The 109,409-nt window shown below is 63.5% G+C and carries 108 protein-coding genes and 1 tRNA gene (1 of these 109 cut by a window edge); 54 read left to right on the top strand and 55 right to left on the bottom strand.

What is annotated here, in order from left to right:
* The 9 genes from soxB to ACTJK4_RS21850 form a co-directional block, all read left to right on the top strand.
* A protein-coding gene (soxB, locus tag ACTJK4_RS21890; protein WP_440818926.1) for a thiosulfohydrolase SoxB crosses the window boundary here: on the top strand, positions 1-1,271 show its 3' portion. The gene continues 451 nt to the left of window position 1, outside the view; only the last 1,271 of its 1,722 coding nucleotides appear in the window; the start codon falls outside the window, past its left edge; its stop codon occupies positions 1,269-1,271.
* Positions 1,272-1,319: 48 nt separating this feature from the next.
* Positions 1,320-1,395 (top strand) — tRNA-Ala (locus tag ACTJK4_RS21885).
* Between the two features lie 174 nt (positions 1,396-1,569).
* Positions 1,570-2,784, top strand: coding sequence for a tyrosine-type recombinase/integrase (locus ACTJK4_RS21880; RefSeq protein ID WP_440818925.1), 1,215 nt, complete (start codon positions 1,570-1,572; stop codon positions 2,782-2,784).
* A 176-nt stretch (positions 2,785-2,960) separates the two neighbouring features.
* A complete protein-coding gene (locus tag ACTJK4_RS21875; protein WP_440818924.1) occupies positions 2,961-3,698 on the top strand; it encodes a hypothetical protein in 738 nt (245 codons plus the stop codon).
* 201 nt (positions 3,699-3,899) lie between these two features.
* Positions 3,900-4,103, top strand: coding sequence for a helix-turn-helix transcriptional regulator (locus ACTJK4_RS21870; protein ID WP_440818923.1), 204 nt, complete (start codon positions 3,900-3,902; stop codon positions 4,101-4,103).
* A gap of 10 nt (positions 4,104-4,113) precedes the next feature.
* Positions 4,114-6,570, top strand: coding sequence for a DUF3631 domain-containing protein (locus ACTJK4_RS21865; RefSeq protein WP_440818922.1), 2,457 nt, complete (start codon positions 4,114-4,116; stop codon positions 6,568-6,570).
* Positions 6,567-7,037: a hypothetical protein gene (locus ACTJK4_RS21860; RefSeq protein WP_440818921.1), complete on the top strand. Its 471-nt coding sequence runs from the start codon at positions 6,567-6,569 to the stop codon at positions 7,035-7,037. Before ACTJK4_RS21865 ends, ACTJK4_RS21860 begins: the two co-directional genes overlap by 4 nt.
* Positions 7,038-7,417: 380 nt before the next feature.
* A complete protein-coding gene (locus ACTJK4_RS21855; protein WP_440818920.1) occupies positions 7,418-7,588 on the top strand; it encodes a hypothetical protein in 171 nt (56 codons plus the stop codon).
* A 53-nt stretch (positions 7,589-7,641) separates the two neighbouring features.
* The gene (locus tag ACTJK4_RS21850; RefSeq protein WP_440818919.1) at positions 7,642-8,523 is read left to right on the top strand and encodes a hypothetical protein; all 882 of its coding nucleotides are present in this window, start codon (positions 7,642-7,644) and stop codon (positions 8,521-8,523) included.
* Between the two features lie 23 nt (positions 8,524-8,546).
* Here ACTJK4_RS21850 and ACTJK4_RS21845 read toward each other — a convergent pair whose 3' ends face one another.
* Positions 8,547-9,440, bottom strand: a complete 894-nt coding sequence (locus tag ACTJK4_RS21845) for a nucleotidyltransferase domain-containing protein (RefSeq protein WP_440818918.1) — start codon at positions 9,438-9,440, stop codon at positions 8,547-8,549.
* A 12-nt stretch (positions 9,441-9,452) separates the two neighbouring features.
* Positions 9,453-10,400, bottom strand: coding sequence for a patatin-like phospholipase family protein (locus tag ACTJK4_RS21840; protein WP_440818917.1), 948 nt, complete (start codon positions 10,398-10,400; stop codon positions 9,453-9,455).
* Positions 10,401-10,737: 337 nt separating this feature from the next.
* Here ACTJK4_RS21840 and ACTJK4_RS21835 point away from each other — a divergent pair, with 337 nt between their 5' ends.
* Positions 10,738-11,184 (top strand): hypothetical protein, encoded by a 447-nt coding sequence (locus ACTJK4_RS21835; RefSeq protein ID WP_440818916.1) that lies wholly within the window; start codon positions 10,738-10,740, stop codon positions 11,182-11,184.
* A 233-nt stretch (positions 11,185-11,417) separates the two neighbouring features.
* On the opposite strand, the gene ACTJK4_RS21830 is transcribed toward ACTJK4_RS21835, so the two are convergent.
* Positions 11,418-11,891, bottom strand: a complete 474-nt coding sequence (locus ACTJK4_RS21830) for a hypothetical protein (protein ID WP_252692353.1) — start codon at positions 11,889-11,891, stop codon at positions 11,418-11,420.
* Between the two features lie 704 nt (positions 11,892-12,595).
* Here ACTJK4_RS21830 and ACTJK4_RS21825 point away from each other — a divergent pair.
* A complete protein-coding gene (locus ACTJK4_RS21825; RefSeq protein ID WP_440818915.1) occupies positions 12,596-12,961 on the top strand; it encodes a hypothetical protein in 366 nt (121 codons plus the stop codon).
* Positions 12,962-13,098: 137 nt separating this feature from the next.
* Here the strand turns inward: ACTJK4_RS21825 and cynR are convergent, their stop codons facing one another.
* A complete protein-coding gene (gene cynR, locus ACTJK4_RS21820; protein ID WP_252692355.1) occupies positions 13,099-13,989 on the bottom strand; it encodes a transcriptional regulator CynR in 891 nt (296 codons plus the stop codon).
* A gap of 147 nt (positions 13,990-14,136) precedes the next feature.
* Between cynR and ACTJK4_RS21815 the strand changes: the two genes are divergently transcribed.
* From ACTJK4_RS21815 to ACTJK4_RS21785, 7 genes are all read left to right on the top strand, one after another.
* On the top strand, positions 14,137-14,796 hold the full coding sequence (locus ACTJK4_RS21815) for a carbonic anhydrase (RefSeq protein ID WP_232041330.1): 660 nt from the start codon (positions 14,137-14,139) through the stop codon (positions 14,794-14,796).
* 61 nt (positions 14,797-14,857) lie between these two features.
* A complete protein-coding gene (cynS, locus tag ACTJK4_RS21810; RefSeq protein WP_440818914.1) occupies positions 14,858-15,328 on the top strand; it encodes a cyanase in 471 nt (156 codons plus the stop codon).
* A gap of 83 nt (positions 15,329-15,411) precedes the next feature.
* Positions 15,412-15,894: a nuclear transport factor 2 family protein gene (locus ACTJK4_RS21805; protein ID WP_232041328.1), complete on the top strand. Its 483-nt coding sequence runs from the start codon at positions 15,412-15,414 to the stop codon at positions 15,892-15,894.
* A gap of 305 nt (positions 15,895-16,199) precedes the next feature.
* Positions 16,200-16,487 (top strand): barstar family protein, encoded by a 288-nt coding sequence (locus tag ACTJK4_RS21800; protein ID WP_440818913.1) that lies wholly within the window; start codon positions 16,200-16,202, stop codon positions 16,485-16,487.
* Between the two features lie 54 nt (positions 16,488-16,541).
* Entirely contained in the window at positions 16,542-16,976 is a 435-nt protein-coding gene (locus tag ACTJK4_RS21795; RefSeq protein ID WP_440818912.1) for a hypothetical protein, read from the top strand.
* Positions 16,977-17,430: 454 nt separating this feature from the next.
* Entirely contained in the window at positions 17,431-17,715 is a 285-nt protein-coding gene (locus ACTJK4_RS21790) for a hypothetical protein (RefSeq protein WP_147215574.1), read from the top strand.
* 100 nt (positions 17,716-17,815) lie between these two features.
* On the top strand, positions 17,816-18,676 hold the full coding sequence (locus ACTJK4_RS21785) for a transglutaminase-like domain-containing protein (RefSeq protein WP_440818911.1): 861 nt from the start codon (positions 17,816-17,818) through the stop codon (positions 18,674-18,676).
* 13 nt (positions 18,677-18,689) lie between these two features.
* Here ACTJK4_RS21785 and ACTJK4_RS21780 read toward each other — a convergent pair whose 3' ends face one another.
* From ACTJK4_RS21780 to ACTJK4_RS21770, 3 genes are all read right to left on the bottom strand, one after another.
* Entirely contained in the window at positions 18,690-18,950 is a 261-nt protein-coding gene (locus ACTJK4_RS21780) for a hypothetical protein (RefSeq protein WP_316880944.1), read from the bottom strand.
* A gap of 251 nt (positions 18,951-19,201) precedes the next feature.
* Entirely contained in the window at positions 19,202-19,756 is a 555-nt protein-coding gene (locus tag ACTJK4_RS21775) for an NADPH-dependent FMN reductase (protein WP_440818910.1), read from the bottom strand.
* 92 nt (positions 19,757-19,848) lie between these two features.
* Positions 19,849-21,102 carry an Hsp70 family protein gene (locus ACTJK4_RS21770; RefSeq protein WP_440818909.1) on the bottom strand — a complete coding sequence of 418 codons (1,254 nt, stop codon included), beginning with the start codon at positions 21,100-21,102 and terminating at the stop codon, positions 19,849-19,851.
* Positions 21,103-21,542: 440 nt separating this feature from the next.
* Between ACTJK4_RS21770 and ACTJK4_RS21765 the strand changes: the two genes are divergently transcribed.
* Positions 21,543-22,034 carry a DUF4124 domain-containing protein gene (locus ACTJK4_RS21765; protein ID WP_440818908.1) on the top strand — a complete coding sequence of 164 codons (492 nt, stop codon included), beginning with the start codon at positions 21,543-21,545 and terminating at the stop codon, positions 22,032-22,034.
* 648 nt (positions 22,035-22,682) lie between these two features.
* Positions 22,683-23,648 (top strand): dienelactone hydrolase family protein, encoded by a 966-nt coding sequence (locus ACTJK4_RS21760; protein ID WP_440818907.1) that lies wholly within the window; start codon positions 22,683-22,685, stop codon positions 23,646-23,648.
* Between the two features lie 141 nt (positions 23,649-23,789).
* Here the strand turns inward: ACTJK4_RS21760 and ACTJK4_RS21755 are convergent, their stop codons facing one another.
* Positions 23,790-24,248, bottom strand: coding sequence for a MarR family winged helix-turn-helix transcriptional regulator (locus ACTJK4_RS21755; RefSeq protein WP_440076368.1), 459 nt, complete (start codon positions 24,246-24,248; stop codon positions 23,790-23,792).
* Positions 24,249-24,311: 63 nt separating this feature from the next.
* On the opposite strand from ACTJK4_RS21755, the gene ACTJK4_RS21750 reads away from it, so the two are divergent.
* The gene (locus tag ACTJK4_RS21750) at positions 24,312-24,605 is read left to right on the top strand and encodes a DUF1330 domain-containing protein (RefSeq protein ID WP_232041318.1); all 294 of its coding nucleotides are present in this window, start codon (positions 24,312-24,314) and stop codon (positions 24,603-24,605) included.
* A gap of 56 nt (positions 24,606-24,661) precedes the next feature.
* Here ACTJK4_RS21750 and ACTJK4_RS21745 read toward each other — a convergent pair whose 3' ends face one another.
* Positions 24,662-25,282: a c-type cytochrome gene (locus tag ACTJK4_RS21745; protein ID WP_260803913.1), complete on the bottom strand. Its 621-nt coding sequence runs from the start codon at positions 25,280-25,282 to the stop codon at positions 24,662-24,664.
* 39 nt (positions 25,283-25,321) lie between these two features.
* Complete coding sequence (locus ACTJK4_RS21740; protein ID WP_232041316.1) at positions 25,322-26,662, bottom strand: cytochrome C; 1,341 nt, start codon at positions 26,660-26,662, stop codon at positions 25,322-25,324.
* 878 nt (positions 26,663-27,540) lie between these two features.
* Here ACTJK4_RS21740 and lspA point away from each other — a divergent pair.
* Positions 27,541-28,050 carry a signal peptidase II gene (gene lspA, locus ACTJK4_RS21735; RefSeq protein ID WP_260803912.1) on the top strand — a complete coding sequence of 170 codons (510 nt, stop codon included), beginning with the start codon at positions 27,541-27,543 and terminating at the stop codon, positions 28,048-28,050.
* Between the two features lie 52 nt (positions 28,051-28,102).
* Here lspA and ACTJK4_RS21730 read toward each other — a convergent pair whose 3' ends face one another.
* A complete protein-coding gene (locus ACTJK4_RS21730; RefSeq protein WP_313903713.1) occupies positions 28,103-28,516 on the bottom strand; it encodes a winged helix-turn-helix transcriptional regulator in 414 nt (137 codons plus the stop codon).
* Positions 28,517-28,608: 92 nt separating this feature from the next.
* Here ACTJK4_RS21730 and ACTJK4_RS21725 point away from each other — a divergent pair, with 92 nt between their 5' ends.
* Positions 28,609-29,568, top strand: coding sequence for an aromatic alcohol reductase (locus ACTJK4_RS21725; protein ID WP_440818942.1), 960 nt, complete (start codon positions 28,609-28,611; stop codon positions 29,566-29,568).
* Between the two features lie 90 nt (positions 29,569-29,658).
* Here the strand turns inward: ACTJK4_RS21725 and ACTJK4_RS21720 are convergent, their stop codons facing one another.
* Positions 29,659-30,588 (bottom strand): LysR family transcriptional regulator, encoded by a 930-nt coding sequence (locus ACTJK4_RS21720; protein ID WP_440476316.1) that lies wholly within the window; start codon positions 30,586-30,588, stop codon positions 29,659-29,661.
* Positions 30,589-30,685: 97 nt separating this feature from the next.
* Between ACTJK4_RS21720 and ACTJK4_RS21715 the strand changes: the two genes are divergently transcribed.
* Positions 30,686-31,699, top strand: coding sequence for a zinc-binding alcohol dehydrogenase family protein (locus ACTJK4_RS21715; protein ID WP_440818906.1), 1,014 nt, complete (start codon positions 30,686-30,688; stop codon positions 31,697-31,699).
* A gap of 31 nt (positions 31,700-31,730) precedes the next feature.
* Positions 31,731-32,156 carry a GlcG/HbpS family heme-binding protein gene (locus ACTJK4_RS21710; protein WP_260803910.1) on the top strand — a complete coding sequence of 142 codons (426 nt, stop codon included), beginning with the start codon at positions 31,731-31,733 and terminating at the stop codon, positions 32,154-32,156.
* A 73-nt stretch (positions 32,157-32,229) separates the two neighbouring features.
* On the opposite strand, the gene ACTJK4_RS21705 is transcribed toward ACTJK4_RS21710, so the two are convergent.
* The 5 genes from ACTJK4_RS21705 to ACTJK4_RS21685 all read right to left on the bottom strand — a co-directional run bounded on the left by ACTJK4_RS21705 (position 32,230) and on the right by ACTJK4_RS21685 (position 35,412).
* On the bottom strand, positions 32,230-33,249 hold the full coding sequence (locus ACTJK4_RS21705; RefSeq protein ID WP_260803909.1) for an alpha/beta hydrolase: 1,020 nt from the start codon (positions 33,247-33,249) through the stop codon (positions 32,230-32,232).
* 51 nt (positions 33,250-33,300) lie between these two features.
* Positions 33,301-33,726 (bottom strand): organic hydroperoxide resistance protein, encoded by a 426-nt coding sequence (locus ACTJK4_RS21700; protein WP_440818905.1) that lies wholly within the window; start codon positions 33,724-33,726, stop codon positions 33,301-33,303.
* A gap of 141 nt (positions 33,727-33,867) precedes the next feature.
* Complete coding sequence (locus ACTJK4_RS21695; protein ID WP_440818904.1) at positions 33,868-34,329, bottom strand: MarR family winged helix-turn-helix transcriptional regulator; 462 nt, start codon at positions 34,327-34,329, stop codon at positions 33,868-33,870.
* Positions 34,330-34,515: 186 nt separating this feature from the next.
* Positions 34,516-34,935, bottom strand: coding sequence for an Hsp20/alpha crystallin family protein (locus ACTJK4_RS21690; RefSeq protein WP_260803908.1), 420 nt, complete (start codon positions 34,933-34,935; stop codon positions 34,516-34,518).
* A gap of 33 nt (positions 34,936-34,968) precedes the next feature.
* On the bottom strand, positions 34,969-35,412 hold the full coding sequence (locus tag ACTJK4_RS21685; RefSeq protein ID WP_232041307.1) for an Hsp20/alpha crystallin family protein: 444 nt from the start codon (positions 35,410-35,412) through the stop codon (positions 34,969-34,971).
* 342 nt (positions 35,413-35,754) lie between these two features.
* Here ACTJK4_RS21685 and ACTJK4_RS21680 point away from each other — a divergent pair, with 342 nt between their 5' ends.
* Complete coding sequence (locus ACTJK4_RS21680) at positions 35,755-37,125, top strand: APC family permease (protein WP_232041306.1); 1,371 nt, start codon at positions 35,755-35,757, stop codon at positions 37,123-37,125.
* Between the two features lie 306 nt (positions 37,126-37,431).
* On the opposite strand, the gene ACTJK4_RS21675 is transcribed toward ACTJK4_RS21680, so the two are convergent.
* Positions 37,432-37,647: a DUF2061 domain-containing protein gene (locus ACTJK4_RS21675; protein ID WP_232041305.1), complete on the bottom strand. Its 216-nt coding sequence runs from the start codon at positions 37,645-37,647 to the stop codon at positions 37,432-37,434.
* A gap of 236 nt (positions 37,648-37,883) precedes the next feature.
* On the opposite strand from ACTJK4_RS21675, the gene ACTJK4_RS21670 reads away from it, so the two are divergent.
* Positions 37,884-38,423 (top strand): aspartate carbamoyltransferase, encoded by a 540-nt coding sequence (locus ACTJK4_RS21670; protein WP_440818903.1) that lies wholly within the window; start codon positions 37,884-37,886, stop codon positions 38,421-38,423.
* A gap of 171 nt (positions 38,424-38,594) precedes the next feature.
* On the opposite strand, the gene ACTJK4_RS21665 is transcribed toward ACTJK4_RS21670, so the two are convergent.
* The gene (locus tag ACTJK4_RS21665) at positions 38,595-39,716 is read right to left on the bottom strand and encodes a PAS domain-containing sensor histidine kinase (RefSeq protein ID WP_440818902.1); all 1,122 of its coding nucleotides are present in this window, start codon (positions 39,714-39,716) and stop codon (positions 38,595-38,597) included.
* 247 nt (positions 39,717-39,963) lie between these two features.
* The gene (locus ACTJK4_RS21660) at positions 39,964-40,713 is read right to left on the bottom strand and encodes an SDR family oxidoreductase (protein WP_260803904.1); all 750 of its coding nucleotides are present in this window, start codon (positions 40,711-40,713) and stop codon (positions 39,964-39,966) included.
* Positions 40,714-40,910: 197 nt separating this feature from the next.
* Between ACTJK4_RS21660 and ACTJK4_RS21655 the strand changes: the two genes are divergently transcribed.
* Positions 40,911-41,828: a LysR family transcriptional regulator gene (locus tag ACTJK4_RS21655; protein ID WP_440818901.1), complete on the top strand. Its 918-nt coding sequence runs from the start codon at positions 40,911-40,913 to the stop codon at positions 41,826-41,828.
* 4 nt (positions 41,829-41,832) lie between these two features.
* Here the strand turns inward: ACTJK4_RS21655 and ACTJK4_RS21650 are convergent, their stop codons facing one another.
* A complete protein-coding gene (locus ACTJK4_RS21650) occupies positions 41,833-42,975 on the bottom strand; it encodes a serine hydrolase domain-containing protein (protein ID WP_440818900.1) in 1,143 nt (380 codons plus the stop codon).
* Between the two features lie 345 nt (positions 42,976-43,320).
* Positions 43,321-44,688: a diguanylate cyclase gene (locus ACTJK4_RS21645; protein WP_440818899.1), complete on the bottom strand. Its 1,368-nt coding sequence runs from the start codon at positions 44,686-44,688 to the stop codon at positions 43,321-43,323.
* A 225-nt stretch (positions 44,689-44,913) separates the two neighbouring features.
* Between ACTJK4_RS21645 and ACTJK4_RS21640 the strand changes: the two genes are divergently transcribed.
* Complete coding sequence (locus tag ACTJK4_RS21640; protein WP_232041298.1) at positions 44,914-45,513, top strand: undecaprenyl-diphosphatase; 600 nt, start codon at positions 44,914-44,916, stop codon at positions 45,511-45,513.
* A 7-nt stretch (positions 45,514-45,520) separates the two neighbouring features.
* On the opposite strand, the gene ACTJK4_RS21635 is transcribed toward ACTJK4_RS21640, so the two are convergent.
* Complete coding sequence (locus tag ACTJK4_RS21635) at positions 45,521-46,987, bottom strand: MFS transporter (protein WP_440818898.1); 1,467 nt, start codon at positions 46,985-46,987, stop codon at positions 45,521-45,523.
* Between the two features lie 104 nt (positions 46,988-47,091).
* Here ACTJK4_RS21635 and ACTJK4_RS21630 point away from each other — a divergent pair, with 104 nt between their 5' ends.
* The 4 genes from ACTJK4_RS21630 to ACTJK4_RS21615 all read left to right on the top strand — a co-directional run bounded on the left by ACTJK4_RS21630 (position 47,092) and on the right by ACTJK4_RS21615 (position 50,199).
* A complete protein-coding gene (locus tag ACTJK4_RS21630; RefSeq protein ID WP_440818897.1) occupies positions 47,092-47,700 on the top strand; it encodes a TetR/AcrR family transcriptional regulator in 609 nt (202 codons plus the stop codon).
* 133 nt (positions 47,701-47,833) lie between these two features.
* Complete coding sequence (locus ACTJK4_RS21625) at positions 47,834-48,421, top strand: hypothetical protein (RefSeq protein ID WP_260803897.1); 588 nt, start codon at positions 47,834-47,836, stop codon at positions 48,419-48,421.
* Complete coding sequence (locus ACTJK4_RS21620) at positions 48,418-49,356, top strand: S1C family serine protease (protein WP_373407728.1); 939 nt, start codon at positions 48,418-48,420, stop codon at positions 49,354-49,356. The genes ACTJK4_RS21625 and ACTJK4_RS21620 overlap by 4 nt, the downstream gene beginning before the upstream one ends.
* A 144-nt stretch (positions 49,357-49,500) precedes the next feature.
* On the top strand, positions 49,501-50,199 hold the full coding sequence (locus ACTJK4_RS21615) for a response regulator (RefSeq protein WP_440818896.1): 699 nt from the start codon (positions 49,501-49,503) through the stop codon (positions 50,197-50,199).
* Positions 50,200-50,281: 82 nt separating this feature from the next.
* Here the strand turns inward: ACTJK4_RS21615 and ACTJK4_RS21610 are convergent, their stop codons facing one another.
* On the bottom strand, positions 50,282-50,770 hold the full coding sequence (locus ACTJK4_RS21610; protein WP_045206711.1) for a MarR family winged helix-turn-helix transcriptional regulator: 489 nt from the start codon (positions 50,768-50,770) through the stop codon (positions 50,282-50,284).
* A gap of 270 nt (positions 50,771-51,040) precedes the next feature.
* On the opposite strand from ACTJK4_RS21610, the gene ACTJK4_RS21605 reads away from it, so the two are divergent.
* The gene (locus ACTJK4_RS21605) at positions 51,041-51,829 is read left to right on the top strand and encodes an SDR family NAD(P)-dependent oxidoreductase (protein ID WP_343619382.1); all 789 of its coding nucleotides are present in this window, start codon (positions 51,041-51,043) and stop codon (positions 51,827-51,829) included.
* Positions 51,830-51,833: 4 nt separating this feature from the next.
* Here ACTJK4_RS21605 and ACTJK4_RS21600 read toward each other — a convergent pair whose 3' ends face one another.
* Positions 51,834-52,028 carry a hypothetical protein gene (locus ACTJK4_RS21600; protein WP_440818895.1) on the bottom strand — a complete coding sequence of 65 codons (195 nt, stop codon included), beginning with the start codon at positions 52,026-52,028 and terminating at the stop codon, positions 51,834-51,836.
* Here ACTJK4_RS21600 and ACTJK4_RS21595 point away from each other — a divergent pair.
* From ACTJK4_RS21595 to ACTJK4_RS21585, 3 genes are all read left to right on the top strand, one after another.
* Entirely contained in the window at positions 52,027-52,254 is a 228-nt protein-coding gene (locus tag ACTJK4_RS21595; RefSeq protein ID WP_343619381.1) for a hypothetical protein, read from the top strand. The genes ACTJK4_RS21600 and ACTJK4_RS21595 overlap by 2 nt on opposite strands.
* Before the next feature lie 115 nt (positions 52,255-52,369).
* Positions 52,370-55,129: a hypothetical protein gene (locus tag ACTJK4_RS21590; protein WP_440818894.1), complete on the top strand. Its 2,760-nt coding sequence runs from the start codon at positions 52,370-52,372 to the stop codon at positions 55,127-55,129.
* Between the two features lie 120 nt (positions 55,130-55,249).
* On the top strand, positions 55,250-57,238 hold the full coding sequence (locus tag ACTJK4_RS21585) for a methyl-accepting chemotaxis protein (RefSeq protein WP_440818893.1): 1,989 nt from the start codon (positions 55,250-55,252) through the stop codon (positions 57,236-57,238).
* 88 nt (positions 57,239-57,326) lie between these two features.
* On the opposite strand, the gene ACTJK4_RS21580 is transcribed toward ACTJK4_RS21585, so the two are convergent.
* The 3 genes from ACTJK4_RS21580 to ACTJK4_RS21570 all read right to left on the bottom strand — a co-directional run bounded on the left by ACTJK4_RS21580 (position 57,327) and on the right by ACTJK4_RS21570 (position 60,418).
* Positions 57,327-58,139, bottom strand: a complete 813-nt coding sequence (locus ACTJK4_RS21580) for a ferritin-like domain-containing protein (RefSeq protein ID WP_260803890.1) — start codon at positions 58,137-58,139, stop codon at positions 57,327-57,329.
* A gap of 180 nt (positions 58,140-58,319) precedes the next feature.
* On the bottom strand, positions 58,320-59,570 hold the full coding sequence (locus ACTJK4_RS21575; protein ID WP_440818892.1) for an MFS transporter: 1,251 nt from the start codon (positions 59,568-59,570) through the stop codon (positions 58,320-58,322).
* Positions 59,571-59,662: 92 nt separating this feature from the next.
* Positions 59,663-60,418, bottom strand: coding sequence for a Crp/Fnr family transcriptional regulator (locus ACTJK4_RS21570; RefSeq protein ID WP_440818891.1), 756 nt, complete (start codon positions 60,416-60,418; stop codon positions 59,663-59,665).
* 101 nt (positions 60,419-60,519) lie between these two features.
* Here ACTJK4_RS21570 and ACTJK4_RS21565 point away from each other — a divergent pair, with 101 nt between their 5' ends.
* Entirely contained in the window at positions 60,520-61,149 is a 630-nt protein-coding gene (locus ACTJK4_RS21565) for an HD domain-containing protein (protein ID WP_440818890.1), read from the top strand.
* Positions 61,150-61,158: 9 nt separating this feature from the next.
* Here ACTJK4_RS21565 and ACTJK4_RS21560 read toward each other — a convergent pair whose 3' ends face one another.
* On the bottom strand, positions 61,159-62,154 hold the full coding sequence (locus ACTJK4_RS21560) for a 2-hydroxyacid dehydrogenase (RefSeq protein WP_440818889.1): 996 nt from the start codon (positions 62,152-62,154) through the stop codon (positions 61,159-61,161).
* A 59-nt stretch (positions 62,155-62,213) separates the two neighbouring features.
* Positions 62,214-63,236: an alcohol dehydrogenase AdhP gene (gene adhP, locus ACTJK4_RS21555; RefSeq protein ID WP_440076356.1), complete on the bottom strand. Its 1,023-nt coding sequence runs from the start codon at positions 63,234-63,236 to the stop codon at positions 62,214-62,216.
* A 150-nt stretch (positions 63,237-63,386) separates the two neighbouring features.
* Here adhP and sbcB point away from each other — a divergent pair, with 150 nt between their 5' ends.
* From sbcB to ACTJK4_RS21530, 5 genes are all read left to right on the top strand, one after another.
* Positions 63,387-64,826 (top strand): exodeoxyribonuclease I, encoded by a 1,440-nt coding sequence (sbcB, locus tag ACTJK4_RS21550; protein WP_440818888.1) that lies wholly within the window; start codon positions 63,387-63,389, stop codon positions 64,824-64,826.
* A 380-nt stretch (positions 64,827-65,206) separates the two neighbouring features.
* On the top strand, positions 65,207-66,073 hold the full coding sequence (locus ACTJK4_RS21545; protein WP_440818887.1) for a DUF4123 domain-containing protein: 867 nt from the start codon (positions 65,207-65,209) through the stop codon (positions 66,071-66,073).
* A gap of 58 nt (positions 66,074-66,131) precedes the next feature.
* Positions 66,132-67,226: a hypothetical protein gene (locus ACTJK4_RS21540; RefSeq protein WP_440818886.1), complete on the top strand. Its 1,095-nt coding sequence runs from the start codon at positions 66,132-66,134 to the stop codon at positions 67,224-67,226.
* 117 nt (positions 67,227-67,343) lie between these two features.
* Positions 67,344-67,799: a DUF3304 domain-containing protein gene (locus ACTJK4_RS21535; protein ID WP_440818885.1), complete on the top strand. Its 456-nt coding sequence runs from the start codon at positions 67,344-67,346 to the stop codon at positions 67,797-67,799.
* Complete coding sequence (locus ACTJK4_RS21530) at positions 67,796-69,454, top strand: T6SS phospholipase effector Tle1-like catalytic domain-containing protein (protein ID WP_440818884.1); 1,659 nt, start codon at positions 67,796-67,798, stop codon at positions 69,452-69,454. Before ACTJK4_RS21535 ends, ACTJK4_RS21530 begins: the two co-directional genes overlap by 4 nt.
* Before the next feature lie 14 nt (positions 69,455-69,468).
* Here the strand turns inward: ACTJK4_RS21530 and ACTJK4_RS21525 are convergent, their stop codons facing one another.
* The 3 genes from ACTJK4_RS21525 to pdxR form a co-directional block, all read right to left on the bottom strand.
* Complete coding sequence (locus tag ACTJK4_RS21525; RefSeq protein ID WP_440818883.1) at positions 69,469-69,747, bottom strand: hypothetical protein; 279 nt, start codon at positions 69,745-69,747, stop codon at positions 69,469-69,471.
* 317 nt (positions 69,748-70,064) lie between these two features.
* On the bottom strand, positions 70,065-73,625 hold the full coding sequence (locus tag ACTJK4_RS21520; RefSeq protein WP_440818882.1) for an indolepyruvate ferredoxin oxidoreductase family protein: 3,561 nt from the start codon (positions 73,623-73,625) through the stop codon (positions 70,065-70,067).
* A 281-nt stretch (positions 73,626-73,906) separates the two neighbouring features.
* Positions 73,907-75,376, bottom strand: a complete 1,470-nt coding sequence (gene pdxR, locus ACTJK4_RS21515) for a MocR-like pyridoxine biosynthesis transcription factor PdxR (RefSeq protein WP_440818881.1) — start codon at positions 75,374-75,376, stop codon at positions 73,907-73,909.
* A gap of 93 nt (positions 75,377-75,469) precedes the next feature.
* Between pdxR and ACTJK4_RS21510 the strand changes: the two genes are divergently transcribed.
* A complete protein-coding gene (locus ACTJK4_RS21510; protein ID WP_232041281.1) occupies positions 75,470-76,153 on the top strand; it encodes a pyridoxamine 5'-phosphate oxidase family protein in 684 nt (227 codons plus the stop codon).
* 101 nt (positions 76,154-76,254) lie between these two features.
* On the opposite strand, the gene gspF is transcribed toward ACTJK4_RS21510, so the two are convergent.
* From gspF to gspG, 11 genes are all read right to left on the bottom strand, one after another.
* Entirely contained in the window at positions 76,255-77,466 is a 1,212-nt protein-coding gene (gspF, locus tag ACTJK4_RS21505) for a type II secretion system inner membrane protein GspF (RefSeq protein ID WP_316870625.1), read from the bottom strand.
* A gap of 22 nt (positions 77,467-77,488) precedes the next feature.
* Positions 77,489-79,045, bottom strand: a complete 1,557-nt coding sequence (gspE, locus tag ACTJK4_RS21500; RefSeq protein ID WP_440818880.1) for a type II secretion system ATPase GspE — start codon at positions 79,043-79,045, stop codon at positions 77,489-77,491.
* A 16-nt stretch (positions 79,046-79,061) separates the two neighbouring features.
* The gene (gene gspD / locus ACTJK4_RS21495) at positions 79,062-81,476 is read right to left on the bottom strand and encodes a type II secretion system secretin GspD (protein WP_232041278.1); all 2,415 of its coding nucleotides are present in this window, start codon (positions 81,474-81,476) and stop codon (positions 79,062-79,064) included.
* A 37-nt stretch (positions 81,477-81,513) separates the two neighbouring features.
* Entirely contained in the window at positions 81,514-82,356 is an 843-nt protein-coding gene (locus tag ACTJK4_RS21490) for a type II secretion system protein N (protein WP_440818879.1), read from the bottom strand.
* 17 nt (positions 82,357-82,373) lie between these two features.
* Positions 82,374-82,940: a type II secretion system protein GspM gene (gene gspM, locus ACTJK4_RS21485; protein ID WP_440818878.1), complete on the bottom strand. Its 567-nt coding sequence runs from the start codon at positions 82,938-82,940 to the stop codon at positions 82,374-82,376.
* Between the two features lie 10 nt (positions 82,941-82,950).
* Positions 82,951-84,393 (bottom strand): type II secretion system protein GspL, encoded by a 1,443-nt coding sequence (gspL, locus tag ACTJK4_RS21480; RefSeq protein ID WP_440818877.1) that lies wholly within the window; start codon positions 84,391-84,393, stop codon positions 82,951-82,953.
* Between the two features lie 167 nt (positions 84,394-84,560).
* On the bottom strand, positions 84,561-85,646 hold the full coding sequence (gspK, locus tag ACTJK4_RS21475; protein WP_440818876.1) for a type II secretion system minor pseudopilin GspK: 1,086 nt from the start codon (positions 85,644-85,646) through the stop codon (positions 84,561-84,563).
* A gap of 1 nt (position 85,647) precedes the next feature.
* Positions 85,648-86,379 (bottom strand): PulJ/GspJ family protein, encoded by a 732-nt coding sequence (locus tag ACTJK4_RS21470; RefSeq protein ID WP_260803874.1) that lies wholly within the window; start codon positions 86,377-86,379, stop codon positions 85,648-85,650.
* A complete protein-coding gene (gene gspI, locus ACTJK4_RS21465) occupies positions 86,360-86,758 on the bottom strand; it encodes a type II secretion system minor pseudopilin GspI (RefSeq protein ID WP_260803873.1) in 399 nt (132 codons plus the stop codon). Before gspI ends, ACTJK4_RS21470 begins: the two co-directional genes overlap by 20 nt.
* A complete protein-coding gene (locus ACTJK4_RS21460; RefSeq protein WP_440818875.1) occupies positions 86,755-87,246 on the bottom strand; it encodes a GspH/FimT family pseudopilin in 492 nt (163 codons plus the stop codon). The genes gspI and ACTJK4_RS21460 overlap by 4 nt, the downstream gene beginning before the upstream one ends.
* Before the next feature lie 32 nt (positions 87,247-87,278).
* Complete coding sequence (gene gspG, locus ACTJK4_RS21455) at positions 87,279-87,749, bottom strand: type II secretion system major pseudopilin GspG (RefSeq protein WP_092976368.1); 471 nt, start codon at positions 87,747-87,749, stop codon at positions 87,279-87,281.
* Positions 87,750-87,924: 175 nt separating this feature from the next.
* Between gspG and ACTJK4_RS21450 the strand changes: the two genes are divergently transcribed.
* Both ACTJK4_RS21450 and ACTJK4_RS21445 read left to right on the top strand, forming a co-directional pair.
* Complete coding sequence (locus ACTJK4_RS21450; protein WP_440818874.1) at positions 87,925-88,608, top strand: type II secretion system protein N; 684 nt, start codon at positions 87,925-87,927, stop codon at positions 88,606-88,608.
* Positions 88,609-88,747: 139 nt separating this feature from the next.
* On the top strand, positions 88,748-89,362 hold the full coding sequence (locus ACTJK4_RS21445; RefSeq protein WP_260803869.1) for an EF-hand domain-containing protein: 615 nt from the start codon (positions 88,748-88,750) through the stop codon (positions 89,360-89,362).
* A 140-nt stretch (positions 89,363-89,502) separates the two neighbouring features.
* Here the strand turns inward: ACTJK4_RS21445 and hppD are convergent, their stop codons facing one another.
* A complete protein-coding gene (gene hppD, locus ACTJK4_RS21440) occupies positions 89,503-90,609 on the bottom strand; it encodes a 4-hydroxyphenylpyruvate dioxygenase (protein WP_232041268.1) in 1,107 nt (368 codons plus the stop codon).
* A 156-nt stretch (positions 90,610-90,765) separates the two neighbouring features.
* On the opposite strand from hppD, the gene ACTJK4_RS21435 reads away from it, so the two are divergent.
* Positions 90,766-91,254 carry an Lrp/AsnC family transcriptional regulator gene (locus ACTJK4_RS21435; protein ID WP_027680403.1) on the top strand — a complete coding sequence of 163 codons (489 nt, stop codon included), beginning with the start codon at positions 90,766-90,768 and terminating at the stop codon, positions 91,252-91,254.
* 11 nt (positions 91,255-91,265) lie between these two features.
* Here ACTJK4_RS21435 and ACTJK4_RS21430 read toward each other — a convergent pair whose 3' ends face one another.
* The 8 genes from ACTJK4_RS21430 to ACTJK4_RS21395 form a co-directional block, all read right to left on the bottom strand.
* Positions 91,266-91,652 carry an SgcJ/EcaC family oxidoreductase gene (locus tag ACTJK4_RS21430; RefSeq protein WP_440818873.1) on the bottom strand — a complete coding sequence of 129 codons (387 nt, stop codon included), beginning with the start codon at positions 91,650-91,652 and terminating at the stop codon, positions 91,266-91,268.
* A gap of 35 nt (positions 91,653-91,687) precedes the next feature.
* Complete coding sequence (locus tag ACTJK4_RS21425; RefSeq protein ID WP_232041266.1) at positions 91,688-92,125, bottom strand: hypothetical protein; 438 nt, start codon at positions 92,123-92,125, stop codon at positions 91,688-91,690.
* Between the two features lie 21 nt (positions 92,126-92,146).
* Entirely contained in the window at positions 92,147-92,560 is a 414-nt protein-coding gene (locus ACTJK4_RS21420; RefSeq protein WP_232041265.1) for a hypothetical protein, read from the bottom strand.
* Positions 92,551-93,294 (bottom strand): LysM peptidoglycan-binding domain-containing protein, encoded by a 744-nt coding sequence (locus tag ACTJK4_RS21415; RefSeq protein ID WP_232041264.1) that lies wholly within the window; start codon positions 93,292-93,294, stop codon positions 92,551-92,553. Before ACTJK4_RS21415 ends, ACTJK4_RS21420 begins: the two co-directional genes overlap by 10 nt.
* 134 nt (positions 93,295-93,428) lie before the next feature.
* Complete coding sequence (locus tag ACTJK4_RS21410; RefSeq protein ID WP_440818872.1) at positions 93,429-94,535, bottom strand: sulfotransferase family protein; 1,107 nt, start codon at positions 94,533-94,535, stop codon at positions 93,429-93,431.
* Positions 94,532-95,179, bottom strand: a complete 648-nt coding sequence (gene cysC, locus ACTJK4_RS21405; RefSeq protein ID WP_440818871.1) for an adenylyl-sulfate kinase — start codon at positions 95,177-95,179, stop codon at positions 94,532-94,534. Before cysC ends, ACTJK4_RS21410 begins: the two co-directional genes overlap by 4 nt.
* A 16-nt stretch (positions 95,180-95,195) precedes the next feature.
* A complete protein-coding gene (locus ACTJK4_RS21400) occupies positions 95,196-96,833 on the bottom strand; it encodes a methyl-accepting chemotaxis protein (RefSeq protein WP_440818870.1) in 1,638 nt (545 codons plus the stop codon).
* Positions 96,834-97,090: 257 nt separating this feature from the next.
* Positions 97,091-97,786: a GNAT family N-acetyltransferase gene (locus tag ACTJK4_RS21395; RefSeq protein WP_232041261.1), complete on the bottom strand. Its 696-nt coding sequence runs from the start codon at positions 97,784-97,786 to the stop codon at positions 97,091-97,093.
* 400 nt (positions 97,787-98,186) lie between these two features.
* Here ACTJK4_RS21395 and kefF point away from each other — a divergent pair, with 400 nt between their 5' ends.
* Positions 98,187-98,744, top strand: coding sequence for a glutathione-regulated potassium-efflux system oxidoreductase KefF (kefF, locus tag ACTJK4_RS21390; protein ID WP_260803863.1), 558 nt, complete (start codon positions 98,187-98,189; stop codon positions 98,742-98,744).
* A 23-nt stretch (positions 98,745-98,767) separates the two neighbouring features.
* Positions 98,768-100,708 carry a glutathione-regulated potassium-efflux system protein KefC gene (kefC, locus tag ACTJK4_RS21385; RefSeq protein WP_440818869.1) on the top strand — a complete coding sequence of 647 codons (1,941 nt, stop codon included), beginning with the start codon at positions 98,768-98,770 and terminating at the stop codon, positions 100,706-100,708.
* A 99-nt stretch (positions 100,709-100,807) separates the two neighbouring features.
* Here the strand turns inward: kefC and ACTJK4_RS21380 are convergent, their stop codons facing one another.
* The gene (locus ACTJK4_RS21380; protein WP_440818868.1) at positions 100,808-101,602 is read right to left on the bottom strand and encodes a DUF1835 domain-containing protein; all 795 of its coding nucleotides are present in this window, start codon (positions 101,600-101,602) and stop codon (positions 100,808-100,810) included.
* Positions 101,603-101,785: 183 nt separating this feature from the next.
* Here ACTJK4_RS21380 and ACTJK4_RS21375 point away from each other — a divergent pair, with 183 nt between their 5' ends.
* The 4 genes from ACTJK4_RS21375 (at position 101,786) to ACTJK4_RS21360 (ending at position 107,218) form a co-directional block, all read left to right on the top strand.
* Complete coding sequence (locus ACTJK4_RS21375; RefSeq protein ID WP_440818867.1) at positions 101,786-103,096, top strand: M20/M25/M40 family metallo-hydrolase; 1,311 nt, start codon at positions 101,786-101,788, stop codon at positions 103,094-103,096.
* Positions 103,097-103,259: 163 nt separating this feature from the next.
* The gene (locus ACTJK4_RS21370) at positions 103,260-104,000 is read left to right on the top strand and encodes a 2Fe-2S iron-sulfur cluster-binding protein (protein WP_260803861.1); all 741 of its coding nucleotides are present in this window, start codon (positions 103,260-103,262) and stop codon (positions 103,998-104,000) included.
* Positions 104,001-104,009: 9 nt separating this feature from the next.
* Positions 104,010-105,023 carry an FAD binding domain-containing protein gene (locus ACTJK4_RS21365; protein ID WP_440818866.1) on the top strand — a complete coding sequence of 338 codons (1,014 nt, stop codon included), beginning with the start codon at positions 104,010-104,012 and terminating at the stop codon, positions 105,021-105,023.
* Positions 105,020-107,218 (top strand): xanthine dehydrogenase family protein molybdopterin-binding subunit, encoded by a 2,199-nt coding sequence (locus ACTJK4_RS21360; protein WP_440818865.1) that lies wholly within the window; start codon positions 105,020-105,022, stop codon positions 107,216-107,218. The genes ACTJK4_RS21365 and ACTJK4_RS21360 overlap by 4 nt, the downstream gene beginning before the upstream one ends.
* Before the next feature lie 147 nt (positions 107,219-107,365).
* Here ACTJK4_RS21360 and ACTJK4_RS21355 read toward each other — a convergent pair whose 3' ends face one another.
* Positions 107,366-107,650 carry a hypothetical protein gene (locus ACTJK4_RS21355; RefSeq protein WP_232041254.1) on the bottom strand — a complete coding sequence of 95 codons (285 nt, stop codon included), beginning with the start codon at positions 107,648-107,650 and terminating at the stop codon, positions 107,366-107,368.
* 498 nt (positions 107,651-108,148) lie between these two features.
* On the opposite strand from ACTJK4_RS21355, the gene ACTJK4_RS21350 reads away from it, so the two are divergent.
* Positions 108,149-109,279 carry a porin gene (locus ACTJK4_RS21350; RefSeq protein WP_232041253.1) on the top strand — a complete coding sequence of 377 codons (1,131 nt, stop codon included), beginning with the start codon at positions 108,149-108,151 and terminating at the stop codon, positions 109,277-109,279.
* Positions 109,280-109,409 lie beyond the last annotated feature (130 nt).

The following is a 109,409-nucleotide window of genomic DNA, read 5'->3' as shown; positions in this document are numbered from 1 at the left end:
AAGACATGGTCGACGCGGCCCTTGCGCTGGGCGTCGACGTCATGACCCCGCACTGGGAGATGACCTACGGCGCCGACCGCGTGCGCCACGTGGTCGATCACGACTTCAAGAACAAGGTCGCCTTTGTTGCGCAGAACATCCAGACCGCCGACTTTGGTGACCCGGTGTTCGACCCATATGTGCTGCGCGAGCTGAACGGCGTGCCGGTCGCCATCATCGGGCAGGCGTTTCCGTACACGCCCATCGCGCACCCGGCCGATTTCACGCCCGACTGGACGTTCGGCATTCAGGAAGAACGGCTGCAGAAGATGATTGACGAGGCGCGCGGCAAGGGCGCCAAGGTGGTCGTGCTGCTGTCGCACAACGGCATGGATGTGGACCTGAAGCTGGCCTCGCGCGTGCGCGGGTTGGACGCCATCCTGGGCGGCCACACGCACGATGCGGTGCCCGCGCCCGTCAAGGTCAGCAACCCGGGCGGCGTGACGCTCGTCACCAACGCGGGCGCCAATGGCAAGTTTGTCGGCGTGCTCGATCTGGATGTGCGCGGCGGCACCGTGCGCGACATCCGCTATACGTTGCTGCCCGTGTTTGCCGACCTGCTGCCGCCCGACCCAGCCATGACCGCGCTGATTGACCGCGTGCGGGCGCCGTACCAAGACAAGCTGGGCGAAACGCTGGCCACGAACCGCGGGCTGCTGTACCGGCGCGGCAACTTCAACGGCACCTTCGACCAGCTCATCGTCGATGGCCTGATGCACGCGCAGGGCGCCGAGATTGCCTTCTCGCCCGGCTTCCGGTGGGGCACCACGCTGCTGCCCGGCGAGGCCCTGACCATGGAAGCGCTGATGGCCCAGACCGCCATCACCTACCCGGCCACCACGCTCACCGAGATGACGGGCGCCACCATCAAGACCGTGCTGGAAGACGTGGCCGACAACCTGTTCAACCCAGACCCGTACTACCAGCAGGGCGGCGACATGGTGCGCGCCGGCGGCCTGCGCTACACCATCGACCCGATGAAGCCCATGGGCCAGCGCATTACCGACATGCGCCTGGGGCCGGGAAGCGGCAAGCCCATCGACGCCGACCGCCGCTACAAGGTGGCCGGCTGGGCCGCCGTATCGCCCGAAGCCCGCAAGGCCGGCGGGCGCCCAGTGTGGGACGTGCTGGCCGACTGGCTGCGCGACCAGCGCGAAGTGACCGCAAGACCGCTGAACACGCCGCGCATTGTCGGCATGGAGGGCAATCCGGGCATGGAAAACGGGGGTTAAACCCCCGATTGAAAGGGCCCGGGGAGTTCGGGTAGACTCATTTTCCACGGGCCGATAGCTCAGCTGGGAGAGCGCCGCGTTCGCAATGCGGAGGTCGGGAGTTCGATCCTCCTTCGGTCCACCAAGAACAATTCCAAAGCAGTCTCAGGAAGTCCGGCGAACCCCGTAGATTCAATGTCTGCGGGGTTTTTTGTTGCCGATTAATTCCAGGGGAGCCCATTGACTTCCGGGGGCACAAGGGGGCATCTTTGGGGGCATATTGGGTTAGCCGATGACCTGATGCCCCCAGGAGGCACAAATGCCGCTGACCGACGCCGCAGTACGGAATGCTATCCCGCGCGACAAGCCATACCGGCTTGCAGATAGCGCTGGTCTCTACCTGGAAGTTTCACCTGCTGGCGGGAAGTACTGGCGTTTCAAGTATCGGTTCGGCGGCAAAGAGAAACGCTTGGCCCTGGGCGTCTATCCGGCGATTGGGCTAAAAGAGGCGCGCGTGCGCCGGGACGCCGCCCGCAAGCTGCTGGCAGACGGCATTGACCCGAGCGTGCATCGCAAGGTTCAGAAGGCTGCAACGGTCGAACGTGCGTCAAACAGTTTCGAAACCGTTGCCCGTGAATGGTTCTGCAAGCAGGCGCCGGCCTGGGCGGCGAGTCATGCAGACAAGATCATGCAGCGGCTCGAAAAGAACGTCTTCCCCTGGCTGGGCGGGCGCCCGATTGCCGAGATTGCTGCCCCCGAACTGCTGACGGTGCTCCGTCGGATCGAGGGACGCGGGGCATTAGACACCGCACATCGTGCGCACCAGAATTGCGGGCAAATTTTCCGCTACGCCGTAGCGACCGGGCGGGCTGAGCGCGACCCCTCCGGCGATCTGCGCGGCGCGTTGCAACCTTCCAAACACGAGAACTTCGCCGCCATTACCGATCCGGCTAAGGTGGGTGAGTTGCTGCGAGCCATCGATGCGTTCAAGGGCACGTTCGTTGTTCGCTGCGCTCTCCTGTTGGCACCATTGTTGTTTGTGCGGCCGGGCGAACTGCGGAAAGCAGAATGGGATGGGTTTGACCTGGACCGGGCCGAGTGGCGCTATTTCGTTACCAAAACCAAGACCGAGCACACTGTCCCGCTGGCTTCGCAGGCGGTCGCCGTTCTGCGGGAATTGGCCGACCTAACGGGAAGCGGCCGCTATGTATTTCCCGGGCGCGATCCGAAAAAGCCGATGAGCGAGGCTGCAGTCAACGCCGCGCTGCGGCGCATGGGCTATGACACCAAAACCGAAATGACCGGCCATGGCTTCCGGGCGATGGCACGGACGATCCTTCATGAAGAGCTGCACATCAAGCCTGAGGTCATCGAGCACCAGCTTGCCCACAAGGTGCCCGACGCGTTGGGTACGGCCTACAACCGTACCCGGTTCATGAAGGAACGGCGGGAAATGATGCAGCGCTGGGCGGACTACCTTGATGAACTCAAGGGCGGCGCGCGGGTGTTGTCATTTCCGCACTCAGTGGCTTAACGCGCCTTACAGTTGGCGGTATTCTTCTACGAGCCAAATTCTTCCAGCACGGGCGTTGTAACACCGCGATTATTGCGGGCTCCTGCTTCGCCGCAGTTGCCTGTGCACCACCACTAAATAAGGAGACAGCTCAATGACCGTACTAACCCGGTGACCAACAACTGGAGAAAAGGTCTATGAGCAATTTGGAATGCAGTCCCCGCGACTGCACGGCGCTCGACGAAATCGATTCGCTGTGGAATCTTCATGAGGACTTCGGTGTCACTCATGCTGCGGCACTTGTGGCTGGCTACAACCCAACCACGATTGATCGTTGCAAGGACGATTCTTCGTTTCAAGAAGCCTATCCGAAATACAGCGTCACTTTTACTGCGCTGACCAACGCCATCATGAACGGGCGCTTGCACGCCACGCTGCGCTATCCGGCCCGCGAGTATGGGAACTTGGACTTTTTGGAAGAGATCGACCGCGCAGAGATGGACCTTCCGTACGGCCGTGGCAGCACCGCAAGGGAAGGTGAAGAGCTGACCTCGGACGGTCGTTACTTTTACAAGTCCACTCCCGATTGGTCACAGAGTACGGTGACTCGCGATGAATTGATCGGCTGGTTGACTCGACGCGGCGTCAAATCGGGCTTCTTCTTTCCGATGGCTGCAGATGGCCCAGGGTATCTTGACCCAAGCAGTGAGCGCTATGCGCCAAAACTCGCGGCCGCTGTGCAAGCCTGGGAAGCAGTGACGGTGCCGCGAGGCATGCACCCCAAGCAGGCGCTAATGAAATGGCTTCGTGAGCATGCGGCGGAGTACGGCTTGACCAACGACGAGGGTAAGCCGAATGAGACAGCCGTCGATGAAATTGCGAAGGTCGCAAACTGGCAACCGAACGGTGGGGCCCCCAAGACCCCCGAAGCATAAACGTTCCAGGTCCTGTCGGCGGCTACGGGTGCGCTAACTTTGCCCGCATCCACCCACCCTTTCACTTCGAACCCGCCCACCCCCAAACCAGCTATTCCGGGGTGGGTTTTTGCAATCCGTCTGCCTATTCGCCGCTGCTCTGAAAACCTTGAATGGCCATGTGTTCCGGGATTGGCCCGGACAGCTTACTAAGGGTGAAACATGGCCGAGCAACTACGCAGTGCACTTGAAATCCTGCGCCGCAAGCAGGTCGAGGCTGCAACTGGGCTGTCGCGCAGCACCATTTATCAGCGCGTAAAGGAGAAGACGTTTCCTGCGCCTGTAGCACTTGGCCCTCGCGCCGTCGGTTGGCGTGCAGGTGACATCGATGCTTGGCTGGCCAATCCGGCTGACTACAAAGCGTAAGGAGCTGCTCATGAACGGCTCCATTCCGTTTGAACAGCAGTTCGCCGTCGCTATGGCCGAATACGGTCTGCAACCCGACGAGATTGTGGCTGATGGCAAGCTGCACCGCTTCGATGGGCCGGACGAAAAGCGCGGCAAGCGCTCTGCTTGGTACGTGTTGTACGGCGATGCCCTGCCGGCCGGATCGTTCGGTGACTGGCGGACAAATTTGTCCCAGACGTGGTGCGCTAAGCCGGAGCACGCCCTCACCGACGCCGAGCGCCAAACGCACTACCTGCGCATCGAACAGGTGAAGGCCGAAGCCGTTGCTGCGCGCGCTAAGGTAGCGCAGGAAGCCGCCGCCAAATGCTCGGATTTGTGGGATCGCGCCGACGCGGTGCAAGATGATCACGAGTACATCAAGCGTAAGGGCATCAAGCCGGTGGGTGCGAAGCAATTGGGCAAGGCGCTTCTGATCCCCTTGTGGGATACCACCGGCGCGCTGCATAGCCTGCAATTCATCCGACCGGACGGTTCGAAACAATTCAAGACTGGCGCCAAGGTCTCTGACTGCTACTGCATCCTGGGCGGCAAGCCGGGGCCGGATACACCGCAGCTGATCTGCGAGGGTTGGGCTACAGCATGCAGCCTGCACGAAACGACCGGCTACCCTGTGGCCGCCGCCATGAACGCGGGTAACCTGCTGGCGGTGGCGCACGCGCTGCGCGCCGAAATGCCCGATGTGCCCGTCATTGTCTGTGCTGACGACGACAGCAAGACGGAGGGCAATCCTGGCTTAACCAAGGCGCGGGTTGCTGCTGATTCAATCGGCGCGCTCCTGGCGGTGCCCAACTTCGGGCCGGAGCGCCCGGACGGTGCTACCGACTTCAACGACCTGCACATTGCCTACGGTGCCGATGCTGTGATGGCCTGCATCAAGGCCGCCCGTAACGGAAAAACCGACACCGTAGTGCAAAACTCCCCGACTGCGGGAACCACGTCCAATAGCACTGATCCTGTGTCGGCAGAAACTGACGAGCAAGCCATTGCCCGTATGGCAGCGCTTACATGGATTGAATACGATCGCGTGCGCAAGACCGAGGCCGAGCGCATGGGTGTACAAGTCGGCACGCTTGACCGAATGGTGAAAAACGCGCGCGGCGACGCGGCACGCGAAGCTGCCCCGTTCGAGGATGTGGAGCCATGGCCCGAGCCCGTAGACGGTGCGGCGCTGCTGTCCGAGATCGCAAGCACCATTCAGCGCTTCATCATCTGCGATCCGGAGACTGTCGCCGCGACAGCTTTGTGGTGTATGGCGGCCTGGCTGGTGGATCATGTCAACGTTTGCCCGATCCTGCTCATCAACGCGCCGGAAAAGGCATGTGGCAAGACGCAACTGTTGACTTTGGTCGGCAAGTTGGTGCCGCGCCCAGCCCAGGCGGCGGGCATCTCGCCCTCGGTGCTGTTCCGCATGATCGAGAAGTACAAGCCCACGCTCCTGGTGGACGAGATCGAGACCGTGCTGACCAGAGAAGCAGAAGACCTGCGCGGGCTGATGAACGCCGGCCACACCCGCGAATCCGCTTTCGTCTGGCGCGCCAATACCGCACCTGGCGCTGATTTCGCCCCCCAGCGTTTCTCTGTGTTCGGTTTCAAGGCGCTTGCTGGCATCAACGCCGACAAGCTGGCGGAGACCATCACGAGCCGCGCCGTGGTGGCGCAGATGCGTCGCAAGATGCCCCACGAAACCGCTGAGCGCCTGCGCTATGCCGAACCCGATCTATTCGACACGCTGCGCGCGAAGCTGGCGCGCTGGGCTGTCGACAACGCCGCTGCGATCCGTATTGCTCGCCCCGACTTGCCCAATGCCCTGGGCGACCGAGATCAGGACAACTGGGAGCCGTTGCTTGCCGTGGCCGACCTAGTCGGCTGCACATGGCCTACCGATGCACGGAGCGCGGCCATCAAGCTGTGCAAGGGGGAGGCAGCGCAAAGCACTGGGGCAGAGCTACTGGCGGACATTAAAGCGGTGTTCGACCGCAAAGGGTTACAGCGCATTTCCATGGCTGGCCTGCTGGCAGCGCTCTGCGAAGACGATGAGGCGCCCTGGAAGACCTGGAATCGCGGCAAGGAGATGACCCTCAGGCAGCTGGGCAAAAAACTGCGCGAGTATGGCATCGAGAGCCTGTCGGTGAAGATCGCCTACGAGACATCCAAGGGTTACAAGGTGGAGCAATTTGCGGACGCGTTCGCTCGGTATTTGTCCCAATCGACCGCTACCCTCGTTCCGTTGGTTACTCAGTTACAACCCAACGCCAGCGCGGGTTCGCAGGTAACCGATGCTCGGTTACGTAACCAAGAAGAGAAGCCTTTAGTTACCCAAAAACCGAATAATCATGCGGGTGGAAACCTGGTAACCGAAAAAAATGCGGTGGCCGAAGAGCAAAAAAGTTTGCTGCCTGCGGATGAGTCGGAGGGCGAGCTATGAATGCTGCTGCACAGATTTTGAGCAGGGCCAGGGCGGCGAATATCTCCTTGTGGGTGGAGGGCGAGCGCCTACGCTTCAAGGGGCCGAAGGATGCGGTAGAGGAACTGAAACCCGAGCTTGCCGCCAACAAACCGGAGATCGTGGCCCACCTGCGCCGAGCCACGAGTGACGCCGTCGACCTGTCGCGGTACCCTGTGGCGGATGGGCCGTATACCCCCTACGTGGTGCCTCTGTCGCCCGAGCGCGTGGCAGGGTTGCTGGCTGACCTGCGGGCGACCATTGGCGAGCTGGCCGACCGTGAGGGGTGGACGGGCGACCAACGGGCGCACATGCTGGGCTTGGTTGCCCGACAGCCCGCTTCGACGTTGGCCGATGACTTGGCGTACTTCCTGCACCGGCGCGAGCTAGTGCGTGCGGCAGAGCTTGCGGCTCAGGCGGTCGGTGGTGTGCGTCTTGCCTCGGGCTGAACGTACCAGTCGGCGTCGCGAAAATCGGGCAACTGGTGCTTATAACAGGGCTTGATCTGTCACCGGTCGCCTCTTATCCACTGGACCAGCCGGCGCTACGTCAACCAACCGGCAGCTTCCGTAGTCAAGGGTCACCACGCTTCCTTGGGCACCGCCATTTTTTTTTTGGCAAATCGCCGGTGCCGCGTGAATTTCACAAGGTCGCTTCAAGTTCTAACGCCACCGCTGCTGAAACGCGTGGTCTGCGAATCCATCTTGTGCGCCCACGACGCGCGCCGTGTTCGCGTGGTCCCAGGTATGTCCAATGTTGCCAACGTATAGTCGGCGGCGAGAATCTTAGCGCCTCGTAACGCACCCCCTTAAAATAGTCAAAAGTCCCAATGGCCCAAGGACATGACAACAAACGAAGCGTTTTGCCGCCTAAGCATTTGCAGAAGAAATTCGAGAAGCAGTGCCTGGCGCTTGCCGACGTGGCGGCTCAACAGCGTCGGGCGTTAGAAAAAGCCGAGGCCGCATTTTTCGCACTGATGGCGCAATGCTTCCCCACGTGACCCAACTCAGTCCTGAGGATGAGGGCTCTGCCCACACCTGACGAGAACCACTCATGAACGCGACGTTCTACGCCGGAATTGCCGGCTTGCACTTGCCGCCCGGCACGGATGAGACCGACCTCGGGCAAGGTCTAGTCCTGCGTCGCACGTATGCGCACCTGATGAGTTCGTACACGTTGGCGTTCAACCCGCCGGAGGCACCGGGCAAGCATCACCCGGCACCCTGGAAGGCGACGGCCCGTCAAGACGCATTCGATGTCCACGCGGAATTGATCATTCCGAGCCACTACAAGCCGCCTGGTGACATGAGGCCCTATGACGTCGCGCGCACGATCGTGAGCGTGCTGCGGCTCTGCGTCGATCCGACTATCCGCTTCCTCGTGCAGTCGACACACTCCCTCTCCGAGGTCGCGTTAATGCCGGATCAGGACATCCAGCTCACGCCGGTCGAATCCACGAAGCAATACATCGAACTGGCACTTGTGAACTCGGACAACGACGCGGCGCACCTCGAATGGGTGCGCAAGCATTGGTCGAATGCGGTCGCCCTGATGGCGAACCACGCGGATTTTCGTCTCGCGATGGAGGCGTTCGAATTGTCCACCTTTGTCCCGCACCACTCGCTGACGCTGGTGTCGTTGTGGGGCGCGCTCGAAGCGTTGTTTTCGCCCTCCACCTCGGAACTGCGCTTCCGCGTGTCGGCGCTCATCGCGTCATACCTCTACCCGCCCGGTGAAGCGCGGCTGGACCTCCAGCGCGAGATTTTCGACCTGTACGACAAGCGCTCTGCCGCCGCGCACGGGAAACCGAAGCACAACACCGCGCACCTCGTTCAGACGTTCAACATACTGCAACGGGTGCTCGTGCGGATGATCGAGGAGAAAGAGGTCCCCAGCAAGACTGCGCTCAATAACATGCTGCTCGGCGCACCGTAGCAGACCTGCGTAAGCGCCGCGCTTTACCACTCTTTCCAGAGTTTGACTGCAGCCTGCACGAAGGCGTCGCAATTCATCTGCGTCCAGCACGTATGGTAGCCATCGCGCAGCAGGTAATATTGCTGATTAGCACACACGAGATCGGTCTTCGGTGCCTCCTGCCGATACCAGTTCAGGATATTGACCACGCAGTTTTGGTAGCTCGACGTTAGCTTCTCGGTTGGCACGTTGTACAGCAGTCCTTCGATGTAGTACGAAGGCGCGACGCCGGCCTTGATCAAGCCATCGTCAATCATTCGGTTTCGCATGTTCTTGAACACACGTACTATCGGCTTGAAACGCTGCGAAGTGTTCTGATGTTTCGTCGTCAGATTGGCAGAGTGCTGTTTCGGATAGTTCGCAATCTTTTCGCCCTTACCGTTCCATAAGCAAATCCCTTCGACGTACTCAGAGTCATCCGATGAACGGAACTTGAGGTAGCGGCGGAACTGGATAGCCGCAATCACGTCGGCCTTTCGGCGTGAACCATTTGCATCGATTGCAATGGCTTTGTCGCCAGCCGTGACCGCATCTCCATACTGCTGCGAGAGCACCGACAAGACATCCCGCTTGAAGTCGACGTGCGTGTAAGTCGCGTCGTGAAACGTGGATTTATACGCTGCCTTTTCCTCGTCGGTTAGGTTTGTCAGGTCGCTCTGAAAGCAGTCGTCAAGCCGGATGACGACATCCACATCGCTCTCAGCATAGATGTTCGTGGCGTTGCCGTACGAACCTTGGAGGAACACCTTGAAGTTCTTACCAGCGTAAGGTGTGGTGTCGGCTTCCAGTACGTTCTTGATCGTGTTGTAGGTGTTGCTGGACTGGGTGATTGAACCATGGTGCGACCATGTTTCGAGCTGCGATTCTGGTATTGGCATCTCTTCCCCCTACTACATCAAATACTCGCGAAGCTGCTTCTCCCGCGAGGCAAATGACTCCCGACCGCGTTGGAAAAGAATACCCAGCTTCTTGAGGTCGTGCTCCAGCAAGTCGGTCGCCATCTCTGGCGCGACGTAGGAGTCGCTGATCCGAATGGTAGGCACGTCGTGGAACAGAATCTGGCGTAGCTGATCCATAGACTGCGTGTTGATCTCCAGGGTCTTCTGCAGCAACTGGACACTGACGAGGTACTTCTTCGCTAGCCGCATTAGCAGCCCCGGCTTCGGGTCCGGGTAGGTGCCTACTCCGACGCTCACCAGCCGGATGTCCTTGTGCCCGCACTTGAGCGCCTGCACAGCATCTGCGATTGCGTACAGCGTCGGGTTATTCGCGCAGTAGCCGCCGTCGATCAGCTCAATGTCTTCGCCCATGGCGGTTCTGACGGTCGTGCGCTCGAAGAAAGGATAGGCCGAGCATGACGCCTTGACGGCTTCTGCGAAGCTTACGCCGAAGCCGGCATTGAATGAACCGACCCGGCCGTGCGCCTGCGCAACGCTGCCCTTGAAGATCATCGGACGCTCAGTGAGCCACCTGGCGGTGACGACTCCGATCCCGGTCTTCACATCGCCGAAGTTCGCGTCGCCGAAAACCTCGCTTGCGAGCTTCTTCAACGCCGCTGATCTGGCGGGAGCCGTCCTCTGCGACATCACGGCAGGTACGTGTTGGCGGTACAGATCTAGGATGGCGTCGACGCTGTGGCCGAGCGCAATCAGTGAAGCGATAATGGCGCCCGTGCTCGTGCCGAAAACCAAGTCGAATTTCTCGTGTAGTGGGCATCTAATCATGGCCTCGACTTCCTTGAGCACCCCCAAGGTGTAGAAGCCCTTGGCCCCACCGCCATCTAGGGTTAGCACGCGCAGTATGGGCTCTGAATCGGCGTCGTCATTTCTCTCTGTCATTTCCGGATGCCCTTTCTTTGACTAACTGGTGTTGGTCCAGCGTGCTTGCGAGCTGCGAAAATCGCATCGTATCCGACACACTGCCTAATATGCGGCAACCCCGTCCACTGACATCTGCGTCTGGCCGCGCGCTGCTACCGGATTCCCATCATTTCGAGCCCGCATCGGGTCAACAGCGGAAACTCCGGTGACGTCACAATCGAGTGACGTGCGCCCTGCGTTCGCCGTGGGTCGACATAGAGGGGGGTAGGGGGCGCCCAATCCCTGGGGCCTGGGCGACGAAGACCGCGCGTTAGCGCAGATTTTTATCGCCGCGAAATTGATAATGGGATTCTGAGTGCCCAAGCGCAACAAGGAGGAAAGAACAGTGATGCTAATTGTTCGATTTGTCGTCGCGGTCGCGTTTGTGTTGGCGGTGGTCGGTTGTGATCAAGCTGACGATATTCATTTTGCACCGGTCGTCACTGTTCAAGCTGATGTGAAGGACGATGATGGCCATTGGCATCGTATGTCGCTAACACCGAAGCAAACATCGTTGCTGTCGAGTTGGTTGGAAAACCATCGCGAAGGCTGGCGAGCCCTGATGGAGACGCCGCCGCTTGCGACCTTTAGCTTCAGCGTCGAAACCACTGACCGACATAGGTATATGTTTCAGGTGTTTGTTCGGCCGCAAGGTGACGGGGTAGCCTATGTCTGGGATGGAGAGAAAGTGCCGCTTGAGCATAGGCTTTCCGTGGACGACGTGCGGATATTGCGCGAAGGAGCTGGGGTGGCTGCGCCATAACTCCGGGCGGCTTGCTAAAGCGTCGCCCTGCTGGGGGCATTTTTGGGGGCACATTGACGTGTCGAAACCTGAGAGTGGCGACAGCAAGCGCCACCGCAGCAGTTATTCGGTAGCCCTTCGGTCACCAACTTCCCCCCCGCACAGCTGCAGCATCAACGCCAAAGAAAAAGCCCGCGAGCCAAACAGCATCGCGGGCTTTTCCTCATCTAGGCCACCATCAGCAGCCCCTCACCTCACTCCCCAGCCACCTCCTCCACCTTCTTCCGCGGCCCCCGGCTAAACCGCGCCGACAACGTCCGTCGCGCCGAATCCAACCCTTCGCCCTTACCCGCAACCTTCAGGTACGTGTAACCCTCCAGCGCGGCCGTCATCAGATCACTGCCCATCGCCAGTTGCGAATCCTGCATCCGTTCCAGCAACTTCTCCACGCGGGCGAGGCGAGGGCGCAGGGTGTCGAAGCCCACCAGGTCACGTCGCATTTCCTGCAGGTTGAAATTGGCAGGAAGCACGCTGGGGTTGTTGCTCAGCAGTTCCACGGCCTGGCGGCAGAACGCTTCGGATTTGTCGCCCATCTTCATGAGCGTGCTGCGCTGCTCGACTGACAGGCCAATCAGGCCGACGAGCTTCTCTTCCAGTGTCTTCAGCGCACCGTCAATGGCGGTCAGGTCGGTGGCGCTGGGTTGAAACGAGATCAAGTTCTGGGACATTGCGTTCCTTCTAAAGCGGATATCAACGTCATGCCGATTGGCACAACCCGGTGAGGGTGGCTACGGCTGCGGCGTACCGCAATGCTGTACACAACATTTGACCGAAACCGCTCGCACATGGGGCGGGCACGCCCACTCACGCCGCTCGAGTGTTGGAGCGTGAAGCGCGAGCCTCGGACACTCGAATTCGACTCTCTGAGACTGGCACTCGACCCTCAGACAGTGGAACGTGACCCTCAGACAGTGAAGTTCGAGTGTTTGAGGCTCAAACGCGACCCTCAGAGGGTCGAATTCGACGCTTTGACACTGACGCCCGGCCCTCAAACAGTGAAACGCCAGTGTTTGACGCTCGCGTTCGACTCTCTCAGGGTGAAGCGCCACTGTTTGTGGCTGGAGCGAGACCTTCCGACCGTCGCTGCCGGCGAATCAAGAATCCAACTTTTGGCGCTGGCCGCGTCGCTATAATTCACGCGCTGCCGCACCAACGGCAGTCGGGTCTGGCGATTCGACATACTCACAACGAGCGTCCGCTTGGCGGATACGCTCGCGCACACTCGTGCATGCCTCCTATGGCGGGCCGGGTGGGGAGACCTTCGGGTCTGCCGGTTGCCGTGAGTACCGGTTCGCCAGCCCCGCCGTCAGGCCCGCCACCTTCGTCTGGCGACGAGAAGGCGGACCTCCCGTCAATACTCACGGAGGCTCCTATGCCTATTGCAGACGAGACGCGACCAGCGTCGTACCCTTCTCCACCCGCACCACTCAGTCCAGCGCCCACGTCATCCGACACAGGCAGGCTCACCAAAAACCGCACCTACCTGAACGGCGCCATCGCAGCACAGGCGTATCTCAAGCGCACACGCACCGCTATGTGTAGCCACGGCCAATGCCGGCCGGGCATGCTGCGCGCAGAGCTTCAACACCTCTCTGCGCACGCCTTCCCGCCGGATTTCATCAAAGGCTTTGTGGATGCGATTGATGCGTACGTTTCGATGTCGCTCTGTGGGCGCGACGTCGATCCGCAGACGTGGGATGTGTTAGCCGCCATAGAGCGGCGGGGCTACAGCCAATAACAACAGATTGATGCATTCCCGTGACGGGCGGGAATGCCACAGTGGTTAGGGCAGGGGAGAGGGAGCGTGCTGCGTCAGCTGAAGATCACAGCGCGCGACGCGCCAAGCGAAGAGACCGGCACGTAACGCGCACCCCATCAGCGTTGGAAGTTCTCCGTCAATTCCCTCAACACTTGGACGAAGGCCTTGGTCGCCGCCGTCCGATACGCATCCTTGCGTTGCAGCAGCACGGCCGTGCGGGCCGGCAGCGGCGGGTCGAGCAGCACGGGGTGCAGCTCGGTATGCTCGCGCGCGACGCCGTCGGGCAGTACGGTTGCGAGCTGCCCACGCCGAACGATCTCAACGATCGCACTGATCGAACTGACCTCGATGGCGACCTGAGGGCGAATCTGGTTCCGCGAGCAGTATTCGTCGATGTAACGCCGCGTCGCGAACGCCTTGTTCAGCAGCACCAGCCGTTCGTTGGCGAAGTCCTGCGCTGACAGCGGCTTGCGGCGCTTTGCGCGCGCGTGGCCGCCGCCGACCACGAGGCTCAGCGTCTCGCGAAACAACGGCTCGCTGTCGATTTCCGCGCTGTGAGAGGACTCGAACGCGATGCCGGCGTCGAGCCTGTCATCGGCGAGCTGCGCTTCGATCTGATCTTGCGTGATTTCCTGAATGTCGATCGCGATGCCGGGATGCTGGCTATAGAAACGATCGATCGCGGGGCCGACGAGATACGCCGTGAAGGTCGGCGTCACGGCAAGGCGCAGATTGCCGCGGCTCAGTTCACCGACGTCATGTATTGCTCGCACGCCCGCATCCAGATCCTGCAGCGCGAGCTTCGCATAGCGCATCCACGCCGCACCGGCATCCGTGAGTTGCACGTTCCGCCCTGAACGGTCTAGCAACTGAGTGCGCAGCGCGTCTTCCAGTTGCCGTATCTGCTGCGACAACGTGGGCTGCGAAACATGCAGCGCCTCGGCGGCGCGCGTGAAATTGCGGTGTTCCGCGACGGCCAGGAAGTAACGGATATGACGCAACAGCATGGCGAACTCCCTCGTCCTCTAACTATTGGTATTGCCTATGGTGAGCATCATAAACGCGTCTTGGACACTATGACGGGGCGGGCCCATTCTCTGTTCAACGCATCGCACTGACCGACGTTGCGAACGCCAGATTGAACGGAGCAGACCATGCAAGAGATCATCGAAGGTTTTCTGAAGTTTCAACGGGACGTCGTGCCCGCACGCAAGGCGTTGTTCCGCAAGCTGGCCACCAGCCAGACGCCGCGCACACTGTTCATTTCTTGCTCCGATAGCCGCATGGTTCCTGAACTGGTCACGCAGCGCGAACCGGGCGATCTGTTCGTGATTCGCAATGCCGGCAACATCGTGCCTTCGTTCGGTCCCGAGCCTGGCGGCGTGTCGGCTACGGTCGAATATGCAGTGGCCGCGCTTGGCGTGACGGACGTCGTGATATGCGGCCACTCGGACTGCGGCGCGATGACGGCCATCGCGACGTGCAAGTGCCTGGACCATATGCCCGCCGTCGCGAACTGGCTGCGCTACGCGGACTCGGCAAAGCTGGTCAACGAGTCGCGTGAACATGCAAGCGAGCGCGCTCGCGTCGACTCGATGGTGCGCGAGAACATCATCGTGCAACTCAACAACCTCAAGACCCATCCCTGCGTTGCACTGGCGCTCGCGCAGGGCCGCCTCAATCTGCACGGTTGGGTCTACGACATCGAATCCGGTTCGATCGACGCGCTCGACGCCGCGACTCGCCGGTTCGTGCCGCTCGCGGCGCATCCCGATGTCACCGCAACACCCGCCGAGTGCGTGGCTGCGCACTGATTTCCAGCGCGTTATTCCGACTGCAGATCTCACCACGTTGTCTTATTCAAGGAGCAACATCATGACCCAATCGCAAGTCACGCCGAACGCGCGCGAAGCGTTGACGGAAGCCATCATCGACGCGAAGGTGCGCAAGAACCTCACGTTTGAAGCCATCAACGAAGGCACGGGCTTGAGCGTTGCGTACACGACAGCCGCGCTGCTCGGTCAGCACGCGCTGCCGGAGAACGCGGCGAAGCTGGTCGGCGAGCGCCTTGGACTCGATGCCGACGCCGTGCGCTTGCTGCAAACCATTCCCATGCGCGGCAGCATTCCGGGCGGCGTGCCCACCGATCCCACCATCTACCGCTTCTACGAAATGGTGCAGGTGTACGGCTCGACATTAAAGGCGCTCGTGCACGAAAAATTTGGCGACGGCATCATCAGCGCAATCAACTTCAAGCTCGATATCCAGAAGGTGCCGGACCCGGAAGGCGGCGAGCGTGCCGTCATCACGCTCAACGGCAAGTACCTGCCGACCAAGCCATTCTGAGTTCATCGCGTTGCGGGTCGGGCGATCCGCAACGCACGAAGTGCAATGCAACCCAATCGCTAATCTGAAAAAGGAGAGCCGTCATGTCGACTCAACAGCCAGCAGTTCGTCCGCCGCTTCCGCCGTTCACGCTGGAATCGGCCAAGGAAAAGGTCCGTCTTGCAGAAGACGGCTGGAATTCGCGCGATGCCGCCAAGGTCGCGCTCGCCTATTCGCTCGATACGAAATGGCGCAATCGCGCAGAGTTTGCGAACAATCGGGCGGAAGCGCAGGCGTTTCTCGATCGCAAATGGAAGAAGGAGCACGAGTACCGTCTGATCAAGGAACTGTGGGCATTCGGCGGAAATCGCATTGCCGTCCGCTACGCCTACGAATGGCACGACGACTCGGGCAACTGGTTCCGTTCCTATGGCAACGAGAACTGGGAGTTCGGCGAAGACGGCCTGATGCAGCGCCGCTATGCGTGCATTAACGACATGCCGATCAAGGAATCCGAGCGCAAGTATCACTGGCCGCTGGGGCGTCGTCCGGACGATCATCCTGGCCTGAGCGATCTCGGCCTCTGAGACCTCGCGACACGCGCAGCGCACCCACGCTCAGGGCGTGGCGCTGCGGCGATCGGGTGGCGTTGGGTACGTTTCGATGTCGCTCGGGGCCGCGATGTCGATCCGCAGACGTGGGATGTGTTAGCCGCCATAGAGCGGCGAGGCTACAGCCAATAACAACAGATTGATGCATTCCCGTGACGGGCGGGAATGCTGAGGCATGAGGCGCAAAGCCGGAGTCAAGCGTTCGCTCGTGGACTTGATCGCTGCGGCAGCGGGCGGCCAAGCAGTATGCTGCGAGATCTCACTCAAAAGGAGAGCGGGCGGTGGCACGCGTATATGCTGTGGAAATTGAATTAGGTGATATTGAGTCGATTGCGCAGTTGCATGAGCGGCTAAGAGACCAACTGCAGTTTCCGGGCTGGTACGGGAAAAACTGGGATGCATTCTGGGATGCAATCGTGGCGCTTGTAGACATGCCGCACGTCCTTCGGCTGAAGAATTGGACTGCATTTGAGCAAAGGTTTCCTCGCGATGCGAAGCTGATGTCTGACTGCCTGAGCGACATGGCGAAGCAGTTCCCTTCGCTTGCTGCGCAGATTGAGCGTGGATGACCGATGAGGGCTACGAAGTGATTCCAGCATGGCAGCATTGCCGGGGAGTGATAAATGCCGCGAACGCTCGGGTTTTTCTTGACCGCAGTGCTCTGTGTTACAGCGCATGCGGAACAGGCTGACGAACCCGCCTGGCGAGCCAAACCGCAGGCATACGCCGCCGTCGATAACATCTTCGCGGCGCGGGAACCATTCAGTCGGGCACGTGTTGTCAACCAGGCATTGGTTGAAGCGACGTCCGACAAGGGCCTACGCTTCTGGTTTCGCATCTTTGGCCCTAACTATCGCATCTACTCTGAAGCGGGCGAGGCGAGACGAATCGCAGCGGGGGTGTACCTTTACACCGGCAACGGAGAAGCGACCTGCGACTTGCTGTTCCGGCTTCTGCCCAAGCGTTCTCTTCGTGTCGAAGGTCGACCAACGCCTGACGGCAGCCAAGGCGGTGCTCGGTTCTGCCCCACGGCAATCACTCTATCGTTCAAGCCTTAAATGACGGTAAGGAGACCCGTTTGCATATAGCCAATAACAACAGATTGACGCATTCCCGTGACGGGCGGGAATGCCGAGCAGATGGGGCGAGGTAAGGGTGACAGTTCTGCGGATGAACGACTCGCATTGCTGACCTGGCAACCCACAGCATCACAGCGCGCAATGTGACGTGCAGCGCCCCCAGAAATACCCGGGCCCACGATCCCGATATCGGAGTAGAGTGAGGTACGGATTCCAGCGGGGCCATCATCGGCCCCGGCACAAGAAAAATTTGCTTCGCCTCTGATCGACGCGTCGCCGACGTCCCACCTCGATCCAGCCACCCACGCTGCCTTTCCGAGCCGGTTTTCCGGCACGGCCCGCACTTCACCCGCCCCGGGGAATTCTCGTCTTGCCCTCAAAGCATCACGCTTAGTCGCTCCGGCCTGCCTGCATTTCCTATGGGAGATCCGCCATGGATACCTACCCGACATCCTTCTACAAAGGGTTCGCGATTTACCCCCTGATTTACCCCTTCAACCCGCCACGCGAGTGGCACGAGAAACGCCCCGACCGTGCGTACAGCGTCTCGGTCGTCATCTGCCGTGAAGGCGAGACGATGGACGATGAGCGTTCCCGCGTCTTTCGCCTCAGAGGCGAGCCATGGGACAACGTAGGCGCTGCAAAGCGCGCGGCCACGCATGGCGCCGAGGAAATCATCGATGGGCTCGTGCCTGGCCAGTCCATGGCGGGCGAGTAGCGGGTTCTGTGAGGCCCAACTCGGAACGTCTGCCCGGTGGCCTGTTCAGGCGCCATCATCCAATGAAGCAGCCCAGCAATGCTGGGCACCAGGAGCGCGCATGGTTCGAATGCAGTACTCGATCTGCCTAACGTATGAGATTCACGATCAGTCTGCAGACTTCATCTTCAACTTCCATGCAGCGCAGACTGCGCGGCAGACCATCGTTGCCGAATCGCTGCAACTGACCCCTGCAGTTCCGACCACGCTTCAGACTGAGCCGGGCTTGCTCAACCGTCATCTACGGGTGCAGGCACCGCGCGGCCATCTCGCTATCAACTATGTTGCTACCGTTGATATGCATCACTTGCTCACGTCGCCTCAGTCATTGTTTGAGGTGCGGGTGGCGGATTTGCCGCTGGACGTTATTCCCTTTCTGGCCCCCAGCCGATATTGCGAATCAGACCGCCTCATGGCGTTTGCGCGCCGGGAGTTTGGCGGATATCAGCGCGGGTACGCGCTTGTCCTTGCGATTCGGGATTGGGTCTGCCGGTACGTGGAATTCATTCCGCTTTCCACGAGCGAGCAGACCTCTGCGGTCAGCACATTGGTGGATCGGCATGGCGTATGCCGGGACTACGCCCACTTGATGATCGCGTTGTGTCGTGCGCTCAGCATTCCGGCCCGCTTCGCGACGAGCGTCAATTACGGAGCCGACCCTGCCCTCGGCCCGCCTGACTTCCACGCATTTGTGGAGGTGTACCTTGGCAATCGATGGAATCTGCTCGATCCATCAAACGGATCGATGCCCATGGGGCTCCTGCGGATTGGTACCGGCCGCGATGCCACTGAAGTCCCCGTCGCAATGATCTTTGGTGATGTCGAACCCGCGCGTCCCAGCGTCCAGGTGCACGCGCTCACAAGCGCAGAGCCGAAGGCCGATCTGCCAATGCCGACCGACCAAGCCATCTGCACTTGGTAAGCCGCCAGCGCGCTCACCATTCCTGCGTCGCTGGAGGGACGTCCTCAGGGCCAAGAATGACATCCACTGCGGCGCGCCCCGCCACCTCCCCCACCAAGTGCGCCCATCGCCGTGAAAACGGGCCGCCATGGGCCTTGATCCGTTTGCCGAGGGCTGCCACGCCCGCAGGCTCCATCGGCCCTTCGATCCGGAACCACACATCAAACATGTCCTCAGACGTCTGAGCAAGCTCCACATGAATCTGAAAGCCACGGTAGTCGGTGGTGCGTGTCATGTTGCCTCCGGTGTGCGTTATTTCTGTGCGCCAGTATTGCAGCATTGCCGCATTCAGCGCCAATGACCATGGAAGAATGCGCAATGCGCAATCACGTCATCTTCAACGTTATAGACACACGCAAGGAGCGATCCGGCAACCGAGATGCGCCTGGCGGGCATTGGACTTGGCGCGGGCGGCTACAGCCAATAACAAGAGATTGACGCAGTCCCGTGACGGGTGGGAATGCCTGCGTTAGGTCGGAGTGGCAGCTAGGCGTTGGCTGTTGAAGCTGTCTGCCGAGAGCGAATCGCAGCCACGAAAGCCGACAGAAATGCGCGCATTTCGGACTGCCGCTCAGGCACCTTCAGTAGGGTTTTGATTTCGTCTGGCATTTTTCCAATCAACGGGATGCGCAGAAATACGTCTTCGAGAAACTGATCGCTGACGGTGGACAGCACCAGCCGGAGCGATGTGAGCATGTCGTCGCCACGATGAGATGCATGTGCGAGCGCAATGGGTTTCCCGATGACTTCGAATCGCGAGACCATCCAATCGATGACGTTCTTGAGCCCTCCCGGAATCGCGCGAACGTATTCGGGGCTGGCAATAATGATTCCGTCGCATCCGGACACGAGCGCCAGGAATTCCAGCACTTCGGCGGGTGTCTGTTTCCCTTCCAGGTCAGGGGAAAAGACCGGCAAGGTGTCGAGGCGATGGAATACCGATAGCTCAACGCCCTCAGGGGCAACGTCTTTCAAGCCGAGCAGTAGCGCCGTGTTGACGGAATCGCGGCGGGCACTGCCGGAGATGGCTAGGAGCTTCATCTGGTTTTCCTTTAGAGGCATCCTGCCGCGCGCCGGGCTGTCTGGTTCGATACGCTCGAATCGTCCCGCCGCCCCACCGCCTTTTCAACCCGTCAGCCAAACTTGCGCGCTGCATCGCGCGCCAGGCCGGAACCGATCCCGCCGAACAGGTCGCCTTCGACGCGCCGCGCCGACGGCAGCACTTGCGCCAGTTGTTCGCGCAGCAACGGCACCCCGCTGGAGCCGCCGGCAAAGAGAATGGTATCGACCGCTTCCGCTGCCACGCCCGCCGTCTTCAGCATGGCCTGCACCGTCGAGACCGTCTTGCCGACCAGCTTCCCAATCGACTGGTCGAAATCCTCACGCGTGACGGGCTGCTTCAACTCGGGCGCGATGCGGTGCAGGTCGATCTCCGCCACCGGAGCGTCCGACAGCGCGATCTTGGCGGCTTCCACCTGGATGGCCAGCCAGTGGCCGGCGCGCTCGCGGATCAGGCGGATGAGGCGGTCGAGTTTTTCGGTGTCGGCGGCATCTCGGTAGTTGTCCATCACCACCGTCCACGCCTTGCGCGTGTACACGTGGTTGATGGTATGCCAGCTCGCCAGGTCGAAATACTGGCCAGACGGCATCGCCTTGCCGTTGCGCAGCGTGCTGTTCAGGCCCAGCAGCGGCATCACGCTGGCTAGGCTCAAGGCGCGGTCGAAGTCGGTGCCGCCGATGTGAACGCCGCCGTTGGCGAGGATGTCTTCGCGGCGGTCAAGGCGTTTCGCGCGGTCGGGCGACAGGCGCACCAGTGAGAAGTCCGACGTACCGCCGCCAATGTCGGCCACCAGCACAAGCTCTTCACCGCTGATGCCGGCCTCGTAGTCGAACGCGGCGGCGATGGGCTCGTACTGGAAGGCGATCTCGTCAAAGCCGGCGTCGCGCGCGATGTCCGCCAGCGTGTCTTCGGCGAGCTGATCGGCCTTGGGGTCTTCGTCGATGAAGAACACCGGGCGGCCCAGCACGGCGCGGCGGAATTCATGGCCGGCGGCGTGCTCGGCGCGCCGCTTGAGTTCGCCAATGAAATGCGCCAGCAGCTTGCGGAAGGGCATGGCCTGGCCCATGACCTCGGTGCTGTCGTCCATCATCGACGTGCCGAGCAGGCTCTTGAGCGAGCGCATCAGACGGCCCTCGTAGCCGGCAAGATAGTCGGTCAGCGCGGCCCGGCCGTAGCTGACCGTCGGGTCTTCGGCGTGAAAGAAGATGACGGAAGGCAGCGTGGCCTTGCCGTCTTCGAGCGGCAGCAGGGTGGGTGCGTCCGATCTCAGCCAGCCGACGGTGGAGTTGGACGTGCCGAAATCGACGCCGCAGGCGTTTGACATCATAGGATTGTGGCTTCTGGAGTGCAGCTGGAGGCATGCGCCTGCACGGGATATCAGGAGCGGGGGCCACCGGCGAAGGGGCGCTATTGTAGTGGCTTTGTGCGACGGGTCTGCGCACACCCATTCCCGCCGGCTTTCATCAAAGGCTTTGTGGATGCGATTGATGCGTACGTATCGATGTCGCTCGGGGGGCCGCGATGTCGATCCGCAAACGTGGGACGTGTTAGCCGCCATAGAGCGGCGGGGCTATAACCAATAACAGCAGCAAGACGGTTCCCCGAGACGGGCGGGGGATTTCAATGCAAGTCGCGTAGAGTGAGAATCCGGACAGAGATTTCTTTGCTTCAAGGCTTGGATTGCACTGACGTTCCGGTACGCCGGGCGTGTGTAATCGGTGGCCGCCCAAATAAGCTCCCTCCCTTCAAAAACTAGCGAGCCGATGCATGTTCATGAGAGCCCTCTCCGCGCGCAACTGGTGTGTATCGATCGCGTTGGCATTGGCGCTGCTTGGCGCCGGCATGGCCCAGGCCCAGGTTTCAAAATGGGTGGATGAGAAAGGCGTTGTGCACTATGGCGACGTTGTGCCCGATAAATACCGAGGCAACGCCAAAGCCATGACGCTAAGAAACGATGCGCCAAGCCCGGCGGAGCAACGAGAAGCGCTATTTCGCTTGCAGCAATCCACGGAATCCCCGCGGGCGAAGCGTTCCGTATCGGCCCCCGCCGCGCCTGCGGTCGTCGATGCCGCTGCACCCTCAACGGAAACCGATGGCCTCAGCTGCGCCGAGCAATGGAAGCTGTACCGCCAGGCGCAGGAATGCTTTGGCCCATATAAAAACGCGAATGGCTCGGTAAAAGTCGAGGCCCTTGCGCAGTGCCCTATAGTCAAGGAGCCGACAAATTGCACGGCGCGAAACGCTGAAGCCCGCCGATAGGACCACTCCTTAGAACTGGCTGTAAAGACTTTGCCGGCATTTCGTGGGCTGGGCGGTTTCCGAATCTCCATTTCCAATATGGGTAGGTCGTGACCACATTCATCGTTATCGCACTCCTTCTGGTTTCCCTACTATGGTCAGCGTCCCTTGGATGGGGCTTGCCTGCAACGTTCAGTGGCCGGAGCTGTCAGGGAAAGCGTTGGCGCAGAGCTTTCCCGTCCGCCTCAAAGTTGGAGATCCGCGAATTCCTACTCGTCTTTGTAGGCGCGTTTGCGCTACCTGATAGGCAGAAGCTGATGCTCAGCCCGGATGATGAGATTCTGGCTATATACCGAGCGCTATATCCTCGGCAATGGACTCCTGACGCCCTTGAGCTCGAAACCTTGGCTGAGGATGTTGAGGCGAGGTATGGGTTGGAGTTACGCCATATCTGGAACGAAAGGCTAAGCCTGGGTCAGCTGTTTGCGCTTAGCCGGCAGCATGCGTATGGAACGCCGATCAAGGTTTCTGTCATCGACTGAAATCAGATGCCGGCTGGCGCAAATGTCTTTGCGTCGCTTTGTTTTGGCCAGTATTCAAGTCTTTGGAGCGCGATCAGACTTCGCGCGGTACGCTCAAAACCGACGGCTGACGCCAGGAGGCTAGGCAATGAAGTGGTTGACTGTTTTCGCCCTTGCCCTGTGCTGCTGGGCCACCACATCGCACGCGCAAAGCGGTGATATTGCGGCGCATGTCGAAGTGCATGCGATTCCGTCGTTCACGCTGTCGGACACTCAGGTCTTGACCGGCAGCAAAGACGGAAAGCCTGTGATGGTGGGAGGCGTGCTACGCCTCGCCCAGGCGAGCGGGCGACAGCCGGCAGTGGTGCTCATTCACGGTTCCAGCGGCATTGGCCCCAACATCGAAATGTGGGAGCGCATATTCAATGCCATGGGCATCGCCACCTTTGCCATCGACGGCTTCACGGGGCGAGGCATCGTTTCGACAAGTCGTGACCAAAGCCAGCTGGGGCGGCTGAATCTCATCATCGACGCATATGGTGCGCTTTCCGTTCTGGCACATCATCCGAGAATCGATTCCAAAAGGATCGTGCTGATGGGCTTTTCGCGCGGCGGGCAGGCCACGCTGTATGCGGCGATGCGCCGGCTTCACCGGCTGTGGAATACCAGCGGTGCGCGCTTCCAGGCATACATTCCGTTTTATCCCGACTGCATGACGCGCTATCGGGACGAGACCGATGTAGATGCCCCCATCCGGGAGTTCCATGGCGCTGCCGACGATTACGACCCGCCCCAAAAATGCGAGGCATATGTGGAGCGCCTGCGCAAGGCCGGTAACGACGTTGCAATGACGGTGTACCCCGATGCGCCTCATGCATTCGATCTGCCGCTCGACATGCCACCCACCGTAGCCAAAGGCTCGCAAACGGTGCGCGCGTGCGAGATCGCCGAAGACGAGAAGGGGATATTGATCAACCTCGCCACCCACTCCGAGTTCACCTTCAAGGATGCATGCGTTCAACTGGGCCCGCATGTTGGAGCCAACGCCCAGGCACGCGAAGCGGCCATCCGTGACGTTCGCGCGTATCTGAGTACGCTCTTCTCACGGCAGTAGATTCGGGCATCTGCATCACCCTTTTTTCGCATCCAGCACGACAAGCCAACGTGGCACCTCGTTACCGAACGGCCCATGCGCTCAAGACGCCAGTGCAGCGCAGGTTGGTCCAACAAATCGGGGCCTGCGTGACCTGAAGCATTACGCCCGCGAGGATTCTGCAGCGTTGGCCAGTTTCGCCATTGCCTGCGTTGCTGAACGAAGCGCTTTATCGCCCATCTGCTCGGCAAGTTCTGCTCTGGCCGAACTCCACACCGGCAGCGCATCGGCCACGAGCCGACGCCCCGATGTCGTAAGGGTCAACTGCTTTCCAGCGCGGCCGCGTCCGCCGGTGGCATGGAGCAAATCCCGGCTTTCCAGATTCTGGACAGATCGGCTGAGGGTAGTGGGGTCGACCCCGGCCTTATCCGCCAGCTCGACCAGCGTCGTGCCCTCGGCCTCACCGATTCCAACCAAGAGACTGAACTGCTCCGCCGTGAGCCCGAGCGGCTTGAAACAGGCGTTGTAGTAACGCGTGAGCGCGCGCGCCGTTGCGCGTGCCTGGAAGCCTGGGCACTCCGCTGCAACGTTCTTCAAAGCCTCTGGATCAAAACCCTTCATGCCTACCTCGTTTGACAATCGTGACTGCCATCAATACTGTATATGCATTATTTAGGAGGCACAATGCCGGCATACGTACACGTCAATCTACGCATCCTCGACGCAGCCAAGCAGGCGGCGCTTGCTCCGCGCTTTCAAGCTGCACTGCAAGACGCGGGTGGGCGAATCCTGCATTTCGGCCCGGTCGCGCAAGTTCTGGAGGGCGATGAAGACCCGTTGCCGATGGCTGGCGTGTTCGAGTTCCCGACGCTGGCCCAAGCGCTGGCTTTCTACAATTCCGAGACCTATGCGCCGATCAAGGCGGATCGTCAGGAGGCCCAGCAAGCGCGGATGTTCGTTGTCGAAACGCTGTCGTGATCGGCCGCTTCCGGCCAGTCACGTACGTTGTCGGTACGCTCAAAAAATGCAGACCGCTACTGCGCCTGTAAAAACGTAGCAACGGCTTTCGCCTGGTCGTCTGTCAGCGTGTGAGCAACGGCGCTCATCACGGGAGCGTTGGCGCGCGTGCCGTTCTTGAACACCGCAATCTGCCGCAAGAGATAGGCGTCATGCTGGCCCGCCAGCCTCGGGAAGGTTCCGTTGCCCTGCGCTTGCGCCCCGTGGCACGACGCGCACGCCGGTACGCCTTCCGCAGGCAGGCCGTGCTCGAAAATCTCCTTGCCGCGCGCCATCAGTGCCGGGTCACCCGCAGGGCCGGCAGGTGCAGTCTGCCGTGCATAGTATTCGGCCAGAGACGCAATGGTTGCGTCGTCGAGCTGCGATGCAATACCCCACATAAAGGCCTGTGCGTCAGTCTCACCCCGGCCGCGGTTGCGAAAGCCTTTCAGCTGCCCTTCCAGGTACTGCGGCACCTGTGCGTCCAGGCGCGGAAACATCGGCGCTTCGCTCTTGCCGTGCACCCCATGGCACGAAGAACACAGCTGCGCGGCCAGCTTCTCGCCATCCTGCGCGCCCGCCATGTTTGATAAGCCGATCATCGCCAACGCTGCCAGCGCGGTCAGCCAGACTCGCCTGTGCTGATGGAATCCATTCATGGCGTTCTCCCCCCTCGCATCTTCGCGCGTGACCTACGGCTAGAACATGAACCAGCCAAGCAGGTAAATCGTGTTGTTATCGACCGCGTTTCTGCCGTTGCCGTCGTAATTGGCATGGGCGCCGTTGAACTTCAGGTACCACGTGTACTGCAGCGCGAGCCTGATCTGCGGATGAGGCAAATAGTCCAATTCCAGGATCAGGCCTTGCGTGTCGGGCCGCCCGTTGGCGCTGCCCGTTACAGGCTCTGGGGCGTACAGGCCGGGGTCTGCGCTGCCGGTTGTTGAAAAGTACGCGACCGATCCTCCGTACTTGCGCTGGTAGTAGTACGACGCCTTGGCTTTGAAGGTATCGAGGTGATCGGTTGGGTTGGCTGGCGTGGGGCCCGCGCCGATGCCACCGCTCGGGAAGCTCGCCCGCCAGTTCTGTTGCTCGTGAATCCATGCCATCTGCGCCGTGAACGCATGGGTCATGGTCAGGTACTGGTACTGCGCGTCGAGCGCATAGTCTTTGAAGCGATCGGTTGGTGTGCCCGGCATGGTGTTGTCGGGATACCGGTTGGCCAGCAACCCGAATGTGCCAAACATGACCGAATGCGAGCCCCACTCCTGGTTGTATGCCAGACGCCAGTACGGGTTCGCGCCGCTCAAGCGCGCAACGCCGCCCGGGGTTGCGGTGTCCTGCCCAGCACGGAACACGGAGAAGGCCTGATCGGCAGTCCGATAGGCGCCCAGTTCTGCGTAGATATGGCGTTGCCAGAAAGCGTATGCGCTGGCGCCTACCACCTGCTGTGCCAATGCACCGTCGACAAGGGTGCCTGCCAGTGGAGGCACGCCGATGCTGGGGGCCGCATAGGGATACCCGAACGCCGGCGTGCTGTTCCACACGTCAGACACCGTCGGGTTGTTGTTGACCGTGACGCCGTAGATGAACTCGACGTCCTCACGCGTGAGGTGCCATGCAGCGCGGATATCGGTGTTGTCCAGCGCGCTGTGGTGCGCAACACCGTCGTACGTCCACTGTGCGAAGGCACCCACGGGCCCCGCAATGCGCCCAGCGTAGAACAGGCTCACTTGCTGCGGCACCGTGTCTCCGTTGCGCACGAAGTCGAAGTTGTCCTGATCGATCGTCCGCGTGTTGGTGCGCGAAATCTGCACCATGCCCGAGAGCGGAATCGTCTTGTTGTTGGCCAGCGTATAGCCGGTCATCTTGAAGAAGCGGCCGAAGGGTGTCAGTTCAGGAAAACTGACATGGCACGCCATGCATGCCATTCCGGTCTGGCGGGCGAAAGCCGGTACCGCACTGGCTTGTCCTGACCACGCCATCAGGCCGCCGATCAGCAGCCCCGCGAGCGCATGGAGCGCAGTATTGAAACGTCGCATGGTGCCCCTCCCCACTTTTTTTTGTTCGGTTTTTTCACCAGCACGCTCATCTATGAAAGGCGCCGCTGCCGGAACTGTCAAACGCTCCGACGCGATTAGCCTGATACGGATCAACCTTTTACGCGTGCCACAAAGGCAGGGCGTGCTTGCAAAGAAGGGGGCGTTCCTCGTGGAAATGCCGGTTGTACGTTTGCGCGCTGTGCGAGGGAGAAAACTTGGGCTGTTCTCGATGTTGCTGGGGGCCGCGATGTCGATCCGAAAACGTTGCATGTGGTAGCCGCCATAAAGCGCACGGGCTACAACCAATTGCAATGGATTGACGCCTTCCCGTGACGGGCCGGGAAGGCTGGGGCAAGGTGAGGGTGGCAGTCCCCCCTCCCCACACAGCAGAGAGCAGACGTTGGTCCAATGACGTCAGCGCCTCCAATGCTTCAAGAGGCCCGAGACACCCTCAGTTTGCGGAGGCGTCATCCTTACAGCATCGGTCCCGCTGAGAATTGTTGAATTGCCTCGGCAGGGCCCTTTCCATAGACTCCGCCCCTGGAAAATTAAGGGGAGGCTCCTCCCTCTCCCTGATCGTCCATGCAGTCCTAGCTAGCCTCGGCCACCCGTCCCGGCCGGGGCCTTTTTTTGTCAGATGGCATGCTGACGCCGCCACCTTCGGCCCCTTCTTCTTTGACGCCAGCGGCATCGCTTTCGCTGCATGCGGGAATCGGCTGCTGAATACCTAATCGCAGTTCACGAAAGCCGCATCAGGCAGCTTACGGCCAGGAGCGGCCGGTCGACATCCTCAGTGCGGTTGTGGACAACTCCCGTGCAGCCGTTCCCCGAATCTGACTCTGACTAGAATGGGGTCCCGCTTACAGATGACCTCTCGAATGACGACGAAACAAAGAGTTGCCACTGCGCTGCTTGGCGCGCTCGCCTGGATCATCATCGACCAGGCGACGAAGGCTTTATTCAAGCAAATATTGACGCCCGGCGAAGTCGTGTCATTGCTTTCAGGAAGCCTGCTCGTTCTACCCACCTATAACCACGGCGCGTTCCTAAGCCTGGGGGCTGGAATGTCGGATGCGACGCGCAATATCGTCTTCATCTATGGCGTCCTGGCGATTCTGGTCGGCCTGTTCGTGTGGGTGCTGCGTTCGCCCACGCTCCGCCGTACCGAAGTCATTGCGGCAGCTTGCATTCTGGGTGGAGGGCTGAGCAACCTGTTCGATCGTTGTGTCTACGATGGCCGGGTTTTTGATTTTCTGAACATGGGCATCGGCCAGTTGCGAACAGGGGTGTTCAACGTCGCAGACATGGGAATCATGCTCGGCGTGGCGCTCCTTCTCTTCCGTGGTGTAAAGCGCGGACCAACCCTGCCGGGCGCGTCGACGGCCTGAGGGGTGAAGGGCCCGAGCCAACATCGCGTAGGCGAATCGAAACGCCAGCCGGCTATGCGTCTGCATCGCGGTGCTCGCTGTCGAAATTCAGCCTCGCTTCTCGGAAGCGGTCCGCATTCTCGACGATCCAGGTCCACAACGGGACCATGCGAACGAGCAGTTCCATGCCCGTGTCGGACAGCTCGTACTCCACCCTGGGCGGTATCTCTTCAAAGTCGTGACGGACCACCAAGCCGTCACGCTCGAGCTGTCGCAACGTGCGCGTCAACATGCGTTGAGTCACGCCATGCATGCGCCTGCCGATTTCTGCATGGCGCAGTCTGCCGTACACGCCCAGCGTGTGGACGACGCCGAGTGACCAACGGCTTCCGGCATGGGCGAGCACCTCTCGCCGCAATCCATCATCGTCGTCTCTCAGGCCGTCACATACGGTCTGCGAATAGTTGAGAAGTTCGTCTCGATCCAACTGCGTGGCTCCCAGTATCACGCGTGTGCCTTCTTCCATGCACACCCATGCATCGCTAGACTGCCGCAACACATTCCTTGGCAGGCTAGATGATGAATCAAACAGATCCTAACGCTACGTCCCAGAACATTCTCGTGCTCGGTGCCGGTGAACTCGGTCTCCCTGTACTGCGCAATCTTGCACGCCGCGCGCAGGGCGTGGACGGCGCGAAGATCAGCGTGCTGCTGCGCGCCAGTGCCGTTGAGTCCAGCGCACCCGGCAAGCAACAAGATATCGCTCAGATCCGAGGTCTCGGGATCGAGATCGTCGTAGGCGATCTTGTGAAAAGCTCCATCGAAGAGCTTGCCGACGTCTTCGCGCAATATGACACCGTCATCGGCTGCGCGGGTTATGCAGCCGGCATCGACACGCCAATGAAGTTGGCGCGGGCTGCCTTGCAGGCGCGTATCCCGAGGTACTTCCCATGGCAGTTCGGGGTGGACTTTGATGTGATCGGTCGCGGCAGTCCGCAGGACATTTTCGATGCGCAGTTGGATGTGCGCGAACTGCTGCGCGGTCAGCACAAGACCGAGTGGGTCATCATCTCGACCGGCATGTTCATGAGCTACCTGTTTGAGCCGGACTTTGGTGTTGTCGACCTGCAAAACCATGCGGTTCACGCCCTCGGCAGCCTGGACACCGCTGTGACGCTGACAACGCCCGATGACATCGGCGCGCTCACTGCCGAGATCGTGTTCGCTCAACCACGTATCCGCAACGAGATCGTCTATCTGGCCGGCGACACCGTGACCTACGGTGAAGTCGCGGACAAGCTGCAAGCGGCCCTCGGTCGTCCCTTCAGCCGCTCAGAGTGGACCGAGCAGTATTTGCTCGACGAGTTGGCACGCGACCCGCACAACATGATGCGCAAGTATCGTGCGGCTTTTGCCCAAGGGCGGGGTGTCGCATGGGACAAGCGCGGGACGTTCAATCAACGCCACGCCATTCCTGTCACTGACGTGGCAGCGTGGATCCATGCAAACCTTGCGTCGGGCCGCAACGCGCAATCGTAAGGCGGGCCGCCGGAGCGCGGCTGTTCAGCGTGCAGCCTTCGAGTTGTCCGCGCCCGGCTGCGAATTCAGTGTGAGTCGGTCGGCACCGTTTTACTCGGATGGCGAGCCTTTCGCGGAATAGCTTGCAAGCAGCGCCATACAGCGCTCCCGCAGAAAGGCACTCAGCGCTTTGATGGCGGGTGTCAGTTGCGCGCGGTGGGCGCAAATCAAATGCAGCGGCGCGGGCTCGCCGTATTCCTGCGGAAAGATCTCGACCAATCGGCCGGCCTTCAAATCGTTGATGAGATCCAGTCGCGATTTATAGAGCAGGCCTTCGCCTGCGATGGCCCAGCGGCGCACCGCATCGGCATCGTCGCTGACGCGATTTCCGGTGACTGCCACGGTGCGTTCGCCGCCGGGCAGCGTAAAGCGCCAGCGTTCGTGGACTTGCTCGCTCCAGATGTACCGAAGGCAGTTGTGTCGCCGCAGGTCGTCCACCTTGGCCGGGGCGCCATGTCGTTCGATGTACGACGGCGCCGCGCACAACGCACGCCGGTTGTTGTCGAGCAGTTTGATGGCCAGCAGGGATGAATCGGGCAGCGCCCCGTAGCGCACGGCAAAGTCCAGCGGCTGGCGGATGAGGTCGGCAGACCGGTCGCTCAGTTTCAGGTGCACTGACAAACTGGGGTGCTCATGCTGAAAATCGTCGAGCCACGGCAGCAGCAGGTTTCTCCCGAAATCGGACGGAGCAGACAGTCGCAACGGGCCGGAGAGTGCTTCCCGGCCACCGGCCAGCGCCTGTTCGCCTTGCTCTCGCGCGCCCAGCATGACGCGCGCATGCGGCAGGTAGCGCTCTCCAGCCTCTGACAGCTGCATGCTGCGTGTGGACCGGGTGAACAGGCGCGCATCCAGCGCTTTTTCCAGCCGCTGCACAGACGCGCTTGCCTGCGCGGGGGCGATGTTCAGCTGCCGCGCCGCCTCCGAGAAGCTACCGGCGTCGGCCGTGTGCACGAAGATTTGCACGTCATCGAGGCGGATGATTTTCATTGAAATGCCGAAAGTGTTTGGGCGCGCAGCCCGTTTATCCGCATATCGCTGAAAGATAGCATGGCCCTCATTCACTTCCTGGAGAACGTGCATGAAAGCCATCGGTTTCTATCAGAACCACCCGATCAGCCATCCCCAGGCGCTGCAAGACATCGAGCTGCCGACGCCTGAACTTCGCGACCACGATCTGCTGGTGGAAGTCAAAGCGGTGTCCGTCAACCCGGTTGATGCCAAGATCCGGCGTGGCGGAGACATTCCAGGAGGGCAGGCGCGTATTGCCGGCTGGGACGCTGCGGGCATCGTCCGCGCGACTGGCCCGCTGGCCACCCGCTTCAAGCCGGGTGACCGTGTCTGGTATGCCGGCGACATTACGCGGCCTGGCACCAACAGCGAACTGCATGCCGTGGACGAACGCATCGTGGGCCCCATGCCGGCATCGCTGGATTTTGCGCAGGCCGCATCGCTGCCGCTGACAGCCATCACTGCGTGGGAACTGCTGTTTGATCGACTGCGGGTCCAGGCGGCCGATCCGACGGAGAACAGCGTGCTGCTGGTGACCGGAGCGGCGGGCGGTGTCGGTTCCATCCTGACCCAGCTGGCGCGCGCGCTGACGGGGATGACCGTGATCGGCACGGCTTCGCGGCCCGAAACCCGTGAATGGGTGTTGGCGCATAGTGCACACCACGTCATCGATCACCGTCAACCGTGGGCGCCCCAACTGGCAGCGCTTGGCATTGATCACGTGACGCATGTGGCTGGGCTGAACCAGAGCGCCGCTCACGTACCGCAGATCGCCGCTGTGCTGCGCCCCGAGGGGCAATTCGCCCTCATCGACGACCCGGCGGATCTGGATATCGGCCCGTTCAAGGGGAAATCCATTTCGATTCACTGGGAGCTGATGTTCACCCGCGCCATGTTCACCACCGCCACGATCGCCCGACAACACGCGTTGCTGCGCCGTGTGGCCGAACTGGTCGATCGCGGCGACATCAAGCACACCCTGACGCAGCGTATCGATGGCATCAACGCCGCGAACTTGATCAAGGCGCATGCGCTGGTGGAAGCCGGAAACATGATCGGCAAAGTCGTTGTTGCCAACGGCTGAACCCTGCAGACATCTGACAAGGAGCCTCACCATGACACTCCCTATCGTCCCCACGGCAACGATCAGCCTGGAAGCCGCGCAGGCCTTGCTGGCAGAGGCACGCCGTGCCTGTGCTGCGCGCGGGTTTGCCGCGACCATCGCCATTACCGATGCAGGCGGCCACCTGCGCGCGTTCGAGCGTGCGGACGCCGCGCCTTTCCTGACCGCTGAGGTTGCCATCAACAAGGCATGGACGGCAGCCTCGTTCGGCATGAGCACGCACCAATGGAACCAGTACATGGCCGAGCCCGCCGTTGCCCCACTGGCGCACCACCCGCGCCTGATGCCGGTGGGCGGCGGCGTGCCGATCTTTTACGAGGGTCGGCTGGTGGGCGGCATCGGTATCTCTGGGGGCAGCGCTGCCCAGGACCACGAGGCGGCCGAGGAAGCATTGCGCAAGGCAGGGCTTCTGTCTTGAGCTGTGATCCCGCCTACGCGCTGTTCCTCGGCGTTTGCAATGAGGCATGGGCGGTGACAACCCGCCCAGCCGATTACTTCAACCGCGCCTTCAGTTCTTCGCTGGCTTGATGCAGCGCTGCACGCGTTGCCGGCACGCCGGCCAGCGCATTGAGCAAGCCGAAGTCGTGGATCATGCCGTTGTAGCGCGTGGCGGTCACATCCACGCCCGCTGCATCGAGCTTGCGTGCGTAGGCTTCGCCTTCATCGCGCAACACATCCTTCTCGGCCGTGATCACCAGCGTGGGCGGCAGCCCCTTCAACTGATCGGGCGTCGCCAGCAGCGGCGATGCGTAGATCTCCTGACGCTGCACCGGGTCGGTCGTGTAGGCGTTCCAGAACCACTGCATCATCGGCTTGGTCAGGAAGTGCCCCTGCGCAAATTCGTCGTACGACGCGTTCTCGAAGCTGGCATTCGTGACCGGCCAGAACAGCACTTGCGCGCGCAGTGCGGGCGTGCCGTGCGCCTTGGCCATCAGCGCCACCACGGTCGCCATGTTGCCGCCCACGCTGTTGCCCGCAATGGCCAGCCGCTTGCCGTCTACGCCGATTTGCGCGCCGTTTTCTGCCACCCATTTGGTGGCGGCGTAGATCTGGTTGATTGCCACCGGATAACGCGCCTCGGGCGATGGTGTGTAGTTGACGAAGACGGCGACGGCGCCGGAGTCGGCCACCAGGTCGCGCACAAAGCGCTCGTGCGTGGGGAAGTCCCCCAGCACCCAGCCCCCGCCGTGAACGAAGATGAAGCCGGGTAACGTACCTTTCGCGCCGGCCGGGCGCACGATGGTCAGGCTGATCGGCTTGCCATCCACGGTGATGGTTTTCTGGCTGACGTCAGCGGGCGGCAGCGACACCTTTGCCGCGGCTTGCGCGCCCACCAGTACGGCGCGCGCATCGGCGGGTGACAGCGTTTCCAGCGGCTGGCCACCGCCGGCAGCCAGGGCGTCGAGGAACGCCTGGGTGTTGCGCTCCACGCCGGGGCTGCCCGCAGCAAGGGCGACGCTCGCTGCCAAAGAGAGCAGGGTGCCGGCGGCAAATTTGGTGATGCGGTTCATGGCAGTGCTTCCAATCGGTTGGTTGGGGAATGGTGTGAATGGACGTGCGGGTCAGATCAGGCTCAGGCGCACGTCGATGTTGCCGCGCGTGGCGTTGGAATACGGGCAGACGATGTGCGCGCGGTCGATCAGCGTTTGCGCTTCGGCGTGGTCCATGCCGGGCAGGCTGATCTTCAGGTCCACTTCAATGCCAAAGCCGTTCGGAATGGCACCGATGCCAACGCTGCCCTGCACGGACACATCCGCCGGCACGCGGATCTTGTCGCGCGCACCAACAAACTTCATTGCACCGAGGAAGCACGCGCTGTAGCCCGCAGCAAACAGCTGCTCCGGGTTGGTCCCTTCGCCGCCTGCACCGCCCAGTTCGGCGGGCGTGGTCAGCCGGACTTCGAGCCGGCCATCGTCGGTGATGGCGCGGCCATCGCGGCCGCCGGTGGCACGAGCATTGGCACGGTAGAGGACGTTTTCGATCGACATGGTGGTTCTCCTTAGGGAGGGGTTGAGGTGCGCGCATCGGCTGTCGAGGCCGTGCCGCATTGCTTGCTATTAAATAGCGCGCTACTTAATAGGTTTAAAAAAACGGACGCGGTCAGGCGCCCGTCGGTGATACGTGTGTGCTCAGGCGGCGTTCTTGAAGAGCCGTCCTCGCAATGCATTCAACTGTGTGCGCAACTCTTCCAACTCGCCGGGCGCACACTCCATGGCCGTAGCCATGCATGCCGGCACTTTCTCGGCCCGCTTCTCCAGCGTCTTGCCGGCCGCCGTGAGCGAGATGATCACCCGCCGCTCGTCTTCGGCCGAGCGTTGTCGCTCGATCAGCCCGGATGCTTCCAGCCGCTTCAGCAGCGGGGTGAGCGTGGCGGAGTCGAGGAACAGCCGCTCACCGATCTGCGACACCGTTTGCGCATCCTGTTCCCACAGCACCAGCATGACGAGGTACTGCGAGTACGTCAGGTCCAGCGCCTTGAGCAGCGGCCGGTACGCCTTGTTAATCCCGATCATGGTCGAGTACAGGGCAAAGCAGAGCTGCTCGTCCAGGGCGAGGTCGCGGCGTGCGGAGGAGGGCTTGCGTGTGTTCATGAACGCAAATATAGATAGTGCGCTACTGAATTGCAAGCTATTTTTCTGTGAATTGTTCAGTGCCGGATCGGAGCTACGCTTTTGTCTCCTGGTGACAAACAACGATTGCCCGAGAGCACCGTGCCAAATGCGCGGGCGCGCAAGTAGCGCGCCCGCTTGCAAGGCAAACAACGGCCGGTGATGTGGTCAGCCGGCCTGCACCTCGATACGCCGCGGCTTGGCTTCGTCGCGGCGCGGGATCGTCAGCTTGAGAACCCCGTCGCGCAACTGCGCATCGATGCGCGAAGCGTCAAAGTCGGGGCTCAGCACAAAGGTGCGCGAGAAATGCGGGTGCCGAACTTCGCCGTGCTGCAGCCGCAGCCCCGCCGGTGTGGGCACCATCAATTCGGCATCGACGGTGAGCGTGCCGTCCTGAACGCGAATATCAAGCTTCTCGCGCGGCACGCCTGGTAGGTCTGCATATAGCGTGATGCCCTGGCGGTTCTCGAAGATGTCGACCGGGGGCGCCATGTGAGTCTGCCGGGCGGCCGCCTGTTCAGCCATCTGCTTTGCAGCCGCAGCCTTGCCGGGCTGTGCATGGGTCGCCAATTGGGTGGTGTCGTTCATGATGTGCTCCTTCATGCTTGTGCCGGGCGCGACTCAGCCTTGCACTGTGATCTGACGCGGCTTCGATGCCTCCGACTTGCCGACGCTGATGGTCAGGCAGCCGTTGACGTACCGCGCGCTGACTTTGTCGGGGTCAACGTCCTGTGGCAGCTCAATCACACGGCGGAAGGCGCCCGTGAAGCGCTCGTCGGCATACACGCGCGTCTCTTCGGTGAGCTGGAAATCGGGGCGCTTGCGCTCGCCGCTGATGGTCAGCAGCCCCTTGTCGATCGAGACATCGATCTGCGCGGGGTCGAGCCCCGGGGCGAACGCGACGATCTCGACCGAGTCATCGGTGCTGCCAATGTTGACGGGAGGAAAAGTGCCGAGGCGCGTGGCGCGCAGGCTTGCGGGTGCCCCCGCAAAAAGAGTGGCCATCTGCCGTTGCAGGCGATCGAATTCGCCCAGCAGATCGGTGCCAAAAAACAGATCGCTCATGGCTGGCTCCTGAAGGGCCCGCACGGAGACTGAACCGAACTACGCGCTCCAGTTCATCGGTCCGTGGCGGGCCACTGACAAACAAATCGAAACACGCAGCGCGAAAACCGCGACTGCATTGACGACACCTAAAATAAGGAAGCAAGGAGAAATTTCAAGAGGCCATTGGGTGCTGGACGAAGAACCCATGCGCAAACGCGTGCTACGTCGCCCTATCGCCAAAGGCTTGCCAGCCCCCGCCCAAGCACTGGCCCGGTCCAGAGAGGCCCCTATTGCCGGCACATCCGGCACAGGGTAAAAATCGGTCTATTGCCCAATGTCGACCCGGAGTCGCCTACCCCCATGGACCAACCAGCCAAGCTCAATGCCGATTCCCTGGGCGTCGTCGAATCGGTGATCATGGGCATTGCCGGCACGGCACCGGCCTACAGCATCGAGATTACGACCTCCACCATCATCGGGACGGCTGGCACGCAGTCACCGGCGAGCATTCTGGTGTGCGGGTTGATCATGTTTGGCATCGCCTACGCGTTCATCAATATGAATCGCGCCCTGGCGAGCGCCGGCACCTCATATTCGTGGGTGAGCATGGTGTTCGGGCGTGCGCTCGGCTTCCTTGCGGGCTGGGCGCTTCTGGTGCTGTGCTGCGTGTTCATGGTGTCGGCGATGATTCCGGCGGCAAATGCCACGCTGCTCATCTTTGATCGGCCCATGATGAACAACGTGCACTACGTGACGCTGATCGCTGCGGCATGGCTCACGGTTGTCAGCGCGGTGGTCGTCAAGGGCATCAAGCTCACCAGCTACGTGCAGGTGCTGATGACGATTGTCGAGGGCATCATCCTGCTCGTGATCATCGTCGCGAGTTTCATTGTGTTCCCGCATACGCCAGCGCATCCATTCTCGTGGGTCTGGTTCTGGCCCTTCACGTTCACGCCCCAGATGTTCGCAAATGGCGCGTTGGTGGCCATCTTCTTCTTTTACGGCTGGGACGTGACGATGAACCTGAGCGAAGAGACGCGGGACGCCAACCACACGCCTGGTCGGGCTGCGTTCTGGTCGATGGTGTTCTTGATGGCGTTCTTCCTCATCTTCATCGTCATTACGCAGCTTGGACTGTCCGACACCGAGATCCAGCACTACAACACGAACATCATCTTCGCCATTGCAGAGAAGTTGTTTGGGCCGACCTGGGGCTACGTCGCCATCGTTGCGGTATTGCTGAGCACGGTGGGAACGGTTGAAACCCAGATGTTGCAGTTCACGCGCACGCTGTTTGCCAAAAGCCGCGACGGCGCACTTCACGCGCGCTATGCGCGACTGCATCCGGTTTGGCGCACGCCCCACATCGCCATCTTCTTCATCTGGATTACCGGGCTTGCCTTGCTGTTCGTGTCGTCTTATCTGCCGACGATCAACGTCATCCTGCAGGATTCGATTACCGCCATCGGCTTCCAGATCTGCTTCTACCTCGGGCTTACCGGGCTTGCCTGCGGCTGGTATTACCGCAAGGTGCTGACACAGGGGCCGTGGGTCGCCATCACCCATGTCATCTGGCCGGTCGCGAGCGGGCTCTTCCTGTTTTTCATCGCGCTCTACAGCATCCCGACCTTCGACTGGGTCACCAACCTCGTGGGGATGGGCGGCATCGCCATCGGCGTGATCCCGCTGCTGCTGAACCGCAAAAAGATCTGGGTGGCTTCCAGAGCCTGAGCAGCACAGCACGCACGACAATCGACGGCGTCGGATGCTGTCAGCCTGCACTGACAGCGCTTGCGGGATTGACCTACAGAAACAAGGGCACGCCCGGACAAGACAATTGGCGTCCACTGATAGCGGCGGCCGGGCGCCCCTCCGATACTGAACCTGTCGGCACCCGGCTTTCGATAAAGGTCATTGTCATGGACGACTATTGCACGCTGTGTGGGCGGCGCGGGCACTCTGCGTCGCACTGCCCATGGGGTTCGTATATGCGGATCGGCCGCTGTTCTCTGCTTCTGTCGAAGGACGGCCGCTCATCTACGTTTCGAAGACTCCCCACTTGATGCGAGCCCATATGCGTTCGTGGGCAAAGTAGGCGATCGACGTGTAGATATTGCTGGCGATCATGAAACCGACTGCCAGGTGAACCGTACCGGTCAGCAGATAAAGGGTGCCGAAGTCCAGGCACATGATCACGATCCGATATGTCGCGGCCTTGATCACAGAACGACGAGCGCTGACGGTTCGCACCATGATGTTCCCTCCTGATCCCGCGCATCGATGCCTGGTAGCGCCGATCGATGAATGCCTTCCGGTTTGGCTACCGCACGGTCTCGGGGAGCGGTGCCGAACATTGCGCCACCGCTGATCGCTGCCGCAGCAACGTCACAACGCGCGTCGCCAGCACCAAACCGCACGATATGATTCCAGTCATAGTGCGCGGTAGACGGTAACGCCAGACTGCGCTGCATCCGACACGGGAGACATTCATGCCGCGCACATCAGTGGCTTATCTACTCGCCGCATTGCTGACGGCAGGAATACTGTCGTGCCCCGCGATTGCCGACACGCCGGCGCGGCAGCAGGAGGTCGCTCAGCGGGGGGCGGACGTCATGCCATTTTCCCTCTCGGCAACCACCCACATCTTTACCAAGACGGCCGACGGCGGTGTCCAGCAGGTCGTGACCAAGCGGGACGATCCCAGCCAGGCTGCGCTGATCCGCCAGCACTTGGCAATGATCGCTCGGCAATTCTCCGACGGCGACTTCGAAGGGCCGGAGCATATCCATGGCAATGCCATGCCCGGATTGGCGGCACTGCGCGCAGCAAAGCCTGGTGAGCTCAAAATAAGCTATCGCGAGCTGTCCAACGGCGCCGAGATCATCTATCAGAGCGGTCAGCGTCGCCTGGTTACCGCGCTGCACCAGTGGTTTGATGCCCAATTGGCCGATCACGGCCATGACGCCATGGCGGGGCACGACTCCGGTTCAAGGCATCACCACGCGATGGGCGCGGAAAAGCCCGAGTAACACTGCCGTGGCCAAAGCCGCCTGGAGGCAGCGTGTTGCTGCGGCATGACGAAGCGGGCAGTGAGTCCATGACATTGCAGGCCGCCGAGTGGGCAACTCCGTCGTCAAAGCGTGCTTGCCTGGCGCCCAATACCGCTGCGACGAAGCCCCGCTCGTCACCGGCAGGGCTTTCTATTCGAGTTCAACCGCTTTTCGCGGAATCGAAAGCTCGATGCGGTACCCGCCGTGTGGCTGCGGCCCTGCGGTGAAAGTCCCGCCCAGGCGGCGCACGCGGTCACGAATGCCCGCGATACCTGATGACGGCGGCCGCCCGGCTGCCGGTTCGGTTGAGCGCGTGACAACAGCGCCATCGTTGCGAATCGTCAGCTCGCAACTGGACCGGTCGCATCGGAGATCGATCACCACTTCCGTTGCCGAAGTCGCGTGCCGAGCAACATTGGTCAGCCCTTCTTGCACGATTCTGAACAGCGCAGTGGAGGCGGTGTCGCTGAACGCTACCGCATGCGTGTTGCAATTCAGCGCGACCCGCAGGCCGGTATGTTGGCCGAAGTCGGTCACGAGCCAGTCGAGCGCGGGGAGCAGCCCAAGGTCGTCGAGGATGGTCGGCCGCAGCCCAGCGGCCAGACGCCGGACCGACGCCAGTGCATGGTCGATGGCACTGCTCATTGTCTGAGTTCTTTCGCGCGCATACGCCTGGGCTTCTGGCGTGGTGCCTGCATCGGCAAGCAAGCCGGTGATGATCATCTTCAGCGCCGTCAATTGTTGGCCGAGGTCATCATGAAGCTCGCGTGCAATACGCTTCTTTTCTTCTTCGCGAGTGGCCTCCACTCGGGATGCCAGCTCGCTCGCGTATTCAAGTTGCTTGAGCCGCTCACGCTCGGTGAGATCCCGGGTGACTTTGGCAAAGCCGATCAGCTCGCCGTCTTCATCCCGCAGGGCGGTGATCACCACGTTGGCCCAGAAACGCGAGCCGTCTTTGCGTATGCGCCACCCCTCGTCCTCCCAGCGGCCAAGCGCGGCGGCACGCTTGAGCTCTTCGCTCGGATAGTTCTGCGCAATTGCCTCGGCAGGATAGAAGACCGAGAAGTGTTGGCCGATGACTTCATCGGCGCGATAGCCCTTGATGCGTTGGGCACCGGCATTCCAACTGGCGATGTGACCTGTCGGATCCAACAGGAAGATTGCATAGTCCTGTATCGCGTCCACCAAGGTGCGATAACGCTCCTCCACGGGCACGTGAGCGATTGCTGCATCGCTTCCCAGTCTTCGCAATCTGCCTGCGTTGGTATCCATACCAAGCCCTCATCGCAACGGGTTCGAGCGCCCAAGGCAAACCTGTTGGAAGTCGCTTCCCGTGCATCTGCATAAGAATATGCTGCCCGGCGACAGCAATCAAAGCATGCCCGGCCACTGCGATGAGGTGCCAGAAGTGCCTGGCCAAGGATTGGCTGCCCGCACGCATTGCATGCTGTTCAGCATTCGCTTTGCAAGGTGTACGCCGGCGGCCTGGAAGTTGGTCGCCGCTTCCGGCTACGGACGCTCAAACCTGCGCCATCCCGCCATCAACAAACAACTCGATGCCATTGATAAAGCTTGCCGCATCCGAGGCAAGAAACGCGACGGCCTTGCCCACTTCGGCCGGCTCGCCCAGGCGACCCAGCGGTACTTGCGCAGCGAGGTAGTCGAACAGGCCCTGGCGCGTTTCATCCGAGGCCAGGCCGCCAAGGCCGGGCGTGCGGATCGGGCCAGGGCTCACCACGTTCACGCGGATGCCGCGATCCTTCAGATCCATCACCCACGAGCGGGCGAAGTTGCGCACCGCGGCCTTGCTGGCGCTGTAGACGCTGAAGTTGGCCGTGCCCTGAACGGACACCGTGGAGGACGTGAGGATGATCGATGCGCCGTCGGTCAGCAGCGGCAGCGCCTTCTGCACCGTGAACAGCACGCCGCGCACGTTGGTGCCGAAAATCCGGTCGAAATGCTCTTCGGTGATGGCGCCCAGCGGCATCATGTCGCCGCCGCCGGCATTGGCGAACAGGATGTCCAGCTTGCCGGCCACCTTGGCGATCTGGGCATAGACGGCGTCGAGGTCGGACAGCACCGATGCATCGGCGCGCAATGCGGTGGCGCCGGCGCCGATCTCTGCGACGGCGGCATCCAGCTCCGCCTGACGGCGGCCGGTGATGAAAACCCGCGCGCCCTGGGCTGCGAGTTCCTTGGCCGCGCCAAGGCCGATGCCGCTGCTGCCACCCGTGACGAGGGCGATCTTGCCTTCCAGTTGCTTGCTCATGATGTGCTCCATGTCGTGATTTCAGGTTTGGATGAATGACCTCGCGACGGCTTGTGTCTTGCGTTGCCTTACTCTGCGTCGCCCCGTCGCCCCGTCGCGTTGGGCATGGAGGCACTGTAGGGCTCAGAAACTTTTCGAAAAAGCGCTCCAAATAGAATTACTATCCACAGTTGTGGATAATCTGCGCGGATATTCGAATGGATCAGCTCCTGGCAATGCGCTCTTTTGCGCGGGTGGTGGAAGCGGGCAGCTTCACGCGGGCGGCCGATTCGCTCGACATGCCCATCGCCACGGTCAGCAAGCAGGTGCAGGAACTGGAGGCGCACCTGGGTGTGCGCCTGCTGCAGCGGACGACACGGCGCGTGACAGTGACGCCCGAAGGTGAGGACTACTACGCCAAGAGCATGCGCATCCTGCGCGACTTGGACGACATCGATGCCTCGTTCAGCCTCGCTCGCGGGCGGCCGCGTGGGTCGTTGCGCATCGATGTCGGCGGGTCGACCGCGCGTGACGTGCTCATTCCGCTGCTGCCAGAGTTCGCGTCGCGTTATCCCGAGATCAGGATTGACCTTGGCGTGTCAGACCGCTCGGTGGATCTGATTGCGGACAACGTCGACTGCGTGATTCGTGGTGGCCCGCTGGACAGCGCTTCTCTGGTCGCACGCCACTTGGGCGATGCGCCGCTGATCACGTGCGCCACGCCCGGATACCTCAAGCAGTACGGCACGCCGGCCTACCCCGATGAACTCAAGAATGGCCACCGGCTGGTGAGCTACGTGTTCAGCCAGACGGGCCGGGCGGTTCCGTTCCGCTTCGAGCGCGATGGCGAAAAGACCGAGATCAAGGTCGAGCATCGCATCGGCGTGAACGAAAGCAACGCGCATCTGGCCGCGTGTCTGGCGGGCCTGGGCATCGTGCAGACCTTCGGTTATGCGGCGCAAGCGCCGATCAACGAGGGCGCGCTGGTGGAAATTTTGAAGCCGTGGCGGCCGGCGCCTTACCCGTTTCACGTCGTCTATCCGCAGACGCGCCATGTCACGCATCGCCTACGAGTGTTCATTGACTGGCTGGTGGAGGCTTTCCCGGCGCGGCTTGAGCGGGCGCCGAAGCGGTAACCGCTCAATATCCGTACTCCCACCGCCATGGCGCGCCTGTTTCCCCCAGGATTGCCGCCACCAAACCGGGAAACGCCCGCTCTGCCCGAACGTCGTTGGACAGAAGCACAACGCACCGCGCTGATCGCGTGAGGCAGACGAAGGTATTGCCGGCGAAATCCTCGTGCCCGCCTTTGAAGAAACCGGGCCCTTGCGGCCCATCGAATACCACCACACCGAGGCCCGTTGCGAGATCAGGCCGCCGAAGCGCTGCGGGGAGTTCCGGCTGGAGGGTGGGGAATTCCGTGGCCGTGGTGATTGGCCCCTGTGACGCGGTCATGGCGGCGCGCGATGCCGCCGACAAGCCGTCGCCTCGCACAAGGCCTGCCACAAAGCGGGCGTAGTCCTCGACCGTCGTGTCCATGGAGCTGGCGGCTGCGGCGCGCCGCCGGTGCGGATGACGGTGCGGCTCACCGTTCTGCGTGGTGCCGTCGGCCTGATTGTCGGCACTGGCTTGCTGCCACGTCGTGCTGGTGCGACGCATATCGAAGCGCTGAAAAACGCGGCGGCGCAATTCGGTATCGACATCGAGTCCAAGCCCGCGCTCGAGCACGAACTGCAGCAGGTTGATGCCAGCGCCCGAATAGGCAAACCGTGCACCCGGATCGAAGTGCAGACGCACCCGCCTGTCAGGTTCGAGCGCGGGCAGGTTGGGTAAGCCCGAGCGATGGCTGAGCAGCATGCGCGGCGTGATCGCACGCCATCGTTCGTCGCCGGCAAGGCTGCTCCAGGCCGGATAGCTGGGCAGCGGCTGCGGCAGGTAGCGCTCGATTGGCGTGTCCAGATCGATACGTCCTTCATCAACGAGTTGCATGACGAAGTAGGCGAAGACCGGCTTGGTGAGCGATGCCGCCACCATCACTGTGTCGGTTCGCAGCGGTTCGCCGGCCGCGTTGCGGCGCCCGAACGCGTGGAGGTACACGGTTTGTCCAGCGTCGATAACCGCGACCGCCATGCCGTTGGCGGGGACATCGGCCATCGCGTGACGCACAGCCGCGTTGGTTGCGTCGGCCGTGGCCAGTTGGGGCGCTGCGCGATCGGGCGTCTGCGCACATGCGGCGAGCAGAGCCACCAGGGCGCCGATCGTCAGTGCGCGTTTGAGAGGCATGGTCGCGATTGCCGCTGTGGACATGTGGATATGTGGATAAGCACGTGAAGAACTTCAGGGACAACTGTGTTGGCTGTCCGGGGTCAGGTTGTCCACAGCACGGGAATAACTTTGGTGGTTGCCGGGAGGGTGGGGCGCGCTCTTCACGAGTCATCCACGCGTCGGCACACACTGTCCGATGGGTTGTGCAGTTCGCAAGCCGTTGACGCGAAAGCGTTTTCGGCAGCTATCCACAGAAACGATCCACCGTTATCTACTACTACTATTTTTATATACAGAAGAAATAAAGAAGACAGCAAAGACGGGCGGGGCACACGGGCAAGATGCTTGATCGTTTGACGTGCGTTACGTGAGCGCGGCCGGCAGTGGCTGCGAACTCATCACCAGATTGCGTCCGCCCGCCTTGGCACGATACAGCGCCGCATCGGCAATCTCGACCAGCGTGTCGATGGAGAGGGCGCCGTCGCCCGGTACGGACGTGGCGCAACCGGCGCTGACGGTCACATAGCGCGACGGCGCGGTGGCTTCGATGCGCAGGCGCAGCACGGCTTCGCGCGCGCGCTCGGCAAGGGCTTGCGCTTGGCTTGCATCGGTGTCAGGCAGGACGACGATGAATTCCTCACCGCCGTAGCGCGCGATGAAATCGGCCGAACGGTGCACCACGCCGGCCAGCGCGTGGGCCACGGCTGCAAGGCAGGCATCACCCTTGAGGTGGCCGAAGGCATCGTTGTAGCGCTTGAAGTGGTCGACATCGACCATCACCAGCGAAAGCGGCTGCCCGCTGCGCTGGGCGGTGCTGATCAGGCTGTCGACCTGCTCGTTGAAGTAGGTACGGTTGTACAGGCCCGTCAAAGCATCGCGCATGGACGCCTGCTGCAGCGAGACGTGCGCCTCGAACAGCCGCCGGTACAGCGTGGTCACTTCCCAAACCAATATGCAGACCAGCACCCCGGGCGCGAACATGCTGAACAGGCGCGCGACGTACCAGCCCACGGTAAAGCGATCGGTGCTGAGCAGGTTGAGTGTGGTGTCCGTCAGGCAGGCCAGTGCGGCAATGGCCAGCCAAACGTCGAGCACCGTGCGCAAGCGGCCGCTGGCCACTACCGCGAGCACGGCAACCGTGTTGATGGCCCACAGGACGACCGCGACAGGGTTGTTGCCATTGCTCGAGCGCAGCGGCGGCGGCAGATCGGTCAGCACTGCAAGGCTGCACAGCAGGCTGCCCACCACCACCGGCCCGCCGATCAGCAGCGAGGCCCACCGGCCGACACGCCCGTCAGCAACGGCATCGCGCGAGAGCCGATCGCGCATGAGCACCGCCAGGATCACGAACAGCGGAAAGCCGCCGTGCCAGAACACCCACATCCATGCCGCACTGGCGGGGCGGGCGCCAAACAGCCCGGTGGGCGAGAACACGCCCGGGAAGGTCAGCAATTGCAGCGCCACGGCCAGCGCGGTAAAGGCATAGGCACCGCCCAGCGCCCCCAGCATCGGCTGTCGCGTCACGGTGAACTGCGCGCCCAGCAGAAACGCGGCAATGCCGGCCGTGGTGAACACCGTCAAGGCGCACATCGGCATGAACGGGTTGATTGCCGGCCATTGCAGGCCCGCACGTGGTGCGGCCATGGCGAGCGTCAACAGGATCAGCAGCGCGATCGCACCGGCAGCCATCGCTTGCCGGCGTGTGGCTCGCTGAATCAGAAAACTTTCCATCGCCCCCCCGGGGTTCGAGATTGTGTGATCCGACCTGCTCGCGTGTCGGTGTGCCTACATCATAGGCAGCGGCCGACGGTGCGAAAAGCCTAGGCAGGGATCGGGATATCGCTACGGCTGGCCCAAGTCGGCGGCCGTGTTCCAAGGGAATTGAAGGGAATCTTCCGTAGTGTGGGCCGGGCATCTCGCCGTTGTTGAATCACTCGGGCCGTTGGCCCACGCTGTATGGAATCACTCAATCACACGCTGTTTCTTTGGCTCAACGCGCCGGACGACGCTTCGGCCACGACCGTCTGGCTGGCGATGGCCTTTGCCGAATACGCGATCTGGCTGGTGCCACTGACGCTTGTGGCCGCCTGGCTCTGGGGCGAGCCGACCACGCGGCGCCAGGCATTGCAGACCGGCGTGGCTGCCGCGCTGGCGTTGTCCGTCAACGTTGGCTTCGGCCTCGCGTGGTATCACCCGAGGCCGTTTGCGATTGCGTTGGGCACCAATCTGCTGCCGCACGCGCCGGATTCATCGTTCCCCAGCGATCACCTGACCGCGCTGTGGACCGTGGCGTTCAGCTTGATGTGGAATGCACGCCTGCGCCGGGTGGGCGTGCTGCTGGCGCTGTTGGGCTTGCCGATGGCGTGGGCGCGCATCTACCTGGGTGTGCACTATCCGTTCGACATGCTGGGTGCGGCGGCCGTGTCGGCCTTGAGCGCCTGGCTGTGCAGCGGCCGCGTGGCGCATACCCTGTCGGAGCCGTTGCACCGTTTGGGGCTGGCGTTGCATGGTGTGGTGCTGGCACCGTGCGTGCGGCGCGGCTGGGTGCGCAAGTAAGCGTGGCTCAGGCGTGCCGGCGCCACGCGCGCCAGAACAGTACGAACGAGAGCACCGTCGCGCCCACGTTGTAGAGCGTCGCCAGTGCAAACGCGTGGCCGTAGTGCGCTGCGTGCGTGGCGGCGTCCATCGTCACCGCGCCATTTGCGCCATCCACCTGGCCCAGCAGCGAGAACAGCAGCACGCCCACCACCGTCACGCCCACCGCGTTGCCGACGGCTTGCATGGTCGTGACGGTGCCGGCGCCCATGCCGGCCTGGGCCGTTTCCACGCCGCTCAGGATGGTGTTGAGCGACAGCGGAATCACCATGCCTTGCCCAAAGCCGTTGAGCATCAGCGGCAGGATCAGCCAAGCGGTGCCCGCGCCCAGTTGTGCCATTGTCGCCAGTACCACCATGCCCACGGCGAAGATCGCCACGCCAAGCAGCAGGGCGCGCTGCCCGATGCGTTCAGCCAGGCGAGGCGCTGTGAGCGAGCCGGCAAAGAAGGCGATGGCCGCCGGCGTGAACACCAACCCCGCTGCCAGCGCCGACAGGCCGCGCCCGAACTGCAGCAGGATCGTCAGCGCCAGGAAGTACGAGCTGATGGCCGTGTAGAACAGGAAGATCGCCAGCACGCCCAGCACAAAGCTGCGGTTGCGGAACAGCGCCATCTCGATGATGGGAACGCGGCCAGCCGCCGACAGCGCTTGTTCCACCCGCACAAAATGGCGGAACACCAGCAGTGAAGACAGCGGCACCACCCACGACCACCATGGCCAGCCGGACTCGCGGCCCTGCATGATCGGCACCAGCAGCATCGCCAGCGCCACCGCGCCTGCCACGGCGCCACGCACGTCCAGCCGGGCCGCCACCGGCGCACGCGATTCGGCCACGAACGCTCGGGCCGCCAAGATGGCGACAATGCCGATCGGCACATTCACCAGGAACACCGCCCGCCAGCCCGACACGTCGGCCGCCAGTGGATGCGCAATCAACCAGCCGCCGATGATCTGCGAGACCGACGCCGCCACGCCCTGCACAGCGCCCATGGTGCCGAACGCCCGGCGCCGCGCATCGCCGTCAAACAGCACGCGCAGCGAGGCCATCACCTGCGGCATCAGAATGGCCGCACCCAGGCCTTGGCCGACGCGCATGGCAATCAGCGTCCAGGGCGTGGTTGCCAGCCCGCACAGCGCAGAGGCGAGCGTGAACACCGCCATGCCGGCCAGAAACATGCGCTTGCGCCCCAACAGGTCGCCCAGGCGCGCGCCGTTGAGGAGGAACACCGCATACGCGGCGCTGTAGCCGACCATCACGAGCTGGATTTCGGCAAAACTGGTGTGTAGACCGGCACGGATGTCCGGAATCGCCACATTGACGATGAACAGGTCGAGAATGGTGACGAAGTTGCCGGTGAGCAGCGCCGCCAACGCCGGCCAGTGCCGTTTGGCTGGCGAGGCAACGCCGCCGGCAGCAAGGGATTCCGTTGACATGGGGGATCTCGGTTTATTAATATACGGTCGTTCGTATACTAGAGAGCAATCGGCCCACGTCAAGCGCCGATTGCGTTGGCCCCACTCACCGATAGGGCATTGCCATGAACGAAACCGACGGCCGCCGCCAGCGTGGTGAACGTGCGCGCGCCCAGGTGCTCGAGCACGCTACCGCCATTGCCTCCACCGACGGGCTAGAGGGCCTGACGATCGGCCGGGTGGCCACTGATGCGGGCGTGGGCAAGGGCAATATCCAAGTGCTCTTCGGCGACAAGGAAACGCTGCAACTGGCCACGCTGGACGCGGGAGTCGTGCATTACCGCGCGACGGTGGTCGAGCCGGCGCTAGCGCTGGAAAGCCCGCTTGCCCGTCTGCGTGCCCTGACCGAAGGCTGGTTCGACTACGTGGCCAGTGGGGCGTCGCCGGGTGGGTGCTTTGTCTGCGCGGCCAGCTACGAATACCGCGCGCGGCCAGGCGCCATCCAGGACAGTGTGCGCGGGCATCGGGAGGCGATGCGCGCCCGCTTTCGCGAGACGATTTCGGCGGCACAGGCCGCTGGTGAGTTGCGCGCCGATGTCGACGTCGACCAGCTCGTCTTCGAAATCGAATCGTTTCGCTCCAACGCCAATGTGGCGTTCCTGATGGGCGACATGGCGGTATTCGAGCGCGCGCGCCGCAGCACGCGGGCGCGCATCGATGCGGCGCTCGCCTGAGCGGACCTCGCAACAGCGACGCGCGCAAGCAACGCCTGTGCGGCGCCGCGGGCGTCCCTCCGCGCCACCTTTGGTTACACTTGTGCGCAGTCGCACAAACACACCAAACACAAGACTCGCGGGGGAATTGGGTATGACGAGCCGAACGATAGCTGCGGCCATCGGAATCGGGGGCACGCTGTGGCTGACCGGCTGCGCAGCGCCTTATGCCGAGCCGCCTGCCGGCGCCAACACGGCCACGGTGGATTTCGTCCGCCCGCTGACCAGCACCAACGCCACCATCCTCGCGTTTGACGACCCAAAGTATTGCGGCAACCCGCGCACCGCGCTCAAGCCGGCTGACGCCACGCGGCCGATCCGCGTCCTGGCGGGTGTGCCGACCGCGCTGGGCGCGAGTTTCATTCGCGCCTCGGGCACGCTCATCTATCGCTGCGGTGTGTCGGCGACGTTCGTACCGCAGGCGGGCAAGCAGTACAAGATGACGGCCAGCTACCCCACCAACGCCCACGTGTGCCGCGCCGGCGTGGTTGAGTCTGACGACGGCCGGTCGTGGCACGCCATCAACGCGCGCTATCGCACCTACCGCATCAACCCGTCGTGGGGCACCGGAAGCTGCCCCGGCCTGACCGACGCAGACGTTGCCTTCATGCGCGACAAGACGCGCTCCGAAGACGGCTCCACCACGCTAAGCGACCTTTCCGATCTGCTGACGCCGCAATGACCCGCCGCACTACCTTCATGATCCGCACGTTCCTGGCCACTGCATCGGCACTGGCAGCGTTGCCGGCGGCTGCGCTGGAGCCAGCCGAAGTGTTCGCCAAGGTCGCGCCCAGCATCTGGGAGGTGCGCGTGTCCAACGCCGCCGGCCAGCCGCTGGCCATCGGCAGCGCGGTGGTGATCGGCGACGGGCTGGCCGTGACCAACTGCCACGTGCTGCGCGGCGGCAAGCAGGTCAGCCTCAAGCGCGGCAACGCCAGCTTTGGCGCGCGCCTGCTGTATCCCGACGTGCAGCGCGACCTGTGCCAGCTTCGCGTTGCCGATTTCCACTACCCCGCCGTCACCATCGTCCCGAGCAGCACGCTGGTGACGGGGCAGAAGGTCTACGCAATCGGCAACCCCCTGGGGTTTGACCTGACGATCAGCGAGGGGTTGATCTCGTCGCTGCGGCATGATGAAAACGGCGAGCTCAAGGCGATCCAGACTTCGGCCGCGATCTCGCAGGGCTCCAGCGGTGGGGGCCTGTTCGACAGCAATGCGCGGCTGGTTGGTATCACGTCGCGCATGGTGTCCGCCGTCTACGGGCAGAACCTGAACTTTGCCGCGCCCGCCGAGTGGATCAACGATGTTCCCGCCCGTGCGCAAAAGGCGCTGGCCGAGCGCGCTGCAGCAGCGTCGTCGGTGTCAGCCAATACGACGCCTGCTGCGGCCATCGCTCCACAGCCGCGCAAGCCCGGTGAACTGGGCCCGAAGTCGCAAGCCGCCTTTGGTGCGTACTTGCACAAGCCGTGGCCCAAGATCTTCGTGGCCGCCGACGGCGATCAATTTGTCTACGAATGGGGCCAGAACGCTGAATTCCGTGCGGTGTCGTCGTGCAAGGAGCGTTATCAGAACTGCTCGATCTATGCCCGCGACGACACGGTCGTCGAAGCCAAATAAACGCCCTCGCAACGCTTGATCTCGATTCAGCCCGGTTCAGGTCGGGGCATGAAGACATTAATATGTGACCCGTTTGGCTGCGCGATGCCCGTTTGAGCGAGCCTGCACAGTCACTCAAAACACGTCGAATAGGAACCTGCGAACATGAATTGGACCGCGACCCGACCGATCCGCGTGGTCGTGCTCGATGACCATGCGGTCGTCCGCCATGGTCTGGCTGCGCGCCTGAAGCAGGAGGCCGATATCGAGGTCTGCGGCATGTTTGCGTCAGGGCGCGAAATCGTGCGGGCACTCAAGGACAGCACCTTCGAGGTGGATGTCCTGCTGATGGACTATTCGCTGGGGCCCACTGAGATCGACGGGCTGAACCTGATCCGCCTGATTCGCGTGCGCTATCCGGAGTTGAAGATTTTGGTGGCCTCGGCGCATCACAACAAGGCGACGGTTGGCATGGTTATGCATGCCGGCGCGCGCGGGTTTGTCGGCAAGGAAGAGGATCTGTCGGAACTGGTGCGTGCCATTCGCACCGTGGCCACGGGCGGCAAGCGCCTGAACGCCGCGCTGGCTGCCGAGATGGAGAGCGACGCCCTGTCTGCCGATGCGCCCCCGCCCACCGCGAATGGCAGCAAGTTCTCTGCACTGCTCGACCGCTCCGAGCTCAGCCCGCGCGAACGCGAAGTGCTGCGCTGCTGCCTCGATGGCATGTCGGTCACGGACATTGCCGAGAAATTCGCGCGCAGCATCAAGACCATCAGCTCGCAGAAGCAATCTGCCTATCGCAAGCTGGGCATCCGAACCGATACCGAGCTGTTCAAGATCAAGCACGAGCTTGAGGGGCAGTGAGCGCTGAGCGGCGCCCAAGCCATGCCCTGCACGCCGGCAACGCCGTCGGCTCAGATGACCGAACCGCGAACGCCTGAATTGGTCAGGCGTTGTGCAGCACGCGCAGCAGCAGGTTCTCCAACTGCTTGACCTCGGCCTGCGAGAACCCGCGCAGCAGGTGGTTCAGCACGTCGATGATCAGCGGCCGGATTTCCGGATACAGCGCGCGCCCCTGCTCGGTGAGCGAGACCACGACCGAGCGGCGATCCGCATCACTGGGCGCGCGCTTGACGATGTTCTTCTTCTCCAGCCGATCGATCAGTCGCGTCATCGCGCCCGGATCGTAGTGCAGCGCCCGCGAGAGTTCGGCCGGGGTGGTGGCGAGGTCTTCAGCCAGGTAGATGACGACCGTCCACTGCGCGGCCGTCAGGTCCAGCGATGCCAGGGCACTGTCGATGTGTGTCACCAACGCGTGTCGGACCCGATGCACGAGCCGACCGATGTTGGTATCGCGGTCCATGGTGTCAAGCTGGTAGGCGCCTTCACTGGTGCTGGTGTCGGCGGCCTCAGGTGTCTGTACGTCGATGCTCATGGTGGTGCTCCCCGTTCTGCCGGTGATCCGGCTTGTAAGGCGCGCCGCATTCCCGTAACGCTGGCGTGCTTCATTGCACACTAATCGTCGCTTGCCCAGGCCGTCAAGCCGGGATCGATACCAACGCAGATCGTCAAATCTCGTTGGATATCGCTGCAAAACGATTGCGGCTGCCAAGGGGTGGGATGGTTCGTATCATGGTTGAAACGTGGCAGCCGACGCATGTGGCGCGGCGTGCTCGTCCTCCTCCATATTCCTTTTTTGAACGCCATGGACCTCCACCTTCAGAACAAGCTCGCGCTCGTGACCGGCTCCACCAAGGGCATTGGTCATGCCATTGCTGTAGCACTGGCCGCCGAAGGCGCCCGCGTGATTGTCAACGGCCGTACTCAAGCGTCTGTAGACGACGCAATTGCGCGCCTGCGCACTGAGGCGCCCGACGCCCAGGTCGAGGGCTTTGCCGGTGACCTGTCCAACGCGGAGCAGGCCGATGCGTTGGTCGCCCGCTTTCCCAAGGTCGACATCCTTATCAACAACCTCGGCATCTTCGACCCCAAACCGTTTGAGGAAATCGACGACGCCGAGTGGCAGCACTTCTTCAACGTGAACGTGTTGAGCGGCGCGCGTCTGTCCCGCGCGTACCTGCCCGGCATGCGTGCCCAGAACTGGGGCCGCATCGTGTTCATCAGCAGCGAGAGCGGCGTGCAGATTCCGGTGGAGATGATCCACTACGGCGTCACGAAGACCGCGCTGCTGGGCCTCTCGCGCGGGTTGGCCGAATTGACGGCCGGCACGGCCATCACCGTGAATGCCGTGCTGCCGGGCCCGACGCGTTCCGAAGGCGTGGATGAGTTTGTCGAGAAGCTCTCCGGCGGCCAGAGCTTCGAAGCGTTCGAGAAGACCTTCTTCGAGACCGCCCGGCCGACCTCGCTCATCAAGCGGTTTGCCAGCACGAAGGAGGTGGCCAACCTGGTTGCCTATGTGGCGAGCCCGCTGTCGTCGGCCACCACGGGCGCTGCGCTGCGCGTGGACGGCGGCGTGGTGAAGTCGGCGTTCTAGAACGTCAGCCCTGACGAATGCGCCATTCCGGCGTGCGGCCCCGGCTTTTACGCTGGCCGTGCCGCTGGTGCATGCCGGCGGGACAAGCCGGCAGCGCGTCTGTTCGCCCGTATCGTTGAGAACGCAGACCAGCCAGACCGAGCGTGTCCTTGCCCGTGCGTTGGCGGCATTCCTTCCACATTTTCGGAGTGATTGCCATGTCCCACTGCAAGGTCTACGGAACCAAACCTGACAACGGCCCCGGTCAACTGGCGGCCCAGGCTGCGCGCGATCGCGTCAACCAGGCGCACGCCACCTGGGCCGTCACGCTGGCCTACGACAGCGGCACGACAACGGCTGTCTACACTTCCGCAGTCGCCAGCGTCGACGATCTGGAAAAAGCGTTCGAAGCGGAATTTCCGCAGTACACGGTGGTCGGTTACTGAGCCGCCTGCCCCGCCACGTGCCCCGGCATCGTGGCGGGCACGCCCCCGGCAACAAACATTGCAATCGGACGGCAGCCCGTCACAATGAAAGTCGGATTGATTTTCGAGGATCGGGATGCAGGGCAAGCGAGCTGTGGGCAGCATGGGTTTGTGGTGGCGGACGGCATGGCTGGGTGCCGTTACGTTGGCGTTCGGTGTTGCGGCCGCTCGCGCACAGCAGCCGGCAACGCCTGCGCCTGCAGATCCGCAGATCGCCTTCTACTACGGCCGCGATGTGCCCGCCGCTGAACTGCAAGCCTTTGACTGGGTCGTGTTGGACCCGGCAACGGCCGGCAGTTTCGATCCGAAGCAGCCATCGTCCACGCTCTGGTTCGCTCGCGTCGACCTGACACAGCAGACCGATGCGATGCGCTCGAGCGCCTGGCCTGCCAATGTGATTGACCAGGTCTTTGCGCCGTTGCTCGCGCAAGGCTACCAAGGCTTCCTGCTCGACGGACTGGACACACTCCAACGCAGCGCCCCCGATGCCGCCAATGCCATTGCGGCATTGATGCCGGCGTTGCATGCGCGCGCACCGAACGCCAAGCTGCTGGCTGGTGGTACGGCCTGGCTCGAGACGCTGGCGCCGCAGTTGTCAGGCGTCGTGACGGGGGGGCTGGTGCGTGAGCGCGCAGGGGGCGAAGGTCTGCGTGATGTGGACGATGCCGAGCGCAACGCGCGCATTGCCACGCTGCGCAACATCGGTGCGCAGTATCACCTGCCCGCGGTCGCGCTCGATTACTGCGTCAACTACAACCGCACGTGTCTGCGTGAGACCGCCGATGTGGCGCGCGCTGCGGGCGTCACCAGCTACGCCACCACACCGGGCGCGGACTTCATCGGCATTGGCCGGCTGGAAGTGATGCCGCGCCGTGTCCTGTTGGTCGAAGCTCAGGAGCCCGGCACCAGCCGCAACACCGCGCCGTCGGTGCTCTATCTGGCCATGCCTATCAACTATCTGGGCTATCGCACCGAATTTGCCGACGCCAACAAGCCGTTGCCGGCCGTCACGCCCGACCGCTATGCCGGCGTCGTCACCTGGTTCGACGGCAACGCATCGCGACCGGGCGCGTGGGCGTCGTGGCTCAGGCGCACGATGGGCGCCGGCGTGCGTGTGGCGATGTTCAACCAGTTCGGGCTGAACATGGATGCGCCTACGGCGCAGATGCTGAATCTGAAAATAATGCCCGGCACGCCGGCGGGCCCGCTTGCCATCGTCTCGCATGATCCGATGATGGGCTTCGAGCTGCAGCCCCATCCCGATCGGCGCATGGCCGTGGGCGTGCAGGTGGACCCTCGTGTGACGGGGGCGCAATCGCTGCTTCGGCTCTCCGCCGGCAGCTACACCTACGATGCGGCGGCCATCATGCCGTGGGGTGGCTATGTGCTGCAGCCCTTCGGTGTGTTTCGCATGCCCGATGTCGACCAGGCGCGCTGGGTCATCCAGCCGCTGGACTTTCTGCGCCGCGCGCTGCAGCTGCCCGCCATGCCCGTGCCCGACACCACCACGGAGAACGGCCGCCGCCTGATGACCGTGCATATCGATGGCGACGGATTCGCCTCCCGCACCGAGTTCCCGCCCGGCGAGTTCTCCGGCCAGGCCTTGCTGCGCGACATTCTGGATCGCTACAAGGTGCCGACTACCGTGTCGATCATCGAGGGTGAAGTGGCGGCCGACGGTGTGTACCCGAAGCTCACGCCGCAGCTTGAGCCGATCGCGCGCAGCATCTTTGCGCAGCCCTATGTGGAACTGGCCAGCCACACGTTCTCGCACCCGTTCAACTGGCTGCGTACCACCAACCCGCCCGACCCGACTTCTGCCGAAACGCCTGAAGGCACCGACACCGCTTTCTCGTTGAGGATTCCCAATTACCGCTTCAGTTTCGACCGCGAGATCGCGGGCTCCATCCACTACATCAACACCAAGCTGGCCCCACCGGGCAAGCGTGTGAAGGTGCTGCTGTGGAGCGGCAACGGCCAGGTGCCTCCGATTGCCGTGCAGAAGACCGTCGAGGCCGGCGTGCTGAACATGAACGGCGGCGACACCTACATCACCCGCTCCAACCCGAGCTGGACGGCCGTGGCGCCGCTTGGCGTGGACAAAGGCGATGGCCTCTTCCAGGTATTTGCGCCCGACCAGAACGAGAACATCTACACCAACCTCTGGCACGGCCCGTATTACGGCTTTTCGCGCGCCATCGAAACGTTCGAGCTGACCGAAAAACCGTATCGCTTCAAGCCGATCGGCATTTACTACCACATGTATTCCGGCACCAAGCTGGCATCGCTCACCGCCCTGCGGCAGGTATATGACTGGGCGGTCGCGCAGCCGGTCATGCCGATCTACGCGTCGGACTACATCCGCAAGGTGCTCGACTTCCGCACCATGGCCGTTGCGCGTGACGGCGATGCCTGGGTCGTGCGCGGCAACGGCGATCTGCGGACCGTGCGCTGGGCCGGGCCCGGCTTACCGCGCCTTGCCGATGCACGCGATGTGGCCGGCTACGCTGCAGGCCCGGGCGGCACCTACATCCACCTCACAAGCGGCTCGGCGCGCTTCACCCTGAACAACGCCGCGCCAGCGCAGCCCTACGTGCGCGATGCCAGCGGCCGCCTGTCGAACTGGCAGCGTGGTGTGGATGGCCGTTCGCTGTCGGTCGATGTGACCGGCTATACGCGGCCCTTCATCCGCTTTGCCAATGCAGCCCGTTGCCGGGCGACCGTGGACGGCCGCGAAGTGAGCGGCTCACATGGCGCTGAGTGGCGCATCGACCTGGGTACGGGCAACGCCGCCAAGCCCGCGCCCCAACACGTCGAGCTGACCTGCGAAAAATGACGTCCGAAACACGGGCGAATGTCTTGTTTGCCAGACATAGCGGGAGGAAAAACGTTTGCGCTCAAGCTTTTCCTGGTCGATCCGTTGTTAACCCGACTGACGACCCCCAGGAAAAAAAGCATGAGAGCGTCTGCGCCCCTTTCTGAAGTTTCACAACCCCCGACCAGTCTCGGTACCCGGCTGGGCGCGATTGGCCTCATCGCCCTGGTGGCGGTGTTCGGCATGTTTGCCCTGGCGAACTCGCAATCGAGCCTGCGCATGCTGGAGGCCAATACCCAATCGGCCATGCACAACCAGGAAGCCGCCATGCGCGACATGATCGGCCTATTCGACGGCACCATGCGCACCGAGGCCGACCGCTTCCTGACCGCCTTTGCCGACGCCGCGCCCGGCCCCTACAGCGTGGACCCGGCGCAGATCGTGCAAGTGGCGGGCAAGCCGACGCCCACCTTCAAGAGCGGCGACACGGTGCTGAACCTCAACTTCACCGTGCCGGACAAGTTCTTCGCGCGCACCGGCGGCACCATCGCCACTGTGTTCGCCCGCACCGGCGACGACTTCGTGCGCGTGACCACCTCGCTCAAGAAGGAAAACGGCGAACGGGCGATCGGCACGCTGCTCGACCGCGCGCACCCGAGCTACAAAGCGTTGATGGCCGGCGAGTCCTTCCGCGGCCTGGCCTGGTTGTTTGGCGTGCCTTACATGAGCAAGTACGAACCCGTGCGCGATGCGTCGGGCAAGTTGATTGGCGCGCTGTATGTGGGTGTGGACGTGCGCTCGGAGCTGGCCCTGCTCAAGGACAAGATCCGCTCGCACGGCATCGGCAAGACGGGCGGCTATTTCGTGGTTGACGGCAAGCCCGGCGCCGATCAGGGCAAGGTGCTGATCGACCATACGCAAGCCCGCGAAGGCAAGAACCTGCTCGACGCCAAGGACGCCGCAGGCCAAGCCTGGGTGCGCGAGATGATCGCGCGCAAGGACGGTACGCTGCGTCATACGCTGGCCGACACGGAAGGCGGCACCGCCCGGGAGCGCCTGACCGTTTTCACGCAATACCCGGATTGGCAACTGGTGATTGCGGGCACGGCCTATGTGGATGAACTCAACGCGGACCTGGTGGCCGCCCGCAATCGCTTCCTGCTGCTGGGCCTGGCACTCGGTGCGCTGCTGGCCGGCGGGCTGTACTGGATGCTGCGCCGTACTGTGAGCACGCCGCTGGCCGAGGTGGTGAACGTCGCCCAGCGTGTGGCTGCGGGTGATCTCACGCACCGGCTGCCCACCACCCGCCGCGATGAGATCGGCCAGGTCATGCGCGCCGTCAACGGTGTCGGCGACGGCCTTTCAGGCATCGTCGACAAGGTGCGCGCCAGCGCCTCCACCATCGCATCGAGCACCGGCCAGATCGCGGCCGGCAATGCGGATCTTTCCGCCCGCACCGAAGCGCAGGCCGGCAATCTCGAGCGCACCGCATCGAGCATCGAACAACTGGCCGCCACCGTGCGCCAGAACGCCGAAAGCGCCCACCACGCGCATGACATGGTGCAGTCCGCCAGCGAGGCGGCCAACGCTGGTGGGCAGACCGTCGAGCGACTGGTCGGCACCATGTCTGGCATCCACGCCACGGCGCAGAAGATTGCCGACATCACGGGCATCATCGACGGCATCGCTTTCCAGACGAACATCCTGGCGCTGAACGCTGCCGTGGAAGCTGCCCGCGCAGGTGAACAGGGCCGGGGCTTTGCGGTCGTGGCCGGCGAGGTGCGCAGCCTCGCCCAGCGCAGTGCAGCTGCCGCCAAGGAGATCAAGGAATTGATCAGTCGCTCGGTTGAAGAAGTGCAGGCAGGCAACGAGGCCGCACGCGGCGCCGGGGACGCCATGCAGGACATCGTGACGCGCGTGGAGCGCATCGCCGGTCTGATGGGCGAGATCAGCCACGCCTCGCGAGAGCAGTCGCAAGGCATCGAAGAGGTCAACCATGCGGTCACGTCGATGGACGAGGTGACGCAGCAGAACGCTGCGCTGGTCGAAGAAGCGGCCGCCGCCGCCGAAAGCCTGCGCCAACAAGCCCAGGAACTGCGCGGCGCGGTGGACGTGTTCCGGCTCGCCTGAGCCGCGGGGCTGTGCGCCCGGTTGTCGAGATAGAAAAACCCGGGTTTAGGCCCGGGTTTTTGTTGGCGCCTCCTTCGTGCGCGGCGATCTAGTGCAGGATCACCCGCCGCACCACGGCGACCAGGGGCGGCCGAATCGAGCGCTCGAAACCCGGACGCAGGCGCAGTGGCTTGAGCAGCATCTTCGCAGCCATGTCGAGCGGCAGATAAGAGCGCACCAGGGCGCTCACGCGCGAGTTCAGGGCGCGGACATCGGCTTCGGGCACATCTTCCTGGCTGCGCTCGATGCGCAGCACATTGCGCAGGGCGATCATCGAATCTTCATTCTTGATTTCACGCAGGCGCGACGCGAGCGCCTTGAGCACGCGCGCGCGGCCCACGCCCTCGCTCGCGTTGCATTCGTTGAAGAAACGCAGGAAGTGTTTGTAATGTCGGACTTCATCGGCCGAGATGCGGCTGGCGAGGTCGCGCAGCACCGGTTCATCGGCTTCAGCCGCGGCTTGGGCGATGGCCCGATAGAAAGTGGCGGTGCCCATTTCGACGACGCAGCGCGCGACCATTTCCAACGCCTGCGTGGGCTCGAACTGGTCGACCGAACAGGTGACTGAGTATTCATCGAAGAAGCGGGCGTAGCCGCGCTCCCAGTCGAACTCGGGCCAGACGGTTTCAACGTAGCGGCGCAATGCACGGCCGTGCTGAAGCTCTTCGCGTTCCCAATGGTGGATCAGCCAGTGCGCAGTTTCGGGGCGATCGGCGTAGTACTGAGCGAGGTTGCCGGCATAGAGGTCGGAGCCGCTTTCCACAAACGACGCACTGGCAACGAGGTAGAACAGCGTGCCGTTTTCGCGTACGCGTGCGACGTCGATGCTGTCGTAAGCGATCTCCTGGACCGACCACGGCATGCGCTCGCTCTCAGATGTTTCCAGATGAACCTGTGACAAGGCGCTTCCTCCGTCGGCAATCTCGCAAAAAGCGGACCGCCTCTGCTATGAGAATGAAACATCACGTTCCATGTTTCAAGACAGATGTGCGCTTCCAAAGGTTCCTAAAAGCAATCTCCTGCGTTCAAAGTGGTGAATGCGTCATGACGATTGCGTCACCCCTGTACGCGACGCAGCGGTGGGTACGGTGCGTTTTCGCGCGTTCCGCAAGCCGTAGGCGAAGGCCGCGAGCGCGACGAGGGCGGCTCCAACCATCGCCCATTCCACTGCAGCATAGCCGCCGCTAGCCCGCCAGAGCAGTGCGCCCAGCCATGGGGCGCTGGCCTGTGCCAGCAGCACGGGCGTCATCATCAGGCCGTTGAGCGTGGCGTACTGGTTGGGCGAAACCAGTTCCGGCATTGCAATCGCGCGGACCATCGTGTTGATGCCGTTGGCTGCGCCATAGACAAGCGCAAACACGATCAGCAGCGGCCCGCTGGACAGCGCCAGCAAGCCAAGCGCGCCAGCCATGGCGCCGTACGTCCACGGTGCAATGCGTACCGGGTGCGCCGGGCGTGAACGCATCATGGCCAGCCGCCCGAGCACTTGGGCGGGGCCGATGAGCGCGGCGATCAGCAACTGGCGACTGGTCGGCACGCCTTTCTCCGTCAGCAGCGGAATCAGGTGCGCGCCGAGCACGGTGGCGATCAGGCTGGTGGCCACGAAGGCCAGCACCACCGCCCAGAACACCGGCAAGCGCAACACCATGCGCCATGCCGAGGCATGCACCGGTGCCGTCGGGTCGAGCGCTTCGGCTGGCGCGTGCACGGGCGGCCGCACGCGCAGGCGCGCATGGATCGGCAGGCAGATCAGCACATGCGCCAGCGCAAAAAGCTGGAGCGTATGCCGCCAGCCGAGGTGTTCCACGCCCCATTGCGCGAGCGGAATGCACAGCGTGCTGGAGAACCCTGCGATCAGCGTGAGGCCGATGATCGGGCGCTGATACGCATCCCCAAACGCCTGACGAAGCACGACGAAGGCCGGGTCGTAGAGCGTAGTGGCCATCGCCAGGCCCATCGGCAGCCAGAGCAGCAGGAAGGCCGTCTCATTCGAGACGCCGGACCACGCCAGCAGGCCGCCCGCCGCGAGCACGGTGCCCGCACCCATCACGCGGCGCGCAGGCCAGCGGTCCAGCGCGCGCCCAACCCAGAACGAGCACAGCGCCCAGACCAGCAACCCGAGCGAAAACCCGCCCGCCAGAAACGGCCGGGCCCAGCCGAGCGTCTCGTGCATCGGCCCCAGAAACACGGTGAAGGTGAAGTACAGCGTGCCCCAGGAGACCATTTGTGCCAGGCCCAGCAGCAACACAAGGCGCCGGCCTTCGGGCGAGCCTGGCGAGAACATGGGGTTCATGAAGATGGGAGCGGTGGGGGGCAGATCGGCGCAGCAAAAAACCATTCTATCGGCGGAGATTGCGGCGCGCGTGCCCCATGCGCAGGGCACGCTCAGGAAGCGTGCCCGTCCATCAGCCGCCGCAAAGCTGCCGTGTCGACGATCTCGACCGTGCGGTAATGGCAGCGGATCCAGCCTGCGCGCTGCCAGGCCTGCAGGTACTTGGAAATCGTCTGCCGCGAGCGTGCCAGCATGCGGCCCAGCTCTTCATTGCTGGCGGCCACGGTGCGGCCATCGCCGGCGCGCGCAAGCTGCAGCAGTCGTTGGGCGAGGCGCGCATCGGCGGGCATTTCGCTGGCGTGTTCGAACTCGTCGAAGATCAGGCGGATGCGCTGGCAGAGCTGCTGCATCAGCGCCCACATGCCGGCCGGGTAGGCCGACACCACGCGCGCAAACGCCGCGCTGCCCAGCAGGACGAGCGTGGTCGGCCCCTGCGCATGGGCGCTGTGCGTGCGGCCGCCGCCGTCGATGAGCGCGATCTCGCCAAACCATTCGCCCGCGCGCAGCACGCCGTAGACGAGTTCGCTGCCGCCGTCGGTCGTCCGGCTGATGCGCACGCGGCCACGCACGATCAGGAACATGCCCTGCGCCGGGCCACCGTGCGGGTGGATGCACTCGCCGTCGGGGTAGGTGACCAGGCGTGCGGTGGGCGCGATCTCGGCCAGCAGGTCGGCGGGGGCGTCGCGCAGCCAGCCCTGCGCGAGCTGCGAGGGCGTAGGAGCCGGGGCGGTATGGGAGGCGTCTGCGGGCATGGCGGCAGGATGCGGCGAGAGCGGTCCGATCATTGTCAAGCGCTTGACAGTCTGCATGCAAGCGCCGGGCAGAGAATGGTTCGCCAGCCGCGCAGCCAGCCATTCAATACGACGCGGCACCGACGCGACCATTCCGGCGACGAAGGAGACACCCCCAAATGACCCATCCCCAACACACCGCCCCGCGCGCGGCGTTCTCTCACATGGAGCACGGTACGCGCGAGGACTGGGCCGCCATCTCGGCCGAATTCATGCCCTTTGCCCGCGCATTGCCCGATCGCGTGCTCGCGCACCTGAAGCTGCTCGACGGCGATTGCGGCGGCTTCCCGATCGATCGTCTCGCGCATTCCCTGCAAACCGCCACGCTCGCCCACCGCGACGGACGCGACGAGGAATACGTGGTCTGTGCGCTGCTGCACGACATTGGCGATACGCTCGGCAGCTTCAACCACCCGGACATCGCCGCGGCCATCCTCAAGCCGTTCGTGAGCCCCGAAAACCTGTGGATGGTCGAGAAGCACGGCATCTTCCAGGGCTATTACTTCTTCCACCATCTGGGGCTCGACCGCAACCTGCGCGAGCAATACCGCAACCAGCCCGAGCTGTTTGAGCGCACCGCCGAGTTCTGCGCCAAGTACGACGCCGCCGCCTTCATGCCCGATTACGACAACCTGCCGCTGTCGTTCTTCGAGCCGATGGTGCGGCGCGTGCTGGCCAAGCCTCGCAACTCCATCTACGTGAAGGAAGGGGAGAGCAAACTATCGCAGCCGAAGGCCGCGGCAGCGTGATGTGCCGGCCTAGGCCTTCACCACATTGACGGGCGCGCCTGCCGCCCACGCTGCCACGTTGGCGAGCGTGGTGTCGGCAATGCCCGCCAGCGCCTCGCGTGTGAAGAACGCCTGATGCGCGGTCACGATGACGTTGGGGAAGCTCAGCAGCCGCGCCAGCACGTCATCCTGCAGCACGTCGGCGGAGCGGTCTTCGAAGAACAGATCGGCCTCTTCTTCGTACACGTCCAGCCCGAGGTGGCCGAGCTGGCCGGTCTTGAGGGCGTCGATCAGCGCGGGGCTGTCGACCAGGCCGCCGCGGCTTGTGTTGATGAGCATGGCGCCCGGCTTCATGCTCGCCAGCGCGCTTGCGTCGATCAGGTGATGCGTATCGGCGTTGAGCGGACAGTGCAGGCTGACGATATCGGCCTGCGCCAGCAATTCAGGCAGCGGCACGTAACGCACGCCCAGCGCCGCAAGCGACGCCTGCGGAAACGGATCGAATGCCAGCAACTGGCAGCCGAAGCCCGCCATGACGCGCGCGAACACCTGCCCGATCTGCCCCGTGCCGACCACGCCGACGGTCTTGCCCGCCAGGTCGAAGCCCAGCAATCCATCCAATGAGAAATCGCCTTCGCGCGTGCGGTTGCAGGCACGGTGCAGCCGCCGGTTCAGCGTCAGGATCATGCCGACCGCATGTTCGGCCACCGCGTGCGGCGAATACGCCGGCACGCGTACCACCGTCAGCCCCAGGCGCTGTGCGGCGGGCAGGTCGACATGGTTGAAGCCTGCCGAGCGCAGCGCGATCAGCCGCGTGCCGCCCGCTGCCAGCGCTTCGAGCACTTCCGCATCGAGGCAATCATTCACGAACGGGCACACCGCTTCAAAGCCCGCTGCGAGGGGCGCCGTTTGCGCTTCAAGGTGCGCGCGCTGGAAAACGAGGTCGAAGCTATGACCGCCGCGCGCGAGTGAGGCGCGGAAGCTGTCTTCGTCGTAACGGTGGCTGCTGAAAAAGAGGATGCGCATGGCGGTGGGGCAGGCGGACGTGATGCCTGCAGCTTACTCGCACCGCCGGGTGGCGGGGCTCAGAGCGTCAGGACGATGCGGCCATCCACCTTGCCGGCCTTTAGATCGGCGAACACCTGGTTGATGTTGTCGAGCTTGTCGCGGTGAATGTGGGCGCGTACCAACCCCTCGGCGGCAAACTCCAGGGACTCTTGCAGATCACGCCGCGTGCCGACAATCGAACCGCGCACTGTGATGCCGTTGAGCACCGTGGAGAAGATCGGCAGCGGAAAATCGCCCGGCGGCAGCCCATTGAGCGAGATCGTCCCGCCGCGCCGCACCATGCCCAGCGCTTGCGCAAAGGCGCTGCGCGACACGGCCGTCACCAGCACGCCGTGCACACCGCCGATCTCTTTCTGGATCACGGCCGCCGGGTCCTGTTGTGAGGCATCGACGACGAGCTTGGCCCCCAGCTCGCGCGCCAGCGCCAGCTTGTCGGGCGCCACGTCGACGGCCACCACGTGCAGGCCCATGGCGATTGCGTATTGCACCGCCACGTGCCCCAACCCGCCAATGCCGGAAATGGCGATCCACTGGCCGGGCCGCGTATCTGTCATGCGGATGCCTTTGTAGACGGTCACCCCCGCGCAGAGGATGGGTGCGATCTCTTCGAAGCCGACCTGCGCGGGCAGGTGGCCGACGTAGTTCGGGTCAGCCAGTACGTATTCGGCATAGCCGCCGTTGACGGAGTAGCCGGTGTTCTGCTGCTCGTGGCAGAGGGTTTCCCAGCCGCTCAGGCAGTGCTCGCAGTGGCCGCAGGCGGTGTAGAGCCAGGGCACGCCCACGCGGTCGCCTTCCTTGACGGCGGTCACGCCTTCGCCCACGGCTGCTACATAACCGACCCCTTCGTGCCCGGGGATGAAGGGCAGGCTTGGCTTGACGGGCCAGTCGCCATCGGCGGCGTGCAGGTCCGTATGGCAGACGCCCGAGGCCGCGATCTTGACAAGAATCTGCCCGCGCCCAGGTGTGGGAACCGGCACTTCCTCAATGCGCAAGGGTTCGCCAAACGCATGGACTACCGCGGCTTTCATCGACTGGGCCATGAGACATCTCCTGGTTGGGGGGGGAGATACCAGTCTGGTCGACGCCTGGCGGGGGCGGATTGATGTGAGTCAACCGCCGAGGAGGGCGTGCGGGATGGGCAACACTGTTAACATGCCGGCATCTTCAGTGTTTTCCTGCGAGCTGCTGCCTTGCCTGTCACTCCCACCTTTCTCTGGCACGACTACGAAACGTTCGGCGCCGTGCCGCGCCGTGATCGCCCCGCGCAGTTTGCCGGCATCCGCACCGATGCCGAACTGAACGAGATCGGCGAGCCGGTCGAACTGTTCTGCCAGCCGTCCAACGACTGGCTGCCCGATCCGGTGTCATGCCTCATCACCGGCATCACGCCGCAGCAGTGCGCCCGGCAAGGCGTTCCGGAATACCGTTTCGCGCAGGCGATCGAGCGCGAACTCGGCACGCCCGGCACCATCGGCGTGGGCTACAACACCATCCGTTTTGATGACGAGGTGACGCGCCACCTGTTCTGGCGCAACCTGATCGACCCGTACGCACGCGAGTGGCAGAACGAATGCGGGCGCTGGGATCTGCTGGACGTGGTGCGCACCACGTGGGCGCTGCGCCCGGAAGGCATCCAATGGCCCACGCATGAAGACGGCAGGCCGAGCTTCAAGCTGGAGCATCTGTCCAAGGCCAACGGTCTGGTGCACGAAGCGGCGCACGATGCGGTGTCTGACGTGCGCGCGACGATCGCGCTGGCGCGTCTGATTCGCAACGCGCAGCCGCGCCTGTTCGATTTCTGTTTGGCGCTGCGCAAGAAAGACCGCGTAGTGGCCGAGATTGGCGATGCGCCGCGGCCGCTGCTGCACATCTCCGGCATGTACGGCGTCGAGCGCGGCTGCATGGCCGTGGTGTGGCCGCTGGGTGGTCATCCGACCAACAAGAACGAACTGATCGTGTGGGATCTGGCGTTCGACCCGTCCGAGCTGTTCCACATGGATGTGGCGACGATCCGCGAGCGCATGTTCACGCGCACAGCTGATCTGGCAGAAGGCACCACGCGGCTGCCGATCAAGTCGATCCACATCAACAAGTCGCCCATCGTTATCAGCAACATGAAGACGCTGCAGCCCGCGCAGGCAGAACGCTGGGGCATCGACTTCGCCACGATCGAACGCCATGCCGCCATCGCCCAGGGCGCGCCCGACATGCGCGACACGTGGCGTCAGGTGTATGCCCGCGAACTGGAGCCGATTGAAGACGTCGACCAGAACCTGTACGGCGGATTTGTCGGCAACGACGATCGCCGCCTGCTCAATGAGCTGCGCACGCTCAGCGGCGAACAGCTTGCGCGCCTGCATGCCGAGTTTGCCGATGCGCGTCTGCCCGAGCTGCTGTTCCGTTACCGCGCACGCAACTTCCCCGATACCTTGAACGAGGAGGAGTACGAGCACTGGGAGCATCTGCGCGCCGAGCGCTTGTTCGAAGGCCGCGATGGCTATCTGACCTTCGAGACCTTCGGCGAGCGGCTTCAACAGCTGGGCGCGGAAGCGGCGGAGAGCGGTGACGCGCGTGCGCAGACCATCCTGCAGGATCTGTACGACTACGCGCAGCAGATCGTGCCGGGGTAAAGATAAATTGGCGCGAAAGCGCCAATTGGCCATGGCTCGCGGCAAATCAGCACCATCCTGCTCATTCGCCGCGCGAAAGCTCTTACTCGAGTTTTAGGAATTTCCCCATATCAGTCCGGATCACGCCGGACTATTCTCGCGGACTGCCCCACAAGCTGCGCGCAGTTGCTTCGTGCGCGCCAATCCGTTGCGAGACTCCGCGTCTTCCAGCCCGTGTACTCCCGGGCCTTGGAACAAGCCACGTCTCCCACTTCACTCCCGTCAATGATGAATTCGGGTGCCGGCACATCGATTTTTGCCCGGTCGTGTTGCATCGAGTGTCAGAACGAAGCATGAAAGCGGACAACACGCTTGCTGCGATTTGATGAGAAAGGAGAAACATGTACTTCGCTGTTGACCCGCCAGACGTTGCGGATGTGACTTCCCAACTGATGACGCTGATCGATGCCAATCCCAATGCAAATTGGATTGCCGTGGTCGATAGCGCTTTTGATCATGGTGGCAGCGCGCTCGCTTGCCACGGCACGCATATTGTTTTGTATTCCAGCGAAGAGCTGGATGCCTTGAGCGAGGTCTCACCGCTGTTGATCCCGTTGATTACGGAGGAAAAGAGGGGGCTGGAAGAGCAACTACTTAGCCTTGCGCAACACTGCGCGGGCCGACCGATGTTGAGCGTAGCGGCGTCTGCCAAGCATGCTGAAGAGATCAAGCTCAATTGGCAGAAGTGCGCACGTGTCGTGACCGACGATGGCCAGAAAATGTTGCTGCGCTTTGCTGATACGCGGGTGCTGCCGGTCTTGCCAGAGACACTGCGTCAAGAATCCTGGGTTGCGCTAACGCATGAACTGAGTGGATGGTGGTACATCGATCGAGCCGGTGAGCTGATGTCAGCTCCACTTGCTGCCACTGGTGCTGCCCCAGCCTTTCCGATTGTGATTGGACGTCGCGGGCTCAGTCAAATACTGGAGCGCAATGAGCCAGACGCCTTGATCGATCGCATATTCGCGCAGACACCAGAGATATTGCCTAAATCGAACAAGGCAGTGTTTTTTGAGCGAATGCGAAATGTATGTGATTTCGCGCGTCAACGGGAGGTTGAGGCGTTTCCGGACGTTGTTGCTTTGGGGACCTTCGATATTACTTGCCGCCATCAAGGCTTGGAGAACCCGAGGCTGCTCAAACTTGTGGCAGACCGGAGGTGGTCACGTGGCGAGATGGCGGCGGCGCTGACCAAATTACTCGATTGATCTCCAATATTTGATTTCCCGAGACGAGTGATCAATTCAATAGGCGAAGCAAGAACCGATGAGCCAACATCATAGTAATCAACCACCGCACGCATTTGCAGCCCTCTTCAGGGCCGCGTCCCGGGCAGATTTCATGGCGCTCTTGAGCATGGTAGTGGGCTTGATCAGCTTCGGCATGGCGTCGCCGGTATTGGCGCAATCCGCCGCTACCAATGCGGTGGAGGCATTCAAGGCGGATTTGAATGCAAGAGACGCACTTGGGTTGCCGCGCGCTGGCGGCAAGGATGGAGAGCCGTTAACTCACGAGATGCTGGATCGCCGGCAGGCCGCTATTCAGCAGGTGAGGGCTGCGCCTGGAAAATACACGCCACGCACGCTGTTGGCACTGTCTGATAGCTTGACGGATGAGCGGGAGCGCGCCTTCTGGGAGTTAGCGGCAATTGTGCGAGCTACAGTGGATCTTCCGAGTTGCGGCTTTCAACCAAGTCAGGTCGGGGTAGCAGAGTGGCTGGGGCTATCAGAAGTTCGGAACCCTTCAAGCCCAGAGTCGGTTTGGCGGGCGCTGATGCCGTCAGTTGTCGACTGGGATCGAAAAACCCCGCGCGAATACGATCCATATTGGCGCTACTTCTCTATCGACGATCTGGACCGCGGTAAGCCTCTTCCAATGTCGACGTTTGAGTATCGATCAACGAAAAACTGGACAGCCGCCGCCGAGTGTCTGAGAAAGACTCTCCTTGAGTACGCCGCAACCGGAGCTTGGCCGAAATGGCAACCCGTAACGACAATTGCGTACAACTGGGACCCCAGTTTTACAAGCGTCAATATTTCGCTTATTGAAGAGCACAATAACAATGAGAAAGGGGTGATTGCCGCGATTCTTGGAAAAAGGGAGGTGATGGGGCGAGATTTTTTCATGCCGCCTTACTGGAAACCAGATGAAGGTTTAATGCTCGATTGGGCGGGGTTTCGGGACAAAAAAATAATTATTGGACAGGCGAGGCCAGTGCCAATTGCCTCAGATGCCAACAGTGATCTGAAGCCAAAAGATCGCCCCTTTCCTCTGATGCTGCATTTCTGCCCTGGAGGTGGGATCAAAGCCACGGTTGCGCACACTCCAGAGGCGGAGATTGTTTCGCCGTGCGACTCATGATCCGTGAACTGGCCACATAAGCCCTCGCCCCGTTTTCATACGACGGCATGCATGTGCAGACATCTCGGAAATTATGTAACGCACGGCCACGCTGCCCTCCACGGTCAAGACATAACTATGAAAGAAGCCATGCTTTCTATCCCGACCCGCTTGCGCCACTACATTGGGCTGCTTGTTCTGGTTGGATGTGCTATCCAAAGCCCCGCCGGTGCAATGGACATTGCGGGCATTAACTATACCGACATCTACGTTTCCCTCTTTACGGTGAATGGCTATCCCGGGCCAAATGTGATGCCCCACGGAGGGGGAGGGAAATTTGTCTGCTGCATCTCTGTGCCCGAGGTGTGGAAGCCGGGTATGACTGTCACGGTGAAATGGACCGACAAGCGCAACGCTAATCCAATTCCATGGAAAACCAGGGTGGTTGAGGTGCCGCAGTACAGCCCGGATGAACGCGGCGTCTTTGTTGTGCACTTTTTCCCAAACGATGAGGTCAAGGTTTTGGTAACCCGTATTACGGTCGGTCACCAGAACTACCCGTTTCCCGATCCCACGGAGTACCACCAGAAATGACAACCCTGTCTCCTGATCCATTCTCCACCAATGGTCTGCGAGAGCTGTCGCCTCGTGAAATCATGCAGCGCACAGCTGCACTGGCTTGCACGCTTCCCCAAGACAATGCCCCTGCCTGTACGGGGCAAGTGAACGTCGGCATCTTCTTTGATGGCACCGGTAATAACCGTCTAGCGGACTACATCGGCATACCGGCCGAGGAACAGGTCAAAGCCATGATGTCAGGGCAGTCCCCTCGGGCTCCCGAAGTGTTTCCAGACAGCGAGAAGAAGCACAGCAATGTGGTACGTCTTTTCCATGCCTACAAGGACGTGCCAAAAGATGGATTCTTCGCCTTCTACATCCCCGGCGTTGGCACACCGTTCGCCGAGATTGGCGACGAAGGTGGTACGTGGGGGAGTGCTTTAGGGGTGGGCGGTGAGGCGCGCATTCTTTGGGCTTTTACACGTCTTCTGAATGCAACCTACAACTACGTTCTGAAGGACTTGCTTCTAACGGATAGCGAATCAAAAAAATTCACGGAAGACAAATCATCCATCAAGAAATGGCAAGACAAGTTGCAGGCGGCGCTGCGAGGCAAGAAACCAGAAATCACGCAGATCAACCTCTCCGTGTTTGGCTTCTCGCGCGGTGCAGCTGAGGCCCGAGCCTTCACCAACTGGCTGTTCGATGCGTGTACGCAGGAAGATGGAGCGTGGTTGTTTGCAGGCATTCCCCTGCGAGTATTTTTCCTGGGCATCTTCGACACGGTTGCCGCAGTCGGCCCTGGCAATACCACTGGCAACGATATGGCCAAGGGCCACTGGAGCTGGGGAGAGTACATGGAAATCCACCCCGCAATCGAGCAGTGTGTGCACTTCATCGCTGGTCATGAAGTGCGAGGGAGCTTTTCGTTAGACAGCGTGCGTATTCGTGGCAGCTACCCGCCCAACGCCAAGGAGGTGATGTACCCCGGCTCGCACTCCGATGTGGGCGGTGGGTACAAGCCGGGGGTCCTTGGCGTGTCGCCAACGCAAGGCGACATCATGGCCACCGTGGCGGGAGCCAACATGTATTTGGAAGCACGTCTTGCGGGCGTGCCGTTGCTGGCTTGGGATGAGTTGCCCGAAGACGACAGAACTGACCTCACGCCATCACAGAAGGTTGTAGACGACATGAACGCCTACTTGCGGGCTGCCAAGGTCGGCAACGGCCGCGCGGAAGACATGCACCAGCAACACATGTCGCTGTACCACAGCTACCGCTTCAAATATCGCCTGAGCTACAAGCAACGCCTCTGGTATGTGCGGGCATCCAAAGAAGACAGGCCGGGTCTTGATATGACCTCCCGGAGCATGATGGAGCGCATGGGCTCGTTATATGGCCACACATTTCCCCAAAATCCCAACTACGATCCCAAGTTTGCGTTGATGAATCATGAGGCAGCCATCAAGTCTGCCGGCATGGAGGCGAGCTACCAACAAAATATTCCTTACCAGCAGCTTCGCAAAGTCATGGTGGCCATCGACGCGAGCAAGCTTTCTGAACCCATAGAGCGATTCTTTGATGAATACGTTCACGATTCGGTGGCGGGCTTCTATAACGCCGGCATGAATGAGTACGGCCTTAACGAGATGGCCATCATGCGGTTTCGCAGCATCTTTGATAAGAACTGATCGTCGAGGTGGTCTTACTCTGCCCGCATCGTCTCCAGTCGCCGCCAAGCTGCCTTGACGTCTTGCACCAGATCCATGCGCATCCATAGATATGTCGCATGCGTAACGGCATCTAAATGCTGAGAACGCTGGTCGCCCAAGTCTTCAATCGCGCTGAACAGCGTATCGAGCTTGGCAATGCTGGCATCGAGTTCATCCCGTGCAGCGTCGATGCACGGTTGCAGACTGGGAGAAATAGGGAATTGGGCGCCGGTCGTCGGCTTGTGTCTCCCTTGCGGGTAGTGAGAAACCACGGCAACGGGTGGGCGGGCATACGACGAGTTGGAAGACCGGCTCAAGAAACTAAAAACCGGCAGGGCCGAAGCCCTCACGCCGAGGCCCGCCCGTCGGGGCGAACGACGACGGCCGCAAGGACTTGAGCATCCTTGCGGAGTTTCTTGAAACCACGAGCTTCCAAACTCGGCCGCGACCGATTGACGCGAGCCCGGGCAATGTAGCGAGAGGCCCATCCACTACGCAAGGTAACGATTCTGCATTTCGACGGGCACAAAGAAAAACGGAGGCCGAAGCCTCCGTTTTTTTCATGGCGATGCTGAATGCCTAGCGCCGATCAGGCTGCCTGCTGCGCCGCCGCCGGATCGCGCCACTGGGCCAGCAGCTTGTTCCAGCGGATGCGCGCCGCCGCGAGGTTGGCTTCCTTCACGTGGCCGAAGCCGCGGATATCCTCCGGCAGGCGAGCCAGTTCCACGGCTTGCGCCAGCTTCTGCGCCGTCAGACCCTTCACCAGTTCATCGACCAGCGCGCGGTATTCGCAGATCAGCGCGCGCTCGGTGCGGCGCTCTTCGGTCTTGCCGAAGAGGTCGAGCGCCGTGCCGCGCAGGCCCTTGAGCTTGGCGAGCACCTTGAAGATGCGCATCGTGCTCGGACCGAAGCGCTGCTTGACCAGGTGGCCCTTCTCGTCACGCTTGGCGATCATGGGCGGCGCGAGCCAGAAGTTGAGCTGGTAGTCGCGGCCGGGTTCGCCTTCGAACTGCGCACGCAGCTTGTCGAGGAACGCCGGGTCGGTGTACAGGCGGGCGACTTCGTATTCGTCCTTGTACGCCATCAGCTTCGACAGGTTGCGCGCCACCGCTTCCGTGAGCGCCAGGGGTTGGCCGGCACCCACCACGGCGGCTTCTGCTGCACGCACGCGCTCGACCACCGCGCGGAATTCTGCGGCATACGCTGCGTTCTGGTACGCGGTCAGCAGATCGACACGGCGGGCGATGAGCGTGTCCAGCGAGGGCAGGGCGATGACGTCGGCCTTGGCACGCGGGGCGTCGCCTGCCAGCTTGAGTACGGCATCGCGGTCTTGCGCGAGGTGGCGGCCCCATTCGAAGGCGGTCTTGTTCTTCTCGACGGCTACGCCGTTGAGTTCGATCGCGCGGATGAGCGCGTCGTACGTCAGCGGAACCCAGCCCTTCTGCCACGCAAAGCCGAGCACGAGTGGGTTGGTGAAGATGGCGTCGCCCAGCAGGCGCACGGCGAGTGTGTTGGCGTCTTCAAAGGCACAGGCGTCGCCGACGGCCGCGCGGATGTCCGCCTCGGCCGAGCTACCCGGGAAGCGCCAGTTCGGGTTCTTGATGAAATCGGCCGTGGGCGATGCCGTGCTGTTGATGATGGCGCGCGTCTGGCCGTGCTGCACCTTCGACAGCACTTCGTCCGACGCCGAGACAATCGCGTCGCAGCCGATCACCAGATCGGCCTCGCCCATGGCGATGCGCGTGGCGTGGATCGAATCCGGACGCTCGCCGATCTGCACGTGCGAGAGCACCGCGCCGCCTTTCTGCGCCAGGCCTGCCATGTCGAGCACGGTCACGCCCTTGCCTTCGATGTGCGCGGCCATGCCGAGCAGGCCGCCGATGGTGACCACGCCCGTGCCGCCCACACCGGTCACCAGCACGCCATACGCGCGCTGGATGGCGGGCAGCTCAGGATGCGGCAGCAGCGGCAGGCCCTCCACCGACACGCCGTGCGATTCCGGCTTGCGCACCTGCGCGCCTTCGGCCGTCACGAAGCTCGGGCAGAAGCCGTTCACGCACGAGAAATCCTTGTTGCACGACGACTGGTTGATCTTGCGCTTGGTGCCCAGCTCCGTGTCCAGCGGTTCGACCGACAGGCAGTTCGACTTGACCGAGCAGTCGCCGCAGCCTTCGCACACTGCGTCGTTGATGAACGCGCGGCGTGCCGGATCAACCATCGTGCCGCGCTTGCGGCGGCGGCGCTTTTCCGTCGCGCAGGTCTGGTCGTAGATCAGCACGCTGGTGCCTTGCACCTCGCGCAGCTCGCGCTGGATCGCGTCGAGGCGATCGCGGTGATGCACCGTTACGCCTTCGGGCAGCTTGATAGCGGCGTTGTACTTCTCGGGTTCGTCCGTGACGATGACGATGCGCGAGGTGCCTTCGGCATGCACCTGCGCGGCAATCTGCGGCACCGACAGCGGGCCGTCGACCGGCTGGCCGCCCGTCATGGCCACGGCGTCGTTGTAGAGGATCTTGTAGGTGATGTTCACCTTGGCCGCAATCGATGCGCGGATCGCCAGCAGGCCCGAGTGGTAATACGTGCCGTCCCCCAGGTTGGCGAACACGTGCTGGTCGCCCGAGAACGGCATCTGGCCGATCCACGCCACGCCTTCGCCGCCCATCTGGCTGAAGGTGTCGGTGCGGCGGTCCATCCACACGGTCATGTAGTGGCAGCCGATGCCGGCCAGCGCGCGCGAGCCTTCCGGCACGTTGGTCGACGTGTTGTGCGGGCAGCCCGAGCAGAACCACGGCTTGCGCTCGGCAGTGACGCGCGGCTTGGCCAACGCCTTCTCTTTGGCATCGATGATGGCGATGCGCGAGGCAATGCGTGCGCGCACGTCCGACGGCAGCTCAAACTTTTCCAGACGCGTGGCGATGGCGCGCGCGATCAGCGCAGGCGACAGCTCGTAGTGCGCCGGCAGCAGCCAGTTGGCCATCGGCACCGACCATTCGCCGCCGGCGTTGTCGCGTTCGTCAAACTTGCCGTACACGCGCGGGCGCACGTCGTCGCGGTAGTTGTACAGCTCTTCCTTGAGTTGGTATTCCAGGATCTGGCGCTTCTCTTCCACCACCAGAATCTCTTGCAGCCCTTCGGCAAAAGCACGCGCGCCGTGCGCTTCCAGCGGCCACACGCAGCCGACCTTGTACAGGCGGATGCCGATGCGGCGGCAGGTTTCCTCATCAAGGCCGAGGTCGACCAGCGCCTGGCGCACGTCGAGGTACGCCTTGCCGGCGGTCATGATCCCGAAGCGCGCCTGGGGCGAGTCGAGCACCACGCGGTCCAGCTTGTTGGCGCGCACATACGACAGGCCGGCGTACCACTTGTAGTCGAGCAGGCGGGCTTCCTGCACCAGCGGCGGATCGGGCCAGCGGATGTTCAGGCCGCCCTGCGGCATGACGAAATCTTCGGGCAGGATGATCTGTGCGCGATGCGGATCCACATCCACCGACGCCGACGATTCCACCACGTCCGTCACGCACTTCATCGACACCCACAGGCCGGAATAGCGGCTCATCGCCCAGCCATGCAGGCCGTAGTCGAGGTATTCCTGCACGTTCGACGGATACAGCACCGGAATGCCGGCCGCCTTGAAGACGTGCTCGGACTGATGCGCCAGCGTGGACGACTTGGCAGCGTGGTCATCGCCGGCCAGCACCAGCACGCCGCCATGCGCGGACGAGCCCGCCGAGTTGGCGTGCTTGAACACGTCGATCGTGCGGTCCACGCCCGGCCCCTTGCCGTACCACATGCCGAACACGCCGCTGAACTTGGCGTTCGGATACAGATTGACCTGCTGCGAGCCCCAGACCGCCGTGGCGGCCAGGTCTTCATTGAGCCCCGCCTGGAAGACGATGTTGTGCCCGGCCAGATGCTTCTTGGCCTTCCACAAAGCCTGGTCCAGCGCGCCCAGCGGCGAGCCGCGGTAGCCGGAGATGAAGCCCGCCGTGTTCAGCCCAGCGGCGCGGTCGCGCTCCTGCTGCAGCATCGGCAGACGCACCAGTGCCTGCGTGCCGCTGATGTAGATGCGGCCACGCTCGAGCGTGTACTTGTCGTCCAGGGAAACGGTTTCGAGCGCGCGGCGTAGCGCGTCGTTCAGAGGGGCATTCATGCGTGCTCCGGGTGGGTGTGTCGGGATCACCGACAGCAGGTCTCTTTTGGTGCTGCCTGCGCCGCTTCTTGTGGAAACTGGCATGCAGCCGTGGGTCGAGGCATCGTAGCATCGCGTGACATTCCGAACACCGTGCAACGCAGCAAGAATGGGGGTGGGTTTTCCCTTGGTTGTGGTGTCCGATGCACGCATGTACGGCGCCGGACGGTACGGTTGCACCAGTTGTGCGGTGCATGCAACGTTTGCGGAAAACTCTGGCAGGCGACTGCCGGCCCGGTGAGTCAGCCTCTCACGCTCTCGATTACGTCGCGCATGCGCATGGCCAATCCATCCATCGCTTCGGCGGGCACGTTGCCGTAGCCGAGCACGAGGCCGTTGTATTGCGCGGTCAGCGTGCCGGGCAGGCAGAAGCGCGACAGCGGCCGCAGCACCATCCCGCGTTCCCGGGCGGCGCGGCTGACCTCCGTGTCTGGCACCGGCGCGTCGAGCCGCGTGGAAAGATGCATGCCGCCCGCACCGCCCGATACGGTGACGATGCCATCCAGGTGGCGCTCGATTGCGGTCTGCAGCGCATCGCGGCGCTCGCCATAAAGGCGACGCATGCGGCGCAGGTGCCGCGTGAAATGTCCCGCCTCGATGAACTCGGCCAGCGCAAGCTGCTCAGCCACGCGCCCGCGCAGCATCAGCGCACCCGCCGTCTTTTTCAGCGCGGGCGCCAGTGCCGGCGGCACCACCATGTAGCCCAGGCGCAGCGCCGGAAACAGCATCTTGCTGAACGTGCCGAGATAGATGACGGGCGCATCTTCGGTCAGGCCTTGCACGGCGGATAGCGGCGCCCCCGTGTGGCGGAACTCGCTGTCGTAATCGTCTTCGATGATCCACGCGCCGGCTGCGCGTGCGTGCTGGATGAGCGCAAGACGGCGCTCAAGGCTCATCACCGCGCCCAGGGGGTATTGGTGCGACGGTGTGATGTAGATGAGCCTGGGTGGCGTGTCGCGCCAGTCTTCAGCGCGGGGGGCGAGGCCATCGGCGTCGACGCTGATCGGCACCAGGCGCATGTCGGCCGCCTGCAACGCGGCGCGCGCTCCGTAGTAGCCGGGGTTTTCGATCCATGCAGTGTCGCCCGCATCGGCGAGCGTGCGTGCGCACATGTCCAGGCTGTTCTGCGTGCCATCGGTGACGAACACCTGCGTCGCATCGCAGCGCACCCCGCGCGAAACACGCAGGTATTCCGCCACGGCTTGGCGCAGCGCGACGTTGCCTTCGACAGGGCCGTAGCCCATCTGCCCCGGGCCGATGCGACGCCACCCGCGCTCCATGCAGCGGCGCCATTGCGCCAGCGGGAATTCATCCAGCGCAGGCGTGCCCGGCAGGAAGGGCAGCAGGTCGCTCATCTCGCCGCGCGGGCGTTCGAGGTCTTTCACGCGGTGCGACAGCTCGGGCGCGGCTTCGGGCGCCTGCACGGGCGTCTGCTGCAGGCCAACGCGCGCCACCACTGTGCCTTGCCGTCGGCTGAGCACGAAGCCCTCCGTGGCGAGCTGCTCGTAGGCGTAGAGCACCGAGTTGCGCGCGATGCCCAGCTCTTCGGCCAGCGTGCGCGATGGTGCCAGGCGCGTGCCTTCCTCGATCTGCCCGCTCAGGATGGCCGCACGCAGGCAGGCATACAGCCGATGCTGTTGTGAGGTGCGCGCTGCGCCTTCGCCGTGCATCGCCGTGCGTTCGTAGTTCGACAGCAGGACGCCGTAGTCCATCGTGGCTCTATGATTTTGGATTTTTGTGGGTCTATGCATGGTGCCACGATTTTTTTATCGTCGGCATATCGATTGACGATTCGGAGCCCCCGCATGTCCACCACAGAACCCACATCGCCCACCGCTCGCACCCGTGTGCGCCGCGTCGCGCACCGCGGCCACTACGACCGCACCACGCTGCACGCCATCCTCGACGAGGCTTACGTCTGCCACATCGCTTTCGCCGACGAGCATGGCGTGCACTGCATTCCCACCGCGTGCTGGCGCGAGGGCGACCACCTTTACATCCATGGCTCCAACGGCAGCCGGATGCTCAAGCTGGCGGGCAGCGGCGCGCAGGTCTGCGTGACCATTACGCACATCGATGGCCTGGTGCTGGCACGCTCGGCATTCAACCATTCGATGAACTACCGGTCGGCCGTCATCTACGGCGCGTTCGAAGTCGTGCCGGAGGCGCAGAAGACTGCGGTGCTCGATACCTTCATGGAAGTGCTCGCGCCTGGCCGTTCGCGACAGGCGCGGCCCGGCAATGCGAAGGAACTTGCCGCCACGACCGTGCTGCGCATTCCGCTGGATGAGGCTGCCTGCAAGGTCCGCACTGGCGGGCCGAAGGATGATCCTGAGGATCAGGACCTGCCGGTGTGGGCTGGCGTGCTGCCGATGGCGTTGCTGCCGTTACCGCCGGTGGTGGAGGCGGCGCCGGGGGGTACGCCTGACTACGTGCAGGAGTGGAGGGACAGTGCTCGCGCACAGGCGGTGGGCGCGGTGATGTCGTGAGGGCTGCGGGGCGCTGGTTGGTTTTGCTTTTTTTGATTGTGGTGCATCCCTTGTTTCAGCCCCGGCAGGGGATGAAACAACGGGCACACCAAGAACAATAATCAGTGCACCAGTTGGTTGATCTCAATAATCGGCATCAACACCGCCAACACGATCAACAACACCACCACACCCATCGTCAGAATCAGCGCCGGCTCAAGCAAGCCAGTAAGGAACAGCGTCCGACGCTCCAACTCCTGCGCCTCCCCCTGCGCAGCCCGCTCCAACATCGCAGGCAGATTGCCCGTCGCCTCTCCCGAGCGGATCAAATGCACCAGCACAGGCGGAAACTGGTTCTGCGCCGCCAACGCCCGCGCCAGCGAAGTCCCCTCCCGCACGCGCGTGGACGCATCTTCCACGTTGGTCTTGAGCGCCACGTTGTTCAGCGTTTCACCCGCTGCCTGTAACCCACGCAAAATCGGCACACCGGCACTGGTCAGGATCGCCAGCGTGCTCGCAAACCGCGCGGTGTTGTAACCGCGAACGAGCTTGCCGAACAGCGGCGCTGTCAGCAGCCACTTGTGCCACGACAACCGCAATGCCGGCTGCTTGAGCAGATTGCGGATCAATACGCCGATCACCACCAGCACGATCGCTGCCAGCCATCCCCAGTTGCGCACGAAGTCGGACAGCCACAGCATGATGATCGTGAGCGTCGGCAGCTTCTGCTTGGTGTTGGCAAACACGCTCACCACCTGCGGCACCACGTACGACAGCAGGAAGATCACGATCGCAAATGCCACCACCGTGACGATGGCCGGATACGTGAACGCCAGCTTGATCTTCGATGTGAGCGCGTTGCGGCTCTCGATGTAGTCGGCCAGGCGGGAGAGGACGAGGCCGAGGTTGCCGGAGTGCTCGCCCGCTGAAACGAGGGCGCGGTAGATGTCAGGAAAGTCTTTCGGATGCTGCGCGAGCGCGACCGACAGCGAACTGCCGCCCACCACTTCCGCGCGGATGGCGGCGAGCAGTTCGCCGACGTACGCGCGTTCGGCCTGATCGGCCAGCGCGGCCAGCGCTTCATCCAGCGGCAGGCCCGCCACCAGCAGGCTGGCGAGCTGGCGCGTAACCAGCGCGTTTTCCTGGGCGGAGAGCCGCTTGCCGAAGCTCGACCCGCCGCGCTTGGTGGCTTGCGCGCCCAGTGCGTCGACCAGCAGCGGCGTCAGCCCACGTGCACGCAGTAGCGTGCGCGCCTGACGCGCGCTGTCGGCTTCGATGACACCCTTGTCGGTCTTGCCGGTGGCGTCGGCGGCTTCGTAGCGAAAGGCTGGCATGCGCTATTCGTGTAATCGCGGCTTAGTCGCGTGTGACTCGCAGCACTTCTTCCAGCGACGTGGCGCCCGTGTCGATCCAGCGCTGTGCATCCATGCGCATGGTCTGCATACCCTGCCCGATGGCGAACGCCTTGATCTCGGATTCAGCGGCCTGGCGGTGGATCATCGTCTGGATTTCGGGCGTGACAGTCAGCAGTTCGTACACGCCGGTGCGGCCCTGGTAACCGGAGTTACTGCAACGGTCGCAGCCGACGTGATGCCACACCGATTTGCGCGCCGGCGCAGCGGGTGCCACGCCATCGGCAACCGGCGTGCCGGCCACGGCTTCCACTTCGGCAGGCGTGAGTTCGAGCACTTCTTCGCGGCGGCAATGCACGCACAGGCGACGTACCAGCCGCTGCGCCAGCACACCCAGCAGCGACGACGACAGCAGGAACGGCTCGATCCCCATGTCGATCAGGCGCGTCACGGCAGATGCGGAATCGTTCGTGTGCAGCGTCGCCAGCACCAGGTGGCCCGTCAGCGAGGCCTGTACGGCAATCTGCGCGGTTTCCAGGTCGCGGATTTCCCCGATCATCACCACGTCCGGGTCCTGGCGCAGGATGGCGCGCAGGGCCTTGGCGAAGGTCATGTCGATCTTCGGGTTGACCTGCGTCTGGCCAATGCCGTCGAGGTCGTATTCGATCGGGTCTTCCACCGTCATGATGTTGGTGGAAGCGGAATCGAGTCGCGACAGCGCCGCGTACAGCGTGGTCGTCTTGCCCGAACCCGTCGGGCCGGTGACGAGCACAATGCCGTGCGGCTGGTTGATGAGGTGGTCAAAGCGCGCCAGCGTGCCGGCGCCCATGCCGAGCTTGCCGAGGTCGAGCCGGCCGGCTTCCTTGTCGAGCAGACGCAGCACTGCGCGCTCGCCGTGGCCGGTGGGCAGGGTGCTCACACGCACGTCCACGGGGCGGCCGCCCACGCGCAGCGTGATACGGCCATCCTGCGGCAGGCGTTTCTCGGCAATGTCGAGCTGCGCCATGATCTTGATACGCGAGATGAGCGCGCCGTGCAGCGCCTTCTTGGGGCGCACGACGTCGCGCAGCGTGCCGTCCACCCGGAAGCGTACGACGGATGCATTCTCGAACGGCTCGATGTGGATATCCGAGGCGCCTTCGCGCGCGGCCTGCGTGAGCAGCGCGTTGATCATGCGGATGATCGGCGCGTCGTCTTCGGATTCGAGCAGGTCTTCCACGGCAGGGATGTCCTGCATCAGGCGCGAGAGGTCGACTTCGCCTTCTACTTCGCCCACCACCTGGGCTGCGCTGCCGTCTTGCGCGTTGTAGGCCGTCTGTGTGGCCGTGGACAGCGCTGCAGTGCTAAGCGTCACCAACTGCAGCGCGCCGAACACGCGGCCGAGTTCAGCCAGCGCCGTGCGCGAGGTTTCGGGGCAGACCCACACCTCCAGCGTGTCGACGTCCTGGCGGGCGACGAGCAGCTTGGCGTCGCGCGCAAACGCATACGGCACCAGCCGCACGGCGGACTGCGAGGGCGGCTCGAGCGTGCTGACGTCGGCGGCGGGAGCTTGCGTTGCCATGGTTCGTTGTCCGTTGTCAGCCACCGTTGCGCGGCGCGTTGCCGTCGTAACCGCCGGAGGTCGGCGCCGCGAAGTTCTGCAGGCGCGGCTGGCTGCGCGTGGTGCCTTGCGGCATCGGCATCGGGGCGCCCGGGGGCACCTGCGTGCCGGCCGGGCCCTTCGGCACGATCGACACGTCGCCGTAGTTGTCGGCCGGGCGCATGGCGTTGGGCGAGGGCAGCACCGGCGTGTCCTTGTCCGACGTGGTCGGCAGCATGTTCGGCGAGACAAAGCCCTGCTGCGTATCGCGCATGTAGTTGTAGCGGTTGTCTGACAGCGCGCCCGTAGCATCGGCCGTGCGCAGGATGATCGGGCGCAGGAACACCAGCAGGTTGGTCTTCACGCGCGTCTTGTTTTCCGAGCGGAACAACGCGCCCAGGATGGGGATGTCGCCCAGGCCCGGCACCTTTTGCTCGCCGTCCTGGTAGTTGTCTTCGAGCAGGCCGCCCAGCACGACGACCTGGCCGTCGTTGGCCAGCACGTTGGTCTCGATCGAGCGCACGTTGGTGGTCGGGCCCTGCGTCGCATTCTGCGTGCCCGGCACCACGGCCGACGATTCCTGGAAGATCTGCATCTTCACCAGCCCGCCGTCGGTGATCTGCGGCTTGACGCGCAGCGTGATGCCGACGTCCTTGCGGTCGAACGTCTGGAACGGCGTGACCGAAGCGGACGTGCCCGTCTGCGCGTACGAGCCCGTGGTGATCGGCACGTTCTGGCCGATCAGGATCTTGGCCTCTTCGTTGTCGAGCGTGATCAGGTTCGGGGTGGACAGCACGTTGACTGAGCCGTCCGAGCCCAGCGCCGACAGAATCGCACCCAGCCCGCTGGCCTTGTTGAAGACGCCGAAGTTGCCGCCATTGAGCTGCCCGACGTTCACGTTCGAGAGCGCCGTCTGCGCCGCCGTGCTGCCGATGCCGCCCGTCGTGATGGTGGCAATCGTACCGGCCAGCGTCAGCAGGTTGCCCGAGCCGGTGCCGAAGTTGGTGCCGCCGCCGCCGTAGGTGTTCGGGCCGCCCGCGCCCACCATCCACTGGATGCCGAGTTGCGACGCCTTGGTGGCCGTCACTTCCACGATCATCGATTCGATATAGACCTGCGCGCGGCGCGCGTCGAGATCGTCGATCACGGCGCGCAGGTTGCGGTAGACCGGCTCGCTGGCGGTGATGATGAGCGCATTGGTGGCCGGATCGGCCTGGATGATGCCGCCGGTGGTCGGCGTGTTGTTCTGCCCGAACGAGGCGCGGAACGAAGAGCTGCCGCTGCCCGAGCCGCTGCCCGAACCCGAGCTGCTGCCGTAGTTGGTGTTCTGCGTGTTCTGGTTCTGCGAGGTGTTCACGCCGCCCGCCGGCTGCGAGGTCGCACCTTGCGCGGCGCTCTGGCCGCCCGGGCCCGTCGCTGCCGAGGCCGACAGCGTGGCGTCGGCCGCGACGATCGCGCGCAGCGTGGTGGCCAGCTGCACCGCGTTGGCGTTCTTGAGCGGTACCACCCAGATGTTGCCCGGGCGTGCGTTCGGAACGTCGAGCTTGGCGATCAGCTGTTTGGCTTGCGCAAGGCGTGCCGCACTCGACGCACGCACCATCACGCTGTTCGAGCGTGGTTCAGCCACGACCGACGTGCGCAGGCTCGGGTCCGACAGCGCCGCGCCGGCGCCCGCTCCGCCTGCGCCACCGGCCGACGGGTCGAGCAGCTTCTGCAGCGTGGCCGCCACGTCGATGGCCACAGCGTTCTTCAGCGGAATCAGTTCGGTCTCGCCGGCCACGGGCGTGTCGATGGAGGCGATGATGCGGCCGATGCGGCGCAGGTTGTCGGCGTAATCGGTAATGACCAGCGTGTTGTTGGCCGGGTAGGCGGTGATCGTGTTGTTGGGCGCGATCATCGGGCGCAGCACCGGCACCAGGTTGTTGGCGGATTCATGCTGCAGGCGGAAAACCTGCGTGACGACCTGCTCGCCGCCGCGCGAGCCCGCCGCGCCCACGCTCGTGGGGGAGCCCTGCAGCTTGGCGTCGGCTTCCGGCACGACCTTGGTGAAGCCGTTGCCCTCGACAATCGCGTAGCCCTGCATGCGCAGGATCGAGCCCAGCGATTCCAGCGCCTGCGCGCGCGTCACCGGCTTTTCGGTGACGAGGTTGACGGTGCCCTTCACGCGCGGGTCGACGATGAAGTTCTTGCCGGTGGCTTGGCCCACGGCCTTGACCACCGAGTCCAGATCCGCGTTGACGAAATTCAGAGAGACCTCATCCCCGGGGTTGCCGGCGGCGCCGTTCTGGGCAGATGCCGCGCTCGGCGGGGCGGCAAAGACTGGCATCGAGCCGGCCACCATTGTTGCGCAGCATGCCAGGACGATGGCGCGAACGGTGAGTCGGGAAGAGGCGTTGTACATGGTCTCGTTCATGGTTGTCGGCACGCTGGCTCGCGCGCCGGCTTGAGGATCAAAAGCGGAGTCGATGATTGGACCCGTCGCGCGGGCCCAGCAGACTCAACAGGCCAATCAATTGCGGTTCCGACTCCGGCGTGGCACTGGCCACGCCGGCAAAATGCGCGCCCTGGCCAAGCGTGCCCTGGCCCTGCAGGGTGAGCGGCCCGGCCAGCGTCGATAGCGACAACTGCATCGGCGCACCGCTCACGCCGCCAAACGACACCACCGCCTGGTAACTGCCCAGCGGCCGTACCCGGCTGAGGCTGGATGATACCTGCTCAAGCGTGACAGTCAGCGCGCCCTGGGCGCTGTCTGGCTGGCCCTTTCCACGGCCGAATCGGCCCGACAGCGGCGTCCACTGCGCCCGCAACCGGCCGTCCAGCTTGAGCGTGTTGAACGGTGCGCCAATGCCTTCCAGCAACGATGCCGGCAGGGCGACCGTGCCCGCCTCCGCGTCCCAATGCCCTGGCGTGACCGTCAGCGTGACCGGCTTCTCCAGCGCGCGATCGTGCGTCAGGTGCGCGCGCAGCGTGCCGGTCAGCAGGGGCAGCATGTCGATCGACCAGGACAGCCGACCGGGCAGCACGGTTGCATCGGCGCCGCCGTTGCCGGCCGTCAGCGCCAGCGTTGCGCTGCCGTGCCAGATACTGCCCTGGCTATCGGCCAGCAACACACGGTGGCCCGTGGCGGCGGCGATGCGCTCCGCCGCCCATGCGGCCGGATACTGCGCCACCAGGGTCACGCCCACGGCCAGCAGCGCCACGCCACACCACAGCACGCGCCAGCCGAGGCTCGTGCGCTCGTCGGACTCGGCGCGGCGGCGCAAGCGCAGCGGCGGAAGCGATTCAATTCCCATCGGCACGATCGGACCCGTCAGTGGCCCGCGGCGGCGGGCCCTTGCAGCGTCGCCGTCACGTTGACCAGGGCCGTCGCGCCCACGTATTTGATGTTCGTATCGATCACCTTCATGCGCTGTGCCTGCCGCACCTCCTGCAGCCATTCGGCGACGGCGCCAAAGGGCACCTTGTCCAGTTGCACCTGCACGCTCTCGCCCGACATCGCCGTCCGCGTGGCCTTCAGGCCGTGGTTGGTCAGGCTCGTGTTGAGTGCCTGCTGCAGTTCCGCACCGCGCGGCACGGGTGCAGCGGCAATGGCCGACAGGCTGCGCGCTTCCTGACCGAGCGTTTCCATCTCGGCGAGTTGGGTACGCATCTGCGGCAGCGCTTTCTCGATGCGGCGCTGGCCTTCAAAGGCCGGCTCCCACAGCACCAGGTAGACGATCACGAGTAACAGCACCACGCCGCCGCCAGCCAGGATGCGGCGCTCGCGCGGTTCGCGCTGCATCCAGAAGGTCGTGGCCGCATCGCGCACCGAGTCCGGCACGCCAATGCGCGGCAGGCGGCGGGATGACGATCGGGAAGAAGAGGAGGAAGTCGCCATGGAGGAATCGTTATTGGGCGATGGAGACCGTCCAGCGCGAGCCCGGTACGGTCGCCTCGGCACCGCGCGGGGCCTCGGCGGTGTCCATGTTCAGGCCGACATTGCGAGCAGCGGTGCGCAGGCTGGCGGTGTCGGTGCCGTCCTTGAGCGTGACCGTGAGCGCGCGGCCGTGGTAGTCGAGCGCGAGCAACGCGTCGGGCGCGAGGCCGGTGGCAGCCTGGGCGAAGCGATCGGCCAGCGGCAGGAAGTCTTCCGGCGCCGATTTGCCGGCGGCCAAGCGCAGTTGCTCGACCTGGCGGCGCATCTGCGCGGGCGGGTCGAGGATCACGGGCGTATTCGGGAATGCCGTCTGCAATTGCGCGCGCATGGCGGTATCGAGCCGCTTCTGCTCGGCGCGCAGCGTGAGCCAGCGCGCGTTCATGCCGATGAGCTGCACGACCACGATCAGCACGGTCAGCGCGATGGGCAGGCGCCACAGGCTCCAATCCATGCCGGCCACGCCGCCGCTTGCAAAGTCGAACTGGCAAAGGTCGGCTTCGCCTGACGCGAGGGCGTCGCGTGCGCCGGCGGCCCAGGTGGACCAGTCCAGCGTGGCGGTTGCGGGGTCGGCGGAGAGGCCGGGCGCCAGCTCGCGCAGTGCCGGGGACACCATCAGCGTGGCCGGCGTGGGGGCAATCCCCAGCCAGTTGCCGACGTTTGCGGGCAGCACGCGCAGGCCGTAGCCCTCGGCGCGGCCGGTGCGTACGGTGATGTCGATGGCGACGGGCGCATCCGGGTCGGACGGCGGTGCCGCATCGAGCGCGATGGTTGCCGGTGCGACCGCGGCCACGGTTTCAGCAGCAGGCGCGTCGGCTGCGGATTCAGCGGCAGCGGCAGAGGAAGCGTCAAGCGACGGCTCGGCACGTTCGACGCCGTTTGGCGATTCTGCAATCGGCGCTGCCGCTACGGCAGGCGTTTCAAACGGCACGCAAAGCTGCGCGGGCAGCAGATGGCAGGTGCGGTGCTTGTGGCCGGCAAAGGTATCGAGGATGAAGCGGACCCACGCGCGATCGGCAATCATCAGCGCGCGCGATTGCGGCTCGCGGGGGGCGCGCCAGCCACGGGCCGGTGCATCTCCGAGGCGGGGCCCAAGGGCGATATGGCATTGCTGCGCGTCCTGCACGAGGCGGTCTTCCACCAGGTTGGGCAGGGCCAGGCGCAGCTTGGGCAGCGCCAGCGGCGGCACGTTGGCCGGCACCAGCAGCACATCGGCGGCGGGCAGCAGAAGGATCAGGCGGTCAGCCGCGGGCAGCTCGTCGGTGCGCGACGTGCCTTCGCGCTGAACACGTTGCGGCCCCTGCGCGCCTTCTTCACGCACCAGCGCGAATGGCACGGAGGCAAGCGCGCCCGCCGACCAGCGTTCGGGCGATTGAATGGGCCGGTGCGGCAGGCGCACGTACAGGGAGGTCGTCAAACCGCTCCTCTATTGATATTGATCTTGAGAGTGTGAATGCGAACTGCCGACGGAAGCGCCGGATTGCGCAAAACCCGCGATGCTGAACGATGCGGATGACAATACGGCGAAGGCCAGGGTCTGTCTACAAGCGGCGCGTACGCACGTGGAGGGGTGTTGCGCCGCCGTCATGACGGAATCTCGTCGATGCGGCGGACCCAGACGATGCGGGTCGCGTTATTGTTGATCGGATCGCCACGTGAAACAAGCGCCACTTCCCCGATCCGGGCGCGCTCGTGGCGGGCCATGCCGTAGACCAGAAAATAGTGGGTCTGCACGTCCAGCAGATTGGCTGCGGCGGTGGTGTCGACCCCGGGCGCGATGCCGCGCAACTGGTTGGTGACATCGCCGATGTTGCGGAAGTAAGCGCGGTCGCGCGCCTGCACCAGCGAGCGGGCGCGGTCCAGGCTCAGGTTCGGGATGACGGCGGCCAGCACTTCGGCGCTGGCCGTGTTCGCGTTGATCTGCGTGCGGGTAGGCAGCACGATCACGTAGGGGCGCAGCTTGGCGATCATGTCGGCCGTGTAGCCGGGAATCGTCAGCAGGCTGGCCACGTCGTCGAGCGGCCGGGGGCCGTTGCTGTTGCTGCCGCCGCTCCCGCCGCCGCTGTCTTCGCCGCCTTGCTGACCGCCCTGCATGCCTTCGATCGACTGGAAGCCGCCCAGCATCTGCGCCAGGTACGTCGCCGTGATATTGGCCAGGCTCGGGTCGATGTTGAGCGATTGCAGCAGCAGACCGTACGCCTTGATGGCGTCCTTGTCGCGGCCGGTGATGAGGGTGCGAGCGCCCAGCGTCTGCGCCGTCAGCAAGTTCATCAGGTTGAAGCGTGCCTGGGCATCGAAGATGCGGCCCGACAGGTACGACTCCTCGCCGGCCGTATCCGTGCGCAGCGAGCTGCCGAGGAAGTCCGACAGCTTCGTTTCCTGGATCGGCACGGCCCAGATTTCGCCCAGGTGGTCGACGGCGCCGGTGCGGCGCTGGTCATCGCGCAGGATGAGGCGCGCCCAGTCGATGCCGGCCCGCGCGATCCATGTGGCCTGCGCTTTCAGGCGCTGGTTTTCCACTGCGCGGATCTCCACCTGCTGGCGCCACAACATGCCCGACACGATGACCACGGCCAGCGTGACGACCAGCAGCGCCGTGATGATGGCCGCGCCGCCCTGGCGCCTGGCACGCAGATTCTGTTGAGCAAATCGACCGGAGCATCGCGCCATGTCAAAGCCCCGTCATGCAGATGCGCGTGAAGCGCTGCGGCGCGCCCTGCGGCGTCATGCGCACGAGCAATGCCAGTTCCACCGCGCGCACCGAGGCGGCCGGCACGACCACGCCCGGGCTGTTGGCCGTCGGCGCCGACGCGCTGGGCGCGGAAGCCGTCGGCAAGCCGGTGAGGGTGGTGGTGTTGCTGCCGGCCGGGAACAGCGCCGCCGACAGCGCGCCCGTGTTGTCCATCCAGCCGCCGGGTTCAATCCAGGCGCGGGCGCTGATGCTGTCGACGTTGGCGGCGAGCAGGTAGCGCGCCGCGCCCGCGCCGCCCTGGCGCAGGTTGTCCATCGCATTGCGCAGGTCGCCGCGGTTGGTGATCGGTTGGGTCTGGAGGCGTTCGAGCCGGCCGTCGACGATGCGGTAGAGCACCACCTGCCACGCGGGCGGCTGGCCGTCGTCGCGGCGGTCGCGCACCATCAGCACGCGGTTGGCGTCCACCTCCACCGGTGAGCGCGACAACGTGTTCGGATCGGCCAGTTGGGTGCAATCGGCGTCGAACTGGGCGTAGGCCGTCTTGAGTGCTTCGATGCGTTCGTCGCGCTGGGCCAGCGCCTCGTGCGTGCGGGTCATGCTGTCGAGCCCGCGCCAGGCAATCACGGCCAGGATGGCCAGCAGCGTGATCGCCACCAGCAGTTCGAGCAGGGTGAAGCCGCGCGCCGAACGGTTAGAAGACATTGCGCGCATCGTTCGGCAACAGAGTCACGAGCCAGGCCAGCCGCACGGATTTGGAAGCGTCCGGATAGACGGACACCTCCACGCGGCGGAACACCGGGTTGGGCGTGGTGGCGATGGTCTCTTCGCACCACAGTTGTGTATCGCCCTGCGGGCAGGCGAAGCCGCGCGCGCCGGGGTCGGGGAAGACGCGTGCCAGGCGCAGGTTGGCGAGGTGGTTTTCGGCGCTCCAGGTGGCTATCATGCGCGTCTGCAGGGAGTCGCTTGCGGTGGTCATGCTGCCCATGGCGCGCATGGTGGCAGTCAGCGCCACGGCCACGATGGTCAGCGCCACCAGCACTTCGAGCAGGGTGAAGCCGTGCGTGCGCGTTGGACGGTGGCTGCGCGTCATTGCGTTTGCGCCTCCGTCAGCACGCGCGGGCCGCCGTCTGATACCACGTCGACGCGCGAGCCCTGCGAGGTCAGTGCCACGCGCCACGGCAGGCCGATCGCTTCACGGCCGAACACGAGGCGCTGCGGGGCGCCCGGCACCGCAGCGGCACCGGCCACGATCTGTACGTTGTCCATGCCTTGGCGCCAGTGGCCCGGCGCGAGCACGTCCTGGTTGAGCACGCGCCAGCCACTCGGCGTCGATTCGTAGAAGCGCCAGCCCTGCGCATCGCCTTCCCACGCCACGGGGCGCGAGGTGAGTTGCGCCTCTTCCTGAGCCAGTTCGATCAGGCGGGCGAGCTTCTGTGCATCGTCGGCCAGTTGCGAGCGCGGGTTGGGCGTGGCGTTGACGGCCACGACGGCCAGCACGATGCCGATGATGACCACCACCACCAGCAACTCCAGCAGCGTAAAGCCGCGAGGATGCCTGCGGCGTGGGTGATAGAGCATGGTGAGCGGGCGGCTGAGGGCGCTGCGCTGGCTTAGTTGTCCCAGTTGCCGATGTCGGCGTCGTTGCCCGTGCCGCCGGCTTGGCCGTCTGCGCCGAAGCTGAAGATGTCCACTTCACCGCGCACGCCCGGGTTCAGATATTGATACGGGTGGCCCCACGGGTCTTTGGGCAGGCGTTCCAGATAGCCGCCGCCTTTCCAGTTGTTGGGAATCGGCTCGGTGGTCGGCTTGGCGACCAGCGCCCCAATGCCCTGCTCGGTGGTCGGATAGCGGCCGTTGTCCAGACGATAGAGCTTGAGCGCCTGCGAAATGGACGCGATGTCCTGTTTGGCGGCGATGATGCGCGCCTCGTCAGGACGGCTCATGATCTTCGGCACCACCAGCGCGGCGAGGATGCCCAGGATCACCACCACCACCATGATTTCGATCAGGGTGAAGCCACGCGCTGCTTGGCGGGCGAGGGCGCGCTGGCGGAAGGAAGAGCGAAGTTGGCCTTGCATCATGGCGACAGAGTTGGCAATAAGGGGAAGAGACACAGTATATCCGTGACATATGACCATATATTGCACGGCAGGGTCATGCTGCGATGGCTCTAGAGCCGCACCTCCAAGCTGTTCACCGAACCGGCATGAAGGGCGGATAGAATCGGCGTATTCCTACGGTGCCTTGCCCCATTTCATGAACGCTCGACAGTCGTCCCGCCTGCTCAGTCTTGTACTGTTTGCTGCTCTGTGTGCGCTCCTGACGCACTGGGTGCTGACGCTGTCGTCGCTGCGCTCGCTGGGCGCGCCGCGTGAGGCCCGTGTGGCCCAGACCGATGCGCTGGAGACTGGCGCGGCCGTCACGCTCTTTGGCGGCGGCCCGCAGAATGGCCCGCGCGATGTGCAGGTAATGGGCGTGGTGGCCGATCTGGCGGATGGTTCAGGCGCGGCCATCGTGTCGGTGGACGGTGGCGCACCGCAGGCCGTGCGGGCCGGCAAGTCGCTGTCGTCCAACCTCAAGCTGGTTGAAATCAAGGCGCGTTCGGTGGTGATCGAGCGCAATGGCGCGCGCCAGGAGATTCCGCTGCCGGCCAGCGCCGTGGCGGGCGTGTCGTCGGCCAATCGCAATGCGCCGGCAATGCCGCTGCCGCCCGCTGGCGCCGCAGCCCCGCTATCCACGCCCGGCACACCACCCGCGCCGCCGGTTGCCAACAATCCGGCCAACACCGCTATGCCGGGCGCCATGCTGCCCATTGCGCCCGCTCAGATCAACACGGGTGACGAGCCTGCCAGCCAGGGCGGCGGTATCGTCGGCCCGCGCCACCGCGCGGCGGCGGCCGCACGCAAGGGCGATAACCCCCAGCCGGGTGCCAACCAATAGGCATGGGGTGGCCCCGCCATGCGGTGGGGCGCGCATATTACAGGGCATGTCATCGGGGTAACAGCGTGTAAAAGCCGGCAACGCGTCGGCATTGTCGGGTTCTAATCCGCTACACAGTCCATGTGAAAAGGAGCTGACCATGACCAACAAACGTGCTGTCCAAGCCTTCCTCGCCACCTCGGCCCTGTTCCTGGCCATGTCGGGCATGAACGCCCGTGCCCAGGATGCCAGCGCCCCAGCCGCCAGCGCACAGGCGCCCGCGACAGTGCCAGCTGCGCCGCAAGCCAATGCGCCTGCCGGCAAGCTTGGCCGTCACGGCGGCGGCCTGAAGGCGCTCGACACCAACGGCGACGGCCAAATCTCGCGCGACGAGGCCAAGGGTCACACCTGGCTTGAGAAGAACTTCGACCAGATCGATACCAACCACGACGGCCAACTCAGCAAGGACGAGCTGGCCGCCTGGCACAAGGCCCACAAGGGCGAGATGCGCGAAAAGATGGCGCAACGCTTCGACGCCAAGTTCAAGGCCGCCGACAAGGACAACGACGGCTCCTTGACCAAGGACGAAGTGCAGGCCGGCATGCCGCGTCTGGCCAAGAACTTCGACCAGATCGACGCCAACCACGACGGCAAGATCACCGAAGACGAAATCCGCGCCTACATGAAGGCCCGTCACGATGCCCGCAAGGCGCAGAAGAACACCCCTGCAGCCGCGGCCATGCCGGGCGGCCCGTCTGCCACCAAGGGCGAATAAGCCTTCCACCCGCGGTATCGGTTGTAAGCAAGCGGCGCCTTCGGGCGCCGTTTTTTATTGCTTGCCGCGACGCCCCAAAAAAAACACCCCGATGGCGAACCACCGGGGTGCGGGTACAGCTTGCCTGAAGTTGAGGGTTTTCAGGCCGGCTGATCGTCGGCCTTGAGCACGCCGCGGCGCATCTGGTCGAGTTCGATCGACTCGAACAGCGCCTTGAAGTTGCCCTCGCCAAAACCTTGGTTGCCCTTGCGCTGGATGAACTCGAAGAAGATCGGCCCGAGTTGGTTCTCGGAGAAGATCTGCAGCAGCAGGTCGCCCGGCGCGCCATCGATCAGGATCTTGCGCTTCTTCAGTTCCGCCACGTTTTCGCCATGGCCGGGGATACGCTTGTCGACCAGTTCGTAGTACGTGTCGATCGTGTCGAGCAGCGTGATGCCGTTGCTGCGCAGTGCGTCCACCGTGTTGAACAGGTTGGTCGAGCCCAGCGCAATGTGCTGGATGCCCTCGCCGTGGTACATGTCCAGATACTCCTGGATCTGGCCGGCCTTCTCCGTCCCTTCCTCGTTGATGGGGATGCGGATGTTGCCGCACGGGCTCGTCATCGCCTTGCTCTTCACGCCCGTGACCTGGCCTTCGATGTCGAAGTAGCGCACTTCACGGAAGTTGAAGAAGCGTTCGTAAAACTCGGCCCATTCCTTCATGCGGCCACGGTAGACGTTGTGCGTCAGGTGGTCGATGTAGGTCAGGCCGTGCCCGGTGGGGTTCGGGTTGGCGCCCGCGATGGGCACGAAATCCACGTCGTAGATGCTGATGTTGCCGATGTCGCCGGCCTTGGCGTCGTTCTTGCCGGTCCAGCGGTCGACCAGGTAGATCAGCGAATCGCCGATGCCCTTGATGGCCGGAATGTTCAGCTCCATCGGGCCGCTGTGGGTGTCGAAGCCCCATGCGCCCAGTTCCAGCGCGCGCTTGTAGGCGAACGCGGCGTCCTGCACGCGAAACGCGATCGCGCAGATCGACGGGCCGTGCAGGCGCGCAAAGCGCTGCGCGAACGAATCCGGCTCGGCGTTGATGATGAAGTTGATCTCGCCCTGGCGATACAGCGTCACGTTCTTGTGACGGTGCTTCGCGATGGCGGTAAAGCCCATGTTCTCGAACAGCTTGCCCATGGCAACGGGGTCCGGCGCGGCGTATTCAATGAATTCGAAACCGGCGGTGCCCATCGGGTTTTCCCAAGGCGTGAATTGCATGGTGAGTCTCCTGTGGGGGCGCGCTCTGGAGCGCTCAGGTCTTTGACGATCCTCGCAGTGTAGGAGTGTCCCTCCAAGCAAAAATTGCGAAGTTGTGCCCACCTTGCTAAATTTGCGCAAGAAAATTGCCGAATTAATTGGTGCGGAGCAACAAAAATGAATAAAGTGGAACTCGACAAGATCGACCGCAAGATCCTGGAAGTCCTGCAGAACAACGGCCGCCTCACCAACCTCGAAGTCGCCGAGCGGGTGAATTTGTCGCCCAGCCCGTGTTTGCGACGCATTCGCCGCCTGGAAGAGTCCGGCGTCATCCGCCAATACGCCGCGCTGCTCGACCCGACCAAGATCGGGCTGGGCCTGTCGGCCTACATCAACGTGCGGCTGGAAAAGCAGGGCGGTGCGCCCAAGGGCAAGGGGCCGTCAGACATCTTTCGCGCCGCCGTGGCGACATGGCCCGAAGTGGTCACGTGCTACGCCATGACCGGTGAGATGGACTACCTGCTCAAGGTGTTCGTGGAAGACATGGAGCACTTCGCGCGCTTCATCCGCGACCAGCTGCTTGCGCACCCGGCGGTGATCGATGTGAAGAGCAGCTTTGCGTTGGAGCGGATTAAAGATACGACGGCGTTGCCGGTGGTGGTTTGAGGGCGCCCGTATCAGGCGTTATCCGCCATCACCAAATTCGCATCCCGCACCACCCGCCACTTCCCATCCGCCTCTTTCCGCAGAATCGTCAACGTCTGCCCTGAGCGCCGCGCCACCTTCCCATCCGGCATCGTGACGACGATGCGCAGCGCGTTGCGCAAGTAGGCGATTTCACCAAACACCTGCACCTCCTGAATATCGCTCGTGCCGTCGATGTGCACGTCCTTCATGCCGCTGGACATCTTGGAGAAGGCGTCCTTGCCAAAGGGCGCTTGGCCGGGCGTGAGAAACAACACGTCGTCGGTCATCAGGCCGAGCACGGTATCGATGTCGCCGGTCTTGCTGGCGGCGAGCCAGGTGTCCACTACGTTGCGGATGGCGCGTTCGTCGTCGGTCATGGCGGCAGGTATCGATGAAAGGGCAGCCTTTCACTCTACACCGCGGGCTCGACCGGCGGCGCCACACGGCGCTTGATGAAGACGGCCGGCGATAACACCGGGATATGGCGGGCGCGCAGCGTGACAAGCCAATCACCCACGGCGTCTTCGCAGGTGAGGCGAAAGTGGCTTGCGTCGATCCACTCGACGTCATCCAGCCAGAACGTGTAGTAAGCCGCGCCGATGGTGCCGGTGCTGATCGCGCGTGAAAGGTCGGGCGCGATGAGCGTGATGGAGACGGCCTCTTCAAACGGGCAGTCGTAGCTGGTGATGAGAACGAAGCCGAGGTCGGTCTGGTATTGCCGCAGTAACTCGTAACCGGGGATGGTGAGCGCCGGGTGCGGCACGCCGTCGACGATCACGCGTGTGCGCATGGGCCACTGCTCATACGGGCCGCTGTGTTTCTCCAGGGCGAAGCGTTGGAGCGGCTGCATGACGGCGGCGCGGTACGTGCGCTATTCCTTGCGCATGCCGCACAGGGCGACCTGGCGTGCGGGATCAGCGGAATCCTTCCAGCCGGGTTCCTCGCGCTTCTGATAGGCCTCCACGGTCTGGTAGCCCTTTACGCTCCAGGAGAACTCGCTGTACCGCGAGACTTCGATCACGGCCAGGCCGCAGCGTTTGCGGTGGTCTTCAATCTTGAACGCCGCATGCGGATGCTCGCCCGACAGGTCCTGCTCGATCACCTTGTAGCGCGTGGGGCCGCACTTGAAGAAGCTGGCGTTCCACTCGATGGTCTTCGGGCGGACGAACAGCGCGCCGTAGCAGGCGCGGCCATCACCGCGGAAGGTTCCGGTCAGGGTATCTGCAGCCGTGGCCGATTGCGCGGCCAGCAGCAACGCGACGATAAGGAGGCGACCTACTTGCATGCGGCGGTTCCGATCTTCGGGATAAGCGTGAGCACGTAATCGAGTTTCCGGATGTACGCTGCGTCGCCGTGGTTGTACAGCACGGCAATGTTCTGCGTCGTCACGGGCCGCCAGCCGGTAATCATCTTGCGCATGGCGGCCTTGCGGTATTTGACCACCTGTCCGGGTTTGAGTGTTGCGGCGTTCGGGTTGAGCGTGCGCATTTCCGCCAGGGTTGAGCCTTGTGCGCGGGCGATCTTGTCGAGGCTGTCGCCCGCCTTGACGGTGACCTCATAGACCTTGTCGTCGGTATCGCGCACGCTCCGGACGTCGAACTTCGCCATGCGCGTGAGGAGGTAGCCGATCCCGGCGCGAATGTTCCACGCGGGCACCGTTCGGGCCAGGCCCGCGTTCAACCGGGTGCGGATGGCCGGCGGCACGATCAGGTCGCTGCCTTCTTCGCCGCGCAGCAGGGTATTCAGACCGGGGTCGCCCAGGTTGCCGATCTGCATCGGCTTGGTCTGCCACGCTTCCGAATCTGCCCCAGTTTCGACCCACACCATCGCCTTGACGATCTGCCAGTCCAGCGGCAGATAGCCGGCGTTGCCCATCAGGTAGCGGTTGTATTCCCCCACCGCAGACTGGATATCGCAGTCGTAGCCGTTCCAGCGGTCGGGGTGCTGGGTAGAGGTGTTGATGTAATCCTGCCAGCGCTCGAAATCGGTTTTCGGTTTGGCCTGGGCCTTGGTGACCATGTGCCCCTCCGCGGTTGCTTGACCTATGGAGGGGCATGGTAGCCAGCGCCCGCCGGCCGCGTGTTAACGGCTGTTTATGTACCTTGCTGGCGGCTGTCCACGGCAATGCATGTGCACCCAAGCGGTGGCGTCGGCTAGTCCGTGACTTCAAACGCAGCCGGGTCGGCCAGCGCCTCGAGCCGGTGCGGTGCCGTGGGTTTGACGGCCGTCGCCGTCATCGCTTGGAGCATGAGCCGCTCGCGCACGCTGCCCAGAAAATCAGCGCGGTGGCGGCGCAAGACAAAATCGCGGTAGTTGTCCGTTTCCAGTGCGTGCCATGCCGCCTGACGGCCGGATTCCGAGCGCATGCGCGCCGCTTCCTGTGTGTGTGTTTCGATGCGGGCGTTGGCGGCGGTCAGCGGGGCATAGCCGTAGCGGGCCATGTCGTCGCGCGCCAGGGTTTCGATGAGCGTGATTTCATCCATCGACAACTGCTGGTGGAATTTGTCGATATTGGCCGTGATGGGCGCGAAGCAGTTGGACGTCCACAACGCTGACAACCGCGAAATCTGCCGCGCTTCGGCCGAGCGCGAGACATCGAGCATCTGCGGCAGGAAATCGATCTCCAGGAAAGCACAAACGCGGCGCAACGTGCTTTCCTGGTCGACCAGGAAATCTTCATAGCGGATGGTGCACGTGCGCTCCGGATACTGGGCGATGAGCGCGTTGGCGGCGCGGTGCGCGGCCACCCAGGTCTGCGTGTTCAGCAGCGTGTCGAAGTCGTGGATGATCGCGCGGTTCATTGACGCGACTTGGGCGCGTGGGTCCCGCACGACATTCAGGAAGCGCATGTCTGGGAAGAGCGTCATCAGCTCGGCGGCGTAGTGCACGCTGTCGAGTGATTTGTCCATGACGACGCGGGCACCTTGCTGCGCGCCCGCACGCAGCAGCAGTTCCCACACCACGCGGTGCACGCTGCGCGGTTGGTTGCGCAAGGCTTCGAACACCTCCACCGGATCAAACACCATGCCGGGCCACTTCACCATGCTCGCTGCCTGCAGGCCGATCACGTCGGTCACGAGGCGGAAGTAGGCGCGATCGTCCTGCAGGTCGCCGTACAGCGGCACCAGCGGCATGAAGTCGACGATGTGCAGCGGATACGGCGCGTAGAACGCGGGGTTGAAGTTCAGCCGCAGGCGCAGCGCATGACTGCCGCAGCGGCGCAGCGGAATCATCAGGACGGGGCGTGGCAGGGCGGTCATCGAACGGTCTCCGGTTGGCGATTGTCCAGCCAGGCGGACAAGTGAGCGTGCAGCGCGGCCGTGGCTGCCAGCAGTGGCATGGCGCCGGTATCGAGCCGCAGCGACGGCGCCTCCGGTGCCTCGTACGGCGACGAAACCCCGGTGAATTGCGGGATCTGCCCGCCTCGCGCTCGGGCGTATAGCCCCTTTGGGTCGCGCGCCTCGCACACATCGAGCGTGGTGCAGACGTGCACTTCCACAAACCGGTCTGCGCCGATGATCTCGCGCGCCATCTCGCGATCGGAGCGCAGCGGCGAGATGAACGCCGTCACGACGATCAGGCCGACGTCGTTCATGAGGCGCGCCACCTCGGCGGCGCGACGCAGGTTCTCGGTGCGGTCGGCTTCAGTAAAGCCGAGATCGTGGTTCAGGTGGTGGCGCAGGTTGTCGCCGTCGAGCACGGCGCAGCGCTGGCACGTCTCGTACAGGTGCTTTTCCAGCGCATAGGCGAGGGTGGACTTGCCCGCGCCGCTCAGGCCCGTGAGCCACAGCGTGAGCGGCGCATGACCGAACTGATGCGCGCGGGCTTCGTCAGCCACAGCGCCGGCATGCCAGTAGACATTCCGTGCGCCGGGGCTGGCGCAGGAAGAGAGCGCAGGCTTCATCTCGGCGTCCTCCGCGTCAGGCCGGCAACAGGGCGGGTTGGTGATAGCCGATGCGCGCTGCTGCGGGGGCTGCCGCTTTCGCCTGGTTTGTCAGCTTGAATACGCTCACCACGCCCACCAGTCGGCTCGACTGCTCGCGCATCGATTCCGCTGCTGCGGCCGCTTCTTCAACCAGCGCGGCGTTCTGCTGCGTGACTTCGTCCATTTGCGTGATGGCGCGGTGGATCTGGTCGATGCCGCTGGCCTGCTCGTCGGTCGCGCCCATGATTTCGGTCACGATGGCAGTTACGCGGTGGATGCTGGTCACGACATCCTGCATCGTGGTGCCGGCTTGTTCCACCAGCGTGCTGCCGGCGTCGACATGGTTGGCAGAGTCGTTGATCAGCAACTTGATCTCTTTGGCTGCCGCAGCAGAGCGTTGCGCCAGCCCGCGCACCTCGCTGGCGACCACCGCAAAGCCGCGTCCCTGCTCCCCGGCACGGGCCGCTTCCACGGCTGCGTTGAGTGCGAGGATGTTGGTCTGGAAAGCAATGCTGTCGATCACGCCGATGATCTCGCTCACCTTGCGTGCCGATTCGCTGATCGCGCCCATTGTGTCCACCACGCGCGCCACCACCGTACCGCCTCGCGTAGCGACCTCGGCAGCCGTGGCGGCGAGCTGGTTGGCGTGCCGCGCATGATCGGCGTTCTGCTTGACGGTGGCGTTGAGCTCTTCCATCGACGCGGCGCATTCCTCCAACGCCGAGGCCTGTTCCTGCGTGCGGGTCGACAGGTCGAAGTTGCCGGTGGCGATCTGCTCAGATGCCGTGGCCAGCGTGTCGGTGCTGGTGTGTACCTGTTCGGCAATCGTCGCGAGGCTGTCGCGCATGCGCTTCATGGCGTGCATGAGGCTCGTCTGATTGTCGTCGCGCGTCGGTATGGCCACGGCCAGGTTGCCGCCGGCGATCTGGCTGGCAATGTCGGCCACCGTGCCGGGCTCGCCGCCGAGCTTGCGCAGCAGCCCGCGCGTGATGAGGACGCTGGCCGCGAGACTCACGAGCAGTGCCAGCACGCTCAGCGCCAGTAGCCAGTTGCGGCTGTCGATGTAGCTCGACTTGGCCTTGGCGGTGTTTTCGTCGTTGAGCTTTTCTTCAAACGCCTGCAGCTTGCCGAGCAGATCCCACCAAGCGCGCTGCACCGGGCGGAATTCGAAGCGCAACACCTTGTAGGCGTCTTCCTTGTGGCCGGCGGCAATCAGCGCCTTGACGCGCGCTGCGAACGGCGCGGCCAATTCAGCCTGCTGCCGGATTTGCGCAAGCAGCGTTTTTTCTTCGGCGGTGGTGTCCGGCAACGTGTCGAACATGCGGCCAAGCTTGCGGTCGGCTTCGCTGTACAGGGCCTCCTGCTTATCAACGCGGCTCAGTTCGATCTGGATTTCGTCATGCTGCTCCAGCAGCACGATATTCCGGTAAGCCAATGCCCGTTCAGTAACGCTCGAATACATTTTTGCAGCGAGCTTGGCTTCCACGGCGTTGATTTCCGTAGTGTCCTCCAGCAGCCGTCGAAAATCTGACATGCGCTGCAGGCTGAATGCCATCAGCAGCACGAGCAGCCCCATCGTTAAGCCAAAACCCCACGCCAGTTGGGTGGCCACCTTCATTTTCGAGAAGCGCATCTTTGTCCCCGTCATAATCGATAACGAATGCACTATCGAGCGGTATGGCGGGAGCTTGAGTGATTTAAATCAAATTACTCAATATGCGTAATGGCACGTCGGACTGGCATCACAAAATAAGACTGGGAATATCGATGACGCTTTTTGCAGATATTATTTTATTGAAATGACTTGCATTAAATTGCGAGCAATCCAAATGCGCCGCGCAAAACAAAAACGCCCGGGGGGAACCGGGCGTTTCTTGTTGGGCGAAGCAGTTACACCGTGCGCTTTTGCGGCACCAGCGAGCGCCAGAAGCGCTGTCCAAACCGGCGCACATCGCGCAGGTTGCGCTTGAGCATGTAGTCCAGGTCGGCCACTTGTTCGTCGATGGCTTCCGTCAGCAGGCTCATCGTGTCGGCGGGCGGCAATTCGAGATAGGCATCGGCTTCGCCATAGGCGTACTGCACGCGCATACCCGCCTTCTTGGCGATGTGCATCATGGCTGCATTGCGCGACAGGCAGTGCATGTACAGCGTACGCACCTTGGTGTTCTGGCCATGCATGGCGGCACGTTGGAACAGCGCGCTGCCCACGCCCTTGCCGCGCGCCGATTCCGACACCGACACGCCGAACTCCGCCACGCGCCCTTGCGGATTGTCGCGCAGGTAGGCGAGGTGGCCCACGCCCGTCAGCTCCAGACGCTCGTCGTAGACGCCAAAGACCTTGTCGTGGTCGAAATCGATGCTGTCGACGTACGCCTCGATCACGTGATCCCGCACCACCTGGCCGAATCGCAGCAGGCGGTCTTCCTCGCCCAGGGCGAGCAGGTGTTTGAGCAGGCGCGACCGGTGGTGCGCAGCAAGCTCGCGCACCAGCACGGTGGAACGCGGCGCGCCTTGCGCTGCTTCCGTTTTGTCGATGTCGTCCTGGGTGACGACGCCGATGGCCTTGCTCAGCTCGAGCGGGTTCACGACACGGTTTCCTGTTCTGATCGCGCCTTTCAGTGGAAGGCTGCGAAGTGATGAGTCGGAGGCGCGGATGGCACCTCCGGGGCACTCAATCGGGTGCAACTGAGTGTTGTGCAATGCACCATGCTATTGTAGTGCAATCAGGGTTTCCCCGTAAGTCTGGTGTCAGACTTTCCAGAGGATTTCCCGGTAAATCATTGATTTAACGCATCCGACGGTGGGTTCCAGAGGTGTGGCGTGGCAACAACGTAAATGCTGCATCGCGCAAAAGCGAGCGAAGGCGCGCTTTCCGGGTGCTCTGAAAGTTACATCGCCCAGTTACCTGCAGCCGCCGTTCGTAACGCCGCTCAACAATAGCCGTGCGAAGATGCGCCATCAAGACGCCCCAGCCTCCTGATTTTCCATGACGCCCTCGCGCATTCTTGTGATCTACGCGCATCCTGCGCCGCGCCGTTCGCGCGCCAACAAGCCGCTCGCGCGTGCCCTGGCCAGCCTGCCTGGCGTGGCCATGCACGACCTGTACCGGCAGTACCCGGATTTCGACATCGATGTGCGTGTTGAGCAGGAAGCGGTGGAGGCGGCGGAGTTGCTCGTCTTCCAGTTTCCGGTGCAGTGGTACGCCACGCCGTCGCTGCTCAAGGAATGGATCGACGTGGTTCTGGAGATGGGCTGGGCCTACGGGCCGGGGGGCATGGCGCTGCGCGGCAAGCACCTGATGGTGCTGGCCACGACCGGCGGTCGCGCGCATTCCTACAACCCGGATGGCGTTCACGGCCACACGTTCGACATGTTCCTGCTGCCGCTGCAACAGACGGCTGCATTGTGCGGCATGCAATGGCAGCCACCGCACGTGCTGCACGATGCCGACGATGTGTCTTCCGATGTCATCGACGCCCATATCGCCCAGGTGCGCGCCGCGCTGCAACCCTGGCTCCCGACCGACGCCGACTCCGTCGCCTGACGTTTCCGATCTCCTCCCTGCCTATGCAATCGCACGATCTGCTCGTCAATTTCGTCATCTACCTGGCTGCGGCCGTGGCGGCAGTGCCGCTCGCGCGTCGGCTGGGGCTGGGCTCGGTGCTCGGCTATCTGCTGGCGGGGGTGATCGTGGGGCCGTGGGGCTTGCGGCTCATCACCAATGTGCAGTCGATTCTGGATTTCTCGGAATTCGGCGTCGTGCTGATGATGTTTGTGATTGGCCTGGAGCTGGAGCCGGCGCGGCTGTGGTCGCTGCGGCGGAGCATCTTCGGTTACGGCGGGCTGCAGATTCTGGTGTGTGCGCTGGCCGTCGGGCTGGCGGTCATGGCGGTGGGCCACCCGTGGCGCGCGGCTGTGGTGGCGGGGCTGGGGCTGGCGTTGTCGTCCACGGCGATTGCGCTGGCTACACTTTCCGAGCGCAACCTGATGCGCACGCCGGCGGGCACGGCCAGTTTCGGCATTCTGCTGTTCCAGGACATTGCCGCCATTCCGATGATCGCGTTGCTGCCGCTGCTGGCAACCGAGGCAAGCGACGCGTCCGGCGGTCATAGCTGGGTGGCGGCGGCCAAGGCAGTTGGCGTGGTGGCGGCCGTGATCTTTGGCGGGCGCACGGTGTTGCGGCCGGTGCTGCGCGCCATTGCCCGTACCAACATGCGCGAGATGTTCACTTCGTTCTCGCTGCTGCTGGTGGTGGGCATTGCGCTGCTGATGCACAGCGTGGGCTTGTCGATGGCGTTGGGCGCTTTCATTGCCGGCGTGCTGCTGGCCGATTCCGAATACCGTCACGCGCTCGAAACCGACATCGAGCCGTTCAAGGGACTGCTGCTCGGCCTGTTTTTCCTGGCGGTCGGCATGTCGATCGACTTTGGCGTGCTGATGCGCCAGCCGTTGGCCGTGATCGGGCTGGTTGCGGTGTTCTTGGCGGTGAAGATTGGCGCGCTGCGCCTGCTGGCCACCCGCTTTGGCATTGCGCGTGGGCAGGCATGGCTGTTTGCATTCCTGCTCTCGCAAGGCGGTGAATTCGCGTTTGTTGTATTCGGCCCCGGTGTAGCTGGCAACGTGCTCGGGGCGGAGACGGCCGCTGCGCTCAACCTCGTGGTGGCGCTGTCGATGGCCGCGACGCCATTGCTCCTGCTGCTGCACGACAAAGTGCTGGTGCCGCACCTGATGGATGGCAAGAAGCGCGCGCCCGACGCCATCGAGCCTCAGGATAACCAGGTCATCATCGCGGGCTTCGGCCGTTTCGGGCAGATCGTCGGCCGCATGCTCTACAGCCAGGGCTACAGCGCCACCGTGCTCGATCACGATCCGGACCAGATCGACATGCTGCGCCGCTTCGGCTTCAAGGTCTTCTACGGCGACGCCACCCGCATGGACCTGCTGGAAACCGCCGGCGCCGACAAGGCCAGCATGATGGTCGTCGCCATCGACGACATGGAAACCAACCTGGAGGTGGTCGACCGTGTGCGCGAACGCTTTCCGCACCTGAAGCTGTATGTGCGGGCGCGCAACGTGTCGCACGTGTACCAACTGCGCGACCGCGGCGTGGAAGTGATCGAGCGGGAGATGTTCGAGGGCTCGCTCATGCTCAGCCGCCGGGTGCTGGAGGGGCTAGGCAAGGAGCCGTACGAAGCGCACCGCATCGCGCAGACGTTCCGCCGCCACACGCTCAACTCAATGGAGCAGGTCTACCCCGTTTACCGCGATCAGAAGAAGCTCGTGTCACTTGCCCAGCAGGGGCGCGACGAGCTGGCCGAAATGTTCCAGCGCGACCGCACCCAGCGCAAGCGCCTGCGCGAATCCGGCATGCCCTGGGGCGAGGGCGACGTCCATAGCGATGAGGAAGGCACGCAGCCCGATAGCGATCTCGCCAACGAGGTCGACGGCGGCGACGCCGATGCCCCGATCGATTGCCCGGCACGCGCGGGCCTTCGGCGCGACGGCTGACTCGCGCCGGTTACGGTCGCGCTTCATGCGCAAGCCGCGCTCAAACAAAAAGGAGCGCTTTTGGCGCTCCTCGGGGCAGATCCAGGTTTAGGGCGGCACTTACACGGCCACGCTCACGTTGCGCCGCAGTTCACAGGTGCTGAGCGAATCGGCCTCGCCGCGCAGCAGCAACTGGCCGTTGCCGACCAGTTCGCGGCAGCGCCAGAAGACAAACCAGTCGCTGGCAAGCAGCCCGTCGATGGCGCCCATGATGCTGCCGACCACGTCCCGGGCGCTGGCCCAGTCGGTGGGAACGTGCTCCAGGATCACTTCGTCCACCGTGCCGTACGACACCGGCACCAGCGTGTTGCCCTTCCACAGCCGGGTATCGGCGTTCTCGCGCACGGTCTGCTGCCACTCGTAGGCCAGGCGGCCGATGCGCAGCACCGACACCGGCGCGATGGTCGAAAACCGCCGTGCCAGCCGGGCACCCGAATACATGCCGATGGTCGTCAGCGGGCCCTGGCCGTTGGGCGCCTCAAGTTCGCGCACATCCATGCCGACTTCATTGATGCGCTGGGGCGCTTGGTGCAGGTGGAACGCCACCCGGCGCAGCATGAGCTGGTCCGACGCGCTTTGGCCGTGCCAGATGGCGACTTCGGAAGTGGCATCGCGCAGGTCGGCGAGCGACGCAAGCGCGTCGCGCATCTCGGCGGCGAAGTCGATATTGCTGTTGGGCGCCACGCGCTGCCAGAAGCCGGAGCGCGCCATGGCGATGCTATCGACGTCGACCAGCGGCCCGACGGCGAGATCGTCGCGCAGTACGACTACGGAATCGGGGCGGCCAGCCTGTGCGAGCGCCTGCTTGAGCGTGGCGCCGGCAACATCGCCGTTGACGACATGGATGTATTGCATGGCAGCAATTGTAGCGAGAGTGTCAGCCCGGCGCTTTCGTTTTACGCATCTCTATCAGTATTCCTTTGCGCGGTGTCATGCGCCTATCCAAAGGGGGGATAGCACTCGGGCAATGCTCAGGTGGGCGTGCGAAAATCGCCGTTTTGTTGCAGACCATAACTAAGAACAGGTGAGGAAACATTCATGAGAGCCCCGTTGTTGCCCAAGGGCATGCGCCCCGCTGTGCTCGCCGTCGTCGCAATGGTGGGTGTGCTGGCTGCCGGCCATGCCGCCGCCGTGCCGCCGGCTGAAATCTACAAGCGCGCCCAGCAGGAAAAACCGGCGCTGATCGACACCATGAAGACGTTGGTCTCGATCGAATCGGGCAGCAAGGACATCGAAGGCCTGGACAAGATTGCCGGCGTGATCGCCGAGCGCCTGCGCGGTATGGGCGGCGACGTGAAGCTCATTGACCCCAGCGACCATGCCTACCGCATGGCCGACACGCCCGAGAAGATCGGCAAGATGGTGCTTGCGCGCTTCAAGGGCGAGGGCAAGCGCAACATCATGCTGATCGCGCACATGGATACCGTGTACTTGAAGGGGATGCTTGCGCACCAGCCATTCCGCATCGACGGTGAGCGCGCCTACGGCCTGGGCATTGCCGACGACAAGAACGGCGTGGCGGTCATCCTGCACACGGTATCGATTCTGCAGGCCGTCAACTTCAAGCAGTACGGCACGCTCACGGTGCTGATCAACGGCGATGAGGAGATCAGCTCGCCGGGCGCGCGGGCCATGCAGGCCAAGCTGGGCGCCGAGCAGGACGCCGTGTTCTCCTGCGAAGGCACGCGCGTGACGTCCGACAAGCTGTCGCTGGCCACCAGCGGCATCGGCGCGATCCTGCTGGATGTGAAGGGCAAGGCTTCGCACGCGGGCGGCGCGCCGGAGCAGGGCCGCAACGCGCTGTACGAGCTGTCGCACCAGGTGCTGCAGATGCGCGATCTGTCCAAGCCCGAGACGGGCCTGAAGGTGAACTGGACGGTGGCGCAGGCCGGCACCAACCGCAACGTGATCCCCGCCGTGGCCAGCGCCCAGGCCGATGTGCGGCTGCTGCGTGCAGCCGACGCCGACAAGCTCGAAGAAATCGTCAACGAACGCATCAAGAACAAGCTGATTCCGGATACCCAGGTCTCGGCCCGGTTTGAGCGCCGCCGCCCGCCGCTGGAAGCCACGCCGGCGTCGCGCGCGCTGGCCGAGCACGCCCAGAAGATCTATGGCGAACTCGGCAAGACGCTGGAGATTGACGACAAGGCCGAGGGCGGTGGCACCGATGCCGCGTTCGCCGCCTCGAAAACCAAGGCGCCCGTGATCGAGCGCTTCGGTCTGGCGAGCTTTGGCGCGCACTCGAATGACGCCGAATATGTCGACCTGAATTCCATCGTGCCGCGCCTGTACCTGCTGACGCGCATGGTCATGGATGTGTCGCGCGACCGCGTCGGTCCGGCCAGGTAACCGCACTGCAACGCGGCGCGTAAGGCTTACACGCGCCGCAGCACATCTCCTGCGCGAAGCCGCTGCTCAGCGGCTTCCCAACGCCCGGCTGCCGGGTATTCCGCTTGCTTTCCCTTGACGCATGTCCCCAGCTACGGCCGCCCCGGCCGGTGGAGCGCGCGCCATGTCCGAACATCCCTTCCCAGCATCGAATGACCCCGCCGACGAACCGGATGGGTCACCCGCGCGCCCGAGCCGGCGCGGCTTTCTGCAGGGCGCGGCAGCTGCGGCGTCGGCGTTTGCGCTGCCGCACGAGTCGGCCGGCGCGCGCGCTTCTGCGTCTGCCCCGGCACGTTCAGCCGCGTTGGCGCCGGCGCGGCCGGTCTCGCTCAATATCAACGGCAAGCCGTATGCGTTGTCGCTGGAGCCGCGCGTCACGTTGCTCGATGCGCTGCGAGAGGTGCTGGCGCTGACCGGCACCAAGAAAGGCTGCGACCGCGGCCAGTGCGGCGCGTGCACCGTCCTCGTGAATGGGCGGCGCATCAACAGTTGCCTGACGCTGGCGATCATGCACGAGGGGGACTCCATCACCACCGTCGAAGGGCTAGCGCACGCGAAAGACGGCCTGGTCGACCGCGCGGCGCTGCATCCGGTGCAGGCCGCGTTTCTTGAACACGACGCGTTTCAGTGCGGATATTGCACGCCGGGGCAGATCTGCTCGGCCGTGGCGGTGCTGGAGGAGGCGCGCCGCGGCATGCCGAGCACGGTCACCTCGCCGGCGGCAATGGTCAATGACGGCCCCGTTGCGCTGACCGAAGACGAAATACGCGAGCGCATGAGCGGCAACATTTGCCGCTGCGGCGCGTACCCCAACATCGTGGCGGCGATCCGCGTGGTGGCCGCCAAGTCCGGCAACACTGTTTGAGGAGCCGCCATGCAATCGATTGCCTATGACCGTGCGTCTTCAGTGGAGGCCGCCGTGCGCCTGGGCCATGAGCCGGGCGCGCGCTATATCGGCGGCGGGACGAACCTGCTGGACCTGATGAAGGGCGGCGTCGAGCAGCCGCAGCGGCTCGTGGACGTGAGCCGCCTGCCGCTTGCGCAGATTCGTGCGTTGCCCGACGGCGGACTTCGACTGGGCGCGATGGCGCGCAATGCCGATACGGCGGCGCATCCGCTGGTGCGCTCGCGCTATCCGCTCCTGAGTGAGGCGATTGTGTCGGGCGCCTCGGGTCAGCTGCGCAACATGGCCACCAACGGCGGCAACCTGATGCAGCGTACGCGCTGCCATTACTTCTACGACACGGCGTACCCGGCGTGCAACAAGCGGCAGCCCGGCTCCGGCTGCGCCGCGCGGGAGGGCTTCACTCGCATGCACGCCATCCTCGGTGCGAGCGAAGCCTGCGTGGCGACGCATCCGTCCGATATGGCCGTCGCGTTGGCAGCGCTGGATGCCACTGTGGTTGTGCACGGCACGCACGGCGAGCGGCGTATCCCGATCGAAGCGTTCCACCGGCTGCCCGAAGCGCATCCCGAGATCGACACGACGCTCGGGCCCGGCGAGTTGATCGTCGCCATCGATCTGCCGCCGCCCATGTTCGAATCGCATGTGCATTACCTGAAGGTACGCGACCGCGCCAGTTATGCGTTTGCGCTGGTGTCGGTGGCGGCGGCGCTGGCGTTGCAGACGGATGGTCGGACGATCCGGGAGGCGCGCATCGCGCTGGGCGGCGTGGCACACAAGCCTTGGCGCGCGCATGCGGCAGAACAGATGCTGGCGGGGCAGGTGCTGGACGCGCAGTTGTTTGCCCAGGCCGGTGCGTTGGCCGTGCAGGGCGCTCAGCCGCTGCGCGACAACGGCTTCAAGGTACCGCTCGCACAGCGGGCGGTGGGGCGCGCGCTGACCTCGGCGGCCAATCCGACCAATCCGACTGGGGGTGTGGCATGAGCAACGTCGGCCAACCGCTGGACCGCACAGACGGTCTGCTCAAAGTCACCGGCCAGGCGCGCTACTCCGCGGAGTTCCAGGTGCCGCGCCTGGCGCATGCCGTGCTGGTGCAAAGCACGGTGCCCGCCGGCAGAATCACACGGGTCGATACACACGTCGCGCAGGCCATGCCCGGCGTGCTGCTGGTGATGACGCACGAGAACGCACCGCGCCTGCCCAACGGCGGCAAGCCCGCGCTGGAGCCGCCGGCCGGACGCGCTCTGTCTTTGTTGCAGGACGATCAGGTGCACTACAACGGCCAGCCCATTGCGCTGGTGGTGGGCGACACGCTGGAACACGCCCAGGCCGCAGCCCGCATGGTCCGCGTGGAGGTCGCTCAGCAGCCCGCGCGGCTCGATTTTGAGACCGCCCGCGCCGATGCGCACTCGCCCGGCAAGGTGCAGACGCAATCGGCCGACACCACACGCGGCGACGTGGCCGCTGGCATGGCCCAGGCGGTGCAGCGCATCGAGGCTGTCTACGGTACGCCCATGGAAACGCACAATCCCATGGAGCCACACGCGACCATCGCTGTCTGGGAGGGCGATTCGCTCACGCTGTACGACAGCACGCAATACGTTTCGGGCGTGCGCCGCACTGTTGCCAAGACGCTGGGCTTGTCGCCCGACAAACTGCGTGTGGTGTGCCCGTTCGTGGGCGGTGGATTCGGCTGCAAGGGCTCGGTGTGGTCGCACGTGGTGTTGGCTGCGATGGCCGCGCGCCAAGCGGGGCGGCCCGTCAAGCTGGTGCTGGAACGCCCGCAGATGTTCGGGCCGGTCGGCGGGCGCCCGCGCACCGAGCAACGCATCGCCTTGGGCGCCGCCAGCGATGGCCGCTTCACCGCCATCTCGCATGACTCGCTGACCACCACGTCGATGATCGAAGACTGGACCGAGCCATGCGCCATCGTCACCCGCATGCTTTACGACACGCCCAACCAGCGGACGACGCATCGGCTCGCGCGGCTCAACATCGGCACGCCGACGTTCATGCGTGCGCCGGGCGAGGCCACCGGTACGTTCGCACTGGAAGTGGCGCTGGATGAAATGGCCTACGCGCTCGGCATCGATCCGGTGGAGCTGCGTCTGCGCAACGACGCCGCGCAGGACCCGGAAAAACGCATCCCGTGGTCGAGCAAATCGCTGGCGGCGTGCTACCGCGCTGGTGCCGAGCGCTTCGGCTGGGCGCGCCGCAACCCGCAGCCGGGCAGCATGCGCGAAGGCAACACACGCATCGGCTGGGGCATGGCAACAGCCACATACCCCGCCAACCGCAGCGCGGCCGGCGCCACCGCGCGCTACCTGCCGGACGGCACGGCGCACGTCGAATCCGGCTCGCAGGATCTGGGCACCGGCACCTACACGGTGATGACCCAGGTGGCGGCCGATGCCATGGGCATGCCCGTCGACCGAGTGCATTTCAGCCTGGGCGATACGCGCATGCCCGAGGCGCCGGTGTCGGGCGGCTCGCAAAGTGTGGCCAGCGTATCGCCCGCCGTGCAGACCGCCGGCGCGCAGGCTCGCGATGCGCTGATTGCCGCGGCTATTGCCGATGCCAGCTCGCCGCTACATGGGCTGGCCGCAAGCGACATCACCGTGGCCGACGGCATCTTGACTGCGCGCAGCGGTGCGCGCGAGCCCGTGGCTGCCGTGGTCGCGCGCTACGGCCGCCCCATCGAGGCGACCGCCAAGGTGCAGCCGGGCGAGGAGAAGCAGAAGTACTCGATGCACTCGTTCGGTGCGGTGTTTGCCGAGGTGCATGTCGATGCGGACCTGGGCGTGGTCCGCGTCTCGCGCATCGTGGGCAGCTACGGCGTAGGGCGGTTGCTCAACGCCAAGACGGGCCGCAGCCAGCTCATGGGCGGCATCGTCTGGGGCATGGGCATGGCGCTGTTCGAAGAGAGCCTATTCGATACGCGCTACGGCCGCATCGTCAACAACAACCTGGCGGAGTACCACGTGCCCGTCAACGCCGATGTGCCCGACATCGACATCCTCGTGCTCGACGAGGCGGACTCGCACATCAACCCGCTGGGCGCCAAGGGCATTGGCGAGATCGGCATCACGGGCGTGCCGGCGGCCATTGCCAACGCCGTCTATCACGCCACCGGCCGGCGCGTGCGCGAATTGCCGATCACGCTCGATAAGCTCGTCTGAGCGCGCATGAAAAAGCCCCGCTGGCGCATCACCAGCGGGGCCTGAGTGGGCCAAGAGGCGGAAAAACGGAGGATGCCTGGAGACCGGCCCGTAATTGATCAATGCGTAACGACTGCGTGACGAACGCAGTGCATGCCGATCAGCGCATCAATTCGGAACCGGGTACCCGTAGACCGTACCGCCGCCCTCGCGGGAGCGGCCGGCCGGGTCGCTGCGCATGCCGTCCGAATACGGATCGAAGCGGCCGCTGCGTGCGCCTTCTGTATACGTGTCGAAGCGTCCGGTGCGGGCACCGTCGCTATAGACGTCAAACCGTTCGGCCCGCGCATTCTGGCCGAACACTTCCACGCGGCTGGCCTGCGCCCAAGCGCTGCCCGCCGCGAGGGCCCCGACCGCCAACATGGCGGCCAACCCCATTTGCTTGAGTCGCATGGCGAACTCCTTCTTCAACTGATTTTCGGTGCTGTTTTAGGCGTGGTCATTTGATGTCTTGCCACGGTCTACAGCCTAGGTCAGGGGGCATGCCGTATCCACGGTGGTGCGACGAACGGTTTGTTGTCGGTGCCGAAATGATGCAAGTCAGCGTGAACGGCGCTGAATATCGCGCCAATGGCGTAACGCCCCCGGCAATCCCCCAACCTTTTTGACTAATCAAGAGAGCGGTTCAAAGCCGACGGTCCGCGTTGGTGCACCACGGCAGGGCAGTGCACGCTGGCAAGCCTTGCCGTAGGCCGATTTGGTGCGGTGCATTAAGAGCGATGCGCGCGTACCACACTTGGTAGAACGATTCCGTGAATTACTTTGCCGGGCATATGGGCTTTTGTTAAATTTGCGCGGCACTTCCGACACGGAAGTTAAGGAAACGGAGGAGCCCAACCTCATGCACACGGGGTCGGGCGGTTTGAGACAACTCTTTTATTACGAGCCCACATGAAAAAGTCTGCCATTCTGGTTGCAGTTGGCGCCCTGTTCGCAGGTTCTGCCTACGCCCAATCGAGCGTGACGCTGTACGGTATTGTCGATACCAGCATTCACTACATCAACAACGCCAACCAAGCTGGCAACAGCGTGACCCAGATGGAAAGCGGTGCTGTGTCGAACAGCCGCTGGGGCCTGAAGGGCTCGGAAGACCTGGGCGGTGGCAACAAGGCGCTGTTCGTGCTGGAAAGCGGTTTCAACTCGGACTCGGGCCGCATGAGCAGCACCGGTACGCTGTTCAACCGTCAATCGTTCGTGGGCCTGTCCAACAAGGACCTGGGCACCATCACGCTGGGCCGTCAATACAACTTCGGCTTCACGACCGGCGGCAACTTCGACCCGCTGGGCGTGGGTAACTACGACGGCAACTCGTGGATGTACTACGGTCTGACCGGTCTGCGTGAATCCAACATGCTGAAGTACGAAGGCAAGTGGAACGGCCTGTCGGTCGGCCTGGCCTACGGCTTTGGCGAAGTGGCTGGCGCTGCAAGCCAGAACTCGTACGTTGGCGGTACGGTGGCCTATGAATTCGGCCCGGCCTACATCGGCGCCTTCGCACAACAGCACAAGGACGTTGCTGGCAACAAGCAAACCGTGTGGGGTATCGGCGGTAACTACACGATCGCTGCAGCCAAGCTGTTCGCAGGCTACATCGACAGCAGCGACGCAACGGGTTGCGTGAACAGCTCGGCAAACTGCGTCGGCGGCAGCGCTTTCGGCCTGAACATCTACGGCAACGCCACGTCGGGCGCTGGCCTGACCCCGGGCGCCACGAAGCGTCGTGACCACGTCGGCATCCTGGGCGTGACGTATAACGTCACCCCGGCGCTGGCTCTGACGGGCGCGTTCTACTACGACAGCATCAAGAACGCTGCTCTGACCGCCGGCAACGACGGCAAGCGCTACACCGGCGTTCTGCTGGCTGAGTACGCCCTGTCCAAGCGCACGCAAGTGTATGGCACGGTCGACTACAACAAGGTCAAGGACGCAGCTCTGCCGGAACTGTCGGGTGGCGGCAACGCAGCCGGCACTGGCAAGTCGAACCAGACCAGCGTTGGCGTGGGTATCCGCCACATCTTCTAATCGACGCTGTCACTCGATTGGGAATGGAAAAGGCGCCTTCGGGCGCCTTTTCTTTTGCCTGCTGTTTTTGTGCTTCGTCGGGCAAGGTTGCCTGGGCATCCGCCTACAATGTTGACTCCTGTTTCGTTCA

The sequence above is a fragment of the Ralstonia sp. 22111 genome, from assembly GCF_052045895.1.
GTDB lineage: Bacteria > Pseudomonadota > Gammaproteobacteria > Burkholderiales > Burkholderiaceae > Ralstonia > Ralstonia wenshanensis.
This window is presented reverse-complemented; position numbering and strand designations above follow the sequence as displayed.

What these genes read in the sequence shown, in the direction of transcription:
- ACTJK4_RS21695 (WP_440818904.1), bottom strand. Translation starts at nt 34,329, where the DNA reads ATGAACACACGCAAGCCCTCCTCCGCACGCCGCGACCTCGCCCTGGAC.
- ACTJK4_RS21640 (WP_232041298.1), top strand. Translation starts at nt 44,914, where the DNA reads ATGGAATCACTCAATCACACGCTGTTTCTTTGGCTCAACGCGCCGGAC.
- ACTJK4_RS21380 (WP_440818868.1), bottom strand. Translation starts at nt 101,602, where the DNA reads ATGCAATACATCCATGTCGTCAACGGCGATGTTGCCGGCGCCACGCTC.
- ACTJK4_RS21540 (WP_440818886.1), top strand. Translation starts at nt 66,132, where the DNA reads ATGAGCCAACATCATAGTAATCAACCACCGCACGCATTTGCAGCCCTC.
- hppD (WP_232041268.1), bottom strand. Translation starts at nt 90,609, where the DNA reads ATGCAATTCACGCCTTGGGAAAACCCGATGGGCACCGCCGGTTTCGAA.
- cysC (WP_440818871.1), bottom strand. Translation starts at nt 95,179, where the DNA reads ATGAAGCCTGCGCTCTCTTCCTGCGCCAGCCCCGGCGCACGGAATGTC.
- ACTJK4_RS21430 (WP_440818873.1), bottom strand. Translation starts at nt 91,652, where the DNA reads ATGACCGACGACGAACGCGCCATCCGCAACGTAGTGGACACCTGGCTC.
- ACTJK4_RS21625 (WP_260803897.1), top strand. Translation starts at nt 47,834, where the DNA reads ATGACGAGCCGAACGATAGCTGCGGCCATCGGAATCGGGGGCACGCTG.
- cynR (WP_252692355.1), bottom strand. Translation starts at nt 13,989, where the DNA reads ATGCTGTTGCGTCATATCCGTTACTTCCTGGCCGTCGCGGAACACCGC.
- ACTJK4_RS21610 (WP_045206711.1), bottom strand. Translation starts at nt 50,770, where the DNA reads ATGAGCATCGACGTACAGACACCTGAGGCCGCCGACACCAGCACCAGT.
- ACTJK4_RS21845 (WP_440818918.1), bottom strand. Translation starts at nt 9,440, where the DNA reads ATGCCAATACCAGAATCGCAGCTCGAAACATGGTCGCACCATGGTTCA.
- ACTJK4_RS21685 (WP_232041307.1), bottom strand. Translation starts at nt 35,412, where the DNA reads ATGAGCGATCTGTTTTTTGGCACCGATCTGCTGGGCGAATTCGATCGC.
- gspI (WP_260803873.1), bottom strand. Translation starts at nt 86,758, where the DNA reads ATGACGCGCAGCCACCGTCCAACGCGCACGCACGGCTTCACCCTGCTC.
- ACTJK4_RS21745 (WP_260803913.1), bottom strand. Translation starts at nt 25,282, where the DNA reads ATGAATGGATTCCATCAGCACAGGCGAGTCTGGCTGACCGCGCTGGCA.
- ACTJK4_RS21705 (WP_260803909.1), bottom strand. Translation starts at nt 33,249, where the DNA reads ATGAACCGCATCACCAAATTTGCCGCCGGCACCCTGCTCTCTTTGGCA.
- ACTJK4_RS21520 (WP_440818882.1), bottom strand. Translation starts at nt 73,625, where the DNA reads ATGAATGCCCCTCTGAACGACGCGCTACGCCGCGCGCTCGAAACCGTT.
- ACTJK4_RS21790 (WP_147215574.1), top strand. Translation starts at nt 17,431, where the DNA reads ATGGATACCTACCCGACATCCTTCTACAAAGGGTTCGCGATTTACCCC.
- ACTJK4_RS21770 (WP_440818909.1), bottom strand. Translation starts at nt 21,102, where the DNA reads ATGATGTCAAACGCCTGCGGCGTCGATTTCGGCACGTCCAACTCCACC.
- ACTJK4_RS21635 (WP_440818898.1), bottom strand. Translation starts at nt 46,987, where the DNA reads ATGTCAACGGAATCCCTTGCTGCCGGCGGCGTTGCCTCGCCAGCCAAA.
- ACTJK4_RS21360 (WP_440818865.1), top strand. Translation starts at nt 105,020, where the DNA reads ATGAGCAACGTCGGCCAACCGCTGGACCGCACAGACGGTCTGCTCAAA.
- ACTJK4_RS21615 (WP_440818896.1), top strand. Translation starts at nt 49,501, where the DNA reads ATGAATTGGACCGCGACCCGACCGATCCGCGTGGTCGTGCTCGATGAC.
- ACTJK4_RS21760 (WP_440818907.1), top strand. Translation starts at nt 22,683, where the DNA reads ATGAAGTGGTTGACTGTTTTCGCCCTTGCCCTGTGCTGCTGGGCCACC.
- adhP (WP_440076356.1), bottom strand. Translation starts at nt 63,236, where the DNA reads ATGGCCCAGTCGATGAAAGCCGCGGTAGTCCATGCGTTTGGCGAACCC.
- ACTJK4_RS21755 (WP_440076368.1), bottom strand. Translation starts at nt 24,248, where the DNA reads ATGAAGGGTTTTGATCCAGAGGCTTTGAAGAACGTTGCAGCGGAGTGC.
- ACTJK4_RS21620 (WP_373407728.1), top strand. Translation starts at nt 48,418, where the DNA reads ATGACCCGCCGCACTACCTTCATGATCCGCACGTTCCTGGCCACTGCA.
- ACTJK4_RS21375 (WP_440818867.1), top strand. Translation starts at nt 101,786, where the DNA reads ATGAGAGCCCCGTTGTTGCCCAAGGGCATGCGCCCCGCTGTGCTCGCC.
- ACTJK4_RS21815 (WP_232041330.1), top strand. Translation starts at nt 14,137, where the DNA reads ATGCAAGAGATCATCGAAGGTTTTCTGAAGTTTCAACGGGACGTCGTG.
- ACTJK4_RS21855 (WP_440818920.1), top strand. Translation starts at nt 7,418, where the DNA reads ATGGCCCAAGGACATGACAACAAACGAAGCGTTTTGCCGCCTAAGCAT.
- ACTJK4_RS21535 (WP_440818885.1), top strand. Translation starts at nt 67,344, where the DNA reads ATGAAAGAAGCCATGCTTTCTATCCCGACCCGCTTGCGCCACTACATT.
- ACTJK4_RS21740 (WP_232041316.1), bottom strand. Translation starts at nt 26,662, where the DNA reads ATGCGACGTTTCAATACTGCGCTCCATGCGCTCGCGGGGCTGCTGATC.
- ACTJK4_RS21630 (WP_440818897.1), top strand. Translation starts at nt 47,092, where the DNA reads ATGAACGAAACCGACGGCCGCCGCCAGCGTGGTGAACGTGCGCGCGCC.
- ACTJK4_RS21775 (WP_440818910.1), bottom strand. Translation starts at nt 19,756, where the DNA reads ATGAAGCTCCTAGCCATCTCCGGCAGTGCCCGCCGCGATTCCGTCAAC.
- ACTJK4_RS21780 (WP_316880944.1), bottom strand. Translation starts at nt 18,950, where the DNA reads ATGACACGCACCACCGACTACCGTGGCTTTCAGATTCATGTGGAGCTT.
- ACTJK4_RS21650 (WP_440818900.1), bottom strand. Translation starts at nt 42,975, where the DNA reads ATGCCTCTCAAACGCGCACTGACGATCGGCGCCCTGGTGGCTCTGCTC.
- ACTJK4_RS21560 (WP_440818889.1), bottom strand. Translation starts at nt 62,154, where the DNA reads ATGCGCATCCTCTTTTTCAGCAGCCACCGTTACGACGAAGACAGCTTC.
- ACTJK4_RS21725 (WP_440818942.1), top strand. Translation starts at nt 28,609, where the DNA reads ATGAATCAAACAGATCCTAACGCTACGTCCCAGAACATTCTCGTGCTC.
- gspM (WP_440818878.1), bottom strand. Translation starts at nt 82,940, where the DNA reads ATGGCGACTTCCTCCTCTTCTTCCCGATCGTCATCCCGCCGCCTGCCG.
- ACTJK4_RS21410 (WP_440818872.1), bottom strand. Translation starts at nt 94,535, where the DNA reads ATGACCGCCCTGCCACGCCCCGTCCTGATGATTCCGCTGCGCCGCTGC.
- lspA (WP_260803912.1), top strand. Translation starts at nt 27,541, where the DNA reads ATGACGACGAAACAAAGAGTTGCCACTGCGCTGCTTGGCGCGCTCGCC.
- ACTJK4_RS21715 (WP_440818906.1), top strand. Translation starts at nt 30,686, where the DNA reads ATGAAAGCCATCGGTTTCTATCAGAACCACCCGATCAGCCATCCCCAG.
- gspG (WP_092976368.1), bottom strand. Translation starts at nt 87,749, where the DNA reads ATGATGCAAGGCCAACTTCGCTCTTCCTTCCGCCAGCGCGCCCTCGCC.
- pdxR (WP_440818881.1), bottom strand. Translation starts at nt 75,376, where the DNA reads ATGGACTACGGCGTCCTGCTGTCGAACTACGAACGCACGGCGATGCAC.
- ACTJK4_RS21675 (WP_232041305.1), bottom strand. Translation starts at nt 37,647, where the DNA reads ATGGTGCGAACCGTCAGCGCTCGTCGTTCTGTGATCAAGGCCGCGACA.
- kefF (WP_260803863.1), top strand. Translation starts at nt 98,187, where the DNA reads ATGACGCCCTCGCGCATTCTTGTGATCTACGCGCATCCTGCGCCGCGC.
- gspE (WP_440818880.1), bottom strand. Translation starts at nt 79,045, where the DNA reads ATGGCAACGCAAGCTCCCGCCGCCGACGTCAGCACGCTCGAGCCGCCC.
- ACTJK4_RS21870 (WP_440818923.1), top strand. Translation starts at nt 3,900, where the DNA reads ATGGCCGAGCAACTACGCAGTGCACTTGAAATCCTGCGCCGCAAGCAG.
- ACTJK4_RS21750 (WP_232041318.1), top strand. Translation starts at nt 24,312, where the DNA reads ATGCCGGCATACGTACACGTCAATCTACGCATCCTCGACGCAGCCAAG.
- ACTJK4_RS21875 (WP_440818924.1), top strand. Translation starts at nt 2,961, where the DNA reads ATGAGCAATTTGGAATGCAGTCCCCGCGACTGCACGGCGCTCGACGAA.
- ACTJK4_RS21425 (WP_232041266.1), bottom strand. Translation starts at nt 92,125, where the DNA reads ATGCAGCCGCTCCAACGCTTCGCCCTGGAGAAACACAGCGGCCCGTAT.
- ACTJK4_RS21420 (WP_232041265.1), bottom strand. Translation starts at nt 92,560, where the DNA reads ATGCAAGTAGGTCGCCTCCTTATCGTCGCGTTGCTGCTGGCCGCGCAA.
- ACTJK4_RS21350 (WP_232041253.1), top strand. Translation starts at nt 108,149, where the DNA reads ATGAAAAAGTCTGCCATTCTGGTTGCAGTTGGCGCCCTGTTCGCAGGT.
- ACTJK4_RS21510 (WP_232041281.1), top strand. Translation starts at nt 75,470, where the DNA reads ATGTCCACCACAGAACCCACATCGCCCACCGCTCGCACCCGTGTGCGC.
- ACTJK4_RS21355 (WP_232041254.1), bottom strand. Translation starts at nt 107,650, where the DNA reads ATGCGACTCAAGCAAATGGGGTTGGCCGCCATGTTGGCGGTCGGGGCC.
- kefC (WP_440818869.1), top strand. Translation starts at nt 98,768, where the DNA reads ATGCAATCGCACGATCTGCTCGTCAATTTCGTCATCTACCTGGCTGCG.
- cynS (WP_440818914.1), top strand. Translation starts at nt 14,858, where the DNA reads ATGACCCAATCGCAAGTCACGCCGAACGCGCGCGAAGCGTTGACGGAA.
- ACTJK4_RS21370 (WP_260803861.1), top strand. Translation starts at nt 103,260, where the DNA reads ATGTCCGAACATCCCTTCCCAGCATCGAATGACCCCGCCGACGAACCG.
- ACTJK4_RS21670 (WP_440818903.1), top strand. Translation starts at nt 37,884, where the DNA reads ATGCCGCGCACATCAGTGGCTTATCTACTCGCCGCATTGCTGACGGCA.
- ACTJK4_RS21605 (WP_343619382.1), top strand. Translation starts at nt 51,041, where the DNA reads ATGGACCTCCACCTTCAGAACAAGCTCGCGCTCGTGACCGGCTCCACC.
- ACTJK4_RS21840 (WP_440818917.1), bottom strand. Translation starts at nt 10,400, where the DNA reads ATGACAGAGAGAAATGACGACGCCGATTCAGAGCCCATACTGCGCGTG.
- ACTJK4_RS21805 (WP_232041328.1), top strand. Translation starts at nt 15,412, where the DNA reads ATGTCGACTCAACAGCCAGCAGTTCGTCCGCCGCTTCCGCCGTTCACG.
- ACTJK4_RS21660 (WP_260803904.1), bottom strand. Translation starts at nt 40,713, where the DNA reads ATGAGCAAGCAACTGGAAGGCAAGATCGCCCTCGTCACGGGTGGCAGC.
- ACTJK4_RS21680 (WP_232041306.1), top strand. Translation starts at nt 35,755, where the DNA reads ATGGACCAACCAGCCAAGCTCAATGCCGATTCCCTGGGCGTCGTCGAA.
- ACTJK4_RS21470 (WP_260803874.1), bottom strand. Translation starts at nt 86,379, where the DNA reads ATGCGCGCAATGTCTTCTAACCGTTCGGCGCGCGGCTTCACCCTGCTC.
- ACTJK4_RS21490 (WP_440818879.1), bottom strand. Translation starts at nt 82,356, where the DNA reads ATGGGAATTGAATCGCTTCCGCCGCTGCGCTTGCGCCGCCGCGCCGAG.
- ACTJK4_RS21400 (WP_440818870.1), bottom strand. Translation starts at nt 96,833, where the DNA reads ATGCGCTTCTCGAAAATGAAGGTGGCCACCCAACTGGCGTGGGGTTTT.
- ACTJK4_RS21365 (WP_440818866.1), top strand. Translation starts at nt 104,010, where the DNA reads ATGCAATCGATTGCCTATGACCGTGCGTCTTCAGTGGAGGCCGCCGTG.
- ACTJK4_RS21825 (WP_440818915.1), top strand. Translation starts at nt 12,596, where the DNA reads ATGCCTATTGCAGACGAGACGCGACCAGCGTCGTACCCTTCTCCACCC.
- ACTJK4_RS21545 (WP_440818887.1), top strand. Translation starts at nt 65,207, where the DNA reads ATGTACTTCGCTGTTGACCCGCCAGACGTTGCGGATGTGACTTCCCAA.
- gspD (WP_232041278.1), bottom strand. Translation starts at nt 81,476, where the DNA reads ATGAACGAGACCATGTACAACGCCTCTTCCCGACTCACCGTTCGCGCC.
- gspK (WP_440818876.1), bottom strand. Translation starts at nt 85,646, where the DNA reads ATGGCGCGATGCTCCGGTCGATTTGCTCAACAGAATCTGCGTGCCAGG.
- gspF (WP_316870625.1), bottom strand. Translation starts at nt 77,466, where the DNA reads ATGCCAGCCTTTCGCTACGAAGCCGCCGACGCCACCGGCAAGACCGAC.
- ACTJK4_RS21590 (WP_440818894.1), top strand. Translation starts at nt 52,370, where the DNA reads ATGCAGGGCAAGCGAGCTGTGGGCAGCATGGGTTTGTGGTGGCGGACG.
- ACTJK4_RS21785 (WP_440818911.1), top strand. Translation starts at nt 17,816, where the DNA reads ATGGTTCGAATGCAGTACTCGATCTGCCTAACGTATGAGATTCACGAT.
- ACTJK4_RS21710 (WP_260803910.1), top strand. Translation starts at nt 31,731, where the DNA reads ATGACACTCCCTATCGTCCCCACGGCAACGATCAGCCTGGAAGCCGCG.
- ACTJK4_RS21460 (WP_440818875.1), bottom strand. Translation starts at nt 87,246, where the DNA reads ATGCTCTATCACCCACGCCGCAGGCATCCTCGCGGCTTTACGCTGCTG.
- ACTJK4_RS21795 (WP_440818912.1), top strand. Translation starts at nt 16,542, where the DNA reads ATGCCGCGAACGCTCGGGTTTTTCTTGACCGCAGTGCTCTGTGTTACA.
- ACTJK4_RS21830 (WP_252692353.1), bottom strand. Translation starts at nt 11,891, where the DNA reads ATGTCCCAGAACTTGATCTCGTTTCAACCCAGCGCCACCGACCTGACC.
- ACTJK4_RS21580 (WP_260803890.1), bottom strand. Translation starts at nt 58,139, where the DNA reads ATGCCGTGGTCGGTCCAGGAGATCGCTTACGACAGCATCGACGTCGCA.
- ACTJK4_RS21600 (WP_440818895.1), bottom strand. Translation starts at nt 52,028, where the DNA reads ATGGCAATCACTCCGAAAATGTGGAAGGAATGCCGCCAACGCACGGGC.
- ACTJK4_RS21865 (WP_440818922.1), top strand. Translation starts at nt 4,114, where the DNA reads ATGAACGGCTCCATTCCGTTTGAACAGCAGTTCGCCGTCGCTATGGCC.
- ACTJK4_RS21645 (WP_440818899.1), bottom strand. Translation starts at nt 44,688, where the DNA reads ATGGAAAGTTTTCTGATTCAGCGAGCCACACGCCGGCAAGCGATGGCT.
- ACTJK4_RS21765 (WP_440818908.1), top strand. Translation starts at nt 21,543, where the DNA reads ATGTTCATGAGAGCCCTCTCCGCGCGCAACTGGTGTGTATCGATCGCG.
- ACTJK4_RS21860 (WP_440818921.1), top strand. Translation starts at nt 6,567, where the DNA reads ATGAATGCTGCTGCACAGATTTTGAGCAGGGCCAGGGCGGCGAATATC.
- ACTJK4_RS21690 (WP_260803908.1), bottom strand. Translation starts at nt 34,935, where the DNA reads ATGAACGACACCACCCAATTGGCGACCCATGCACAGCCCGGCAAGGCT.
- ACTJK4_RS21435 (WP_027680403.1), top strand. Translation starts at nt 90,766, where the DNA reads ATGAATAAAGTGGAACTCGACAAGATCGACCGCAAGATCCTGGAAGTC.
- ACTJK4_RS21575 (WP_440818892.1), bottom strand. Translation starts at nt 59,570, where the DNA reads ATGAACCCCATGTTCTCGCCAGGCTCGCCCGAAGGCCGGCGCCTTGTG.
- ACTJK4_RS21850 (WP_440818919.1), top strand. Translation starts at nt 7,642, where the DNA reads ATGAACGCGACGTTCTACGCCGGAATTGCCGGCTTGCACTTGCCGCCC.
- ACTJK4_RS21655 (WP_440818901.1), top strand. Translation starts at nt 40,911, where the DNA reads ATGGATCAGCTCCTGGCAATGCGCTCTTTTGCGCGGGTGGTGGAAGCG.
- ACTJK4_RS21585 (WP_440818893.1), top strand. Translation starts at nt 55,250, where the DNA reads ATGAGAGCGTCTGCGCCCCTTTCTGAAGTTTCACAACCCCCGACCAGT.
- ACTJK4_RS21450 (WP_440818874.1), top strand. Translation starts at nt 87,925, where the DNA reads ATGAACGCTCGACAGTCGTCCCGCCTGCTCAGTCTTGTACTGTTTGCT.
- ACTJK4_RS21595 (WP_343619381.1), top strand. Translation starts at nt 52,027, where the DNA reads ATGTCCCACTGCAAGGTCTACGGAACCAAACCTGACAACGGCCCCGGT.
- ACTJK4_RS21665 (WP_440818902.1), bottom strand. Translation starts at nt 39,716, where the DNA reads ATGGATACCAACGCAGGCAGATTGCGAAGACTGGGAAGCGATGCAGCA.
- ACTJK4_RS21570 (WP_440818891.1), bottom strand. Translation starts at nt 60,418, where the DNA reads ATGCAGACTGTCAAGCGCTTGACAATGATCGGACCGCTCTCGCCGCAT.
- ACTJK4_RS21565 (WP_440818890.1), top strand. Translation starts at nt 60,520, where the DNA reads ATGACCCATCCCCAACACACCGCCCCGCGCGCGGCGTTCTCTCACATG.
- ACTJK4_RS21530 (WP_440818884.1), top strand. Translation starts at nt 67,796, where the DNA reads ATGACAACCCTGTCTCCTGATCCATTCTCCACCAATGGTCTGCGAGAG.
- ACTJK4_RS21445 (WP_260803869.1), top strand. Translation starts at nt 88,748, where the DNA reads ATGACCAACAAACGTGCTGTCCAAGCCTTCCTCGCCACCTCGGCCCTG.
- ACTJK4_RS21415 (WP_232041264.1), bottom strand. Translation starts at nt 93,294, where the DNA reads ATGGTCACCAAGGCCCAGGCCAAACCGAAAACCGATTTCGAGCGCTGG.
- ACTJK4_RS21880 (WP_440818925.1), top strand. Translation starts at nt 1,570, where the DNA reads ATGCCGCTGACCGACGCCGCAGTACGGAATGCTATCCCGCGCGACAAG.
- ACTJK4_RS21700 (WP_440818905.1), bottom strand. Translation starts at nt 33,726, where the DNA reads ATGTCGATCGAAAACGTCCTCTACCGTGCCAATGCTCGTGCCACCGGC.